The sequence below is a fragment of the Pseudazoarcus sp. NS34 genome (genome assembly GCF_059703725.1).
Genome location: NZ_BAAKIZ010000004.1, coordinates 276,711 through 388,799, shown reverse-complemented (window position 1 = coordinate 388,799; position 112,089 = coordinate 276,711). Strand labels below are relative to the sequence as shown.

At 64.6% G+C, this 112,089-nt stretch carries 102 protein-coding genes, 1 tRNA gene and 2 pseudogenes (2 of these 105 running past the window's edge); 44 read left to right on the top strand and 61 right to left on the bottom strand.

Features of this window, described 5'->3' with window-relative positions; all coding sequences use genetic code 11:
- The 5 genes from ubiA to AC6H0N_RS15190 form a co-directional block, all read left to right on the top strand.
- Positions 1-584, top strand: the 3' portion of a protein-coding gene (ubiA, locus tag AC6H0N_RS15210) for a 4-hydroxybenzoate octaprenyltransferase (RefSeq protein ID WP_497574971.1). Its footprint begins 298 nt before the window's first position; the window shows 584 of its 882 coding nt (coding positions 299-882); its start codon lies off the left edge, out of view; its stop codon occupies positions 582-584.
- 65 nt (positions 585-649) lie between these two features.
- Complete coding sequence (locus tag AC6H0N_RS15205; protein ID WP_497574970.1) at positions 650-901, top strand: PA2433 domain-containing protein; 252 nt, start codon at positions 650-652, stop codon at positions 899-901.
- Between the two features lie 103 nt (positions 902-1,004).
- Positions 1,005-1,817 (top strand): orotidine-5'-phosphate decarboxylase, encoded by an 813-nt coding sequence (gene pyrF / locus AC6H0N_RS15200; RefSeq protein ID WP_497574969.1) that lies wholly within the window; start codon positions 1,005-1,007, stop codon positions 1,815-1,817.
- Positions 1,814-3,295 carry a 4-hydroxy-3-polyprenylbenzoate decarboxylase gene (ubiD, locus tag AC6H0N_RS15195; RefSeq protein WP_497574968.1) on the top strand — a complete coding sequence of 494 codons (1,482 nt, stop codon included), beginning with the start codon at positions 1,814-1,816 and terminating at the stop codon, positions 3,293-3,295. The genes pyrF and ubiD overlap by 4 nt, the downstream gene beginning before the upstream one ends.
- Before the next feature lie 13 nt (positions 3,296-3,308).
- Entirely contained in the window at positions 3,309-3,743 is a 435-nt protein-coding gene (locus tag AC6H0N_RS15190; RefSeq protein ID WP_497574967.1) for a DUF4870 family protein, read from the top strand.
- Between the two features lie 47 nt (positions 3,744-3,790).
- On the opposite strand, the gene AC6H0N_RS15185 is transcribed toward AC6H0N_RS15190, so the two are convergent.
- Positions 3,791-4,000: a DUF3185 family protein gene (locus AC6H0N_RS15185; RefSeq protein WP_497574966.1), complete on the bottom strand. Its 210-nt coding sequence runs from the start codon at positions 3,998-4,000 to the stop codon at positions 3,791-3,793.
- A gap of 738 nt (positions 4,001-4,738) precedes the next feature.
- Between AC6H0N_RS15185 and AC6H0N_RS15180 the strand changes: the two genes are divergently transcribed.
- A complete protein-coding gene (locus tag AC6H0N_RS15180; protein ID WP_497574965.1) occupies positions 4,739-5,839 on the top strand; it encodes a hypothetical protein in 1,101 nt (366 codons plus the stop codon).
- Between the two features lie 209 nt (positions 5,840-6,048).
- Here AC6H0N_RS15180 and dacB read toward each other — a convergent pair whose 3' ends face one another.
- The gene (dacB, locus tag AC6H0N_RS15175) at positions 6,049-7,464 is read right to left on the bottom strand and encodes a D-alanyl-D-alanine carboxypeptidase/D-alanyl-D-alanine endopeptidase (protein ID WP_497574964.1); all 1,416 of its coding nucleotides are present in this window, start codon (positions 7,462-7,464) and stop codon (positions 6,049-6,051) included.
- Between the two features lie 112 nt (positions 7,465-7,576).
- Here dacB and rfbB point away from each other — a divergent pair, with 112 nt between their 5' ends.
- The 4 genes from rfbB to rfbD are packed head-to-tail and all read left to right on the top strand — an operon-like array spanning position 7,577 to position 10,957.
- On the top strand, positions 7,577-8,641 hold the full coding sequence (gene rfbB, locus AC6H0N_RS15170; RefSeq protein ID WP_497574963.1) for a dTDP-glucose 4,6-dehydratase: 1,065 nt from the start codon (positions 7,577-7,579) through the stop codon (positions 8,639-8,641).
- A 2-nt stretch (positions 8,642-8,643) separates the two neighbouring features.
- Positions 8,644-9,528 (top strand): glucose-1-phosphate thymidylyltransferase RfbA, encoded by an 885-nt coding sequence (gene rfbA / locus AC6H0N_RS15165; RefSeq protein WP_497574962.1) that lies wholly within the window; start codon positions 8,644-8,646, stop codon positions 9,526-9,528.
- Positions 9,528-10,073: a dTDP-4-dehydrorhamnose 3,5-epimerase gene (rfbC, locus tag AC6H0N_RS15160; RefSeq protein WP_497574961.1), complete on the top strand. Its 546-nt coding sequence runs from the start codon at positions 9,528-9,530 to the stop codon at positions 10,071-10,073. The genes rfbA and rfbC overlap by 1 nt, the downstream gene beginning before the upstream one ends.
- On the top strand, positions 10,070-10,957 hold the full coding sequence (rfbD, locus tag AC6H0N_RS15155) for a dTDP-4-dehydrorhamnose reductase (protein ID WP_497574960.1): 888 nt from the start codon (positions 10,070-10,072) through the stop codon (positions 10,955-10,957). The genes rfbC and rfbD overlap by 4 nt, the downstream gene beginning before the upstream one ends.
- Before the next feature lie 30 nt (positions 10,958-10,987).
- Here rfbD and lysA read toward each other — a convergent pair whose 3' ends face one another.
- Together lysA and lptM are read right to left on the bottom strand one after the other, a co-directional pair.
- A complete protein-coding gene (gene lysA, locus AC6H0N_RS15150) occupies positions 10,988-12,253 on the bottom strand; it encodes a diaminopimelate decarboxylase (RefSeq protein WP_497574959.1) in 1,266 nt (421 codons plus the stop codon).
- Positions 12,250-12,474 (bottom strand): LPS translocon maturation chaperone LptM, encoded by a 225-nt coding sequence (gene lptM / locus AC6H0N_RS15145; RefSeq protein WP_497574958.1) that lies wholly within the window; start codon positions 12,472-12,474, stop codon positions 12,250-12,252. The genes lysA and lptM overlap by 4 nt, the downstream gene beginning before the upstream one ends.
- Between lptM and cyaY the strand changes: the two genes are divergently transcribed.
- Positions 12,459-12,782, top strand: a complete 324-nt coding sequence (gene cyaY / locus AC6H0N_RS15140) for an iron donor protein CyaY (RefSeq protein WP_497574957.1) — start codon at positions 12,459-12,461, stop codon at positions 12,780-12,782. The genes lptM and cyaY overlap by 16 nt on opposite strands.
- A gap of 6 nt (positions 12,783-12,788) precedes the next feature.
- On the opposite strand, the gene AC6H0N_RS15135 is transcribed toward cyaY, so the two are convergent.
- The gene (locus tag AC6H0N_RS15135; protein ID WP_497574956.1) at positions 12,789-15,212 is read right to left on the bottom strand and encodes a penicillin-binding protein 1A; all 2,424 of its coding nucleotides are present in this window, start codon (positions 15,210-15,212) and stop codon (positions 12,789-12,791) included.
- Between the two features lie 188 nt (positions 15,213-15,400).
- On the opposite strand from AC6H0N_RS15135, the gene AC6H0N_RS15130 reads away from it, so the two are divergent.
- The 11 genes from AC6H0N_RS15130 to AC6H0N_RS15080 all read left to right on the top strand — a co-directional run bounded on the left by AC6H0N_RS15130 (position 15,401) and on the right by AC6H0N_RS15080 (position 30,850).
- Positions 15,401-16,474: a pilus assembly protein PilM gene (locus tag AC6H0N_RS15130; protein WP_497574955.1), complete on the top strand. Its 1,074-nt coding sequence runs from the start codon at positions 15,401-15,403 to the stop codon at positions 16,472-16,474.
- On the top strand, positions 16,474-17,040 hold the full coding sequence (locus tag AC6H0N_RS15125) for a PilN domain-containing protein (protein ID WP_497574954.1): 567 nt from the start codon (positions 16,474-16,476) through the stop codon (positions 17,038-17,040). The genes AC6H0N_RS15130 and AC6H0N_RS15125 overlap by 1 nt, the downstream gene beginning before the upstream one ends.
- Before the next feature lie 2 nt (positions 17,041-17,042).
- Positions 17,043-17,693: a type IV pilus inner membrane component PilO gene (locus AC6H0N_RS15120; protein WP_497574953.1), complete on the top strand. Its 651-nt coding sequence runs from the start codon at positions 17,043-17,045 to the stop codon at positions 17,691-17,693.
- Positions 17,693-18,202, top strand: coding sequence for a pilus assembly protein PilP (locus tag AC6H0N_RS15115; RefSeq protein ID WP_497574952.1), 510 nt, complete (start codon positions 17,693-17,695; stop codon positions 18,200-18,202). Before AC6H0N_RS15120 ends, AC6H0N_RS15115 begins: the two co-directional genes overlap by 1 nt.
- A 10-nt stretch (positions 18,203-18,212) precedes the next feature.
- Positions 18,213-20,330 carry a type IV pilus secretin PilQ gene (locus AC6H0N_RS15110; protein WP_497575035.1) on the top strand — a complete coding sequence of 706 codons (2,118 nt, stop codon included), beginning with the start codon at positions 18,213-18,215 and terminating at the stop codon, positions 20,328-20,330.
- A 42-nt stretch (positions 20,331-20,372) separates the two neighbouring features.
- Complete coding sequence (locus AC6H0N_RS15105) at positions 20,373-20,930, top strand: shikimate kinase (protein ID WP_497574951.1); 558 nt, start codon at positions 20,373-20,375, stop codon at positions 20,928-20,930.
- Complete coding sequence (gene aroB / locus AC6H0N_RS15100; RefSeq protein WP_497574950.1) at positions 20,902-21,984, top strand: 3-dehydroquinate synthase; 1,083 nt, start codon at positions 20,902-20,904, stop codon at positions 21,982-21,984. The genes AC6H0N_RS15105 and aroB overlap by 29 nt, the downstream gene beginning before the upstream one ends.
- Complete coding sequence (locus AC6H0N_RS15095) at positions 21,981-23,105, top strand: deoxyguanosinetriphosphate triphosphohydrolase (protein WP_497574949.1); 1,125 nt, start codon at positions 21,981-21,983, stop codon at positions 23,103-23,105. The genes aroB and AC6H0N_RS15095 overlap by 4 nt, the downstream gene beginning before the upstream one ends.
- Positions 23,106-23,367: 262 nt before the next feature.
- A complete protein-coding gene (gene gltB / locus AC6H0N_RS15090) occupies positions 23,368-28,041 on the top strand; it encodes a glutamate synthase large subunit (RefSeq protein WP_497574948.1) in 4,674 nt (1,557 codons plus the stop codon).
- A 3-nt stretch (positions 28,042-28,044) separates the two neighbouring features.
- Complete coding sequence (locus tag AC6H0N_RS15085) at positions 28,045-29,508, top strand: glutamate synthase subunit beta (protein ID WP_497574947.1); 1,464 nt, start codon at positions 28,045-28,047, stop codon at positions 29,506-29,508.
- Positions 29,509-29,785: 277 nt separating this feature from the next.
- Positions 29,786-30,850 (top strand): hypothetical protein, encoded by a 1,065-nt coding sequence (locus tag AC6H0N_RS15080; protein WP_497574946.1) that lies wholly within the window; start codon positions 29,786-29,788, stop codon positions 30,848-30,850.
- Here the strand turns inward: AC6H0N_RS15080 and AC6H0N_RS15075 are convergent.
- Positions 30,826-31,836, bottom strand: a complete 1,011-nt coding sequence (locus AC6H0N_RS15075; protein WP_497574945.1) for an NAD(P)/FAD-dependent oxidoreductase — start codon at positions 31,834-31,836, stop codon at positions 30,826-30,828. The two genes, AC6H0N_RS15080 and AC6H0N_RS15075, sit on opposite strands and share 25 nt — an antisense overlap.
- Positions 31,833-32,282, bottom strand: coding sequence for a DUF3429 domain-containing protein (locus tag AC6H0N_RS15070; protein ID WP_497574944.1), 450 nt, complete (start codon positions 32,280-32,282; stop codon positions 31,833-31,835). Before AC6H0N_RS15070 ends, AC6H0N_RS15075 begins: the two co-directional genes overlap by 4 nt.
- Positions 32,283-32,511: 229 nt before the next feature.
- Here AC6H0N_RS15070 and AC6H0N_RS15065 point away from each other — a divergent pair, with 229 nt between their 5' ends.
- Positions 32,512-32,952, top strand: a complete 441-nt coding sequence (locus AC6H0N_RS15065) for a thiol-disulfide oxidoreductase DCC family protein (RefSeq protein ID WP_497574943.1) — start codon at positions 32,512-32,514, stop codon at positions 32,950-32,952.
- Here the strand turns inward: AC6H0N_RS15065 and AC6H0N_RS15060 are convergent.
- The gene (locus AC6H0N_RS15060; protein WP_497574942.1) at positions 32,892-34,079 is read right to left on the bottom strand and encodes an META domain-containing protein; all 1,188 of its coding nucleotides are present in this window, start codon (positions 34,077-34,079) and stop codon (positions 32,892-32,894) included. The genes AC6H0N_RS15065 and AC6H0N_RS15060 overlap by 61 nt on opposite strands.
- A gap of 131 nt (positions 34,080-34,210) precedes the next feature.
- Between AC6H0N_RS15060 and AC6H0N_RS15055 the strand changes: the two genes are divergently transcribed.
- Positions 34,211-34,495 carry a hypothetical protein gene (locus AC6H0N_RS15055; RefSeq protein ID WP_497574941.1) on the top strand — a complete coding sequence of 95 codons (285 nt, stop codon included), beginning with the start codon at positions 34,211-34,213 and terminating at the stop codon, positions 34,493-34,495.
- Complete coding sequence (locus AC6H0N_RS15050; RefSeq protein ID WP_497574940.1) at positions 34,492-35,046, top strand: MOSC domain-containing protein; 555 nt, start codon at positions 34,492-34,494, stop codon at positions 35,044-35,046. Before AC6H0N_RS15055 ends, AC6H0N_RS15050 begins: the two co-directional genes overlap by 4 nt.
- Here AC6H0N_RS15050 and AC6H0N_RS15045 read toward each other — a convergent pair.
- Both AC6H0N_RS15045 and AC6H0N_RS15040 read right to left on the bottom strand, forming a co-directional pair.
- On the bottom strand, positions 35,043-36,374 hold the full coding sequence (locus AC6H0N_RS15045; RefSeq protein ID WP_497574939.1) for an MATE family efflux transporter: 1,332 nt from the start codon (positions 36,372-36,374) through the stop codon (positions 35,043-35,045). The two genes, AC6H0N_RS15050 and AC6H0N_RS15045, sit on opposite strands and share 4 nt — an antisense overlap.
- Positions 36,375-36,518: 144 nt before the next feature.
- Complete coding sequence (locus tag AC6H0N_RS15040) at positions 36,519-37,163, bottom strand: DUF1294 domain-containing protein (RefSeq protein WP_497574938.1); 645 nt, start codon at positions 37,161-37,163, stop codon at positions 36,519-36,521.
- 131 nt (positions 37,164-37,294) lie between these two features.
- Here AC6H0N_RS15040 and AC6H0N_RS15035 point away from each other — a divergent pair, with 131 nt between their 5' ends.
- The gene (locus tag AC6H0N_RS15035) at positions 37,295-37,894 is read left to right on the top strand and encodes a hypothetical protein (RefSeq protein ID WP_497574937.1); all 600 of its coding nucleotides are present in this window, start codon (positions 37,295-37,297) and stop codon (positions 37,892-37,894) included.
- Between the two features lie 215 nt (positions 37,895-38,109).
- Here AC6H0N_RS15035 and AC6H0N_RS15030 read toward each other — a convergent pair whose 3' ends face one another.
- Positions 38,110-40,206, bottom strand: a complete 2,097-nt coding sequence (locus AC6H0N_RS15030) for an acyltransferase family protein (protein ID WP_497574936.1) — start codon at positions 40,204-40,206, stop codon at positions 38,110-38,112.
- 310 nt (positions 40,207-40,516) lie between these two features.
- Here AC6H0N_RS15030 and AC6H0N_RS15025 point away from each other — a divergent pair, with 310 nt between their 5' ends.
- Complete coding sequence (locus AC6H0N_RS15025) at positions 40,517-41,512, top strand: lipid A deacylase LpxR family protein (RefSeq protein WP_497574935.1); 996 nt, start codon at positions 40,517-40,519, stop codon at positions 41,510-41,512.
- Between the two features lie 6 nt (positions 41,513-41,518).
- On the opposite strand, the gene AC6H0N_RS15020 is transcribed toward AC6H0N_RS15025, so the two are convergent.
- The 6 genes from AC6H0N_RS15020 to upp all read right to left on the bottom strand — a co-directional run bounded on the left by AC6H0N_RS15020 (position 41,519) and on the right by upp (position 48,036).
- A complete protein-coding gene (locus AC6H0N_RS15020; RefSeq protein ID WP_497574934.1) occupies positions 41,519-42,256 on the bottom strand; it encodes a DUF6498-containing protein in 738 nt (245 codons plus the stop codon).
- On the bottom strand, positions 42,256-44,580 hold the full coding sequence (locus tag AC6H0N_RS15015; RefSeq protein WP_497574933.1) for a putative bifunctional diguanylate cyclase/phosphodiesterase: 2,325 nt from the start codon (positions 44,578-44,580) through the stop codon (positions 42,256-42,258). Before AC6H0N_RS15015 ends, AC6H0N_RS15020 begins: the two co-directional genes overlap by 1 nt.
- Positions 44,577-45,173: a methylamine utilization protein gene (locus AC6H0N_RS15010; protein WP_497574932.1), complete on the bottom strand. Its 597-nt coding sequence runs from the start codon at positions 45,171-45,173 to the stop codon at positions 44,577-44,579. Before AC6H0N_RS15010 ends, AC6H0N_RS15015 begins: the two co-directional genes overlap by 4 nt.
- Complete coding sequence (locus AC6H0N_RS15005; protein ID WP_497574931.1) at positions 45,173-46,051, bottom strand: DUF4394 domain-containing protein; 879 nt, start codon at positions 46,049-46,051, stop codon at positions 45,173-45,175. Before AC6H0N_RS15005 ends, AC6H0N_RS15010 begins: the two co-directional genes overlap by 1 nt.
- Positions 46,052-46,122: 71 nt before the next feature.
- Positions 46,123-47,358, bottom strand: coding sequence for a uracil-xanthine permease family protein (locus AC6H0N_RS15000; RefSeq protein WP_497574930.1), 1,236 nt, complete (start codon positions 47,356-47,358; stop codon positions 46,123-46,125).
- Between the two features lie 45 nt (positions 47,359-47,403).
- Positions 47,404-48,036: a uracil phosphoribosyltransferase gene (gene upp, locus AC6H0N_RS14995; protein ID WP_497574929.1), complete on the bottom strand. Its 633-nt coding sequence runs from the start codon at positions 48,034-48,036 to the stop codon at positions 47,404-47,406.
- Positions 48,037-48,470: 434 nt separating this feature from the next.
- Here upp and AC6H0N_RS14990 point away from each other — a divergent pair, with 434 nt between their 5' ends.
- The 5 genes from AC6H0N_RS14990 (at position 48,471) to recD (ending at position 60,063) form a co-directional block, all read left to right on the top strand.
- Positions 48,471-49,400: a hypothetical protein gene (locus AC6H0N_RS14990; RefSeq protein ID WP_497574928.1), complete on the top strand. Its 930-nt coding sequence runs from the start codon at positions 48,471-48,473 to the stop codon at positions 49,398-49,400.
- Positions 49,401-49,518: 118 nt separating this feature from the next.
- Positions 49,519-50,871, top strand: a complete 1,353-nt coding sequence (locus AC6H0N_RS14985; RefSeq protein WP_497574927.1) for a GmrSD restriction endonuclease domain-containing protein — start codon at positions 49,519-49,521, stop codon at positions 50,869-50,871.
- Positions 50,872-51,047: 176 nt separating this feature from the next.
- Positions 51,048-54,506 carry an exodeoxyribonuclease V subunit gamma gene (recC, locus tag AC6H0N_RS14980; protein ID WP_497574926.1) on the top strand — a complete coding sequence of 1,153 codons (3,459 nt, stop codon included), beginning with the start codon at positions 51,048-51,050 and terminating at the stop codon, positions 54,504-54,506.
- The gene (gene recB / locus AC6H0N_RS14975; protein WP_497574925.1) at positions 54,503-58,099 is read left to right on the top strand and encodes an exodeoxyribonuclease V subunit beta; all 3,597 of its coding nucleotides are present in this window, start codon (positions 54,503-54,505) and stop codon (positions 58,097-58,099) included. Before recC ends, recB begins: the two co-directional genes overlap by 4 nt.
- Positions 58,096-60,063, top strand: coding sequence for an exodeoxyribonuclease V subunit alpha (gene recD, locus AC6H0N_RS14970; RefSeq protein ID WP_497574924.1), 1,968 nt, complete (start codon positions 58,096-58,098; stop codon positions 60,061-60,063). The genes recB and recD overlap by 4 nt, the downstream gene beginning before the upstream one ends.
- On the opposite strand, the gene AC6H0N_RS14965 is transcribed toward recD, so the two are convergent.
- The 14 genes from AC6H0N_RS14965 to AC6H0N_RS14900 all read right to left on the bottom strand — a co-directional run bounded on the left by AC6H0N_RS14965 (position 60,025) and on the right by AC6H0N_RS14900 (position 75,533).
- Complete coding sequence (locus AC6H0N_RS14965) at positions 60,025-61,149, bottom strand: glycosyltransferase WbsX family protein (RefSeq protein WP_497574923.1); 1,125 nt, start codon at positions 61,147-61,149, stop codon at positions 60,025-60,027. The two genes, recD and AC6H0N_RS14965, sit on opposite strands and share 39 nt — an antisense overlap.
- Positions 61,150-61,221: 72 nt before the next feature.
- Complete coding sequence (locus tag AC6H0N_RS14960; RefSeq protein ID WP_497574922.1) at positions 61,222-61,821, bottom strand: 2-hydroxychromene-2-carboxylate isomerase; 600 nt, start codon at positions 61,819-61,821, stop codon at positions 61,222-61,224.
- A gap of 54 nt (positions 61,822-61,875) precedes the next feature.
- Positions 61,876-62,724, bottom strand: a complete 849-nt coding sequence (locus AC6H0N_RS14955) for a sulfurtransferase (protein WP_497574921.1) — start codon at positions 62,722-62,724, stop codon at positions 61,876-61,878.
- A gap of 78 nt (positions 62,725-62,802) precedes the next feature.
- Positions 62,803-64,134, bottom strand: a complete 1,332-nt coding sequence (locus AC6H0N_RS14950) for a CmpA/NrtA family ABC transporter substrate-binding protein (RefSeq protein ID WP_497574920.1) — start codon at positions 64,132-64,134, stop codon at positions 62,803-62,805.
- 27 nt (positions 64,135-64,161) lie between these two features.
- Positions 64,162-65,511, bottom strand: a complete 1,350-nt coding sequence (locus AC6H0N_RS14945; protein ID WP_497574919.1) for an FAD-dependent oxidoreductase — start codon at positions 65,509-65,511, stop codon at positions 64,162-64,164.
- Entirely contained in the window at positions 65,508-66,638 is a 1,131-nt protein-coding gene (locus AC6H0N_RS14940; RefSeq protein ID WP_497574918.1) for an acyl-CoA dehydrogenase family protein, read from the bottom strand. The genes AC6H0N_RS14945 and AC6H0N_RS14940 overlap by 4 nt, the downstream gene beginning before the upstream one ends.
- A 51-nt stretch (positions 66,639-66,689) precedes the next feature.
- Positions 66,690-67,244, bottom strand: a complete 555-nt coding sequence (locus AC6H0N_RS14935) for an OsmC family protein (RefSeq protein ID WP_497574917.1) — start codon at positions 67,242-67,244, stop codon at positions 66,690-66,692.
- A 177-nt stretch (positions 67,245-67,421) separates the two neighbouring features.
- Positions 67,422-69,029 carry a sigma-54-dependent Fis family transcriptional regulator gene (locus tag AC6H0N_RS14930; protein ID WP_497574916.1) on the bottom strand — a complete coding sequence of 536 codons (1,608 nt, stop codon included), beginning with the start codon at positions 69,027-69,029 and terminating at the stop codon, positions 67,422-67,424.
- Between the two features lie 59 nt (positions 69,030-69,088).
- Entirely contained in the window at positions 69,089-70,282 is a 1,194-nt protein-coding gene (locus tag AC6H0N_RS14925; protein ID WP_497574915.1) for an ABC transporter substrate-binding protein, read from the bottom strand.
- Positions 70,279-71,226 carry a branched-chain amino acid ABC transporter permease gene (locus AC6H0N_RS14920; protein WP_497574914.1) on the bottom strand — a complete coding sequence of 316 codons (948 nt, stop codon included), beginning with the start codon at positions 71,224-71,226 and terminating at the stop codon, positions 70,279-70,281. Before AC6H0N_RS14920 ends, AC6H0N_RS14925 begins: the two co-directional genes overlap by 4 nt.
- The gene (locus AC6H0N_RS14915) at positions 71,226-72,101 is read right to left on the bottom strand and encodes a branched-chain amino acid ABC transporter permease (RefSeq protein WP_497574913.1); all 876 of its coding nucleotides are present in this window, start codon (positions 72,099-72,101) and stop codon (positions 71,226-71,228) included. Before AC6H0N_RS14915 ends, AC6H0N_RS14920 begins: the two co-directional genes overlap by 1 nt.
- Positions 72,101-72,820, bottom strand: a complete 720-nt coding sequence (locus tag AC6H0N_RS14910) for an ABC transporter ATP-binding protein (RefSeq protein ID WP_497574912.1) — start codon at positions 72,818-72,820, stop codon at positions 72,101-72,103. Before AC6H0N_RS14910 ends, AC6H0N_RS14915 begins: the two co-directional genes overlap by 1 nt.
- A gap of 604 nt (positions 72,821-73,424) precedes the next feature.
- Positions 73,425-74,198, bottom strand: a complete 774-nt coding sequence (locus AC6H0N_RS14905; protein ID WP_497574911.1) for an ABC transporter ATP-binding protein — start codon at positions 74,196-74,198, stop codon at positions 73,425-73,427.
- Positions 74,199-74,243: 45 nt separating this feature from the next.
- Positions 74,244-75,533, bottom strand: coding sequence for an MFS transporter (locus AC6H0N_RS14900; RefSeq protein ID WP_497574910.1), 1,290 nt, complete (start codon positions 75,531-75,533; stop codon positions 74,244-74,246).
- A gap of 160 nt (positions 75,534-75,693) precedes the next feature.
- Here AC6H0N_RS14900 and AC6H0N_RS14895 point away from each other — a divergent pair.
- Together AC6H0N_RS14895 and murB are read left to right on the top strand one after the other, a co-directional pair.
- Positions 75,694-76,110 (top strand): annotated as a pseudogene (locus AC6H0N_RS14895) (PACE efflux transporter); the annotation flags it as partial.
- A gap of 3 nt (positions 76,111-76,113) precedes the next feature.
- A complete protein-coding gene (gene murB / locus AC6H0N_RS14890) occupies positions 76,114-77,190 on the top strand; it encodes a UDP-N-acetylmuramate dehydrogenase (protein WP_497575034.1) in 1,077 nt (358 codons plus the stop codon).
- Here murB and AC6H0N_RS14885 read toward each other — a convergent pair.
- Both AC6H0N_RS14885 and AC6H0N_RS14880 read right to left on the bottom strand, forming a co-directional pair.
- Positions 77,162-77,875 (bottom strand): N-acetylmuramoyl-L-alanine amidase family protein, encoded by a 714-nt coding sequence (locus tag AC6H0N_RS14885; protein ID WP_497574909.1) that lies wholly within the window; start codon positions 77,873-77,875, stop codon positions 77,162-77,164. The genes murB and AC6H0N_RS14885 overlap by 29 nt on opposite strands.
- Positions 77,859-78,047, bottom strand: a complete 189-nt coding sequence (locus AC6H0N_RS14880; RefSeq protein ID WP_497574908.1) for a hypothetical protein — start codon at positions 78,045-78,047, stop codon at positions 77,859-77,861. The genes AC6H0N_RS14885 and AC6H0N_RS14880 overlap by 17 nt, the downstream gene beginning before the upstream one ends.
- 133 nt (positions 78,048-78,180) lie before the next feature.
- Between AC6H0N_RS14880 and AC6H0N_RS14875 the strand changes: the two genes are divergently transcribed.
- Complete coding sequence (locus AC6H0N_RS14875) at positions 78,181-78,951, top strand: EAL domain-containing protein (protein WP_497574907.1); 771 nt, start codon at positions 78,181-78,183, stop codon at positions 78,949-78,951.
- A 4-nt stretch (positions 78,952-78,955) separates the two neighbouring features.
- Here the strand turns inward: AC6H0N_RS14875 and AC6H0N_RS14870 are convergent, their stop codons facing one another.
- Positions 78,956-79,375, bottom strand: coding sequence for a VOC family protein (locus tag AC6H0N_RS14870; protein ID WP_497574906.1), 420 nt, complete (start codon positions 79,373-79,375; stop codon positions 78,956-78,958).
- An 86-nt stretch (positions 79,376-79,461) separates the two neighbouring features.
- Here AC6H0N_RS14870 and AC6H0N_RS14865 point away from each other — a divergent pair, with 86 nt between their 5' ends.
- Positions 79,462-79,767 carry a putative quinol monooxygenase gene (locus AC6H0N_RS14865; RefSeq protein WP_497574905.1) on the top strand — a complete coding sequence of 102 codons (306 nt, stop codon included), beginning with the start codon at positions 79,462-79,464 and terminating at the stop codon, positions 79,765-79,767.
- A gap of 3 nt (positions 79,768-79,770) precedes the next feature.
- Here AC6H0N_RS14865 and AC6H0N_RS14860 read toward each other — a convergent pair whose 3' ends face one another.
- Together AC6H0N_RS14860 and AC6H0N_RS14855 are read right to left on the bottom strand one after the other, a co-directional pair.
- Positions 79,771-80,109, bottom strand: coding sequence for a DUF1840 domain-containing protein (locus AC6H0N_RS14860; protein ID WP_497574904.1), 339 nt, complete (start codon positions 80,107-80,109; stop codon positions 79,771-79,773).
- A 10-nt stretch (positions 80,110-80,119) separates the two neighbouring features.
- Positions 80,120-80,671, bottom strand: a complete 552-nt coding sequence (locus AC6H0N_RS14855; protein ID WP_497574903.1) for a hypoxanthine-guanine phosphoribosyltransferase — start codon at positions 80,669-80,671, stop codon at positions 80,120-80,122.
- 129 nt (positions 80,672-80,800) lie between these two features.
- Here AC6H0N_RS14855 and AC6H0N_RS14850 point away from each other — a divergent pair, with 129 nt between their 5' ends.
- Together AC6H0N_RS14850 and AC6H0N_RS14845 are read left to right on the top strand one after the other, a co-directional pair.
- On the top strand, positions 80,801-81,022 hold the full coding sequence (locus AC6H0N_RS14850; protein ID WP_497574902.1) for a hypothetical protein: 222 nt from the start codon (positions 80,801-80,803) through the stop codon (positions 81,020-81,022).
- A gap of 17 nt (positions 81,023-81,039) precedes the next feature.
- Positions 81,040-82,110 carry a hypothetical protein gene (locus tag AC6H0N_RS14845; protein ID WP_497574901.1) on the top strand — a complete coding sequence of 357 codons (1,071 nt, stop codon included), beginning with the start codon at positions 81,040-81,042 and terminating at the stop codon, positions 82,108-82,110.
- Between the two features lie 64 nt (positions 82,111-82,174).
- On the opposite strand, the gene AC6H0N_RS14840 is transcribed toward AC6H0N_RS14845, so the two are convergent.
- Complete coding sequence (locus AC6H0N_RS14840; protein WP_497574900.1) at positions 82,175-82,957, bottom strand: exodeoxyribonuclease III; 783 nt, start codon at positions 82,955-82,957, stop codon at positions 82,175-82,177.
- A gap of 30 nt (positions 82,958-82,987) precedes the next feature.
- Here AC6H0N_RS14840 and pyrE point away from each other — a divergent pair, with 30 nt between their 5' ends.
- Together pyrE and AC6H0N_RS14830 are read left to right on the top strand one after the other, a co-directional pair.
- Positions 82,988-83,635, top strand: coding sequence for an orotate phosphoribosyltransferase (pyrE, locus tag AC6H0N_RS14835; RefSeq protein WP_497574899.1), 648 nt, complete (start codon positions 82,988-82,990; stop codon positions 83,633-83,635).
- On the top strand, positions 83,613-84,242 hold the full coding sequence (locus AC6H0N_RS14830; RefSeq protein WP_497574898.1) for a hypothetical protein: 630 nt from the start codon (positions 83,613-83,615) through the stop codon (positions 84,240-84,242). Before pyrE ends, AC6H0N_RS14830 begins: the two co-directional genes overlap by 23 nt.
- 7 nt (positions 84,243-84,249) lie before the next feature.
- Here the strand turns inward: AC6H0N_RS14830 and AC6H0N_RS14825 are convergent, their stop codons facing one another.
- The 6 genes from AC6H0N_RS14825 to AC6H0N_RS14800 form a co-directional block, all read right to left on the bottom strand.
- Positions 84,250-88,137 (bottom strand): DUF3683 domain-containing protein, encoded by a 3,888-nt coding sequence (locus AC6H0N_RS14825; protein ID WP_497574897.1) that lies wholly within the window; start codon positions 88,135-88,137, stop codon positions 84,250-84,252.
- Between the two features lie 161 nt (positions 88,138-88,298).
- Positions 88,299-89,129, bottom strand: coding sequence for an FHA domain-containing protein (locus tag AC6H0N_RS14820; protein ID WP_497574896.1), 831 nt, complete (start codon positions 89,127-89,129; stop codon positions 88,299-88,301).
- A gap of 108 nt (positions 89,130-89,237) precedes the next feature.
- Positions 89,238-90,152 carry a tRNA 2-thiocytidine(32) synthetase TtcA gene (ttcA, locus tag AC6H0N_RS14815; protein ID WP_497574895.1) on the bottom strand — a complete coding sequence of 305 codons (915 nt, stop codon included), beginning with the start codon at positions 90,150-90,152 and terminating at the stop codon, positions 89,238-89,240.
- A 25-nt stretch (positions 90,153-90,177) separates the two neighbouring features.
- Positions 90,178-90,933, bottom strand: a complete 756-nt coding sequence (locus tag AC6H0N_RS14810) for a pteridine reductase (protein WP_497574894.1) — start codon at positions 90,931-90,933, stop codon at positions 90,178-90,180.
- On the bottom strand, positions 90,930-91,739 hold the full coding sequence (locus AC6H0N_RS14805; protein WP_497574893.1) for an alpha/beta hydrolase: 810 nt from the start codon (positions 91,737-91,739) through the stop codon (positions 90,930-90,932). Before AC6H0N_RS14805 ends, AC6H0N_RS14810 begins: the two co-directional genes overlap by 4 nt.
- 1 nt (position 91,740) lies before the next feature.
- Positions 91,741-92,361 carry a glutathione S-transferase family protein gene (locus AC6H0N_RS14800; protein WP_497574892.1) on the bottom strand — a complete coding sequence of 207 codons (621 nt, stop codon included), beginning with the start codon at positions 92,359-92,361 and terminating at the stop codon, positions 91,741-91,743.
- An 87-nt stretch (positions 92,362-92,448) separates the two neighbouring features.
- On the opposite strand from AC6H0N_RS14800, the gene AC6H0N_RS14795 reads away from it, so the two are divergent.
- Positions 92,449-92,646 carry a DUF2905 family protein gene (locus AC6H0N_RS14795; RefSeq protein ID WP_497574891.1) on the top strand — a complete coding sequence of 66 codons (198 nt, stop codon included), beginning with the start codon at positions 92,449-92,451 and terminating at the stop codon, positions 92,644-92,646.
- On the opposite strand, the gene AC6H0N_RS14790 is transcribed toward AC6H0N_RS14795, so the two are convergent.
- The 3 genes from AC6H0N_RS14790 to AC6H0N_RS14780 are packed head-to-tail and all read right to left on the bottom strand — an operon-like array spanning position 92,643 to position 96,569.
- Positions 92,643-93,725, bottom strand: a complete 1,083-nt coding sequence (locus AC6H0N_RS14790) for a tRNA nucleotidyltransferase/poly(A) polymerase-related protein (RefSeq protein WP_497574890.1) — start codon at positions 93,723-93,725, stop codon at positions 92,643-92,645. The genes AC6H0N_RS14795 and AC6H0N_RS14790 overlap by 4 nt on opposite strands.
- Positions 93,725-94,642: a complex I NDUFA9 subunit family protein gene (locus tag AC6H0N_RS14785; RefSeq protein WP_497574889.1), complete on the bottom strand. Its 918-nt coding sequence runs from the start codon at positions 94,640-94,642 to the stop codon at positions 93,725-93,727. Before AC6H0N_RS14785 ends, AC6H0N_RS14790 begins: the two co-directional genes overlap by 1 nt.
- 7 nt (positions 94,643-94,649) lie before the next feature.
- Positions 94,650-96,569, bottom strand: coding sequence for a lytic transglycosylase domain-containing protein (locus tag AC6H0N_RS14780; protein WP_497574888.1), 1,920 nt, complete (start codon positions 96,567-96,569; stop codon positions 94,650-94,652).
- A gap of 47 nt (positions 96,570-96,616) precedes the next feature.
- Here AC6H0N_RS14780 and AC6H0N_RS14775 point away from each other — a divergent pair, with 47 nt between their 5' ends.
- Positions 96,617-97,219 (top strand): 5-formyltetrahydrofolate cyclo-ligase, encoded by a 603-nt coding sequence (locus tag AC6H0N_RS14775; protein WP_497574887.1) that lies wholly within the window; start codon positions 96,617-96,619, stop codon positions 97,217-97,219.
- On the opposite strand, the gene ilvA is transcribed toward AC6H0N_RS14775, so the two are convergent.
- The 11 genes from ilvA to thiL all read right to left on the bottom strand — a co-directional run bounded on the left by ilvA (position 97,192) and on the right by thiL (position 106,345).
- Positions 97,192-98,715, bottom strand: coding sequence for a threonine ammonia-lyase, biosynthetic (gene ilvA, locus AC6H0N_RS14770; protein ID WP_497574886.1), 1,524 nt, complete (start codon positions 98,713-98,715; stop codon positions 97,192-97,194). The two genes, AC6H0N_RS14775 and ilvA, sit on opposite strands and share 28 nt — an antisense overlap.
- 78 nt (positions 98,716-98,793) lie before the next feature.
- The gene (gene hprK, locus AC6H0N_RS14765) at positions 98,794-99,741 is read right to left on the bottom strand and encodes an HPr(Ser) kinase/phosphatase (protein WP_497574885.1); all 948 of its coding nucleotides are present in this window, start codon (positions 99,739-99,741) and stop codon (positions 98,794-98,796) included.
- Complete coding sequence (ptsN, locus tag AC6H0N_RS14760) at positions 99,710-100,195, bottom strand: PTS IIA-like nitrogen regulatory protein PtsN (RefSeq protein WP_497574884.1); 486 nt, start codon at positions 100,193-100,195, stop codon at positions 99,710-99,712. Before ptsN ends, hprK begins: the two co-directional genes overlap by 32 nt.
- Before the next feature lie 147 nt (positions 100,196-100,342).
- A complete protein-coding gene (gene hpf / locus AC6H0N_RS14755) occupies positions 100,343-100,672 on the bottom strand; it encodes a ribosome hibernation-promoting factor, HPF/YfiA family (protein WP_497574883.1) in 330 nt (109 codons plus the stop codon).
- Between the two features lie 26 nt (positions 100,673-100,698).
- Positions 100,699-102,135, bottom strand: a complete 1,437-nt coding sequence (locus AC6H0N_RS14750; RefSeq protein WP_497574882.1) for an RNA polymerase factor sigma-54 — start codon at positions 102,133-102,135, stop codon at positions 100,699-100,701.
- A gap of 17 nt (positions 102,136-102,152) precedes the next feature.
- Entirely contained in the window at positions 102,153-102,875 is a 723-nt protein-coding gene (lptB, locus tag AC6H0N_RS14745; RefSeq protein ID WP_497574881.1) for an LPS export ABC transporter ATP-binding protein, read from the bottom strand.
- Complete coding sequence (gene recX / locus AC6H0N_RS14740) at positions 102,862-103,317, bottom strand: recombination regulator RecX (RefSeq protein WP_497574880.1); 456 nt, start codon at positions 103,315-103,317, stop codon at positions 102,862-102,864. Before recX ends, lptB begins: the two co-directional genes overlap by 14 nt.
- A complete protein-coding gene (recA, locus tag AC6H0N_RS14735) occupies positions 103,317-104,348 on the bottom strand; it encodes a recombinase RecA (protein ID WP_497574879.1) in 1,032 nt (343 codons plus the stop codon). Before recA ends, recX begins: the two co-directional genes overlap by 1 nt.
- Positions 104,349-104,412: 64 nt before the next feature.
- Entirely contained in the window at positions 104,413-104,919 is a 507-nt protein-coding gene (locus tag AC6H0N_RS14730) for a CinA family protein (RefSeq protein WP_497574878.1), read from the bottom strand.
- A complete protein-coding gene (locus AC6H0N_RS14725) occupies positions 104,916-105,395 on the bottom strand; it encodes a phosphatidylglycerophosphatase A family protein (RefSeq protein WP_497575033.1) in 480 nt (159 codons plus the stop codon). The genes AC6H0N_RS14730 and AC6H0N_RS14725 overlap by 4 nt, the downstream gene beginning before the upstream one ends.
- Entirely contained in the window at positions 105,395-106,345 is a 951-nt protein-coding gene (gene thiL, locus AC6H0N_RS14720) for a thiamine-phosphate kinase (protein WP_497574877.1), read from the bottom strand. The genes AC6H0N_RS14725 and thiL overlap by 1 nt, the downstream gene beginning before the upstream one ends.
- 158 nt (positions 106,346-106,503) lie before the next feature.
- On the opposite strand from thiL, the pseudogene AC6H0N_RS14715 reads away from it, so the two are divergent.
- Positions 106,504-107,151 (top strand): annotated as a pseudogene (locus tag AC6H0N_RS14715) (GDSL-type esterase/lipase family protein); the annotation flags it as partial.
- 36 nt (positions 107,152-107,187) lie between these two features.
- Here the strand turns inward: AC6H0N_RS14715 and opgC are convergent.
- The 4 genes from opgC to AC6H0N_RS14695 form a co-directional block, all read right to left on the bottom strand.
- Positions 107,188-108,306: an OpgC domain-containing protein gene (opgC, locus tag AC6H0N_RS14710; protein ID WP_497574876.1), complete on the bottom strand. Its 1,119-nt coding sequence runs from the start codon at positions 108,304-108,306 to the stop codon at positions 107,188-107,190.
- 288 nt (positions 108,307-108,594) lie between these two features.
- Positions 108,595-108,670, bottom strand: a tRNA-Lys gene (locus AC6H0N_RS14705).
- 89 nt (positions 108,671-108,759) lie between these two features.
- A complete protein-coding gene (locus AC6H0N_RS14700) occupies positions 108,760-109,869 on the bottom strand; it encodes a YeeE/YedE family protein (protein WP_497574875.1) in 1,110 nt (369 codons plus the stop codon).
- A 311-nt stretch (positions 109,870-110,180) separates the two neighbouring features.
- Positions 110,181-111,761, bottom strand: coding sequence for an EAL domain-containing protein (locus AC6H0N_RS14695; protein WP_497574874.1), 1,581 nt, complete (start codon positions 111,759-111,761; stop codon positions 110,181-110,183).
- A gap of 105 nt (positions 111,762-111,866) precedes the next feature.
- Between AC6H0N_RS14695 and AC6H0N_RS14690 the strand changes: the two genes are divergently transcribed.
- Positions 111,867-112,089: the start of a DNA-3-methyladenine glycosylase I gene (locus AC6H0N_RS14690; RefSeq protein ID WP_497574873.1), read on the top strand. The gene runs 362 nt beyond the window's last position; 223 of the gene's 585 nt are visible here — the first part of the coding sequence; its start codon is at positions 111,867-111,869; its stop codon lies off the right edge, out of view.

The following is a 112,089-nucleotide window of genomic DNA, read 5'->3' as shown; positions in this document are numbered from 1 at the left end:
GCGTGGCGGCGATACTCGCTTTCGCAGCGCTGTTTCTGGTCTTGTTCCTCAACTCGCTGGTGATTGCGCTGGCCGTGCCGGCTGCCTTGCTGGCCGCGAGCTATCCCTTTACCAAGCGCTTCCTGGCGATCCCGCAGGCCTATCTGGGCATCGCCTTCGGCTTCGGCATTCCCATGGCGTTTGCTGCGATCCACGGCGAGGTGCCCGGCGTGGCCTGGGTGTTGTTGCTCGCCAACGTGTTCTGGGCCGTGGCCTACGACACGGAATACGCCATGGTCGACCGGCCGGACGACCTGAAGATCGGCATCCGGAGTGCGGCCATTACCTTTGGCCGTTTCGATGTCATCGCGGTGATGGTCTGCTACGGCCTGACCCTGCTGACGCTGACGATTGCCGGCTGGATGCTCGGGCTCGGGCCGCTGTTCTACACCGTCGGCATCCTCGGCGCGGCCGGTGTGGCGTGGACCCACTACGGGATGATCCGCGAGCGCGATCGCGCCGCCTGCTTCGGCGCCTTCCTGCACAACAACTGGTTTGGCGCCACGGTGTTTGCCGGCATCGTCTTCGACAGCCTGTTCCGCTGAACAAAAGCTAGCGCGTCCTGTCCACGTGGTGCGCGGTATGTTCCGCGACGCAATGGAGAGACAGCATGAAGAAGATCGCACTGACGCTTGCGATGTTGGCACTGAGCGGCGCCGCCCTGGCGGCACACTGCCCGGCCGACATGAAGAAGATCGATGCGGCGCTGGCCACCAACCCGCAACTCAGCGAAGCCCAGATGACCGAAGTGAAGAGCCTGCGTGCCGAAGGCGAAGCGCTCCACAAGGCCGGCAAGCACGGCGAATCGGTCGCCACGCTTGGCAAGGCCATGAAGATTCTCGGCATGGAAGGCAAGATGTAAGCGGCATTGCCGCGTCCCAGCAAGAGGGGGCCGCTGGCCCCCTCTTCTTTCGATGCGGGGGGCGAGCGCTTATCATGCGGGCCGGACCACACGGAATTTCCCCATGCATTTCATGACTGCCCTCGGCGAGCGCTGGCAGCGCCGCGACAGCCTGCTGTGCGTCGGCCTCGACCCCGACACCGCGCGCATTCCCGCTCACCTGCGTGAGCAGCCCGACGCCATCCTGCGGTTCTGCCGCGAGATCGTCGACGCCACGGCCGATCTGGTGTGCTGTTTCAAGCCGCAGATCGCCTACTTCGCCGCCGCGCGTGCCGAAGACCAGCTCGAAGACCTGATTCGCCATATCCATGACAAACACCCCGGCATTCCGGTGGTGCTCGATTCCAAGCGCGGCGACATCGGCAGCACTGCCGCGCAGTACGCGCGCGAAGCCTTCGAGCGCTACCGCGCCGACGCCGTGACGGTGAATCCCTACATGGGGCGCGACTCCGTCGAGCCGTATCTGGAATACACCGACAAGGGCGTGATCCTGCTGTGCCGCACTTCCAACCCCGGCGGCAGCGACCTGCAGTTCCTCGACGTCGGCGGCGAAAAGCTCTACGAGCGTGTCGCGCGTCTGGCCGCGAACGAATGGAACGCCAGCGGCAACCTCGGTCTGGTGGTGGGTGCGACCTTCCCCGAAGAGATCGCCCGCGTGCGCAATCTCACCGGCGACATGCCGCTGCTGGTGCCGGGCATCGGCGCGCAGGGCGGCGACATTGCCGCCACGGTGGCGGCCGGCCGCAGCCGCGACAGCACCGGGCTGATGATCAACTCGTCGCGGGCCATTCTGTATGCCGGTGACGGCGAAGATTTTGCGGCGGCGGCCAGATTCGCCGCTCAGGCCACCAAAACTGCGATCAACCGCTGCCGATGAAATACAACGATCTGCGCGACTTCATCACCCGCCTCGAAGAGATGGGCGAACTCAAGCGCATCAGCGTGCCGGTGGACACCCACCTCGAAATGACCGAGATCGCCGACCGCGTGCTGCGCGCCGGCGGTCCGGCCTTGCTGTTCGAGAAGCCGGTGACCAAGGGCGTGCCGCAGGCGATCCCCGTGCTCGCCAACCTGTTCGGCACGCCGCAGCGCGTGGCCTACGGCATGGGCGAATCGGGCGACTGGCAGCACTCGCTGCGCGAAGTCGGCAAGTTGCTGGCCTTCCTCAAGGAGCCCGAGCCGCCCAAGGGCCTGAAGGACGCGTGGGACAAGCTTCCGGTGTTCAAGCAGGTGCTCAACATGGCGCCCAAGGTGGTGCGCTCGGCGCCGTGTCAGGAAGTGGTGTGGGAGGGGGATGCCGTCGATCTGGCCAAACTGCCGATCCAGCACTGCTGGCCGGGCGACGCCGCGCCGCTGATCACGTGGGGGCTGGTGGTCACCCGCGGGCCGGGCAAGAAGCGCCAGAATCTGGGCATCTACCGTCAGCAGGTCATCGGCACAAACCGCGTCATCATGCGCTGGCTCGCGCACCGCGGCGGCGCGCTGGATTTCCGCGACCACCAGCTCGCGCATCCAGGCGAACCCTTCCCGGTGGCGGTGGTGCTGGGCTGCGACCCGGCGACCATTCTCGGCGCGGTTACGCCGGTGCCGGATTCGCTGTCGGAATACCAGTTCGCCGGGCTGCTGCGCGGCTCCAAGACCGAGCTGGTGAAATGCATGGACTCCGAACTGCAGGTGCCGGCCAGCGCCGAAATCGTGCTGGAAGGCGTGATCCACCCCGGCGACATGGCACCCGAGGGCCCGTATGGCGACCACACCGGCTACTACAACGAAGTCTCCGAATTTCCGGTGTTCACGATCAACCGCATCACCATGCGGAAAGACCCGATCTACCACTCGACCTACACCGGCAAACCGCCTGACGAGCCGGCCATGCTCGGGCTGGCGCTCAACGAAGTCTTCGTGCCGCTGCTGCAGCGCCAGTTCACCGAAATCACTGACTTCTACCTGCCGCCGGAGGGCTGCTCGTACCGGCTGGCGGTGGTCAGCATCCGCAAGCAGTACCCCGGCCACGCCAAGCGCGTGATGTTCGGCATCTGGAGCTTCCTGCGCCAGTTCATGTACACCAAGTTCATCATCGTCGTGGATGACGACGTGGATATCCGTGACTGGAAGGAAGTGATCTGGGCCATGACCACCCGCGTGGACGCCACGCGCGACACCACGCTGGTCGACAACACCCCCATCGACTACCTCGATTTCGCCAGCCCGGTGGCCGGCCTCGGCAGCAAGATGGGCATCGATGCCACCAACAAGTGGCCCGGCGAAACCAATCGCGAGTGGGGTACTCCCATCGTCATGGACGAGGCGGTGAAAACCCGCGTCGACGCCATGTGGCAAGAACTCGGACTGTGAAGGAAACCGCTTGATGAGCGAAGAACTGCAACCGCGCGGCCCCGGCCCCGCCATGGATCTCGATAACCTGCGGCTGATCGTGCACGTCGTGTACGGCCTGCACGCCTTCGCGCTGCTCACCGCGCTGTTTGGTGCCGCCAGTATCCTCGGCAGCTTCCTCGGCACGCTGCCGTCGATCGCCGCCGTCATCCTCAACTACTACAAGCAGGCCTCGGCGCGCGGCACCTGGCTGGAGAGCCACTTTCGCTGGCAGATCCGCACTTTCTGGTTCGCGCTGGTGTGGTTTGTGGTGGGATGGGTGCTGATCTTCACCCTGATCGGCATCGTGATCGGCTTTGTCACGCTGATCGCCGCCGGCCTGTGGGTGCTCTACCGCGTCGCCCGCGGCTGGTGGGTGCTGGGGCAGGGGGAGACCATGCCGATGCCCAAGCCGCTGTCGCAGCTATAAGCCTGAGCTTGTGCGAGGCGCGGTTTCCACGCCTCGCACGGATCGCCTCAGCGGGATTTGCCGAAGAGCAGCATTCCAACCCCCGCTGCTGCCGAAGCTGCACCAAGAATCAGGTACAGCGTGGTCGAATCGGTGAAGCGCCCGGTAACGGCTTCCGTTACCTGATCGCCCAGACTTTGCGATGACTGGTACGCAAGGTAAAGCAGGATCGCTCCCACAACGAGCAACACCAAACCCAGAACCTTATTACTCGCCATTTCGATCTCCATTGGGTGGACATGGGGCTGTGGCCCCGTTTTTGCTGTTTGCATAGTACAGGCCGCACAGTCGTCATGGATTTTCGTAGGGTAGATAAGCGAAGCGTATCCGTCGCTCTGCTTTTGATTACCCAAGTTGGTTCCGCACACCTCGGCCGGCCGGGACTCGCCCCGGCGGGCGACCTACTTTCTTGTTGCACGACAAGAAAGTAGGCAAAGAATCGTGCCCCGCCGTCTCGGCCCTTCGGGCTTCCCTCGCTCCAGCCGCTTTCGCCGGCCGGCCCTGAACTCGCTTCGCTCAAACAGCAGGGCCGGACTGCCCCGGCGAAACCGGCCTCCGCTCGGCGAGCCAGAGGGGATTTCACCCCGTTCCGTCCCTAACGCGTGTTGCGTCGCGTGGGCTGCATCCTCCAGCTCCCGTCCGGCGGCATCGACTTCGCCAGCCGCTGGCGCCTGATCAAGTCTGGCCTTCCAAAACGTATTCTTGCCCCCGCAAGTCGTTCAGACGTGCGCAGCGGCCGAGGTGAGTGCGGCATCTGGCAGCGGCGCTATTGGGAGCATCTGGTTCGCGACGAGGCAGACTTTCGGGCGCACATGGATTACCTGCATTTCAACCGGTCAAGTATGGCCATGTGCGGCGGCGGATCGCTTGGGTGAGCTGTATTGACGCTATCATTCGGCGAAATGCCCTTCGGTTATTGCGCCGTTGGGCTGTATGCAAACCACAAGGAGAATGCCGTGACCCACCGTCAATTTTCGAACACGTTCTTGCTGTCGGTCGCAGCGTTTGCGTTTGTGGCGTGCTCGGGCGAAACCGAGCCACCCGCGAGCGCGGAAGGAGAGCGCCGGCAGGTGCAGTCGAAGCAATCCGTGAAGCACGACGGTCCGAGCGAAGATGTTGTGACTGATGAGATTCAGAAGGCGGTCGGGGCGAATTTCGAGGTCGTTGATGTGACGATTACGGAGTCCAAGACCGCTGGCACGGCGGAGGCTCCAGTCTTCGATTTCCTGGTTGACGCCACGATCAAGTCTTTCAATGACCTTTACGTTCTGGATAAAGATCAATACTACGATTTGTCATCACTGGGGTACGAGTACAGCCCCGTGTTTGTTGAAAAGACGCTCGCGGCCGGGGGCACATTCAAGCAGACCTATTCCATGGACGCGCGACGTCGTGAAGATTCGTGGCTCATCCGCCGAGTCCCGAGAAATGAGGCGCCGGGCGTAGTTGAGCGCGCAATCTATGAGCGCCTGCGCTCAGCGGGGCATGGGATGCGCTACGAAATGGCCTTGATAACAACGGATTCCGATGAGTTTTTTGAGTTCCGGGCTCGCCTTGCCGCTCAAGAGCAGGCGGCCGCCAAAGAGAAGCAAGAACTCGACGCCAAATTTGATGCCAGCAAAGACCGGGTCCTCGGCCTCACGGCGCAGCCGGTAGTGGCAACGCTTGAGATCACCGAAAGGATGGTGTTTGGGTGGCGGCAGCAACTCACCATCGAAAAGGGCACGCAGCAACTGCGCCTGGAGGTTGGCGCCAACCCTGACCGGGAGTCGAAAAATGCATATGCGGGCACCGTCGAGTGGGTTGGCACCGGCGTCATCAAGCGGGTCGAAGGGAACGTCCAGGCTTTTGCAGAGGGCGGCGCCGTGCTTCGACTGGAGGAGGTGTCTTACTTTCCGGGCAAGCAGCCGCAGTACGGGTCTCAAGACAAGCGTATCGGGTTCCTCGACCTTGGATCGAGTTACCTACTCTTTGTCGACGACGAGACGCCCGACGTCCTGAGCGCGGTCTATGACCGGAGAGGCCCGAACAACGACTACGAGCTGAAAGTTCAGTAAATCGCGCACGCGGGCGCTGGAGCGCCCGCCTCATCATCGCCAGCCACTTGCGATGGCATTGAAATCAGAGCGCGTAGGGCGCGTAGTATGTAAAGCTTCTGCCTTCGGCTGAGTCCACCTTTGTGAGCAAATCACGCACAACTACCTTCTTGCATGCCGGCATGCTTGGCCCGCTTCTATCATCCGGCGCGTTTGAGTAATTCGGATTTTTACCTCCTCGCCCCACCCCAAACCCACTCAATCAACGCATCCTGCGCCGCTTCACTAAGCGGCGCTTTTTCGTCATTCACCATCATCACCACTGCATGTCGTCGGCCGTTGCGGTCGAGGACATAACCCGCCATTGCGCGCACGCCGTTGATGGTGCCGGTCTTGATGTGGGCGTGGCCGTGGGCGGGGCTGCCGTTGAGGCGTTTGCGGGCGGTGCCGTCGATGCCGGCGAGTGACAGGGCGGAGACGAACTCGGGCATCCAGGGGCGTTGCCAGGCGGTGAGGAGCAAGGCGGCCAGCGTGTCGGCGCGGATGGCGGCGGTGCGGGAGAGGCCGGAGCCGTTGTCGATGAGCAGGCCCTGCGTGGGGATGCCGACGGCGGCGAGGGTTTCGGCAGCGATGCGGCCGCCGGCGGCGAGCATGTCGGTGGTGTCGGGCTCGTGCATGGCGAGCGTGGCGAGCAGCTGCTGGGCGATGACGTTGCTGGACCACTTGTTCATCTCGCGCACGGCTTCGGCGGAGGACGGCGAGGTGTGCTCGAACAGCGTGGTGGTGAGATAGGGCGTGATGCCGTGCCGCACGCGGCCGGTGAGCGTGCCGCCGGAGGCTTTCCACAACCAGCCAGTGAGGGCGGCGGCGAAGTCGTCTGACGGGAAGGGGGCGACAGCCCATTCGCGGGCGCCGCAGTCGGCGGGCATGGAGCCAATGAGGGTCAGCACGGGGCCGTCGGCCGTCCAGCCAAGGCTGGAGTCGATGTCGCGGTACCAGGTGACGCAGCGGCCGGCGGCGGTGGTGAGGCGGTTGTCCAGCCTGAGGCCATCTAGAGCCGGCACTGCGGCGACGGTAATGGGTTCGCCGGCAGCGGCGCTTGGGGTGAGTAGCAGCTGCACGGTGTTGAAGTTGAGCAGCAGGCCGTTGGGGCCGCTGTTGTAGGGGCGCAGCGGGCGGTTGTCGAAGGCGGCCGCGTCGTGCGGCGGCAGGCGCAGGGCGGAGGCGTCGAGCACGATGTCGCCGTCGATATGGGTGATGCCGGCGGCGCGCACGCGGGCGAGCACGCGCCACAGACGGCCGACGTCGAGCAGCGGATCACCGCCGCCGACCAGGTGCAGGCTGCCTGCGAGGCGGCCGTCGCGCACCGGGCCGTCGGTGGCGATGCGCGTAGTCCAGGTGAAGCCGGGGCCGAGGCGTTCGAGTACGGCGAAGGCGGTGACGAGTTTCATCACCGAGGCCGGATTCATCGGGCGGGCGGCGTTGAGCGACAGTGCCGGCACGGCGGCGTCGACTGGTTGGACGTAGATGGCGACGGCGTCCGGCGCGATGCCGACACGTTCGAGTGCGCGGGCGACTTCGGGCGGCATGGCCGCGGTGGCGGTGGCGAGGATCGAGAGGGCGAGCGCGAGGGCGAAGCGAAGCATGGTGTTACCGGGGCTGAGAGGTGCGCCCATCTTTGCCGAATCGGCCCCGCGTTACAATGCCGCACCCGAGCGTCGGCCGCAGCCGGCCGGCGCTGAATGACAAGGATGCAGAATGATTCTGGTGACCGGAGGCGCAGGCTTCATTGGCGCGAACTTCGTGCTGGACTGGCTGGCGGTGAATGATGAGCCGGTGCTCAACCTCGATGCCTTGACCTATGCCGGCAATCTCGCCAATCTCGCCGCGCTGGAAGGCGATGAGCGTCATGTTTTCGTGCATGGCGACATCTGCGACGGCGCGTTGGTCGAGCGTTTGCTGAGGGAACACCGCCCGCGTGCCATCGTGCATTTTGCGGCCGAGAGCCATGTCGATCGTTCGATCCACGGGCCTGGCGCGTTCATGCGCACCAACGTCGACGGCACCTTCACGCTGCTTGAGGCGGCGCGTGCGCACTGGTCTGCGCTGGAGGGCGCCGAGCGCGAGGACTTTCGCTTCCTGCACGTTTCGACGGACGAGGTGTATGGCTCGCTCGGCGCGGACGACCCGGCCTTCACTGAAACCACACCGTATTCGCCGAACTCGCCGTATTCGGCCAGCAAGGCCGCATCCGACCATCTGGTGCGCGCCTGGCACCACACCTACGGCCTGCCGGTACTGACCACCAACTGCTCGAACAACTACGGGCCGTTCCAGTTTCCCGAGAAGCTGATTCCGCTGATGATCGCCAATGCGCTGGCGGGCAAGCCGCTGCCGATCTACGGCGATGGGCTGAACGTGCGCGACTGGCTGTACGTGACCGACCACTGCGCGGCGATCCGCGCGGTGCTGGCGCGTGGCCGCGTCGGCGAGGTGTACAACGTCGGCGGCTGGAACGAGAAGACCAACCGCGAGATCGTCGACACCGTATGCGCGCTGCTCGATGAACTTCGGCCCGACCCTGCCGGCCCGCATGCGCGGCTGATCGACTTCGTGAAGGATCGCCCCGGTCACGATCGCCGTTACGCCATCGACGCGCGCAAGATCGAGCGCGAACTGGGCTGGCGTCCGGCCGAGACATTCGAATCCGGCATCCGCAAGACGCTGACCTGGTATCTGGACCGCCAGGACTGGGTGAGCGACGTGCAGAGCGGCGCTTACCGCGAATGGATTGACCGCAATTACGCCGGGCGGGAGGCCTGAACATGAGCACACGACGCGGCATCATCCTCGCCGGTGGTTCCGGCACGCGCCTGCATCCGGCCACGCTGGCGGTGTCCAAGCAACTGCTGCCGGTGTACGACAAGCCGATGATCTACCACCCGCTGACCACGCTGATGCTGGCGGGAATCCGCGACATCCTGATCATCTCGACGCCGCAGGATACCCCGCGCTTCGAGCAGTTGTTGGGTGACGGCGCGGCCTGGGGGCTGAACCTGCAGTACGCCGTGCAGCCCAGCCCCGAAGGTTTGGCGCAGGCCTTTCTGATTGGTGAGCGCTTCATCGCAGGTGAGCCCTGCGCGCTGGTGCTGGGCGACAACCTGTTCTACGGGCATGAGCTGGCCGACGACCTGCGCGCAGCGGCACTGCGTGAGCAGGGTGCGACGGTGTTTGCCTACCCGGTGCAGGATCCGGAGCGCTACGGGGTGGTGGAGTTCGATGCTGCCGGGCGCGCCATAAGCCTGGAAGAAAAGCCGGCCAAGCCCAAGAGCCGCTACGCGGTGACGGGGCTGTATTTCTACGATGCACGCGTGGTCGACGTCGCGCGCAATCTCAAGCCGAGCCCGCGTGGCGAGCTGGAGATTACCGATATAAACCGCCAGTACCTCGACTGGGACGAACTGACCGTCGAGCGCATGGGCCGCGGCCACGCGTGGCTGGATACCGGCACACACGAGAGCCTGCTCGAAGCCGGCCAGTTCATCCACACCATCGAGAAGCGCCAGGGCCTGAAAGTGGCTTGTCCCGAGGAAGTGGCGTGGCGTGAAGGTTGGATCAGCGATGACCAACTGCGGGCCCTCGCGGCCCCCCTGGCCAAGAGCGGTTATGGTGCGTATTTGCTGCGTTTGCTGGAAGAGAGAGTGTTTTGATGCGCGTGATTCAAACGGATTTGCCGGAAGTGCTGGTGCTCGAACCCAAGGTGTTCGGTGACTCCCGCGGCTTCTTCATGGAAAGCTACAACGCGCGCGCCTTTGCCGATGCCACCGGACTGCAGGTGGAGTTCGTGCAGGACAACCATTCGCGCTCTGCACATGGCGTGCTGCGCGGGCTGCACTACCAGCTGCGCCACGCGCAGGGAAAGCTGGTGCGCGTCACGCAGGGGCGGGTGTTTGATGTGGCGGTGGACCTGCGCCGCAGTTCGCCCAACTTCGGACGCTGGACTGGCGCCGAGTTGTCGGCCGAGAACAATCTTCAGATGTGGGTGCCGCCCGGTTTTGCACATGGCTTTCTGGTGCTCAGCGAATCGGCGGATTTTCTCTACAAGACCACCGATTACTACGCGCCTGAACACGAGCGCAGCCTGATGTGGAATGACCCGGCGGTAGGTGTGCAGTGGCCGCTGGATGGCGAGCCGCTGCTGTCGGCCAAGGATGGCAAGGGGCTGCCACTGGCTGAATGTGAGGTGTACGCGTGAGGTTGATCGTCACCGGCGCGCGTGGCCAGCTCGGTTTCGAGCTGGCGCGCAGCCTGATGCCGCTGGGCGAGGTCATTGCGCTCGACCGCGCCGCCTGCGACCTGTCCGATGCTGCTTCGGTAGCCGCGCTCCGTGGCCTGGCACCGGACGTTATCGTCAATGCTGCCGCCTACACGGCGGTGGATCGCGCCGAGAGCGAGCCGGCCAAGACGCACCGTATCAACGCCGAGGCGGTCGGCGAAATTGCCGCCATCGCCCGCGAATGCGGTGCGCTGCTGGTGCATTTCTCGACCGATTACGTATTTGACGGTAGTGGAGATGCGCCGCGTCGCGAGGAGGCCGAAGTGGCTCCGCTGGGCGTATATGGACGCAGCAAGCTGGCTGGCGAACGGGCGATCCTTGAGGCCGGCTGCGATTACCTGATCTTGCGCACGGCCTGGGTGTTCGCCGCGCGTGGGGGCAACTTCGTGCGCTCGATGCTGCGGTTGGGTGCCGAGCGCGAACGACTGACGATTGTCGATGATCAGTTCGGTGCGCCGACCTGGGCGCGAAACCTGGCCGATGCGACGGCGCACGCCGTCCGGCAGGCACAGCTCGAGCGCACGGCAGGCGATTTTGAATCCGGCCTGTATCACCTGACGTCGAGCGGCGACACTTCCTGGTGCGGCTTTGCCCGCACGATCTTCAGTGAAGCGCGCATGCGCCTGCCGGATCTGGATCTGCAGGTTGCAGAGGTTGCAGCGATTACGTCCGACGAATGGCCGACGGAAGCCGTGCGGCCGCACAATTCGCGGCTGGATTGCACGGCCTTCGAGCGGCGTTTCGGGGTGCGTCTGCCGCATTGGCACGATGCGCTGGCGCGCTGCCTGGACGAGATGCGCTGAGGGCTCCTCGGTCTGCGAGGAGCCTTTGAGTCAGACCGGGAGCTGATGCTCCAGCGCGAACAGTGCATCGACCGTTTCGCGTGCGCGCACTTGATGCACGGAGTCGCCATCGACGATGACTTCGGCTGCGCGCGGGCGCGTGTTGTAGTTCGAACTCATGGTCATGCCGTAGGCGCCGGCTGACAGGATGGCCAGTAGATCCCCTTCAGCCACCGCCAGCTGCCGATCATGAGCGAGGAAGTCACCGCTCTCGCAGATCGGGCCGACGACCTCGTACACGCGGCCCGAAGTTTGCGGCGCCACTTCCACCACCTCGTGCCAAGCGTCGTACAGCGCCGGGCGGGCGAGGTCGTTCATGGCGGCGTCGACCACCGCGAAGTTCTTCGAATCGCTGTGCTTGAGGTACTCGACGCGCGTCAGCAGCAGGCCAGCGTTGCCGATCAGCGAACGGCCGGGTTCGAAATGGATGGATTCGCGGCGACCTTCCAGTTGCGCGAGGATCGGGGCGAGGTATTCGGCCACCGTGGGTGGCTTCTCGTCCTGATAGCGGATGCCGACACCGCCACCCAGATCGATGTGGTCGAGCACGATACCTTCGGCGGCCAGCTGATCGACCATGCCCAGCACCTTGGCCGTGGCGTCGGCCATCGGCTGAGGGTCGAGCAACTGCGATCCGATGTGGCAGGCGATGCCGGTGACGCGCAGGTTGGGCCGCGAGGCCGCGTCGCGGTACAGCGCCGGAGCGTCGTCAAAGGCGATGCCGAACTTGTTGTTCTTGAGGCCAGTCGAGATGTAGGGGTGGGTCTTGGGGTCGACGTCCGGATTCACGCGCAGGGCCACCGGCGCCTTGACGCCGAGTTCGCCGGCGATGGCGTCGAGCCGCGCGACTTCCGATGGGGACTCGATGTTGAAGCAGTGGATACCGGCTTCGAGCGCCTGACGCATCTCGGCGGCAGTCTTGCCTACGCCGGAAAAAACCACCTTGCCAGCGTCGCCGCCGGCAGCGAGTACGCGCGCCAGTTCACCGCCCGAGACGATGTCGAAGCCCGCGCCAAGTCGCGCGAAGGCCGACAGGACGCCGAGGTTGGAGTTGGCTTTGACGGCGTAGCAGACCATGGCCTTGCGACCGTGCAGCGCCTCGGCCCAGGCCGCGTAGGCCTGACGGATGGCGGCCAGCGAATAGACGTAGGTCGGGGTGCCGAAACGGCTGGCGATATCGCGCAGGGAAACACCTTCGAGCCTCAGGTCCTGCGGCTCACGCTTGAGGCTGGCCACCGGGAATACGCTATCGCTCATGCGGGATTCGCTGCCGGTGCCTTGTTATCATCTGCAGCCGGCGCTGGTGCCGGTTGTGCGGTGGGAACATCGGGCATGTAGAGATTGCCTTTGATGCCGCAGCCGCTCGTCAGAACGGCCAGCGCAAAAAACAGTGCGAGCGTGTAGGGGCGCATGATGAAATGGGTCGCCTGAAAAAACGGCAATGCTAGCAGAAGGAGCCAATATGGATGAATCGGCATTCTCCGATCTCGCGGAGGCGGAACTGGTGCGCATCGAAGCTGCGCTGGAAGCCTGCGGGGCGGATATCGACATTGAAACCATGCCCGGCGGCGTGCTGGAGCTTGAATTCGAAAACGGCAGCAAGATGGTGATCAACCGACACCTTGCTGCGCGCGAGATCTGGGTCGCGGCGAAATCAGGCGGCTTCCACTTTGCTCCGAATGAGGGAGCGTGGGTGGCAGGCAGGGACGGCTCCGAGCTGTACTCGACCTTGTCGCGCCTGGTGTCGGAGCAGAGCGGCTCGGACGTAACGGTGCGTGCAGCCTGAGGCGCCTCAGCGTTCGCCTGTGGCCGGGGCGGGCTGTTGTTCGGGCGTCATCGGCTGGAAAATATCGCGGATGGATAGCGGCACCCGCTCCTCGATAGGAGCGGGCTGCTCCGTTGGCGCTTCGTCCGGCGGCGAGTTCCAGGCGTTGTCGTCGAGGAAGTAGCGCAGGAACGGGATGCCGTCTTCCGGCTGCGGTGGTGGCGGCGGCTGCGGCGCCGGATTTTCTTCGTAGTAGAAATCCGTGAAATCGCTGCCAGGGTGCCGGATGGGCGCCAGCCCGGGCGGACGAATGCGCGGCCGGTCGGGCGTGCCCTTGAGAGCCGCACGCATGTAGTCAATCCAGATCGGCAAGGCGGCTCGACCACCGGTTTCGCCTCGACCGAGATTTCGCGGCTGGCTGTAACCCATCCAGGTCACGGCGACGATGTCGGGATTGTAGCCAGCGAACCAGGCGTCGACATAGTCGTTGGTGGTGCCGGTCTTGCCGGCCAGATCGCTGCGGCCGAGCTCTTTGGCGCGCTGCCCCGTGCCCTTGTAGACCGCGTCCTGCAGCATCGAGTCGACGAGGTAGGCATTGCGCGGGTCGAGCACGCGCGGTGCGTTGCGGCCCGCGATTGGTGGGTCGAAGCGGGCCAGCGTGCGGCCGTTGGCGTCGGTGATTTCCTGAACGATGTATGGCTCGACACGGAAGCCACCATTGGCGAACACGGCAAAGCCGGAGGCCATTTGCCAGGGCGTCACCGAACCGGCGCCGAGCGCCATCGTCAGATACGCGGGGTGGCGAGGGGGCTCGAAGCCGAAGCGGCCGATGTAATCCTGTGCGTACTCTGGCGTGATGGCCTGCAAAATGCGGATCGACACCATGTTCTTGGACCGCGCAAGCGCCGTGCGCAGGGTCATCGGGCCCTCATACTTGTCGTCGTAGTTCTTGGGTTCCCAGGCCTTGCTGCCGGTGACTTCGGGCGGGAAGAACAGGGGTTCATCCAGTTCATATGAAGCTGGCGAGAAACCGCGCTCCAGCGCTGCCGAGAAAATGAACGGCTTGAAGCTGGAGCCAGGTTGGCGATAGGCCTGTGTGACGTGATTGAACTTGTTGCGGTTGAAGTCAAAACCGCCACCGAGCGCGCGCACGGCACCTGTGTGGGCATCGATCGCGATCAGCGCGGCCTCGGCCTCCGGTACCTGCAGGATCTCCCAGCCGGAGCGGCCCAGCGGTCGGATGCGCACGATGGCGCCGCGGCGGATGCGCCGCGTCTGCGGTGCGCGTTGATCAAGCATCGGCGCCGCGAAAGACAGGCCGTTGCCCTTGATCGAGATGATCTCTCCATTGCGGAACACGCGCACCTCGGACGGCGAGGCAGCCAGCACGACGGCTGCAAGCATGTCCGGGTAGTCGCGGTATTCGACCAGGCTTTCGGCGAGTTTGTCGTCTTCGCTGTCCTTGATGCCAGACAGGTCGACAAAGGCCTCCGGGCCGCGATAGCCGCGACGGCGGTCGAAGTCGATGACTCCATTGCGCAGCGCCTGTTGGGCCGCAAGCTGTTCGTCAAGGCGGATCGTTGTGACGATGCGAAGCCCGATCTGATAGGCATCCTCTCCGAACTGGTCGACGGCGATCTGCCTGGCCATTTCAGAGATGTAATCCCCGTCTGCGTCGCGCCGGCTAGCTTTTGGGGAGCGTATCTGGACCGGCGTGTTGCGCGCCGACTCGTACGCGGCCTGATCAATGAAACCGGAGTCACGCATGCGCCCGAGTACGTAGTGCTGACGAATGGTTGCGCGGTGCAGATTGGTGATCGGGTTGTAGGCCGAGGGGGCCTTGGGCAGGCCGGCCAGCATGGCGGCCTCGGCTAATGTGATCTTGTCCAGCGGCTTGTCGAAGTAGGTGCGCGCGGCGGTCGCAAAGCCGTAGGCCCGATGACCCAGGAAGATCTGGTTGATGTAGAGCTCGAGGATCTTGTCCTTGGACAGGCTGCGCTCGATCTTGAACGCCAGCAGGATCTCGTAGAGCTTACGGTTATAGGTCTTCTCGCGAGAGAGGTAGAAGTTGCGCGCGACCTGCATGGTGATGGTCGAAGCGCCCTGCCCGCGGCCGCCCGACAGCAGGTTGGCTACCGCAGCGCGGGCGATGCCCACCGGATCAACCCCTGAGTGTTCATAGAAGCGCTCGTCCTCGGCGGCCAGGATGGCCTGCTTCAACGAGGTGGGAACGTCGACGATGTCGACCACGGCGCGGCGCTCCTCGCCGAATTCGCCGAGCAGGTGCCCATCGGACGAAAAAATCCGCAGCGGGATGCGCGGACGATAGTCCGTCAGGGCCTCAAGGTCAGGCAGCCGCGGCCATGCGAAAGCGACTACCGTACCGACGGTTGCGGCCGCGAGTATGATGGCCACGAAAGCGGCCCCAGCCAGATAAAGAAACCAGCGCATGAAATCCGTCGGTGAGGGTGAGGCGCGATTATACGGGGGGGCGGCCTGAGCGACCAGTTGACGAAAATGCTGCAGTCTATGTTGACACGTAACGGTATTTTTCTTTACACAGCGTGAAACTTGTTGTTAGCATTTTAAACACTAGATTAGGTATTGCGCCTAATGTTAGGAAATTTAAGGATTTCTTAGTGAAACAGATCAATCTGTTCGGTTCGAAGGCGCAGCAGCTTGCCGGTCTGGATATTTCTTCGTCATCGGTGAAGCTGGTCGAGATCTCGGGTGACGCTGCTTCCGGGTACCGCATCGAGGCGTACGCCGTCGAGCTCCTGCCCAAGGACGTGGTGCAGGACGGCAACATTTCAGATCTTGATGCCGTCAGCGAAGCTGTGAGGAGGGCCCTGCGACGCATGGGGACCGGCACCCGCAACATCGCAATGGCTTTGCCCGCCTCGGCGGTGATCACCAAGAAAATTTATCTTCCGCAGGGCCTGCGTGAGCACGAGATGGAGTTCCATGTCGAATCCGAGGCCAATCAGTACATTCCGTTCCCGTTGGACGAAGTGAACCTCGACTTTCAGGTGCTCGGGCAGTCTCCGGGCAGTCCGGACGACATCGAGGTGTTTGTTGCTGCTTCTCGCAAAGAGAAGGTCGAGGATCGAGTTGCCGTGGCGGAATCCGCCGGTCTGAAAGCCGTGATCATGGATGTCGAGTCTCTAGCGGTCGAGTCGGCCTTCTCGCTCGTCGGGGCTCAGATTCCGGGAGGCGCAAAAGGTCGCACCATCGCACTGGCCGATATCGGCGCGAATTCGATGCACATGTCGGTAATGCGAGATGGAGTGCAGATCTACTCGCGGGAGCAGGCGATCGGTGGTGCGCGGCTGACGCAGGACATCTCGCGGCAATTCGGTCTGAGTCCTGAAGAGGCCGAGTCCGCCAAGCGTTCAGGGGACCTTCCGCCGGAATACGAAAGGGATCTGCGCAGGCCCTTCATGGATTCGGTAGCGCTTGAGGTTTCGCGTGCGCTGCAATTCTTCTTCACATCCACTCAGTACAACGAGGTGGATCACATCGTGCTGGCTGGGGGTTGCGCAGTCATGAGTAATCTTGCCGAGGTAGTCAGCGGTCGGACGCAGGTTCCGACGACGGTGGCCAATCCTTTTGCCGGAATGACGCTCTCTTCGCGTGTCAGGGCCAAAACCCTGGCGGCCGACGCACCGGCCATGATGGTCGCATGCGGGCTTGCCCTGCGGAGGGTTGAATAATGATCAGAATCAATCTGCTGCCGTATCGCGAGCTCATCCGTCGCGAGCGACGCAGGCAGTTCTATGTAGTCTCTGGGCTGATGGTTGCGCTGGGCGCAGCGATTGGCCTGGTTGGACACCTTTTCATGGTCGGCAAGGTGGATCAGCAGGAGGCGCGAAATCGGCTTTTGCAAACGGAAATCGCCAGTCTCAGCGAGCAGATTGCAGAAATTGCGAGATTGCGCGCGCAGATTGATGCGCTGGTCTCACGCAAGCAGGTGATTGAAACTCTTCAAGAAAACCGGGTGCAGCCGGTGTACATGTTCAATGAGCTTGTCACCCATGTTCCGGATGGTGTTTTCATCCGAAGCCTGCGCCAGTCCGGCAGCCGCATCACCTTGAGCGGGCAGGCCCAATCGAATGCTCGCGTTTCTCATTTGATGAGGAGCCTTGAGTCGGCTCCGACAATGTCAGACCCGGTCCTGGTAGAGGTCAAATCTATCAACGATCAGGGGCGGAGATTGAGCGACTTCACATTGAGCGTTGGTCTGACCCGCCCAGATGCAAGCGGCGCAGGAGCGAATTGAGCATGGCTGAGTTGCGAAGCAAGCTGGATGTGAATCGATTCTTCGATGATTTCAAGGGACTGGACCCGAACGATCCAGGCGCTTGGCCTGCTGGCCCTAGGATTACGGTTTTCGTCGTTTTTCTTGTGGCGACCGTAGCTGCAATCTGGTGGTTTGATTGGAAGGTGCAGGCCGAAACCCTGGAGCAAAAGCAGGCGGAGGAGATCCAGTTGCGAGCCGACTGGCTGCAGAAAAAACGCCAGGCGGTGAACCTGGAGGCATACCGCCGACAGCTTGAAGAAACCGACAGACAGTTCAGTGCGTTGCTGCGTCAGCTCCCCAACAAAGCCGAGATGGACCAACTGCTCGCTGATATCAACCAGGCGGGTCTCGGCCGAGGGCTCCTGTTTGAGCTGTTTAAGCCGGGGGTGGAGACAATCCGAGAGTTTCATGCAGAGCTGCCGATCGCGATCAACATCGTCGGCACTTATCACGATCTAGGGGAATTTGTTGCGGACGTCGCGAAAATGCCTCGCATTGTGACGGTCGGTGCAATGAACGTTGAGCGTGCCAGCGACGGGAATCTTAGTTTTAAGGCACAGGCGACGACGTATCGCTATCTCGATGAAGAAGAGCTGGCGGCGCAACGCGCTCAGCAAACGCCGAGGCGCTGATGATGAGTACAGCACGGATTATAGTAATTGCGCTGAGCCTGAGTGTGGCTGGCTGTGCGGATGAGGGCGAGGATCTGCGCTCGTGGATGGAGCAGGAGGCTTCCCTGATGGTAGGAAGGATCCAGCCTCTTCCCGAGATCAAGCCGTTTCCGGTCGTCAGCTACGAGCAGAGCGACAAAGTCGAGCCGTTTTCTGTTTCTCGCATTCAGCCTGAAGCGCGGGCCAGTTCCGTCGGAGGGCCGGATTTGAACCGTCCTCGAGAGCCGCTGGAAGGCTTCCCGCTGGAATCCATGAATATGGTCGGAACGCTTATACAGGATCAGCGCAAGCATGCGTTGGTTACCGTTTCTGGGCGAATCCATCAGGTCGCAGTTGGGAATTACCTCGGGCAGGACCACGGGATGATTACCGCGATCTCGGAGTCGGAAGTTACTCTCACCGAAGTTGTTGAAGACATGAACGGCGATTGGGTCGAACGGACCAGCCGCTTGCTGCTGCAGGAGCGCTAGGAGCGAAATGATGAAACGTAAAAATGCGATGGCGCTACTCGGTGCGATGGGGTTCGTCGTGCTGCTGGGTTCCTCTTCCGCCGTCCTTGCGCAGACCGCCGAGAGCAGCGTGCCGAGCCAGCCAGCCGCGAACCAGATCCGCGACTTTCAGATTGCAGAGCAAGGGGGGAGGTTGCTGATGCGTCTCAGCTTCGCCCGCCCGCTGACCGAATTGCCGCAGAGCTTTACGGTCACGAATCCATCCCGAATCGCAATCGACTTCCCGGAGACGCAGAACGCATTGGGGCGTGTTCAGCAAACCATCAACCGCGGTGCCGTGCGCAGTGTGAATATTGTTGAGTCAGGTTCGCGGACGCGCATGGTCCTGAACCTGACCCGGACCGCGGAGTACGAAAGTCGGATTGAGGGCGGCGATCTGCTCATCGCGGTTACTACCGCTGGAAACGGAGGGGCGGCTCCCGTTGCGGGCTCTCCTGCAGAGAGCGCCCTAGCGAACTTTTCCGCCACCGCAGCCGGCGAAATCACTGAAAAGAGCGTCCACGACATCACGTTTCGACGTGGAGATGGTGGCGAGGGCCGTGTTGTGGTTCAGCTGTCGAATCCGGATACGGGTGTCAACGTCGTTCAGCAGGGCTCTAACCTGATTGTCGAGTTTTCGCGTACATCTCTCCCCGAGCATCTCCAACGGCGCTCAGATGTGACTGATTTCGGTACGCCGATCAGTCGGATGACTGCGCAGATGCAGGGTGATGATACTCAACTCGTCGTCGTGCCCAACGGTTTGTGGGAGCACAGTGCCTACCAGGCTGACGGGCAGTTCGTCCTTGAAGTGCGTCGTTTGGTTGAAGATCCGAATCGGCTGGTGCAGAGTGCCGGCCGCGACAAGTACGCGGGCGAGAAGCTGTCGCTGAACTTCCAGGATGTGGAGATCCGTTCGGTTTTGCAAGTCATTGCAGACTTTACTGATTTCAATATCGTGACCAGCGACTCTGTGGCTGGCAAGCTTACGCTGCGGCTGAATGACGTTCCTTGGGATCAGGCTCTTGACATCATTTTGCAGGCGAAGGGCTTGGATAAACGCAAAAGCGGAAACGTGATCTGGATTGCGCCTTCAGAGGAACTTGCGTCGCGTGAGAAGCAGCAACTTGCTTCCTTGGCCGAGCGAGGAGACCTTGAGCCGTTAGTGACTGAGAGCTTCCAGATCAATTATCACAACAGCAAGGAAATCTCCGATTTCCTGAAGAGCAAGGACCAAACCATACTGTCGTCCCGCGGAAGCGTGGTGGTCGACGCGCGTAGCAACAAGATTTTCGCAACCGACGTACCGTCTCGCCTGGATTCGCTCCGTCGTCTGGTTCAAGAAATTGATGTTCCGCCACGTCAGGTGCTGATTGAGGCGCGCATTGTCGAAGCTAACAAAGGATTTACCAAAGATCTTGGCGTTCGCATGAACTTCGGCAGTAATGGGGTCGCCAAAATTGGTGGTACCCGCCTGGGTCTCGGTCAGGTTCAGAATGGCGCACTGACGGGGAGTGGGGGGCAGACTGGAGGGGGGGGGCCGGCTTCGAACTTCTCGATTCTCAATCTCGCACTGTTCAATGCTTCGGCCACCAAGTTCCTCAACCTTGAGCTGTCGGCTCTTGAAACGGATTCCCGCGGGCGCATTATATCCAGCCCTCGCGTGCTGACAGCCAATCAGAAGGAGGCTTCGATCGAACAAGGTACGGAGATTCCCTATCAAGAGGAAACGAGTTCGGGAGCGACCAACGTCGAATTTAAAAAGGCGGTATTGAGCCTTAAAGTGACCCCGCAGATCACCCCAGACGGCCGCGTGCAATTGCGCGTTCAGGTCAACAAGGATCAACCTCGCTTTTTTCCAGATTACCCAGTCCCGGCAATTGATACCAAGAATATCCAGACAGAGGTGTTGGTGGACAACGGCGGTACGGTCGTGATCGGCGGTATCTTCGAAGAAGAGGAAACCACTGGCATCAGCAGGGTACCCTTGCTTGGGGAGCTGCCGATCATCGGCGCGTTGTTCCGTCACACCGAGAGGGTCTCCAACCGTAGCGAGTTGCTCATCTTCATTACCCCGCGCATCGTTACCGAGTCGCTGACGTTGCGTTGATCGGGTATAACGCGGATTGCGGAACGGAAGCGGAACGTTTGAGTGAATGCCAGCGCAGAGCCCATCATCCTGGTCGGGATGATGGGGGCAGGAAAGAGTACCGTCGGTCGTGACTACGCCAAGCGTCATGCCCTTGAGTTCATTGACTGTGATCATGAGCTTGAGGCCCGCACAGGCGTGAAGGTCGCCACCATCTTCGAGATTGAGGGCGAGGCGGGTTTCCGGCGCAGAGAGATTCAGCTCATCGAGGAGCTCGTTGAGGTCCCCGGTGTCGTGCTCGGTACCGGGGGTGGGGTCGTCCTGAGCCCCGACAACCGTGCGCTGCTCAAACGTCGTGGTATCGTGGTGTACTTGAATGTCCCGCCCCGCGTACTGTGGGAAAGGACTCGGAATGACCGCAGTCGCCCGCTGCTGCAGGTTCCTAATCCGCGAGAGCGCATCGAAGCCTTGTACCGTGAGCGCGACCCGCTGTACCGAGAGGTGGCGGACATCGTGGTAGACGGGAATCGGGGCAGTCCTGCCGGAATGGTGAGGCAGCTCGAAGCGGCGATCGAATCTTTCAAGCAGAAACATGCGAACTCTGAATGTCGCCCTGGGTGACCGGGCCTATCCAATTCACATCGGTCGTGGTCTCTTGTCCGATGCGAGCCTGCTGCTTCCCCATTTGAAAACCCGCCGTGCCGTCGTCGTGACCAACGACGTGGTGGCGCCGCTCTATCTCGACCGTTTGTGCGCGAGCCTTGAGGCTGCAGGCGTCGGCGTCGATCGAGTCGTCCTGCCCGACGGGGAGTCGCACAAAGACTGGGCCACGCTGAATCTCGTTTTTGATGCGCTGCTGCAGGCACGTTGCGAGCGCTCGACCACGCTGGTTGCGTTGGGTGGTGGTGTTATCGGCGACATGGGTGGCTTTGCCGCTGCGACCTATCAGCGTGGAATGCCCTTCATCCAGATTCCGACGACGCTGCTGGCGCAAGTTGATTCTTCGGTGGGCGGCAAGACCGCCATCAATCACCCGCTCGGCAAGAACATGATCGGTGCCTTCTATCAGCCGCGGCTGGTGCTGGCGGACATTGACACGCTCAATACATTGGCTGATCGCGAGCTTTCGGCGGGTCTGGCGGAAATCATCAAGTACGGCCTCATTTCTGATTTGCCGCTTTTCGAGTGGCTGGAAACCAATATCGAGCGCCTGCTCGCACGCGACCCGGAGGCGCTGGCCTTCGCCATTGAGCGCTCATGCGCGAACAAGGCGGAAGTCGTGGCGGCCGATGAGACCGAGCAGGGTGCCCGTGCGTTGCTGAACCTCGGCCATACTTTTGGCCACGCCATTGAAGCCGGTATGGGCTATGGCGAATGGCTGCACGGAGAGGGTGTGGCCGCCGGCACGATGATGGCGGCAACGCTTTCCCAGCGTCTTGGCATGATCACTGCAGCGGACGTGGCACGTATCGCTGCGCTGTTCGAGCGCGCGAAGCTGCCGGTGCGCGGCCCGCAACTGCCGGTGTCACGCTACCTGGACCTGATGGCCGGCGACAAGAAGGTTGAGCAAGGCAAGCTGCGGCTGATACTGCTTGAGCGCATCGGCAAGGCGGTGATTCGCGGCGATGTTCCGGTTTCGGATATTTCGACAGCCATCGAGACGTGTTGCGCATGAGCGGTCTGGCGCAGTGGGCTGTCAGCGAAGCGAACTCGGCCGGTCGGCGTCATGCCGAGCCAGCGCCCTCCGAGCGTAGCGAGTTCCAGCGCGATCGCGATCGCATCATCCACTCGACCGCGTTTCGCCGCCTCGAATACAAAACTCAAGTCTTCGTAAACCACGAAGGCGACCTGTTTCGTACGCGGCTTACCCACAGTCTCGAAGTTGCGCAGATCACGCGCAACATCGCGCGCGCGCTGTCGCTGAATGAAGATCTGGCCGAAGCCGTCGCCTTGGCACATGACCTCGGGCATACGCCTTTCGGACATGCCGGACAGGATGCGCTCAACGAGTGCATGAAGTCCTACGGCGGGTTCGAGCACAATCTCCAGTCGCTGCGCACGGTCGACGAGCTGGAAGAGCATTACGCCGCTTTCCCTGGGCTGAATCTCACCTTCGAAACGCGTGAAGGCATCCTCAAGCATTGTTCGCGCCCGAATGCGGAACGGCTCGGCGATGTCGGCCGACGCTTTATCGACGGCACGCAGCCCTCGCTCGAAGCGCAGCTGACCAACCTTGCCGACGAGATCGCCTATAACAACCACGATGTCGACGATGGCCTGCGTTCCGGCCTGATCACGCTGGAACAGCTCGACGCGATCACCCTCTTTGCAGAGCGCCGCAGACAAGTCGAAGCGCAGTGGCCCGGCCTGAGCGGGCGCAAGCTGATCCACGAGACGATCCGGCGCATGATCAACGACACCGTGATCGATCTGATCGCGACGACGCGAACCAACATCGCCGCCTCCGGCGTCGAATCCCTCGATGACGTCCGGCGCGCCGACCGGCTGGTGGCCTACACGCCCGAAATGGCGTCGATGCTGCAGGAGCTCAAGCGCTTTCTGCGCGAGAACCTTTATTGGCACTATCAGGTGCTGCGCATGACCGACAAGGCGCGACGCATCATCAATGATCTGTTTTCGGCTTTCATGGCCGACCCGCGTCTGTTGCCGCCGCAGTATCAGCAGCGGTCGCGCGACGACAAGCCGCGCGCCATCGCCGACTACATCGCCGGCATGACCGATCGTTACGCCATTCGTGAGCATCGTCGGCTCTTTGCGGTCGGTGAAATTCATTGACTTGTCATGGGCTTAGCCCAATCTGGCTGATCGCCGACAAAAACCTCAGCCCTTGAATCCGAGGGGCGTTGGGGGTATAGTCTGCAACCCGCTAAAGCACCATCACGGCCCGTGTCCGCGCCCGAATCAGGCACGCGTAAGAACACCGGCCGTTTTTTGCGCCCAAGGTTTTGCGGTGCCGTGTGCGGCGCGAGCGTGAACTACGTGCCGCCTGTTTGATCCCGGCTTTGCCGGTGACCTAGTCGTTTAAAGGATTCGCGTGATGGATGTCCCCCACAAGCAGGGCCTGTACGACCCCGCCAATGAACACGACGCCTGCGGCGTTGGCTTTGTGGCCCACATCAAGGGCAAACGAAGCCATGAGATCGTGCTGCAGGGCCTCGAAATCCTCAAGAATCTCGACCATCGTGGTGCGGTCGGTGCCGATGCCCTGCAGGGTGACGGCGCGGGCATCCTGATCCAGGTTCCTGATCAACTCTATCGCGAAGAACTCGCGGCCCAGGGCGTGGCCCTGCCGGCCTCAGGCGAGTATGGCGTGGGCATGGTGTTCCTGCCCAAGGAACGTGCTTCGCGTCTGGCCTGTGAGGGCGAGATCGAGCGCGCCGTGCGTGCTGAAGGTCAGGTCGTGCTGGCCTGGCGTGACGTGCCCACCAATGCCGAAATGCCGATGTCGCCGACCGTGCGTGCGCAGGAGCCGGTGATCCGCCAGATCTTCGTCGGCCGCGGTGAAGACGTGATGGTGCCGGAGGCGCTTGAGCGCAAGCTCTACATCGCGCGCCGCCGCGCTGCCAACGCCATCCGCAACCTGAACCTGCAGCATGGCAAAGAGTTCTACTTCGTGTCGATGTCGGCCACGACGGTGAACTACAAGGGCCTGCTGCTGGCCGATCAGGTCGGCGAGTACTACTCCGACCTCGTCGACCCGCGCGCCGTCTCGGCGTTGGCGCTGGTGCACCAGCGTTTCTCGACCAACACCTTCCCGCAGTGGAGCCTCGCCCACCCGTTCCGCTACATTGCGCACAACGGCGAGATCAACACCCTGCGCGGCAACTACAACTGGATGCGTGCGCGCGAGAAAGGCGTGTCGTCGCCGCTGCTCGGTGCCGACCTCGAGAAGATCTGGCCGCTGATCTACCCCGGCCAGTCCGACTCCGCGGCCTTTGACAACGCGCTCGAACTGCTGGTGATGAGCGGCTATTCGCTCGCCCATGCGGTGATGATGATGATCCCGGAAGCCTGGGAATCGCACACCCACATGGAAGAGAAGCGTCGCAACTTCTACGAATACCACGCTGCGATGATGGAGCCGTGGGACGGTCCGGCCGCCGTCGCTTTCACCGACGGCCGGCAGATCGGCGCCACGCTCGACCGTAACGGTCTGCGCCCGGCGCGCTACCTGGTCACCGACGACGACCTCGTCGTGATGGCCTCGGAATCCGGCGTGCTGCCGATCCCCGAGAGCAAGATCGTCAAGAAGTGGCGTCTGCAGCCGGGCAAGATGTTCCTGATCGACATGGAGCAGGGCCGCATCATTGACGATGCCGAGCTCAAGGAATCGCTCGCCAACGCCAAGCCGTATGGCGATTGGCTCAACCGCATCAACATCAAGCTCGACGGCCTGAACCTGCCCGAAGGCGTCGAGCCGCCGGCCAGCAAGGTCGAACTGCTCGACCGTCAGCAGGTGTTCGGTTACACCCAGGAAGACATCAAGTTCATTCTTGAGCCGATGGGCAAGGCCGGCGAGGAAGCCAGTGGTTCGATGGGCAATGACTCGCCGCTGGCGGTGCTGTCGTCCAAAGAGAAGCCGCTCTACAACTACTTCCGCCAGCTCTTCGCGCAGGTTACCAACCCGCCGATCGACCCGATCCGCGAGCAGCTCGTGATGTCGCTGGTGTCCTTCGTCGGTCCCAAGCCCAACCTGCTCGAGATCAACGAGATCAACCCGCCGTTCCGTCTTGAAGTCAGCCAGCCGGTGCTGGACTTCGACGCGATGGCCAAGATCCGCAACATCTCGCGCTACACGCACAACAAGTTCCGCTCCTTCGAGCTCGACATCTGCTACCCGACCGATTGGGGCAACGAAGGCGTCGAAGCGCGCCTGGCTTCGCTGTGTTTCGAGGCCGAAGACGCCGTGCAGAAGGGCTACAACATCCTCATCGTGTCCGACCGCCGCGTCGACGCCGAGAATGTTGCGATTCCCGCGCTGCTGGCGCTGTCCGCCATCCACCAGCATCTGGTCACCAAGGGCCTGCGCACGCGCGCCGGCCTGATCGTCGAGACCGGCACCGCACGCGAGGTGCATCACTTCGCCGTGCTCGCTGGCTATGGCGCGGAAGCCGTGCACCCCTACCTCGCGATGGAAACCCTGCAGGCCATGTCGGCCAGCGCCGAGGAAGGCGCCAAGGCCATCGGGCACTTCGTCAAGGCCATCGGTAAGGGCCTGATGAAGGTCATGTCCAAGATGGGCATCTCGACCTACATGTCCTACACCGGTGCGCAGATCTTCGAAGCCGTCGGTCTCCAGCAAGCCTTCATCGACCGCTACTTCACCGGCACGACCAGCCAGGTCGAGGGCATCGGTGTGTTCGAGGTCATGGAAGAGGCCATCCGTCTGCATCGCAAGGCGTTCAGTGCCGACCCGGTGCTCGCCGGCATGCTTGATGCGGGCGGCGAGTACGCTTTCCGTGTCCGCGGCGAAGAGCACATGTGGACGCCGGATGCGATCGCCAAGCTGCAGCACGCCACGCGTACCGACAAATACGACACCTACAAGGAATACGCCGCGATCATCAACGACCAGAGCCAGCGTCACATGACGCTGCGTGGTCTGTTCGAGTTCCGCGTTGCTTCCCAGGCCATCCCGCTCGACGAAGTCGAGTCGGTCAAGGACATCGTCAAGCGCTTTGCCACCGGTGCCATGTCGCTCGGCTCGATCTCGACCGAAGCGCACACCACGCTGGCCATCGCCATGAACCGTATCGGTGGCAAGTCGAATACCGGCGAAGGCGGTGAAGACGTGATGCGCTTCAAGCCCATCACCCAGGCTACGAGCCTGTCGCAGATCATCGGCGAGAGCCGTGTCGAGCGCGACATCGAGCTCAAGGCCGGCGACAGCCTGCGCTCCTCGATCAAGCAGGTCGCTTCGGGCCGCTTCGGTGTCACCACCGAATACCTGGTCAACGCCGACCAGATCCAGATCAAGATGGCCCAGGGCGCCAAGCCCGGCGAGGGCGGTCAGCTGCCGGGTCACAAGGTATCCGAGTACATCGGCGCGCTGCGTCACTCGGTGCCGGGTGTCGGCCTGATTTCGCCGCCGCCGCACCACGACATCTACTCCATTGAGGATCTGGCGCAGCTCATCCACGACCTCAAGAACGCCAACCCGCGCGCAGCCGTGTCGACCAAGCTGGTCTCCGAGATCGGTGTCGGCACGATTGCTGCTGGCGTGGCCAAGGCCAAGTCCGACCACATCGTCATCGCCGGCCATGACGGCGGCACCGGCGCTTCGCCGCTGTCGTCCATCAAGCATGCCGGTTCGCCGTGGGAACTGGGTCTGGCCGAAACGCAGCAAACCCTGGTGCTCAACGGTCTGCGTAACCGCATCCGTCTGCAGGTCGACGGTCAGATGAAGACGGGCCGCGACGTGGTTATCGGTGCGCTGTTGGGCGCCGACGAGTTCGGTTTCTCGACCGCGCCGCTGGTGGTCGAAGGCTGCATCATGATGCGCAAGTGCCATCTGAACACCTGCCCGGTCGGTGTCGCCACGCAGGATCCGGTGCTGCGCAAGAAGTTCACTGGCCAGCCCGAACATGTCGTGAACTACTTCTTCTTCGTTGCCGAGGAAGTGCGCGAAATCATGGCGCAGCTGGGCATTCGCAAGTTCGACGACCTGATCGGCCGTGCTGACCTGCTCGACATGAAGAAGGGTCTTTCGCACTGGAAGGCGCGTGGCTTGGACTACAGCCGCATCTTCTATCGCCCGGCGGTTGCCGTCGGCACGATGGTCTTCCACACCGAGACGCAGGATCACGGCCTCGAGAAGGCGCTCGACAACCAGCTCATCGAGCTGGCCAAGCCCGCGCTGGAGCGTGAGGAGGCGGTCGAGATCAATCTGCCGGTGAAGAACGTCAACCGTACGGTCGGCGCCATGCTGTCCGGGCGCGTGGCCGAGAAGTTCGGTCACGCCGGTCTGCCGACCAACACCATCCACATTCGCCTCACCGGCACGGCCGGTCAGAGCTTCGGTGCCTTCCTCACGCGTGGCGTGACGATGGAGCTGCTCGGCGAAGGCAACGACTACGTCGGCAAGGGGCTCTCGGGCGGTCGCATCATCGTGCGTCCGGTAAGTGAGTTCCGCGGCACCACGGCTGACAACATCATCGTCGGTAACACCGTGCTGTACGGCGCCACCGAAGGCGAGGTGTACTTCGCCGGCGTAGGCGGCGAACGTTTCGCGGTGCGCAACTCCGGCGCGACGGCGGTGGTTGAAGGCGTGGGTGACCACGGCTGCGAGTACATGACCGGCGGCACCGTGGTCGTACTCGGCGCGACGGGCCGTAACTTCGCTGCCGGTATGTCGGGCGGCGTGGCCTACGTGCTCGACGAGAAGGGCGATTTTGAGACGCGCTGCAACATGGCGCAGGTCGCCCTTGAGCCGCTGCCGGAAGAGATCGAGGCCCGCAAGGGCTCCGAGTCCGGTGATGAGTTGGAGTCTCTCGGCCGCGTCGAGATCGACCACCTCGAGATGGGCGACGAACTGATCCTCAAGGGACTCATCGAGCGCCACCTGCGCTTCACCGGCAGTGCGCGAGCGAAAGAGCTCCTCGATAACTGGGACGGCTACCGGACGAAGTTCGTCAAGGTCATGCCGAACGAATACCGTCGCGCGCTTGGCGAGATCGCCGCGCTGCGTCAGAAGCAACTGGAGGCCGCGTAACAAATGGGCAAGCCAACCGGATTCATTGAGTACGAGCGTCTATCCGAGGCCTACGCGCCTGTTCCGGAACGCCTGAAGAGCTATCGCGAGTTCGTCCTGCGTCTGGACGACAAGCAGGCCGCCATCCAGGGCGCGCGCTGCATGGACTGTGGCATTCCGTTCTGCAACACGGGCTGTCCTGTGAACAACATCATTCCCGACTGGAATGACCTGGTGTTCCGCAATCAGTGGCACGAAGCCATCGAAGTGCTGCACTCCACCAACAACTTCCCGGAGTTCACCGGCCGTATCTGCCCCGCCCCGTGCGAGGCAGCATGCACGCTGAACATCAATGATGACGCGGTCGGCATCAAGTCGATCGAACACGCCATCATCGACAAAGCCTGGGAAGAGGGCTGGGTCAAGCCGCAGCCGCCGAAGGCCAAGACCGGCAAGAAGGTTGCCGTGGTCGGCTCCGGCCCGGCCGGCATGGCCGCCGCGCAGCAACTCGCGCGTGTCGGGCATGACGTCACCGTGTTCGAGAAGAGCGACGCTGTCGGTGGCCTGCTGCGCTACGGCATTCCCGACTTCAAGATGGAAAAGCATCTGGTCGAGCGCCGCGTCGAGCAGATGCAGGCTGAAGGCGTGACTTTCCGTACCGGCGTCATTGTCGGCGACAAGAGCGTGCCGGCCGGCATCAATAACGATGCGACCGAAGTCGTCAGTGGTGATCAGCTCAAGAAAGATTTCGACGCCGTCATCCTTGCCGGTGGTTCGGAAGTGCCGCGCGATCTGCCGGTGCCGGGGCGTGAGCTTTCCGGCGTGCATTTCGCGATGGAATTCCTGGTTCCGCAGAACAAGGAAGTCGGTGGTGGCCCGGCCAACCCGATTTCCGCCAAGGGCAAGCACGTGGTCGTGATCGGCGGTGGTGACACCGGCTCCGACTGCGTCGGCACCTCCAACCGCCACGGTGCCGCTTCGGTGACCCAGTTCGAGCTGATGCCGATGCCGCCCGAGCAGGAGAACAAGAACCTGACGTGGCCGTACTGGCCGGTCAAGCTGCGCACCTCGTCCTCGCACGAGGAAGGCTGCGAGCGCGACTTCGCCGTCGCCACCAAGGAATTCCTCGGCAAGGACGGCAAGGTAACCGGCCTGCGCGCCTGCCGCATCGAGTTCAAGGACGGCCGCATGGTCGAGGTGCCGGGCACCGAGTTCGAGCTCAAGGCCGACCTCGTGCTGTTCGCTATGGGCTTCGTCCATCCGGTCGGCGGCCTGCTCGACGCCTTCGGCGTGGACAAGGACAAGCGCGGCAACGCCAGTGCTACGACCGATGGCGCCGGTTGCTACGCCACCAACGTCGACAAGGTCTTCGCAGCAGGTGACGTGCGTCGCGGCCAGAGCCTGGTCGTGTGGGCGATTCGCGAGGGTCGTCAAGCTGCTCGTGCCGTCGATGAGTACCTCATGGGTGAGAGCCTCCTTCCCCGCTGAACGGCGAATCGCCCAAGGGCGGGGAGTTGTTGGAACGCGGGCCAAGGCCCGCGTTGCGCGAGGGTCGTCAAGCGGCGCGCGCTGTGGATGAGTTCCTGATGGGCGAGAGCCTGTTGCCCCGCTGAGCGGCGAATCGCCCCGCGGGGCGAGAGGTGGAACACAGCCTTATCCGCAGCATCAGAAAAACGGACCCCGCGGGGTCCGTTTTTCTTTGGGCTACGCGCTTGCAAGCGAAACATATGCGTGGATAAATGGGGCAGCAAGCTGGAGATTGCCCATGCACTCGTTGTCCCGGATCCTGAGTTTCGTTCTGCTCGCCCTGCTGTCGTGCGCCGCCCTGAGTGTGCGGGCCGACACCGTGCGGATCATCGTGCCGTTCTCCGAAGGCGGCGGCACCGACACCTTTGCCCGCCTCGTTGCACGACATCTCGGCAAGCATCTGCCGGGCAATCCACAGGTGGTGGTGGACAACATCACCGGGGTCGGCGGCGTTACCGGGGCCAATGCCTTTGCTGCATCGCCTGCCGGCGGCCCGCTGACACTGCTGGCGGCGTCAGGTCACCTCAAGCTTCGCGCCATGCTTGGTCTGCGCGGGCTGGAGCTTGATTTCTCCAGGCATGATCCACTGCTGGCAGCGCCAATGGGGCACGTCACCGTGGTTTCGTCCGATGCTGGCATCTCCGCCCCGACAGACATCCGCAACATGCAGGGGCGTCCGACCAAGGGCATCAATGATCCCATCGGCCAGATCGAATCCCTGATCACGCTGGAACTGTTTGATCTGGACTACCGCCCGGTGCCCGGATTCGGCGGCCGCGGCGAGACGCTGATGGCGTTCGAGCGCGGCGAGCTTACGATCAACACTCAGGCAACCCCGGTCTATCTCGCGCGGCTCGAACCGCTTGTACGCTTGCGCAGGGTGGTGCCGTTGTACGCCATCGGCTTCTTCGACGACGCCGGAAACTCCATCTCCGATCCAGCGGTGCCGGATCTGATGACTGCCCCGGCGCTCTATCAGCGCATATATGGTCGGGCGCCTGCCGGGCCGGCGTGGGATGCCTTCCGGATGGTGGTGCCGCTGGTGCAGCAGGCACGAGCCAGCCTTTGGATGCACGGAGATACGCCGTCAGAACAAGCCCAGACGGTGAAGACGGCCATCGCGGCAATGGTGCGCGACGCGGCATTCCACACCGATGCGCGCGATCAGCTGGGTGGTTACCCCGTGCTCTACGGCGACGAGTTGCGGCGCATCCGTACCCCGCTGACCAAGACCCGGCCCGAAGTGCTCGATTACCTGCGCAAGTTTCTGAAGAGCCGTTACGGGGTGGAGTTCGAGCGCTGACCCCTGCCGGCTTTTGCGGCTATCACGCGGTCTGCCAGGCGTTGGCCGCTGAGCCAGGCGCCTTCGATGCGCCCGCCGTGAAGCCAGTCACCGGCCAAGCCGAGGCCCAGGTCCTCGGCCCACAGTGATCCGGTAGCGCAGTCCGAAGCGTTCTGGGCGAACCGCCAGCGGTGGAGAGTGACCGCATCCGGTCTTCGCGCACCCAAACGTACAAAGGCTTCGAGCATCGTTTCTATGACTGCTTCCGGGCTCGCATCGAAGCCCGCATCATGGTCATGCGGCGCGTGGAGCACCCAGGTGTGACCCGCCGGACGCCCCGGTTTTGACGAGTCGCACGCGACCCACGACAGTCCTCCGTCGTTGACGAACGCAGCATCAAAAGGCAGGCCGAGGTCGGTCGAGTAGCGAGCGATCAAGGCGTGACAGCCGCGCATCGCGCAGTCTGAAGCGAGCTCGGCCAGGCACGGAGCGACGTCGCGAAGCAGCGTTGCGGCCTGCGGCGAAGGCAGTGTCACGACCACGCCCGAATAGCGCTGCTGGGGCTCCCCGGCTGGTGTGGTGTCCAGCAACCAGCCTTCTTCATCGCGGCGCAGTGCATTCACATGTGTGTCGTAGCGTACCGCGAGCCCCTCGCTCAGATGACGGCCGATGGCCGACATGCGCGGTGTGCCGACGAAGCGGGGTTCACCGCCGGAAACCGGGCGCTGACTCCCATCAGCGTCGAAGCTCACGATGCGAGCTGGCCAGGCGGCGACGATTCCGTCGGCCAGCCAGTCTTCCACGGCTGCCCGAAAGCCGGCGTCTCGTGCGGTGAAGTATTGCGCGCCGTGGTCCGCCTGCCAGCCATCGCCACGCCGCGTGAGGCTGCGCCCGCCCGGTCCGCGGCTCTTCTCGAACACCTCGACAGCAAGGCCGGCTGCCTGCAGGCGTTGAGCGCACGACAGACCGGCAATGCCGGCGCCGATCACGGCAACTTTCGCGCTCACGATACTGCAGCAGCCGCGAGCAGGCTGAGTACCGCTCCCAGCGTAAGCACCGTACGCAGCCGGGGGTACCAGGCGGGCAGAACGCGGTGGTGCCGCAGCGCGATGTCGAACACGAAATGCACCGCCAGCAGGCCTGCCAGGAAGGCCAGACCGATTGAGGCCGGCAACAGCAGCGCTATCCATGCGCCCAACGCCGGCACCACCGACCAAGCCATCAGACGGGTACGCAGCGCTTCGGCCGGCTGCGGCCACAGCATCGCGAACCCCCAGTGCAATGCGCCAACGAAACTCACGATCACCGCACCGTAATTGAGCAATACAAAAGACCAACGCACGGCATTGGCGGGGTCGGCAAGCACCAGCGCGGCCAGGCCGACGAAAGGAATCAGCCCGCCGAAGCCGAGCCAGCGTGCCAACATCGGCGAGGAAGTGCCTGCGGTGTTCATTCAAATCTCCGGTTGCCCCTTCGGGCCGTCACAAAATGGTCTGGGTGCGCGGGCGCTGACCCGCGGCGGGCGAACTTGCGGGTGTGGCTGGGGTCTGTGTGAGTGCTCGTGTCTAGGACAAGAACGCCGCGCAAAGTTCGTAGGGGAGCCATTACAGTCTCCAGCGCACTACATCGTCCGGTGCAAGCAGCAATGTGCCCGCCGACCTCTTTGATTCTCCGGAGAATGCATGACTCAAACGCGACTCACCGTTTACTACGACGGTGGCTGCCCGCTGTGTCGACGTGAAATCGGCTTCTATCAGCGCCAGCCCGGTGCTGAGAACATCACTTGGGTGAACCTGGTCGCAGCCGACCCGGAAGCCCTGGGCGATGATCTCGATCTCGAGGCCGCCATGGCGCGCTTCCATGTGCGTCGCCCGGACGGCCGACTGGCCTCGGGGGCGCTGGGCTTTGCGTTGATGTGGCAGCACCTGCCGCGGCTGCGCGTGCCCGGGCGCATCGCTGCGCTGCCGGGCATCGTGCATCTGCTGGAGGTCGGCTACCGACTGGTGTTGCGTGTGCGCAAGCTGTGGCGCAAGCCGGATGCGGTGTGCGAGCTGCCGGCGCCTCAGCGCACCGCCACGAAGCGCGCCACCAGCCGGCCGTCGCTGCCCGACAGTTCGAAGTGATTGCCGCTGATGCGCCAGCTGCGCGCCTTGTCGAGTGCATCGAGGAACTGCGCCTCGATGTCAGGGCCGCCGACGCAGGCCATCTTCGTCGCCATGATGCCGCCGAACAGAATTGAGCCACCCGCCATCGTTGTGCCGCCCTTGAAGCGGTTGCAGCCCGTCGAGCCCGATACGCGAGGTGATTCGCTCGGCGCAAACATCAGGTAGGGCGTGCGCTCACTGTCGGTGACCACGATTTCGCTTTCTCCCAGCTGTACCAGCCGCCATTGCGTGCCGTGCAGCGTGGGCGATGGCTGAGTGGGCTGCGCGGGTCGCGGCGCCGGAGCAGGCGTCGGGCGAGTCGCGACGGAGGGCGCTGGTGTTGCAGCCGGTGCCGGCGCGGGTTGAAAGGTTTGCTGCACGCGGTCCGGCGCGGCCGCAGCCGGTTGTGGTCGCGGCGGGGGCATCGGGGCAACAGCAGGAGCCGGTGCGCGCGGCGTGCAGCTTACCGGCGTGCCGGTTTGCACCACGCGCTCGACGATCACCGTCGGGCGCCGCGGCCCTTCCATGTTCACGCGCTGCACGATGCGCGCTTCCACCCGCACCGGCAGCGCACGCTGCAGGTTCGCGCGGCTGCGGCTCCAGGCCCGTTCCAGTTGCAGATAGCCGCCTTCCATCGCCACCGGCATGCGTCGCCCGGTGGCGCAGTCTTCGAGCTGTGCGCTGTCGGCGAAGTAGGTGAACTGGCCGTCGAGCGTCACGCGCGGCTCGATGGGGCTGAGCAGTGACGAGCGGTTCAGCGTGTAGTTGAGTTGCGACGTGATTGGCCGGCCGTCGGTGTCGAGCAGGGTCAGTGAACCCCGGCCGTAGCTCAGCTGCCGTTGCTCGCCGTGCCCGTAGCGCAACTCCAGCTTGCCGTCCTGCAGCGCCCAGCGGCCAACACGGTCGAAGCTGCGGTTGCGTTCGCGATAAACGCTGCGCTGGTGGAACGTGCCGTCTTCAAGCAGGTCGAGCCGCAATTCAACACCCGGGCAGTCGGCGCACGGCAGAATGCCCACATAAGAGCCGGTCAGGTCCGATTCTGCGGCGGCCACATGTGCGAAAAGCGCCATCAGTGCCGCCATTGCGATGCGATGAATGTGCTGCATGGCCAATCTCCTTCGCGGATAGTTGTTCAGTTGCTGGCCCAGCGACCGCCGTGTGGCTGCCGGTTTCCTTTGTACCCCGAAACCCGGGCGGTAAGATGCGCCTTCGATTCTTCTTCCCATGGCCACCGCTGATGCGAAACCGCTTCAAACGCAACGAGCGCCTCTACCAGATCGCCCTGCGCTCGGACTGGATCTTCTCGGCCAAGCTCGCGGCCGGCGGGCTGGCTATCGGCGTGTTCCTGATCCCGACAATCCTCATCGGCACCGGCGATCCAGATCTGGAACCGCTGGCCGGCGTAGTGCGCTTCCTCGGGCTGGTGTTCACCGTGGCCTTTGTCGGCATCGGCATCCGCCGCTACATGGTCCAGCGCAAGGAGGCGGCACAGCTGCCTGCCGACGAGAAAGATCCCGAATGACCACCGGCGAGGACATCGACCTCGACGAGCCGTCGATGCGCAACATCACCGCTCGCCATCCGCGCGCAGGCTGCGTGGAAGCCATTTTCCTGCGTCCGGCACGTCTGCAGCCCGTAAAGTCTGTAACCGAAATCGAAGCGCTGGCCGAGCGCGGGCTCGATGGCGACCGCTCGTCCTTCGCGCCGCCCAGCCGTCCCGGCGGCGGCAAGCGTCAGGTCACCCTGTTGCAGGCCGAACACCTGCCGGTGATCGCCGCCTTTGCCGGCCGTGCCAGCGTGGAGGCCGCCGAGCTGCGTCGCAACCTCGTCATCTCCGGCCTCAACCTGCTCGCCACCCGCAGCCTGTTCAAGGACCGCCCGCTGGTGCTGCAGCTGGGTGAAGCGGTGCTCGAAATCACCGGGTCGTGTGACCCCTGTTCGCGTATGGAAGAGGTGCTCGGTCCCGGCGGATTCAATGCCATGCGCGGACATGGCGGGGTCACCGCCCGCGTGCTGCAGGGTGGCCGCATCCGCGTAGGCGATGAGGTGCTCTGTATTCCTCGGCCGCTTTAAGGTGCCGCTCCGACCGACCTCGCCAGTCGCGGAAAAGACCGCCCAAGAGTAAGTGCCCGCGCCACATAGCTCACGTGATACGCCGCCCATAGCCCGTGATTGCCCCAGCCGCGCAGCAGCCACCAGGCGGCGAGAAAGATGGCCAGCGACAGCAGCATCGAGCGGCGCATCTCGGCGGTGTGTGTGGCGCCGATGAATACCCCGTCGAGCTGGAAGGCCCACACCCCCACCAGCGGCGCTAGCGCCGCCCACGCCAGATGCGCGCGCGCCGCCTCTCGCGTGGCGGCGTCGACTGTCAGGAGGTCGATTACCGCAGGGCCGCCCAGCAGGAAGGCCAGTGATAGCGCGCCGGCCAAAACCACCGCCCACAGCGTGGTGACGAACACAGCGGCATCGAACATCGCACGCTTCGCCGCGCCCACCGCGCGGCCCACCAGCGCCTCTGCGGCGAAGGCCAGCCCGTCGAGAAAGTACGAAGCCGTGGCGACGAAGTGCATCAGCACTGCATTGGCTGCCAGCACGACCTCGCCTTGCTTCGCGCCGTGCGCGACAAACCACAGCGACATGAAGATCAGCGCCATCGAGCGGATCATGATGTCGCGGTTCACCGCCAGCGTGCGCGCCAGCCGCGTCGCATCCAGCAGTCGTGCGCGCGACCAGCGGCCGTCCACGCCGCGCACATGCACCCATGCCAGCGCCAGCCCGAGGCCGGCCGCGATGCACTCGGCCAGCAGCGTACCCAGCGCCACCCCGGCCACGCCCATGCCAAGGCCGAGCACGAACAATACGTCCAGCGCCACGTTGGAGAGATTGAGCGTCAGTTGCAGCAGCAGCGCCGTGCCAGCCCGCCCGCGTCCGATGAACCAGCCCAGCAGCGCGTAGTTGGCCAGCGTGGCCGGGGCTGCCCAGATGCGGAGGTCGAAATACTCGCGGGCGAGCCCCTCGACGCGAGCGCCCCCATCGAGCAGTGCAAAGGCCGCCTCACGGATCGGCCACTGCAGCACAATCAGCGCCACACCCACGGCCGCAGCGATCAACAGCGACCGCCCCAGACAGGCCAGCACCTCGTCTCCGTCGCGCGCCCCCAGCGCCTGCGCGGTGAGCCCTGTCGTGCCCATGCGCAGAAAACCGAAGGCCCAGAACACGAAGGTGAACACCAGTGCGGCCACTGCCACCGCGCCGATCTGCGCCGGATCTGGAATTTGGCCGACCACCGCCGTATCGACGATGCCGATCAGCGGCGTCGATACGTTCGACAGCATTACCGGCACCGCCAGCGCCAGCACGCTGCGGTGGGTGATACGGGGGTGGGCGGCGGATGAATCCATACGGCGATGATAGGCGGCTTTTGCCGCGTCTCTGGCGGGTTGTGCGACGCGCCATTTACGTTCGTGAATGAGGAACGTAGCCGTGGGCCGGTGGGGCCCGGCTCGTGGAGCAGAGGCGCGCGGCCGGCCCGCCGCAGCGCTTGATCAGAGGATCGAGCGCAGTGCTGCCAGAGCCTGGCTCAGGTGGTGGCCGCCCGCCGGGGTGAGCAACCACGCCAGCCCGCCGCAGTTCAGCACCACGGTGATCCAGAACATGGTCTGGAATGACCGTTTGCTCGACTTGTGGCGAAGCCAGCGTTGAGCTGCCAGCGCCCCCGGCCAGCCGCCGATCAGGGCCATCAAATGCAATGTGCTTTCTTGTGTGCGCCAGCCGCCCTGCCGGGCGGCAGACTTGTCCAGCGCATAGGCCACAAAAGTGATCGCGCTTGCCGCCGCGTACAACCCGGCAACTTCCAGCGGCACGCGGGCCGTTGCCACCGCCGCAGTCAGCATGGCGACAAACCCCGCCGCAAACAGCACCGGGCCGTTGCTGCGCGCCACAGGCCGCGCTGCGCGGCTGGTTGGAGAGGCGGCGTAACGCTCGCCCTCATAAGCAATCTTTACTGCGCAGGCCCGCCCCCGCTCATCGGTACCGGCGAGATACGTGACCTGCGCACCGATTTCAGGCCGACGCTGCCGGTTGGCAAAGGCCCGGGCGTGCGCGAACAGGCGCGCCCCGCCGCCCTCCGCTTCGATGAAGCCGAACCCCTTGTCATCTCGCCAATCGCAGATCCTGCCGGTGAGCCGCATCTCTTCTAGATATCCGTATCTGTAGGTACTATGCAATCCGGATTCACGAAACCCGCAGCAGGACTGCTTCGGGCATCGATCGCTTCCGCGGATTCTTCCACATTGCATGAATTGTCGAACAGGAACTTCAGATGATCTACCGATTGCTGGCCATTGTTGGGCTTGTCGTAGTGAGCGGCTGCGCCTCCAACCCGATGATGGTCGCTCAGACCCAAGAGCTTCCGTCCCCCGCCGCCGCCGAAGCACAGGTTGTGTTCATGCGTTCCAGTCTGCTCGGCAGCGCCATCAATGCCTCGCTGTATCGCGTCGACCGCGGCCAGATCGAGTTCATTGGCATCATGGCCAACGGAACCAAGATCGTGAGCAACGTCCCGCCCGGCAAGCACGTTTTCATGGTCGTTTCAGAAGCGGCCGATTTCATGGAGGCAGAGTTGGCTCCGGGCAAGACCTATCACGCACTCGTCACCCCGCGCATGGGTGCCTGGAAAGCGCGCTTCTCACTGTGGCCCATCAAGGCCGATAGCGACGCCGAGTACAGCACTACGTCCAACGATTTCGCCGGTTGGCTCAAGAACACCCGCCTGGTCGAGAACACCCCGCAGTCCCTCGCCTGGTACGACGCAAACAAAAAAAGCGTGTACCTGAAATACACCGAGTACTGGCCCGTGTGGCAGGGCAAGAGCGCTGCCGATCTGGCCAAACGCACGCTGATGCCGGAAGACGGCATGTAGGCGTGCAATTTGCTGGGCGTTCACTGGGAGAGGGTCGGTGATCCGTCAGTCGAGGGGTGCAACTGGGTGTGGGGATGAAACCCGCGTTGGGGTGTGAGGTTGTTCCGAGCCACCCCAAAATTTGCGCGGTCGTTATCTGTGCCCTTTGCCGGACGCTGACCCAGAACATCGTGATGCGTTCTGCCGTCTGCTCGTGGAAGAGTTTCTGCAAATTGTCAGAAGCTGCGCTCGACCCGCACGATGATAATAAGGTCTGGTTTGCGTTCTGCGTCTTCCAGCAATCGCGACAGCTGGTGGCCAGGAAGCAGTTGTATCCAGTCGCCAAGATAGCGCGTCTCCCGGAACGACCGGTTGATGTAAGGACGGACGCCGTTGGCAAACGAGTCTCCAACGACCCAGACGTATTTTTCGGCGAGAGGGTGACGGTTATGTACGATTTCGTGGGGGATGCGGAGCTGCGGTCGGCCTTCGTCTGAAGGTATGAACGTTAGCTCTGTTTCTTTCTCCCATTTCACAGTGAAATTATCGTCGGTGTGAAGTGGAAAGTCCGACTGGCGCGAGATCTTCATCAAATCGCCAGCGTGTGGAGAGTCAGCGGCTTGCAGTTGAACAGCCGGGGCGGGCAAAGAAAGCCGCTGCGCTAAGCCAGCCCAAGCAAGCAGGGCACCTCTCTGATTCCAGTGTGTGTCTGTTCGCCAGTAAACGTGGCCATTCTGCTTGTGTTCTAGGAGGTCTCTCAATGGGTCGTGGACCACCAAGTTGGACAGTGGACGTAAGGCATCAAGAAAGGAATCGACGTACCGGATGGGTGATGGACTCAGCTGCTCTGGAAGGGATTCAGGGTACACGCGGTTCTTATCCGGTCCGAGTAGCAGGGCGACAGGGACTTCGTACTTCTCTCCTGTCTTCGCCAAGTGTGCAAAAAGCTCCTTCACGTTCTCGATATGTTGTGTCGAAGGGCTGATTCGCAGTTCCAGCTTGCGGAGCGTATTTCCGTAGGCGTTGCCTAGGAAAAGCCAATCGTCCTTTCCACGAAACCATCGATTAGAACCGCTGCGCAGGACTTGGTTGTCGAAATCGTCCCGACTAAGCAGTAGCTGGCGTTCGGGAAGCGGCTGCTTCGCAACGAACAAACCCGCCGCGGCAACAACCCCTAGAAGTGTTACCAATGCCGCGCATCCGAGAGCGCTCCGCTTGCCGAAGCGGACGGGCCGCTCGATTATTCGATAGGTGAGGGCGGCTAGGAGGACGCTGAGCACAATGCAACCGATCATCACTGAAGCGGAGTGTTGCTCGAGTATTCGTGCAAAAGACAGCAACGGCCAATGCCACAAGTAGAGAGGGTAGCTAATGAGTCCGATTAGGACGACGGGCTTCGCTGAGAGCAAGTTCTGATTGGCCCAACCGTTCGGGCCCGCCAAAATCACGAGGGCCGTTCCAACAACTGGGATGACAGCCCAAAACCCGGGAAAAGCGAATTCGCGTCGGATGAAAAACGCGCTACCAACGATCAGTGCTAGACCTGCCGTCGATAGCAGGGAGCAAGCGGTCTGTTCTGGATGTACGTTAGGGACTGCGGTAGCACGTGAGGTGGGAGGGAAAAGCCTAGCCAGCCACGTGATCAGTCGCTGCCGCCTGTCCGCGTTGAGGCACGCAAGAATGCCCCCCGCCCAAAGCTCCCAGAAGCGTGCGGTAGGGTAGTAAAAGGCTTGCTCGGGTTGCGAGTTGCGCCAGTCGATGGCGTTGGCGAATGACATTGCAGCTAGTCCGGCAAGAATCGCGGCAAACCCCCATCCTGCGCGCCACAGCGCCCAAAGCACCAGTGGATACAGGATGTAGAACTGCTCTTCAACGGCAAGTGACCACAGATGCAGCAGTGGTTTTAGATCGGCGGCAATGTCGAAGTAGCCCACTTCGCCATGCAGCACGAAATTCTGAATAAAGCCCGCACTTGAAGCTACGTGCTTGCCAAGTGACGCGTATTCGTCTGGGAGAAGAACCAACCACCCGATGACGAGGCTGGAGGCCAAAACCACGATCAACGCAGGGAAAATCCTGCGGGCCCGATTGGCATAAAACAGGCCGGGCCGGAAGTTCTCGTCCTCCAGGTCGCGGAGAATGATGGTGGTGATCAGGTAGCCTGAGATGACAAAAAAGACGTCCACTCCGACAAAACCGCCTTGCAAGGCCGCGGGGAATGCATGAAATACGATTACCGCAAGAACGGCGACTGCACGGAGACCGTCAATGTCTGCTCGGTAAGGCAAGGATCTCGATATTTTTGAGTTCTTTTTGGGGACGGGATGATTCATTGTTCTGATTTGATGCGTTTTCACGCTGAGTGAAGTCGGCGGTATAGATGCCGCGCTGTTATCGGGGATACCGCGGAAGATAGAAGAACACTCTCCACAACTGCCGTCCCAAGGGGTGTGTGAAGTAAAAGCACAACCGGTGGCCCCTGCGTGCCTGCCGACGGCGACCGACATTATCCTGTGCAATGTCGCTGTGATTGCACCTTGAGTGACTTATATCGGATCTGTACGCGCGCTCCCAACTTCCTGTTACCAACGCCCATCCGTTTTCCCGGCTACACTTCGCTAACCCATCCTTAAGGGAGTTCGCATGATTACCCGGTCCTGCCATCTTCTCCCCCTCCTGCTCGCGCTCGCTACCCCGTTGGCTATGGCGCAGGAGGACGAACGGCCCAATGGCACGTTCAGTATCAACCTTGAAAACGACATCTTCTCCGGCGACGACGGGCACTACACCCACGGCATGCGGTTGGCGTGGGTGCCGGATCAGCGGCAGCCGGTGCCACAGTGGGCGCGCAGCTTTGCGGGCTTGATGCCGTGGTTCCCGAGTGACGGAACGATCCGCTACGGCTACGCCATCGGGCAGAGCATCTTCACCCCGAGCGACATCAACCTGAGCGACCCGCCAGAGAATGAGTGGCCGTATGCCGGCTGGCTGTACGGTTCGATCGGCCTCGGCATTGAGACGGGGCGGGTGGTTGATCAGTTCGGTCTGACGGTTGGCGTCGTGGGCCCCGCTTCGGGGGCCGAGAAGACGCAGAAGTGGGTGCACAAGGTGGTTGGCTCGGACCGGCCGAGGGGCTGGGACACGCAGTTGAAGAACGAACTGGGTGTTGTGGCGACCTGGCAACGCTCGTGGCGCAGCATCGTCAAGACGCGGATGCTGGGGAATGAGCTCGATCTGGGCGCCCATGTGGGCGGCGCGCTGGGCAACGTGTTTACCTATGCCAACGCCGGCGTCATGGTCCGTTTCGGCCCGAATTTGCCGAATGACTATGGGCCGTCACGCATCCAGCCGGGTCTGCCGGGTTCGGCCGACTTTGCGCCGGCGCGTGATTTCCGCTGGTACGCCTTTGCCGGGCTTGAGGGGCGTGCGGTTGCGCGCAACATCTTCTTGGACGGCAACACCTTCCGCGACAGCCGCAGTGTCGACCGGCGCAAGCTGGTGGGCGACGTGCAGTTCGGTATCGTGATGGACTGGTCTGACGTGCGCGTGAGCTACACGCACGTGCTGCGCAGCAAGGAGTTCAATGGGCAGGACAAGCGCGATTCGTTCGGCTCGCTGACCTTCTCGTTCAAGATGTAAGCCGGCTCAGTCCCCGCCATCTATATCGCCAGCGGCGCCGTCATCGGCGCCGTTTTCAATTGTGCGGCGTTTGCCTGCGCGACGTTTGCGGTGGGCGCTGCGGTGCTGATGTATGTCGATGGCGGTTTTGCCGGCGACCAGCAACAGCAGCGCCGGGGCGGCGGTGGTGGCGCCGGTTTCGATGATGGCCATGGCACCCAGGATGATCGCGATGTGCAGCGCGACAATGCGCTTGTACGGGTCGAACATGATGTCATCCGCGTCGCGCTCGGCATCTTCGTGGTCGATGAAGTGGTGATATAGCGTCGACACGCCGTGGCTGATCGCGAAGGCCAGCAGCGGCAGGCCGAACAGGCCCGGCATCTCGTTGGCGATCCAGCCGAACTGGCCGGCGAGCATGCGGAAGGGCATCAGCAGCACAAAGCCGTCGTCGTCGAAATCTTCCGGCGGGGCTTCGCCGGGCAGGTCGGTGAGGGTGAGGATGAAAATGCCGTGGCCGGCGCAGAAAAATGAATAGTGGAAGCTGAAGAAGGCTGACTGCGGCAGCACGCGCAGGCCGCCGACGTGCAGCATGCGCACCAGTGTCCAGGCGCCGACAACGAGGTTTTCCAGCCAGTACAGCAACAGCAGGTAATGCGCGTCCCAGCCGAAGAACAGCACGCCGACCGCTGGTGCGAGGTTGGCCAGGATCAGTGCCGCGAGCGGGATGCGGTCGAGCGGGTCGGGGCTGGACACGGCACGCATCAGGGGCGTCCGGCGCGCCACGCGTTGAAGTCGCTGGCGGGCAACGGCCGGCTGATGAAATAACCCTGCGCCTCGTCGCAGTGCAAGGCGCGCAATGCGTCTAGCGCGTCTGCGTTTTCCACCCCTTCGGCCACCACCGTCAGCCCCAGGTTGTGCGCCAGATCGATGGTCGAGCGCACGATGGTGGCGTCGGATTCGTCGCTTTCCATCGCCATCACGAAACTGCGGTCGATCTTCAGCTCGTTCACCGGCAGGCGCTTGAGATAGGCCAATGACGAATAGCCCGTGCCGAAGTCGTCGATCGACAGTTTAAAACCCAGCGCAGACAAGCGGTTGAGCGTGGCTTCGGCGCGCTGCGGGTCGTCCATGATCGCGCTCTCGGTGATCTCCAGGCAGAAGCCGTCGGTCGGTGCCTCGTGACGCGCGCACAGCGCAGCGATGCGCTCGGGAAACTCCAGGTCGAGCAGGTCGCGTGTGGACAGGTTCACCGCAATGCGCAGGCGGCCGGAACTTGGCTGCAGTGCGCGCCACTGTCGGGCGGCCTCTTCGACCATCCACAGCGTGATGTGGCGGATGAAGCCGGTTTGCTCGGCGAAGGGGATGAAGTCCATTGGTGGCACCAGCCCGCGCTCCGGATGCTGCCAGCGCACCAGCGCCTCGGCGGCCACGACCGTGCCGCTGGTGACGTCGATCTTGGGCTGCAGGAACAGGCGCAACTCGTCGCGTTCCATGGCGTGACGCAGGTCGGTGAGCAGCGACAGCGTCTGCGCGCTTGATGAATCCAGCCGCGCTTCGTAGTGCATGGCCCCGGCCGCGCGTGCCTTGGCCGCATGCATGGCGATTTCGGCGCGGTTGAGCAGCAGATCCGGCCCGTCGCCGTCTTCCGGCCAGCACGCGATGCCAATGCCGGCGCTGATGTCCACGGTCTGCCCCGACAGCGCCAGCGGCGCGGCAAAGGCCTGCGCGATGTCCGCTGCCTTGGCGACCGCCGCCGTGGCATCGGCGTTGGCCAGCAGCAGCGCGAACTGGTCGCCGCCGATGCGTGCAACGCGGTCGTGTTCGGCGTCGCTGCGCTCCGACAGGCGTTCGGCCACGGCGCACAGCAGCGCGTCGCCGAAGGCATAGCCGAGCACGTCGTTCACATGCTTGAAGCGGTCGAGGTTGAGCATCAGCACGGCAAACGGCGTGCCGGTCGAGATGCGTTCGGCCAGCGCCTCGCGGAACTGCTCGCGGTTGGGCAGCCCGGTCAGGCGGTCCCAGTAGGCCAGACGACGGATCTCGTGCTGCTGACGGGCGATGCTCTCGCGCATGTGCTCGAAGGAGCGGCCCAGCCGGCCGACTTCGTCATCGCTGTCACGCGCGAGCCGCACAGGGGAGCTGTAGTCGCCGCGCGTCACACGCTCGGTGAAGGCGATGAGCTGGCGCAGCGGTTGCGTCACGCGGCGCGCCGTGAGGGTGCTGCCGAAGGCGAACAGCAATACGCCGAAGGCGGTGATGGCGGCCAGCGTGAGCTGCAGCTCGCGGTAGGGCGCGGTGACTTCGCTGACCGAGCGCAACAGCACGGTGTCGACCTCGCCTTCGCCGCGGTGCAGGCTGATGCGGCGGGCCAGCAGCTCGTCGTTGCCGACGTCGAGCACGCCGGTGGCGTCGCGTGCAATTTCGCGCGAAACGGGCTCGGGCAGCGTGCTGACCACCACGCTGGTATCGCCGCCCGCGCTGCGGCTGGTGACGACCAGATGCAGTGACAGCAGGCGGTACATGTCGTCGGCCAGCGCCTGGTCGATGGGGAAGGCCATCAGCACCCAGCCGATCAGCAGCGGGGCACGCATCGGCACCATCACGAACTGGTAGGGCGTGCCGCCGACCAGCGCGATTTCGCTCGCCGCGTCGTTGGCGGCCAGCCGTTCGGTGACCGCACGCAGGCGCTCTTCAAGCGCCATGCCGCCCATGTCCTCGCTGGTGGCGCGCAGTTGCAGTGCGGGGTCGAGCAGCGCCGTGATGCGTGCGCCGATGCGGCTGCCGTGGTTGTCCAGTGCCGAGCGGATGGTTTCGTCGTCGTCCGAGGCCACCGCCGAGCGAAAGCCGAAGTCGGCGGCCAGCACCGAGGCACCCTGGCGCAGCCGCTCGGCGTTCTGCTCGAGCACGCGTCGCCACACGCGTTCGCCCACTTCCAGTTCATGTGCGATCTGCCCGCGGGCGTTGTCGGCGATGCCGCCGCGCACCACGGTGAAACCGGCGATCTGCACCACCAGCAGCAGCGCCAGCGACATGCCGACAATGCGCGTCGCCAGCCCCATGTCGCGCCAGCGCCGCGGCAGATTCATGGCCGCACTCCGGCGAGGTTGACGTTCACGGCGCCAGTGCTTGCCGCCACCCGCAGCGTTTGTGTTGGTGTCTCCGCGCCGGGCGGCAGGCCGCGGTGCCAGCTGCGCAACTGATATTCACCGGGCGGCACGTTGCGCAGCACAGCCCGGCCTGCGGAATCGGCTTGGGCGTAAAACGGCGTATCGACGATCACCACCCACGACACCATCTGGTCGTGGATGTTGCAGCCGAGCACGGCGACGCCGGCGGTGTCGAACACCACGGGCGCGGTTGGCGTGCCGATGTACAGCTTGAGTTCAAAGCGTTTGGCTGGCGAAAAGGAATAGACGTGGTGACGCACGGTATCGCGGTTCGGAAAATCGACCGCCGTGCCGCGCGTAATGACCAGCTGATCGGGGACGAAACTCTTGTTCTGCTGGGCGATCTCGGCGCCGCTCAACGGTTTGACGGCCTGCGCTGCCGCGTCGGACTGCAGGAACACCACCGCACCCGGCAGCGGCGTGCCGCCCGCGCCGGTGACATTTACCGTCAGGTCGGCCGCCCCGCACGGCAAGGCCAGCGCGGCGAACAGGGCGGGCAGCAGGCGCGGCATTACGGCTCGATGGCCAGGCCCAGCAATTCGCCCCCGTCGCCGATCGGCCCGATCGCGGTGGCTTTGCCCGTTGCGAGGTCAACGCGGTAGAGCTGCGTCTTGCCATCTTCGGGCGTGAGTGCGGCAAGCGCGGTGTTGGAGACGTCGGAGATGTCCAGGTGGGCGTTCGCCAGCGGCCCGGTGCCGAGATCGCCCACCGTGGTCAGCACGCCAAGGTTGGGCGACACCGCCGGAACTTCCCCTTCGCGCGAGCCCTGCATGACCAGTGTGCCGAGCGCCGTGTCGATGGCGTAGTTGGTGGTCAGCTTCTCGTTTTCGCTGTTGTAGGTGTAGGCGGCCGCGGCGATCTTTGGCATGTCTGCCATGTGCGGGTCGCCCGTGCCGTAGGCGAGCACGCCATCGGCCTGAAACGTCGTGGTGTTGGGCGCGAAGTCCACGGCCGCGCCGGTGTCCGGGTGCAGTCGCAGGTTGAAGCTGCCGGCAACCACGCGAATGCGGTCGGCCGCCGGGTTGAAGTCGAAGCCGAACGATTTCTCGGGCAGGTCTACCGGCAGCTTGCCGTCGCCGATGGCAGTCAGTTCGCCGCTGCTGGTGTTGACCGTATACAACTGGCCCTTGCTGCCCAGCGCGTACAGCACGCCGCGCGCCACCCGGAAGTCGATGCCAAGCAAGTCCTCGCCCCGTGACAGCCCCGAAAGGGCCACGCGATGCGTAATCTTGGCCGGCTCGGCGGGATCGAAGTGGATCAGTTCATGGTCGGCGGTAACCGCGAAAACGCTGGTCGGCTCTTTGGACAGGCTTTGCGGTTCGGCGGCCAGTGCGACACCGGCAGACGCCAGAAGGCCGAGTCCGGCCAGGGCAATGTTGCGGAAGCTCATGACGGGCTCCTCTCGGGTAGGGGTGCGTCGATGTTAGCACCCACGCTGGGCCGCATGTGTCAGGGCTTTCCTCAGGGCTTGCGCGTGACGGGCAGCACAATGTTGAACAGCACCGCCAGTACACCGCACAAGCCCACGCCCTGCAGCGTCAGCCCGTCGAGGTTGAGCGCCAGACCGCCAACGCCGAACACCAGAATCGACGACACGATCACCAGGTTGCGCGGCTCGTCCATGCTTACCTTCGCGTTGATCAGCGTCTTCAGGCCCACGCTCGCCACCGAGCCGAACAGCAACATCATGATGCCGCCCATTACCGGCACCGGAATGGTCGCCAGCAGCGCGTTGAACTTGCCCACAAAGGCCATGGCGATGGCGAACACTGCCGCCCAGGTCATGATCGCCGGGTTGAAGTTGCGCGTCAGCGTCACCGCGCCAGTGACTTCCGAATAAGTCGTGATCGGCGGCCCGCCGACCGAGCCGGCAAACAGCACGCCCAGCCCGTCACCGGCCAGCGTGCGGTGCAGGCCGGGGCTCTTGGTGTAGTCCTTGCCGGTCACGCCGCCAATCGCAATCACGTCGCCGACGTGCTCGATGGCCGGCGCCAGCGCCACCGGCAGCATGAACAGGATGGCCGCCAGTTCAAAAGTGGGGGTCGTGAATCTCGGCATGGCAAACCACGGCGCTGCCGCGATGGCCGAGAAATCCACCAGCCCGAACAGCACCGCGGCAATGTAGCCCGCCGCCACGCCGGCCAGAATCGGCAGCAGCCGCAACAGCCCGCGTGCGAACACCGCAACCGCCACCGTAGTGCCGAACGAGATGGCCGCGACGATCAGCGCCGTGCCGTAGTTCACCAGCTCGACCGAACCGTCGCCGCTGCGCCCCATCGCCATGTTCACCGCCACCGAGGCCAGCGACAGACCGATGATCATGATGATCGGCCCGATCACCACCGGCGGCATGAAGCGGTGCACGATCTCCGCGCCGTGCTTCCACACCACGCCGGCCAGTGCGAAATACGCCAGGCTCACGCAGGCCAGCGCGCCCATGGTGGCCGACAGCCCCCACGTGTGCATGCTGTAGATGATCGGCGCGATGAAGGCAAAGCTCGATCCGAGAAAGATCGGCACCTCGCGCTTGGTAATCCACTGGAACAGCAGCGTGCCCACACCCGCGCCGAGTAGCGCCATGGCCGGGTCCAAACCCGTTAGTAACGGCACCAGCACCAGCGCGCCAAACGCCACGAACAGTATCTGCCCGCCCGAAACGGCCTGCCGCCACATCGGCTCCCTGGGGGATTCATTCATGCTTGTTCTCCGCGAGCCCGCACAGGGCGAAGGGTGGGGTGAAGCTCAGCCCAGCTTGGTGCCGAAAATCTTGTCCCCGGCGTCGCCCAGGCCGGGAATGATGTAGCCGTGCGCGTCCAGGTGGCTGTCGATGCTGGCGGTGAAGATCTCCACGTCCGGGTGCTGCGCCTGCATCAGCGCAATGCCCTCCGGCGCCGCCACCAGCACCAGCGCCCGGATCTGCCCACAGCCCTTGCGCTTGAGCATGTCGCAGGTGGCCGCCAGCGAGCCGCCGGTGGCCAGCATCGGGTCAATGATCAGCGCCATGCGCTCGCCCAGATGCCCCACAAAGCGCTCGAAGTAAGGCGCCGGCTGCAGCGTCTCCTCGTTGCGCGCAATGCCCACCACACTCACCTTGGCGCTCGGAATCATGTCCAGCACGCCATCCAGCATCCCCAGCCCGGCGCGCAGAATCGGCACCACGGTGACCTTCTTGCCCTTGATCTGATCCACCTCCACCGGCCCGGCCCAGCCCTGCAGCGTGACCGTCTCCAGCTCAAAGTCCTTGCAGGCCTCATAGGCCAGCAAACGGCCTAGCTCGGCCGTGAGTTCGCGGAACTTCTTGGTCGAGATGTCGACCTCGCGCATCAGGCCGATCTTGTGGCGGACGAGCGGGTGGCGGATTTCGTGGATGGGCATGGCGCGGGTCCGGCGAATGGGAGCGCGCGAAGTGTACACCGGGCGGCGGGGTTGCTGGCTGCGGTCATGTTCAATGTTGCTGGGTGGCGCGCGCCGCGGAAGCGGGTAAAGGCATCACTTCAGTGGACATATGCCTGCTCGGTTCTTAAGCTGCAACGCAATTAGCGTATGCGCTCACGCAACTGGTCAACACCCTTGGCGGAGCAGAGTGGTGGGCACGGTGTTTGCTGTTACGGAGCAGTCACGATGTTGCGCAGCAGGGCTGTCGCCCTAAAACAAATTTGGGAATCTTGACCAATCCTATGCCTCATCTGACAGTCACACTTAAGATCCCATTCGATAGCGAGTCTCCGACAGAGCCGGACACGGCCATAACTTTCACTCACTGGCTTCCAATCGGACGCGACCAAGGAATAGTCGCAAATGATGGCGACTTGGCCATTCTTTTGTGGTTTGATGAGAAATGCATGTGGTGGGCATCTCGGCCGACAGCCGACGAGTTGAAGAGGTACGTAAACATCAATGCTCGGTATGTCTACGCCGATGTTCAAATTAGTGGCCTGGGAGCCGACTTGCTGGAATACATGCAGCAGCGTGATTTCTCCAAGCTTCCAGAGAGAAACAATGCATTCCTCCAGTTGGAATGCGACAGGATCGCCAAAAGAATTCTGACCTCGGTGCTTCATCGAGTTAATCGACTTATTGCATTTGCTCGATCACACAAAGGACAATATTGGTTATCCGAGTATAAGATTGACTTATATCGACTTCGCTTTTATTTCAGTGTCTTTGAGGGGCGCGCCCAAGTTGATAACGGCCCGCCATTCAGGTTCCAGCCAGAACAGGCGGATGTAATATGGATAACAGAAGAAGGGGAAAGTCGATACGTCACGGAGTCCGATTGGCCAGCGTTCCGAGACTTCGTGACTGGCGCCAGCAAGCCGCAATTGATTGGTGAACTCCTGGCAGGATCTGAGCATTTGCTAAGCATCGGTCACTATCGAAGTGCAGTGACAGAGGCGGTCACTGCACTTGAAGTTGCCGTTTTCAAGTTTGCTGGCGACTGCAATGCAGATAGAGCATTCGCACCACATATGGCCCAGCGATTAGGATTGAGTAGATTGAAATCACAGGTTGAACGTCTCGGCTTAAGCGCAACGGTTAACTATCTGTTGCCAACCATTCTCCCCGAAGCACTACTACCAGCATCTGTGATTTCGGAGTGCCAATCTGCACTCAGTCGGAGGCAAAACATTGTTCATAACGGCCAACGAAACGTTCAGGAGGATGATGCCAAGCGTGCAGTAGAAAGTATTAGGGCGTGCTGTGAAGTCTTAGAGCAGATCACCGACGCACCAGCATGAGAACTGCCGCGATGCTCAACCACTCATTCCACCGGGCCTGCGCAAAAAGCTGCGCAGGCCGGTGAATTTGGACGTTAGACCGAAAACTAAGTTTTGCGCATAACAACAAGGAGGAGAAATGCTGCCTGAAGAAGAGAACGATCTTAGCTTTGATGAGGGTGGTGACGAGGAGGTGCAAATTGCACCAGAAGACAATCGGATTCACACATCAAGTGGGGATCTTGAGGTTGAATCTCTTCACAATAAGAAGAAACGTGGCCGGCTTATTCTTCAGCCTGATTTTCAGCGGCAATATGTGTGGGATGCCGCGAAGGCAAGCAAGTTAATTGAGTCCGCAATTCTTCACATTCCACTGCCAATAATTTATTTGTCAGAGGAAAAGGACGGAAAAGAGTACGTCATTGATGGGCAGCAGAGACTAACTTCATTCTTTTCTTTCATAGACGGCCAGTTTCCAGACGGAAAGGTGTTCAAGTTGAGTAGCTTGAATGTGTGTTCTGAGTTGAATGGCAAGAAGTTCAGTGATCTGTCTGATGAGTTACAGGATAGAGTTCGTTACTACAAAATTCGCGCTATCACTTTTCAGAAAGACTCAAGCGAGAACCTGAAATTTGAGATATTCGAGCGTCTGAATACAGGCTCCGTTCAGTTGAACGATCAAGAGTTGAGAAACTGCCTTTACCGAGGCAGCTTCAATGTCGCACTTAAAGAAATGGCGGAAGATCCAGACTTTATGTTCATCTGCGGGCTAAAGGCGCCCGACAAGCGCATGAAGGACAAAGAGTTGGTTCTGCGGTTCTGTGCGTTTTATCACAAGACATATCTCAACTACAAAGCGCCAATGCGCAATTTTTTAAACTCCGAGGCGAGAGAAAGAAGAGAAATCTCAGACAAGGATATTGCTGAGTTAAAGTCGGCATTCAAGAATGCATGTCAAATAATTCGGTCAGCGTTCGGAAAGAATTCGTTTAAGCGGTTCTATAAGGGCAAAGATGGCCAGCCCAATGGTTATTGGGAGCCAAAGAAGTTCAATACGTCCTTGTACGATATTCTGATGTACTCCTTCGCAAGGGAGGACAAAAACAAGGTGTATCAGAATTTGGACTCTGTGAAAGAAGCCTTGGTTTCCCTCATGACAGAAGATCAGGAGTTTGTCGACTCCATCGAGTTGTCTACCAGCTCTGTGCAGGCGGTAACTTTGCGCTTTGACAAATGGCGCGCATCGTTACAGTCAATCCTTGGAGTAAATCAGAAAGAACCTCGCTGTTTTACCTTCAAGTTGAAGGAAGAAATGATGGCGGCTGATCCAACGTGCGCAATTTGCAATCAGCATATCCAGTCAGCAGATGATTCCGCGCTTGATCACATCAAGCAGTACTGGGTTGGTGGAAGAACTGTCCCTGAAAACGCAAGATTGACTCATCGTTATTGCAACTGGGCTAGGCCAAGAAGTGATACGGGTGCGGTCTAACCATTCGTTGCGGGCGCGACGGCCCAGACGGGCCACGGCCTGAACTCGAACGTTGAACGACAGCTTTACTCAAAGACCCTTGGCAGCAAGGGGGCTGTAGCGGTCTGTCGTGGGCGCCATGGTGCCCCTGAGGGCGCACAACACGGCCCGTCGTTGATGTCCGGTATCCTTCGCGCATGTCCGCCACCCCCGAACTTCCGCCCGGTTTGATCCTCGTCCACGGCAACCGTGCCGAGGCGCTGCGCGACGTGCTGGTGGCGTGGATGCGTGCGCATCCGCTGGCGCCGCTGGAGGACGAGGTGGTGCTGGTGCAGAGCAACGGCATCGCGCAGTGGCTGCGGCTGGCGCTGGCGGACGAGCGCGAGGGCGGTTGCGGCATTGCGGCGGCGATGCGCTTTGATCTGCCGTCGCGTTTCTTCTGGCGGGTGTATCGCGCGGTGCTGGGGCGTGAGGCGGTGCCGGAGGCTTCGCCGCTGGATGAATCGCGGCTGGTTTGGCGGCTGATGCGCCTGTTGCCCGAACTGCTGCAAGACCCGGTGTATGCGCCGCTGGCGCGTTTCCTTTCGGATGACGCGGACGCGCGCAAGCGATTCCAGCTGGCCGGTCGGCTGGCTGATCTGTTCGACCAGTATCAGGTGTACCGCGCTGACTGGCTGGCGGCTTGGGCGGCCGGTGAGGACGTGTTGCCGAGCCTGCGTGGCCAGGCGGCCGAACTGCCCGATGATCAGCGTTGGCAGCCGGCGCTATGGCGCGCGCTGTGTCGCGATCTGGCGGATGCCGGCCTGCCCGCCACGGGCGGCCGGGCGGCGGTGCACGAGCGCTTCATGGAAGTGGTGGAATCGGCCGGCGACGCGCGCCCGTCGGGCCTGCCGCGCCGCGTGCTGGTGTTCGGCATCTCGTCGCTGCCACAGCAGTCGCTCGAAGTGCTGGCGGCGATGGCGCGCTGGTCACAGGTGCTGATGTGCGTGCACAACCCCTGCGAGCACCACTGGGCCGACATCGTGCAGGGGCGCGAACTGCTGCGCCGCGAGCGTGCCAGCCGTCAGCAACGCCGCGCCGGCTTCCCGGAAGAACTGCCCGAAGACGCGCTCCACGCCCACGCCCAGCCGCTGCTCGCTGCCTGGGGCCGGCAGGGGCGCGACTTCATTGCGCTGCTCGACACCTACGACGATGCCGCCGCGCGCAGTCGCCATGCCGCGCTGCTCGAAGGCGTGGGTCAGCGCATCGACCGTTTCGACGAAACCGGCGGCTCCACGCTGCTGGCGCAACTGCAGGACGACGTCCGCGCCTTGCGGCCGCTGGCCGAAACCCGCGACACGTGGCCGGCGGTGGCGCCCGACGATCACTCCATCCAGTTTCACATCGCCCACAGCCCGCAGCGCGAAGTCGAGATCCTGCACGACCGCCTGCTCGCCGCCTTCGACGCCGACCCGGCGCTGCGGCCGCGCGACATCATCGTGATGGTGCCGGACATCGACGCCTACGCGCCGCACGTGCGCGCCGTGTTCGGCCTGCACGATGCGAAGGACGCGCGCCGCATCCCGTTCTGCCTGGCCGACCAGGGCAGCCGCGCCACCGACCCGCTGGTGCAGGGGCTGGAACTGCTGCTCGGCCTGCCGAACGCGCGCGTTACCGCCAGCGACGTGCTGGACCTGCTCGACGTGCCGGTGCTGCGCCGACGCTTCGGGCTGGATGAATCCGACCTGCCCACGCTCACGCGCTGGATTCGCGGCGCCAACGTGCGCTGGGGCCTGCATGCCGAACATCGCGCGGGCCTTGGCCTGCCGGCCGCCGGCGAGGCCGATCACACCTGGCTGTTCGGCCTGCGCCGCATGCTGCTTGGCTACGCCGCGGGCGGCGAGGTGAGCTGGCACGGCATCGAGTCGCACGGCGAAATCGGCGGGCTGGACGCCGCGCTGCTCGGGCCGCTCGCACAGCTTGTGTCGCGGCTCGACGTGGCCTGGCGCGAACTGCGCGAGCCGGCGGCACCGCAGCAGTGGGCGGAGCGCCTGAGCAGCCTGCTCGCCGACTTCTTCGACACGCAGGACGATGCCGACGCGGCACTCACCGTCGAGCGCCTCAACACCGCGCTGGCTGACTGGGCCGAGGCCTGCAGCGAGGCCGGGCTCACCGAACAATTGCCGTTGGCGGTGGTGGCCGAACACTGGATGAGCGCACTCGATGGCGGCGGCCTCACGCAGCGCTTTTTCGCTGGTGCGGTGACCTTCGCCACGCTGATGCCGATGCGCGCGATTCCGTTCCGCCACGTCTGCCTGCTCGGCATGAACGACGGCGACTACCCGCGTACCCGCGCGCCGCTCGACTTCGACCTGATGGGCCGCCCCGGCCAGTACCGCCCCGGCGACCGCTCGCGTCGCGAGGACGACCGCTACCTGTTCCTCGAAGCGCTGCTCTCCGCGCGCGATGTGCTCTACGTGTCGTGGGTCGGCCGCAGCATCACCGACAACGCCGAGCGCCCGGCCTCGGTGCTGGTCGGCCAGTTGCGCGACCACCTCGCCGCCGGCTGGCGCGGGGCCGCGGGCGGCCTGCTGGCGCAGATCACTGTCGAGCATTGCTTGCAGCCTTTCAGCCCGGTGTATTTCGGCAGCGATGCCGAGCTGTTCACCTATGCGCGCGAATGGCGGGAGTCGGCCGCTGCGCGCCCCTTGGCGGAAGCCGCGCTGGAACCGCTCGCGAGCGACGAGCCGCTGACGCTCGACGAGCTGTCGCGCTTCCTGCGCGATCCGGTGAAGAGTTTCTTCCGCACGCGGCTGGGCGTGGATCTGTCGCGCGAGCAAGCGCTTGCGGACGATGTCGAGCCCTTCGACGCCGACGGCCTGCACCGCTGGCAGCGCGGCGATGAGCTGATCACCGTGCAGTTGCGTGCACTCGCCGTAGGGGGTGACCTGAGCGCCGCGCGCGACGCCGGGCTCGCGCGCATCGCCCGCCGTGGCGATTTCGCGCCGGGCGGTTTCGGCGTGGCCGAGGCGCACGATCTGGCACTGCCGATGCAGGCGCTGTTCGAGCAGTACCAGACCGAACTCGCGCTGTGGCCGCAGGCGCTGGAAGACGAAGGCGTGGCGGTGGAGGTGGATGTCGACGGCCGCCGTCTGGCGCTGGCCGACCGCATGTCGGGCCTGCGCGCGGATGCGACAGGCGCTCGTGCTCGCGTACTGCTGGTCGCCAGCCGCCTGATCAATACCGGCAGCGGCCGCGCGGGCTATCGCCACGAAGTGCTGTGGCGCCATTGGCCCGCGCACGTCGCCGCGCAACTCGGCGGGCCGACTGTCACGCGTCTGCTCGCCGCTGTCGGGGATGCGCGTTTTGCGCCACTTGATGCCGACACCGCGCGGGCGCTGCTGGCCGACATGCTGCGCGCCCGCGACACCGGCCTGTGCCGGCCGCTGCCCTTCGCGGTCAAGACCGCTGCCGAACTGCTGGCCGGCAAGAATGCGCGTCGCACCTACGAGGGCGACGACTTCAACTTTGCCGGCGAGCGTGGCGACGACCCGCATCTGGCGCGCGCCTGGCCCGACTACGCCGCGCTCGAAGCGGCCGGGCTGGCGGAGTGGGCCGCGCACCTGCTGCAGCCCATGCTCGACGCCTTGCGCGGCGATGAAGGGGAAGCGGAATGAGCGCGCCGCACAAGCTCGTTGCCACCACTTTCCCGCTGTCCGGCAGCCGTCTGATCGAGGCCGCCGCCGGCACCGGCAAGACCTGGACCATCGCCGCGCTGTACGTGCGGCTGGTACTCGGCCACGGCGGCGAGGCGGCGTTTTCGCGCGAACTCGACCCGCCCGAAATCCTGGTCGTGACCTTCACCGAAGCCGCCACGCGCGAACTGCGCGACCGCATCCGCCGTCGCCTGAGCGAAGCCGCCAGCGCCTTCGAACAGCCCGAGTCGGCCGCCGACGAATTCCTCACCGAACTGCGCGCCGGCTATTCCGCAGTCGAATTGCCCGGCCGCGCGCGTCGCCTGCGCATGGCGGCCGAGTGGATGGACGAAGCGGCCGTATCCACCATCCACGCCTGGTGCCGCCGCGTGCTGGCCGAACATGCCTTCGACAGCGGCAGCCCCTTCGCGCTGAAGCTCGAAACCGATCACACCGAATTGCGCGACGAAGCGGTGCGCGACTGGTGGCGCAGCTTCATGCTGCCGCTGCCGGCCGAATCGGTGGCCGAGGTGCGCCGCTGGTGGGCCGCGCCGGATGCGCTGGCCGAAGCCTTGAAGGACGTGCTCACACACGCCGACCGCTTGCCGCCAGCCGATGATCCGGCTGCGACATTGGCCAGCGCTTTGGCCGAGCGCAAACGCCTGCTGGCCGAGTTGAAGGCGCCCTGGGGCGCGTGGGTGGCCGAGCTGCGCGAACTGTTCGAGCAGGCCCGCGCGCAGGGCGTGAGCTTGCGCCGCGATTGGTACGACGGCTGGCTGGCTTCACTCGACGCGTGGCAGGACGACCCGGACGCCATCGAACCGGCCCGTAGTGATTCGATCTTCAAGCGCTTCTCGCCGGACGGCATTCGCGAGGCCTGGAAGAAGAAGGGCGAGCCGCCCGAGCATCCGGCCTTTGCCGCCATCGAAGCCTTGCAGATTGCGCTCGCCGCCTTGCCCGACGCCCGCGCCGACGTGCTGCGTCACGCCGCGCACTGGGTTGCTGCGCGCTTCGACCTCGAGAAACGTCGCCGCGCCGAGATTGGTTTTGACGACCTGCTTGCGCGGCTCGCCGCCGCACTTGAAGGCCCGAACGCCGAGCGGCTGGCGGCGCGCATCCGCGCCAAATACCCGGTCGCGCTGATCGACGAATTCCAGGACACCGACCCGGTTCAGTACCGCATTTTCGATGCCGTGTACCGCGTTGCCGCGCCCGCCGGTGACTGCGCGCTGGTGCTGATCGGCGACCCCAAGCAGGCCATCTACGCCTTCCGTGGCGCCGACATCCATACCTATCTCGTTGCGCGCCGCGCCTGCGCTGGCCGGCTGTACACGCTCAACCGCAACCACCGCTCGACCAACGCCATGGTGGATGCCACCAACCGTGTGTTTGCGGCTGCAGACACACGGCCGGGCGGTACTTTCCTGTTCGGCGCGGGTGCGGGCAGCTCGGTGCCGTTTCTGCCGGCCGATGCGAAGGGGCGTGTCGAGCGCTTTGAGTGCGATGGCCTGGATTTCGCAGCGCTCAACCTGTGGCATCTGCCCGCGCCCGAAGGCAAGGCCAGGCGCGGCGACGAGCGTGCCGGCATCGCTGCAGCGTGCGCCACGACCATCCGCCAGCTGCTCGCCGCAGCTCGTGAGGCGCGCGCCGGGTTCCGCGCCGGCGAGGCTTTCACGCCGCTGCGTCCGGCCGACATTGCCGTGCTGGTGAATACGCGCAACGAGGCCGCCATCGTGCGCGACGCATTGGCGGTTCGCGGCGTGCGCAGCGTCTATCTGTCGGGCCGCGATTCGGTCTTCGCCAGCGCGCAGGCCATGGAGTTGCAACTGTGGCTCGAAGCCTGCGCCGAACCGGACGAGCCGCGCCGCGTGCGCAGTGCGCTCGCCACCGCCACGCTGGGCCTGGACTGGGCCGCGCTCGACGCACTCGACCGCGACGAACGCGCGTGGGAAGAAACCGTGCTGCGTTTCCGCGGCTATCGCGACACCTGGCGCCGTCAGGGTGTGCTGCCGATGCTGCGCCATCTGCTGCACGACCATGATGTGCCGGCGCGCATGCTGGCCGCCGACGGCGGCGAGCGCGTGCTGACCGATCTGTTGCATCTGGCCGAACTGCTGCAGCAGGCCAGCCAGACGCTGGATGGCGAACACGCGCTGATCCGTCATCTCGCCAACGAATGCCGCGACGCCGCCGACGGCACCGGCAACGAAGGCCGCCAGATCCGGCTCGAGAGCGACGCCGACCTGGTGCAGGTCGTCACCGTGCACAAGTCCAAGGGCCTCGAATATCCGCTGGTGTTTCTGCCCTTCGGCTGCTCGGCGCGCGACCGCGACGGCGGCAAGCTGCCGCTGCTGTGGCATGAAGACGACGGCGCGCTGCAGGTCTCGCTGGTAGATTTCGCGCCCGGCCGCGAGCGCGCCGAGCATGAGCGCCGCGCCGAAGACCTGCGCAAGCTCTATGTCGCGCTGACCCGCGCGCGCCACGCTACCTGGGTCGGCGTGGCGCCGTTCGACACGCTCAAGGCCAGTGCGCTGGGCCACGTGCTGGGCGAGGTCGATGCGGCCGAGTTGCCGGCGCGGCTTGCCGAATTGCGCGGCGACTGCGCGCATATTGCTGCTGGCCTTGCGCCGGAACCCGATTTTGAGCGCCTGCCCGAAGTCGCCAGCGACGCCGGATTGCACGCCCGCACGCCCACCGCCCTTCCGCGCGAACCCTGGTGGATCGCCAGCTACTCCGCGCTGCGCACCGCTGGCGGCACACCCGACACGCCGGGCGAGGACGTCTTCCGCGAGGCGCTGGCCGAATCCGCGCCCGCAATCACTCCGGCCAAGCCAGCGCCGGGCAGCGTGCACGCCTTCCCGCGCGGCGCGGCTGCCGGCACCTTCCTGCACGATCTGCTCGAATGGGCCGCGCGCGAGGGCTTTGCGGCCATCGCAGCGGACACGGCAGGGCTGCAGGCCGAGGTCGAGCGTCGCGCCACGCCGCGTGGCTGGGCGGAGTGGGTGGCGCCGCTGACCGGCTGGCTGCAGGCGTTGATCACCACGCCGCTGCCGCTGCCCGGTGGCACCGCCTGCGCGCTGGCCGAGCCGAGCGTGTTGAGCCCCGAGCTGGAGTTCTGGCTGTCGGCCGGCCGCGTCGACACGCGTGCGCTTGATCGGCTGGTGTGCGAGCACACGCTGGCTTCCGCCCCGCGCCCTGCGCTTGAGCCTGCCCAGCTCTCCGGCATGCTCAAGGGCTTCATCGACCTCGTGTTCGAGTTCGACGGCCGCTATTACGTCATCGACTACAAATCCAACTGGCTCGGCGCGGATGAGGCGGCCTACACGCCGGACGCCATGCGCGACGCGATTCTGGATGCGCGCTACGAGCTGCAGTACGTGCTGTACCTGTTCGCGCTGCACCGCCAGTTGCGTGCGCGCCTGCCCGGCTACGACTACGACCGCCACATCGGCGGCGCGGCCTATGTCTTCCTGCGCGGCATCCATGCCGAATCGCGCGGCGTGCATGTCGAGCGCCCGCCGCGTGAGCTGATCGAGGCGTTGGACGCCCTTTTCGCCTCAAGGGAGGCGGCATGATCCCCTGCCTGTCCGCCACCCCGCTGCCCGATATGCCTGCAGCCGAAATCGCCGCCCACATCGAACGCTGGGCCGAACGCGGCTGGCTGCGCCCGCTCGATGCAGCCTTCGCCGGTTTCCTGTGGCGTGAGGCACCGGATGCACCGGGCCTGCTACTGCTTGCCGCCGCGCTGGCCAGCCACCAGCTCGGGCGCGGCCACGCCTGCCTTGATCTGGAAGCTACCTTGCGCGACCCGGACTTCGCGCTGTCGCTGCCTCCCGACGGCGCGCCGGACGGAGACGACACGCCGCGTGCCTTGCTGGCGGGGCTCGATGCCGCCGCTTGGCGTGCGGCGCTGGAACATGGGCAACTGGTCGGCTCGGGCGAAGGTGAATCGCCGCTGGTGCTTACCGGCAACCGGCTGTACCTGCGCCGCTACTGGCGTTTCGAGCAGGCGGTAATCGCCGCTATTACGTCGCGCGTGACCGCGTCGTCTGCTCCATCACCCGCCAAAGTGCGCCGGGTGCTTGATGCGCTGTTCGAACCGTCCGACGGCCCCGACTGGCAGAAGGTGGCCTGCGCGCTGGCCGCGCGTAGCGCCTTCTCGGTCATCACCGGCGGCCCCGGCACAGGCAAGACCACCACCGTCGTGCGCCTGCTCGCGCTGCTGCAATCGCTTGCGCTGGAGACCGATCCGCTGCGTCCGCTGCGCATCCGTCTGGCCGCGCCTACCGGCAAGGCGGCGGCACGCTTGAACGCCTCCATCGGCGGTGCGCTGGCTGCGCTGAAGATTGACGATGCCGTGTGCGCCGCCATTCCCGCGACTGTCACCACACTGCACCGCCTGCTCGGCGCGCGGCCCGATTCGCGCAGCTTCCGCCACGACGCTGACCACCCTTTGGCGCTCGACGTGCTGGTGGTGGATGAAGCCTCGATGATCGATCTTGAAATGATGGCCGCCGTGCTCGCCGCGCTGCCTGCAGGCGCCCGGCTGGTGCTGCTCGGCGACCGCGACCAGCTCGCCTCGGTCGAGGCCGGCGCCGTGCTCGGCGTGCTCGCTGCGCGGGCGCGCGAAGCGCACTTCACGCCCGATACCGCGGCGTGGATTGAGGAGGCGACCGGGCAAAGCATCGGGTCCGAGCATGTTGATGCTGCAGGAACGCCACTCGACCAGAGCATCGCCATGTTGCGCGTCTCGCGCCGCTTTGACGCCAGCAGCGGCATCGGCCGGCTCGCTGACGCGGTCAACGCCGGCGCGCCGCAGGACGTGCGGGCCGAACTTGCCGCGGGCCATACCGACCTCGCTTTTCACACCGGCAGCGCCGCAGACGCCGCGCTGCGCGCGCTGGTGTTGGATGGCACGCACGACTGGCTCGCGCTTGCCCGTGAGCCGGTCGCAGCCGATGACGCCACTGCCGACGACGCAGCGCGCTACGTGCTCGAAGCCCACGCGGCCTTCCAGGTGCTGTGCGCAGTGCGCCGTGGTGAGTGGGGTGTAGAGGGGCTGAACCGCCGCATCGCGCGCTGGCTGGTCAGCGCGGGGCGCATTGACGCCGGCCATGAGTGGTACGCCGGCCGTCCGGTACTGGTCACCCACAACGATTACGGTCTGGGCCTGATGAACGGCGATATTGGCGTGACCCTGCTGCGCCTTGAGGCCGACGGCAGCGAGCGCCTGCGTGTGGCTTTTGTCGCCAGCGACAGCGGTCGCGTGCGCTGGGTGCTGCCCAGCCGGCTGCGCTCGGTCGAGACGGTGTTTGCGATGACGGTGCACAAATCTCAGGGTTCGGAGTTCGGCGCCGTCGCGCTGGTGCTGCCGGATACCGTCAGCCCCATCCTCACGCGGGAATTGCTCTACACCGGCATTACCCGTGCGCGCCGCCGGCTTGCCTTGATCGACCCCGGCGACCGGCGCGTGCTCGACACCGCGGTCACTCGGCGCGTGTTACGCGCGAGCGGGCTGGATGCCTTGCACCTCGGCTGAGGCCACGTCGGTCTGCGCCTGTGGCAGCAGCACGCTGCGCAGGGCGTCGAGCCAGCTGCGGCCGAACTCGGCGTCCGGCTCCAGGTAGTTGCCTTCGGCCCACTCGTTCCAGGATTTGATGAACAGCAGGCGTTGCTCGGCCGGTCGGTCGGCGATGGCCGCCAGGCTGTCGCGCGCGTGCTGCGCGAACAGATCCGGTGTGGCGTTGGTGATGACGTAACCGTTGCGCCCCGAGCGCGGCGTGTTGTCCCAGTTCGGCACCAGGCAGGGGATTTCGTCGTCGCGCAGCGGCAAGGCCCTGGTCCGTTCGATGAGTTCGGCGTAGTCGGCGCGCGTAACCCGCGGCGGTGCGAGCCCCGCGGCCGTCAGAACCTTGTGTGTCCTGCGCAGCAGGCTGCGCCGTTTGATCTTGCGGATCAGGGGCAGGGTGTTGCGTCGCATGAACCCGTCGAGGTCGCCCTCCGGCCCCTTTGCCGAGACGAAATGGAAACCGGCAAAGCCGTTGCGTTGCGCCAACTCCGTCCAGATGCGCCGGAAGCCGGCGAGATCGGGATGTGCGGGGGGATCGAAGAGCACGAAGAGCTTGCGCCCGTCGACCTCGATGTAGCGACGGTCGAGAAAGGCCGGCAGCAGATGCTCGAAGTGTGCGCGGATGTCGTCGTCACCCGGATAGTGCTGTTCGATCATCACGTGGTTGTCGAGGCCGCACCAGTGCCCGGTCCAGCTGTGGTTGGCCCAGCCCAGGCAGAACGGGAAATCGGGTTCGCCGCTGGCGAGCACCTCGTCGAAGATGCGCTCCAGCACGCGGCGCCCGTTACCGAACCAGTAGTGCCAATAGCAGAAGCCTTCGATGCCGGCACTCCGCGCCAGGTCCGCCTGTGCCTGGCGGACTTCCGGCACGCGCAGGTCGTAGAAGCCCAGTTCGCCCGGCAGATTCGGTTGCCGGTGACCGTGGAACAGCGGGCGAGCGCGCGCCACGTTGGTCCACTCGGTGAAGCCCTTGCCCCATTGCGCGTCGTTCTCGGGGATCGGGTGGAACTGCGGCAGGTAGAAGGCGATGGCGCGGGCGGCGGCTTCGGGGCGCATGGAACAGTCCGGCGGGCAGGAGGCCCCGACTGTAGAGCAATGCGTCCGGCCGCTCCAGAGTTTGCGGGCGCTTCAGGAGATGCCGAGCCGTTTCGCCAGATCCTCCAGCCGGTCCTGTCCCCAGAAGCGTTCGTCGTCGACCACGTAGGTCGGCGAACCGAACACGCGCGCCGCGATGGCGGCCTCGGTATTGCCGGCCAGCGCTGCAGCCGCCTCGGGGGTTTCGGCCGCATCGAGCAGGCTGGCTGCATCCAGGCCGGCGCGGTTCAGTGCGTCGGCGACGTGTTCGGGCTGTGCGATGTCGAGTTCGTCGGCCCACACGGCTTTGAGCAGCGCGGACGAGGCTGGGCCGGGGTCGCCGCCTTCGAGGGCAATGGCGGCGATGACGCGGCTGGCCAGCGCGGCGTTGGTCGGCCAGTGACGGGGCGAGACATTGATCGGCAGGCCGAGCATGCGCGCCTTGCGGGCAAGGTCTTCGCGGCGGTAGCTCAGGCGCGCATCGGATTGCTTGAAAGGGGGCACGGTGTCGGTTGCCGCGAACACGCGCACGATGTCCATGGGGCGATAGCGCAGGCGCGCGCCGGCCGCATCAGCGATCTCGCGCAGGCGCGCCTCGCCGAGGTAGGCGTAGCCGGACATCGGGGAGTAGAAGTAGTCGATGGTGACGGTCATCAGGGGGTTTCCGATGGGCGGGCACATGCGGCGATGCGCCCGCCGTGGCAGGACTTAGGCGGCGTAGGGTAGGCCTTCCTCAATGGGTAGCGCCGGGTCGCGTGACCATTCGTTCCACGAGCCGAAGTAGATGCGCACGTCCTTCACGCCGGCCTGCTTGAGCGCCAGGAAGCTGTTCGAGGCGCGCGCGCCCTTGAAGCAGTAGATGTAGACCGGCATGTCCTTGCCGATGCCGACCGTGGCCAGTTCGGCCAGCACCTCGGCCGGGGCCTTGATCACCGGGCCTTCGGCCGAGGGCTTCATCAGGCGATACCACTCGACCCACTTGGCACCAGGGATGCGGCCCTTGCGCAGGCAGAAGTCCTTGCCGTAGGGCGAGGACGAGTCGGCGATCCATTCGTCCACGTCGCGCACGTCGAGCAGCGCGATGGACGGGTCTTTCAGCGCGGCAAGAACGTCTTCCTTGGTGAGCAGGATCGACGCGGCTGCGGGGTCGACCGGGAAGCTTGCGGGTGTTGGTGTGGGCACGTCGGTGGTCGTCGGCATGCCGGCGGCGCTCCACGCGGCAAAGCCGCCATGCAGCACCGCGGCCTTCGGGTAGCCGAGGAAGGTGAGCAGGAAATAGCCGCGGCACGACTGGCCGAAGCCGCTGTTCATCGACTGCTCGTAGAGCACCGCGGTCTTCTTGCCGTCGAGCCCGGCGGCGCCGAAAGCGGTGGCGAACTTGTCGGTCATTTCCTTCACGCCGGCCGAGTCGGAGGTGGCCAGGAAGGTGAAGATGTCATGCAGGTTCACGGCGCCGGGAAGGTGGCCTGCGGCGTAGGCGTCGGGTGAGCGCGTGTCGATGATGACCACGTCGCTCATGGCGGCCAGTTCGGCGGGGGAGATCAGTGTCTTGCTCATGATGCGCGTCCTCTGTCAGGGGGTGGAACAAAGGGCGGGCGCTGCCGGGGGTGGTTGCAGCGCCCGTCGGGATGCCCGTTACATCAGGACGGTTTCGGGTTTGGCCGGGTCGAAGACCTTGCCCATGATGGTGTGGCTCTTGTAGTTCTCGGCCGGTGCCTCGAAGCCCAGTTCGGCCATGCGTTTGCGCGCATCGGTGGCGAGAAAGACCTGTTCGGCGATCTGCTTGTAGTCGATGTCGCCCTTCACATAGCCCCAGCGCTTCATCTGCGTGAGCATCCACACCGCCATCGACTGCCACGGGAAGGGGTCGAAATCGATGCGGGTGGGGACGTTGCGCACATTGCCGAGGCCGTCGGCGAAGCGGCCGAGCAGCACCTGTTCGAGCACGGTGTTGGGCTGGTTGAGGTAGTTCGGCCCGGCGATGGCGTCGGCCACGGCCTTGCGGTTTTCCATGCCCGAGCAGTGCAGCGTCGAGGTGACGATGGCGCGGAACAATGCCGAGAAGGTGTTGGGCATTTCCTGCGCGAACTTCGCCGTCGACACGAAGGCGCAGCACGGGTGGCGATCCCACAGCTCGCTGGTGAGCTTGTGGATGAAGCCCACGCCGTCAAACACCGCGCGCTGGTTGAAGGGCTCGGCGACGATGAAGCCGTCGATGTTGCCCGAGCGCAGGTTGGCGATCATGTCGGGCGGCGGCATCACGCGCAGCTGCACGTCCTTGTCCGGGTCCAGCCCGTGCTCGGCGAGGTAGTGACGCAGCAGGAAGTTGTGCATCGAGTAGTCGAACGGGATGGCGAAGCGGAAGCCCTTCCAGTCCTTCGGGTCGCGCTTGTCCTTGTGCTTCATGGCCAGCGTGATGGCGTTGCCGTTCACGTTCTCGATGGCCGGCATGACCATCGGCACCGGGTCGGAGCCCAGCCCCATGCTGATGGCTAGCGGCATCGGCGAGAGCATGTGGGCGGCGTCGAATTCACTGGCAATGGTCTTGTCGCGCACCACAGCCCAGCCGGCGGTGCGCATCAGGTTCACCTTGAGGCCCTGCTTCTCGTAGAAGCCCAGCGGGTCTGCCGCGACGATGGGCGTGGCGCAGGTGATCGGCAGGAAGCCGATGTTCAGCGTGCTCTTCTCCAGCGGGCCAGCCTCCGACGCCATGGCAGCCAGCGCACTCATCGGCATGAACTGCGAGATCGCCGCGAGCGCCGTACCGGCCCCGACGCTGCGCAGGAAGCGGCGGCGCATGGTGTCGTCGGGAAACAGCGCGCGCACCACGGCCGACTCGACGGCGCGCTGCATGGCCGGGTCTTCACCGGACGGCAGCGCCGCGTCGTGTTCGGCCTGGCTGGTGTGGTTGCCGCAGGAGCAGCCGGTCAGCGGCTTGCTGTTGAAGGGATCGTCGAAGGCTGCCATGGAGTTCTCCGCTGGATGGGTGGGCGATCAGGTGGTCCGGCGCGCGGGTGGCGTGCCGAGTTCGAGGCTGGCGGCGGGGGTGCCGTCGCGCAGTTGCTGCATGAATAGGTAGCCGGGGTCGTCGGCGACGGTCTGCCAGTCGAGATCGCTGCAAGGCCGGCCGCGCAGCACCAGCGGCATGGAGCGCGTCTTGAGGCGGATGACCGGCGGCTCATGGGTGCATGCGTCGCACGGCAGGGCGAGGACGGCGCGCGCGATGCTCGCGGCCTGTCGCGCGATGGGTTCGATGAAGCGGCACGGCTGGCCGTCGAGGCTGATGCAATCGCCCAGCGCGAAGACGTCCGGCGCGCTGGTCGCGAGCGTGGCCGGATCGACAACGATGCCGCGCTCGAAGGCCAGCCCGGCGCCGCGTGCCAGACGCGATTCGGTCGCCAGCCCGGTGGCTGCCACCACTTCGTTACAGGTGAGCGTCTGGCCGTCGGCCAGCTCGATGACGCGTGCGGCGTCGTCGCGCGGCGTCACCCGAATCACTTGCGTGCCGCCGATGAAGCGCACCCCAAGGCTCTGCAGGTGTTCGCGCAGGCGTTGTGCGGCCTGCAGGGGCAGGAGTGCCGCGAGCGGTTCGTCGGCCACGTCGATGAGGGTGACCTGGTGGCCGGCGTGAATGAAGTCCTCGGCCAGTTCGCAACCGACCATGCCGGCGCCGACGATGACCACGTGGCGGTGCTTGCCGGCCAGTTTGGCGTGCAGTCTGCTCCAGCCGGTGAGGTCATTCACGCGCCAGCACAGCTTTGCCGGCAGGCCCACGGGCAGTGCGGGGCGTGCACCTTGGGCGAGCACGAGATGGGTGTAGGGCAGGGTGCCGCGCGTGGTGCGCAGCTGGTGCAGGGCAGGCGACAGGCCGGTGGCAAAGGTGTCGCACAGCAGACGCACGCCGAGCCGTCGGGCGGCTTCCTGCCCGGCTTCGCGCACCAGCGCCTCCGGCGTGGTGCCGCGCGACATGGCGATGGACAACTCGGGCTTGTGATAGCGGTCTGCCGGGCAGGCGCTGACCAGCGTGATCGGCACTTCGGCGTCGAGCGCGCGGATGGCTTCGACCACCGCCCAGCCGGCGTGTCCGCCGCCGACCACGACTACGCCGGCCTTGCGCGAGATCGCCGGGGAGGAGCCACTGGCCGGCGCGCACGTCACGGCCTCGTAGGGCTCGAAGTCGGCCTTGATGACGCCACATAGCGGGCATACCCAGTCGTCCGGGATGTCCTCGAAGCGTGTTCCCGGCGCGAGTCCGCTGTCGGCGTCGCCAACTTCCTCGTCGTAGATCAGGCCGCAGGCGCGGCAGATGAACTGGCGCCAGGGGGCGTTGGCGGAGGCGCTCATGCCGGCATCTCCTCACGCGACAGTCGATCCATCTCCCAGCGCAGGTGCTTGATGGCCGGTGTGACGATGGCTACGAAATGCGCCTCGCGGATGCGCCGCTGCGGGGCCGAGTCCATCAGGTAGCCGCGCGCGCCCTGATGCAGCAGCGCCGACTGCGTGGCGCGCAGCGACAACTCGGCGCCGGCCGCGCGCGTGTCGAGCACGTCGATGAGGTAATCCTTGCTGCCGTCGCAAGGGGTTTCGGCGAGCCTGAAGATGCGCGCGCCCAGATCGTCGTACTCGGCCTGCAGTTCGTCCGGCCGGTCGTGCAGGAACTTGTTTACGTGGCCCAGCAGCGGCTCGACTTCGAGCATCGAGTCGATCGCGCCCTGCACCACACCCATCGCCATGCCGCACTGCAGCAGGATGAAGGCGCCGCGGATGCGCGCGATGAAGGGCTGGGCCGGGTCGGCGATGAGGTTGTCCTCGCTGACGAAATGGTTGTCGAGCCGCACGCCCCAGGTGCTGGTGCCTTCCATGCCGGAGAACTCCGGGCACTGGCGCAGCACCACGTCGTCGGTGAAGCGCAGCAGGAACATGATCTCGTGCGAGCGGCTGCCGTCAGTCTTGTTCACCCGCGCAATCGCGCCGCAATACTGCCCCGGCGCGATGTGGCTGACCCACGGCAGGGCGCCCGATACGCGGTAGCCGCCGGCCACCTTCTCGGCCTTGAGCAGCATGGTTTCGATGCCGGCGAAGGTCTTCATCGGGTTCGACAGCGCGGTGCCGCCGAATGTCAGGCCGGCGGTGTGATCGGCCAGCACCTGGCCGGTCAGCGCCGGGTTGCCGGACTGCTCCATGTACAGGCCGCACACGTCGTGGCACCAGGTCAGGAAGCCGGTCGAGCCGCAGCGCCGGCTGATGGCGCGCATGGCGTCGATGGCGGTGCCGACCTGCGTGCCGTTGCGGTCCAGATGCGCGCCGAAGGCACCGGCACCGGCCAGCGCGCGCATCTCGGCGAGCGGGTAATAGCCTTCGTGGTCGATGCGGTTGGCGGCCTTGGCGAGGGGGCCATCGGCAATCGCCTCGACGGCACTCACCAGCGTGGGCTGGGTCGCCAGATTCGCGTGGGCCTCGGCGAGATTCATGTCGGGTTCCTCCGAAGAGCCCGCACCCGTTCGGGTACGGGCGAGGGCGCTTCAGTCGGCCAGACCGATGCTGAACGGGATCGGGTTGCGCAGGGTGTTGGCCACCGGCGAATAGAAGTTGGCGTGTTGCACGATCTCGTCGAGCACTTCGCGCGGGGCGTCGCCCTCGATCAGCACCTTCACGCGGATGTCCTGGAAGCCCATCTGCGGCGGCTGCATTTCGGCACCGCCGGCACCCCAGGCGGCCGGGTTGCCGATGTCGCCTTCGAGGAAGAGTTCGAGCTTGCTGAGCTTGACCTGCTTCCAGGTCGACACGGCGATGATGCCGACGGCCAGGCAGCCGCCCAGACCGGACAGCACGATCTCGCCGGGTGCCGGCGCGGTGTCCTGGCCGAAGAGGTGCAGCGGCTCGTCGACGACGACGGCGTCGTTGCGGCCGGTGTAGCTGAGCGTGCGGTACTGGCCTTCGGTGACGGTGTGGATCTTGTTGGTGCCGCGGCGCGACGGGTCGTTGCGGCCCATCTCGGCAAATTTCATCAGGCCGTCGCGGTCGATGGGCCTAAGGTGGGTTTTGACGGTGGTCGGGGTCTCGGTAGCGGTGGTCACTGCACTCTCCTGAATGTGGTTTCGCGGTCCGCTTGTGGAACGACGGACTCGAAGCTCAATTCGCAAGTGCTGTGCCAGTTGTCGGATGTTTGCGGAAAGTGTTGTTGTGTATGGAGTTTTTTCGTTTGAGCGCGCCGCGGCAGATCTGCAGGGTGGCGTACAGAATGTAGACACTGTCTACATTCTGTCGGTCTGATCGAGCCCGGCCTTCTTCCAGCGGTAGCCGAACTGCCTTGCCGTCAGGCCGAGCATCTGTGCCGCGCGCGACTTGTTGCCGCCGCAGCGCGCAACGGCATCAACCAGGGTGCTGGCGGGGTGCGATGCCGCCGCCAGATAGGGGCGCACGAGCCCGTCGATCTCGTCACCAAGGGCCGGACTGCTGGCGCGTGCAGCCGGTGCGGCGGCGGGCTCGGCGGGCAGGAAGCGTTCGAGCATGGCGGCGTCCACCGTCGTGCGATCCGCCAGCAACACCACGCGTTCAACCAGATTGGCCAGCTCGCGGATGTTGCCCGGCCAGGGGTGGCGTTCGAGCCGGTCGTAGGCCTCGGTGGTGAGGTTCACGTTGCGCTGGTTGGCCTGGTTGGCGCGGTTGAGAAAGTGCAGCGCCAGCGCGCGGACGTCCTCACGGCGCTCGGCCAGCGAGGGCAGGCGGATGGGGATGACGTTGAGCCGGTAGAACAGATCCTGCCGGAACTGGCCGCGTGCCACCTCGTGGTCGAGATTGCGGTTGGTGGCAGTGACCACGCGCACGTCGACCTTCAGCTCGCGCTTGCCGCCCAGGCGTGTGATGGTGCCTTCCTGCAGCGTGCGCAGCAGCTTGCCCTGCAGCGTCAGCGGCAGCTCGCCGACTTCATCCAGAAACAGCGTGCCGCCGTCGGCCTGCTCGAACAGGCCTTCGCGCTGGCCGGCCGCGCCGGTAAAGGCGCCGCGCTCGTAGCCGAACAGTTCGGACTCGAACAGGGTTTCGGGGATCGCCGCGCAGTTCACGCGCACGAAAGGGCGGTCACGGCGCGGGCTGGCCAGGTGCAGGGCCCGCGCGAACAGTTCCTTGCCCGTGCCGGATTCACCCAGCAGCAGCACGCTGGCGGTGGTGTCGGAAACCTGCTCCAGCTCGGCGATGGCGCGCAGCAGCGGCGGCGCGGTGCCGAGGATGCCGTAGCGCGCGCTGCCCGATTGCAGGGCGCGCGTGAGCATGGCGTTCTGCTGCTGCAGTTCGCGTGTGCGCGCTTCCATCATGGAATGCAGCGACAGCAACTGGCCGGTCAGCGTGGCGAGGATGCGCAGCATCGACACATCGTCGGCAATGCTGCGGTTGCGCGTGCGGATGCGGTGGCAGGCCAGCACGCCGATGGTCTTCTGCTCGATGCGGATGGGCAGGGCGATGAACGACACCGGGCCCTCCGGCAGCTTGTCGCGTTGCACCGCGCGCGCCAGAAACAGCTCCTCGCGATCGATGTCCTGCACGATGACGAGGTGTTCGCGCGCCAGAACGGTGCCTGTCACGCCTTCGCCGAGTCGGTAGCGCCCGCGCGCGGCTTCGTCGCGGGTGAGCCCGTAGGCGTAGCGGATGCTGCAGGTCTCGGCGCCGTCGTCGCGCAGCACGATGCGGCCACGGTTCAGCCCCAGAAGCTCGGAGAGCAGGTGCAGCATCTCGCGCAGCACCACGTCGGGCGACAGGCTCTTGCCGATCAGCCCGGTCACCTGCTGCAGCAAGAGCATTTCCTGCTCGCGCCAGAAGGCGGACAGCGGTCCGTCGGCGGCTTCGGTGGGGTGTGCCTGGCTCACGTTGTCTTTCCGGGCGATTTCATGCCCGCAAAGACAAGCAAGTGACGCGCCAGAAAGGCTTACTCCATCCGGCCGATGGCTTCGAAGCCTTCGCCCTGGACGCGGAACAGCGCGTAGGCGCCGGGCACGTCGCCGTTGGCGTCGAACTCGTGGTCGCCGGCTGCGCCGCGGTAGTCGATGTCCTTGCCCGCAGCGATCAGCTTCTTGGCCTTGGCCCATTCGCCGGGCAGCACGGGCTCACCCGGCGCGCTGGCGACGGCGCGCAGTGAGGCGGCGATCTTGTTGCGCTCGCCACCGGCGTGTTCGATGGCCAGCGCGAGCAGGAAGGCGGCGTCGTAGGACGTGGTGGCAAAGATCCCGTCCGGGTTGCCTCCCTTGGCGGTGAAGCTCTTGCGGAAGATTTCGAGCGCCTGTTCGCCCGCGCCGATCGGGGCGGAGACCAGCAGGGTGCTGAGGTTCCTGGCGCCGATGGCGCGGATCATGGCTTCGGATTTCATGCCGTCGGCGCCGACGAAGTGCTTGAAAAAGCCGTTCTCCAGCGATTGGCGAAGCAGGGTCAGGCCGGTGCCGTCGCCGTAGTCGAAGATCACCAGCGTGTCGGCGCCGCTGCGCGACAGCTTTGAGAGCTCTGAGCGGTAAGAGGCCTTGGCGCCGTCGTGCTGCTGGAAGGCGGCGAGTTTGCCGCCCCTGGCTTCATATTCAGCCTTGAAGGCTTGGGCCAGACCCGTGCCGTAGTCGTTGGCCAGATAGGTTACGGCCACGGTCTTGGTGCCGCGTGCGAGCAGGCTGCGGGCAAGCGCGACGCCCTGGTAGGCGTCGGACGGAACGGTGCGGAAGACCTGATCCTTGTCGACGATTTTGGTGACCTGCGGCGAGGTGGACGACGGCGACACGATGGTCACGCCGGCCGGTACGGCCACCGAGTTTGCGGCGGCCAGCACCGCGCCCGAGCAGCTCGGGCCGACGATGGCGAGCACGCCGTCGAGGTTGACCGCCTTGCTGGCGGCGTCGGTGGCGTTCTGCGGGTTGCAGCCGCTGTCGCCGAGCACCGGCACCAGCTTGCGGCCGTTGAGGATGCCGCCCTGGGCGTTGACCTGCTCGACGGCCAGGCGCGAGGCCTCGACCATGGTTGGCGCCATCGCCGAAATCGCGCCGGAGATGCCGAACAGCAGGCCGATTTTTGCGTCCTGCGCGACGGCCGGGGTGGTGAGCGCGGTGGCGGTGGCCGCGATAAAGAGATGCTTGCGGATCATGGCGGGTCCTGTTTTCGTGTGCGGCGTTGTTCCGGCAGGATGCCGTCCGGGCGGAAGCGCAGCACCAGTTGCAGCGCCAGCCCGATCAGGAACATGCGTGCGTATTTTGCCTGTATCGCGACTTCGGTCGGAAGCCGGTCGGTGAGCAGTTCGGACAGCGACCAGATCAGCCAGATCACCAGCGCGCCAAGCAGCGCGCCGCGGTTGTTGCCCGAGCCGCCGAGGATCAACATGATCCAGACGAGGAAGGTGACGATCATCGGATCGATGGCGTCGGGCGTTATGGCGCGGTTGAAATGCACGAACAGCGCACCGGCCAGCCCCATCAGCGCCGAACCGAGGATGAAGGCTTCGAGCCGGCGTGCCTCCACCCGTTTGCCCATTGCGGCGGCTGCGGCTTCATTGTCGCGGATGGCGCGCATCATGCGCCCCCAGGGCGAGCGCAACTGGCGCTCGACCAGCAGGTAGGCCACGACAACGACCGCCACCACCAGCGTCAGGTAGGCGAACTGCGAAGCCAGATACGGCAGCTCGCCTAAGGGCCGCGGGATGTTGGCGATGCCGCGCACGCCGCCGGTGAGCCAGTCTTCCGAGCGGATCGCCAGACGGATGATTTCGGCCACGCCGATGGTGGCAATCGCCAGATAGTCCGAGCGCAGGCGCAGGCACACTTTGCCGATCGGCCAGGCGAGGAGCGCTGCCAGCGCCATGGCGGCGAGCCAGCCCAGCGGCACCGGCAAGGCGAAGCCGCCGATTCTTCCAGCAACGGCCGGGCTGGTGAGGATGGCTGAAGCGTAGGCGCCAATCGCGAAGAAGCCGGCGATGCCGGCGTTGAACAGGCCGGTCAGCCCCCACTGCACGTTGAGTCCGAGCGACATCAGGCCGTAGATGCCGACCAGGATCAGGATGAACAGCGCGTAGTTGAGTAGGCCGAGGGCGTCCATCAGAGCACCTTGCCTTTGAGGATGCCGCGCGGGCGCAGCAGCAGCACCAGCAGCAGGATGACGAAGGCGGTGGCGCTCTTGTATTGCGTCGGCAGCACCAACACCGAGAGTTCCTCGGCCAGCCCGATGACCAGCCCGCCCAGCACGGCACCGTCGATGCGCCCGACGCCGCCGAGAATGGCCGCGGCGAAGATCGGCAGCAGCGCCCACCAGCCCATCATGGCCCACACCTCGGTGTTGATGCCGAGCAGGAAGCCGGCCGCGGCGCACAGCATGCCGACGATGACCCAGGTCAGGCGCACCACCCGCCGGTTGTCCACGCCGCACAGGCGCGCCAGATCGGGGTTGTCGGACATCGCGCGCATCGCGCGGCCCCAGCGCGTGAGTCGCAGAAAGGCTTCCAGCGCGGCAACGATGACGATCACCGCGCCAAAGGTCAGGATCTCGCGTTCGCGCAGCAGGATGAAGCCGAAGTATTCCTCCGGCCGCACGATGCCTGTGGCGTAGGTCGTGGGGTCGGTGCCCCAGCCCATCTGCACCACTGCACGCACCATCAGCGCGACGCCGAGCGAGGCCATCACGGTGAGGATCTTGGGCCGCTCGCGCAGGTAGTCATAGCAGGTGGCGTCGATCAGCAGCGCCGCGCCGGCGGTGAGCAGCATCGCCACCGGCAGCGCGAACCACGGGTCCATGCCGCTGAAGGTGACCACGCCCAGCGCCAGGAAGGCGCCCAGCGTCAGCAGGTCGCCGTGCGCCAGATGCGCAAAGCGCAGGATGCCGAAGACCAGCGTCACGCCGATCGCGCCGAGCGCATAGATCGAGCCCAGCAACAGGCCGGGAATCAGGTGGAAGTTGATGAACTCGTAGGCGTCCATTACGTGGCTTGGCCTCCGAGGAAGAGCTGCACCACTTCAGGGTCGGCGAGCAACTCGGCACCCGTGCCGTCGCAGCGGTTGGCACCCGTAGTCAGCACGTAGCCGCGGTCGCAGAAGGCCAGCGCCTGCTTGGCATGCTGCTCCACCAGCAGGATCGCCACGTCGGCGTCGCGCACGTCGCGTGTGATCTGGAAGATCTGCTCCATGTATTTGGGCGACAGCCCGGCCGTCGGCTCGTCGAGCAGCAGCAGTTTGGGCTCGAGCATTAACGCGCGTCCCATCGCAACCATCTGGCGTTGGCCGCCGGAGAGGTTGCCGGCGAGCGTGCGGCGTTTGTCGCGCAGATCCGGGAACAGCGAGTAGACGCGCTCGTAGGCCGCCGACAGGTCGCCGCGCCGCAGGAAGGCGCCCATCTCCAGGTTCTCGTGCACGCTCATCTCGCGGAACACGTTGTCGACCTGCGGCACGAAGCAGATGCCGCGCCGCACGATGCGGTCCGGCGTCCAGCCGGTGATGTCGTCGCCGTCGAAGGTGATGCGTCCGCCGCGCACCGTGAGCAGCCCGAATACGGCCTTCATGGCGCTCGACTTGCCGGCGCCGTTGGGGCCGACGATGACGACGATTTCGCCGGCATCCACGTGCAGGCTGACGCCGTCGAGGATGTCGGCCTCGCCGTAGCCGCCGCGCACGGCCTCCATGGTGAGCAGGGGGGCGCTCATCGGGTCGCCCCTTTGACGTTTGCGGCTGTGTGGTGAGAGTCGCTTGCGGTAGACCTCGACTGGCCGGGAGTTCGCCCCGGCGGGCGACTTCCTTTCTTGCTGCGCGGCAAGAAAGGAAGCAAAGAAACGCGCCCTCCTCGCCGCCCCTTCGGGGTTCCTTCGCTACGCGCACTCCCGGCGGCCGGCCTTGCGAACTCGCTTCGCTCAGACAGCAAGGCCGGAAGGCCCCGCCGTGAGCACTCTTCGCTCAGCGGCTCAGAAGGGGTTGGTAAACAAGACGTGATCCGTACGTAGTCGCCAGTGCCCTGTTCGAGCGGTTCTGTGGGCACCAAATTCCCCTCTGGCTCGCCGAGTGCAGGGTGGTTTCGCCGAAGCAGTCCGGTCCTGCTGTCTGAGCGCAGCGAGTTCAGGACCGGCCGGCGAAACCGCCCGGAGCGAGGGAAGCCCGAAGGGCCGAGACGGCGGGGTGCACTTCTTTGCCTTCTTTCTTGTTGCACTACAAGAAAGAAGGTCGCCCGCCGGGGCGAAATCCCGGCCGGTCGAGGCCTGTAATGTGTGCATGCGGGCGTGCGCGCCCGGCGCTCGCGAGGCTTGAGAACAGCGCTCATGCCTCTTCCTCGCCGACATGTTCACCGAGGTAAGCCTCCAGCACGTGCGGATCATTCCGCACCGTGGCGAAATCGCCTTCGATCAGCACGCGGCCTTCGGCCATGCAGGCGACGCGGCCGCACAGGCGGGCGATCATTTCCATGTCGTGCTCGATCAGGATGAAGGTGTAGCCGCGTTCGCGATTGAGGATCTCGATCTTCTCTTCGAGCTTGCGCAGCAGCGTGCGGTTGACGCCCGCGGCGGGTTCGTCGAGCAGCACGAGCTTTGCGTCGGTCATCATCGTGCGGCCCAGTTCGAGCAGCTTTTTCTGGCCGCCAGAGAGATGGCCGGCCAGCTCATCGGCGACTTGCGTGAGTTCGAGGAATTCCAGTGTCGCCATGGCACGTGCGCGCACTTCGGCCTCGCGGGCGCGGACCCGCTTCGCGTCGAACCAGTTGGCGAACAGGTTTTCGCCGGGCTGGTCGGGCGGGACCATCATCAGGTTCTCGAGCGCGGTGAGGCGGTGGAATTCGTGCGGGATCTGGAAGGTGCGCACCAAGCCGCGGTGAAAGCGTGCTGCGGTCGGCAGGGCCGTGATGTCGTCGTCGAGAAAGCGGATGCGGCCTTGATCCGGCGTGAAGGCGCCAGCGATGAGGTTGAACAGCGTGGTCTTGCCGGCACCGTTGGGGCCGATCAGGCCGAGGATTTCGCCCTCGCTGACAGTGAGTGAACAGCCATCGACGGCCCGAAAGCCGCCGAAGGTTTTCACGATGTGGTCGAGTTCGAGCATGCGCGGGTCCGAGGGGCGTCGCCGTATTCTGGCCCGAACGCGGCGTCAGGTGCCAGTTTCGCGGCTCGGAGCGGTTTCAGAGCTGGTGTCAGATGCGGGATGGTCCAGACGGTGCTCCTCGACGGCAGTGACGATCTCGGCGGCGGCGGCGGTGGTGCGGATCATCGGCACGAACTGAGCGGCTTCATCGACGATCTCGTCCGTATGGCCGCGCGCGCGCAGCATTACGAAGGCCGCCAGCGGCGCCAGTGTCAGTGCGAAAAACACCGGCAACGCAGGGGCGCCGCCAATGGCCATCATTACGCCTGCAATGGTCGGGCCGAAGACGGCGCCGACGCCGTGCAGCAACAGCATGCCGGCGTTGCCGGACAGGATCTGCTCTTGCGGCAGGTGGTCGATCAGGTGGGCGACGGTGATCGGATAGACGGCGAAAGCCATGCCGCCGAACAGGAATGCCGAGATCAGCAGGGCCGTGTTCGAACCGCTGAAGAGCGCCATCAGCACCGCGCCGATGGAGCCGACCGCCGCGGCCAGCGCCAGGATATGGCGGCGGTCGTAGCGATCCGACAGACGGCCGAGCGGCAACTGCAGCACGGCGCCGCCGATAATCGTCACCGTCATCAGCATGGCCACGCCGCTGGCGTCCAGGCCGAGGCGCGCGGCATACAGCGGCGCCATGCTCCAGAAGGTGCCGATCGACAGACCCGACACTATGGCGCCGACTACGGCCGCCGGCGCGGCGGCCCACAGCTTGCTGACGGTCAGGCGCGGTAGGCGATGAATCTCGGGTTGTGGCTGGCGCGTGGACGACAGCGGCAGCACCGACAGGCACACCAGCACGGCGGCAATCGAGAACAGCACGAAGCTGTCCGGCGAGGCGAAATGCAGCAATTGCTGCGCGGCGGCCAGCGCCGACATGGTCACCACCATGTACACCGCGAAGATCTGGCCGCGTTGTTCGGGCGCGCTGCGGCTGTTGAGCCAGCTTTCGATGACGGTATAGAAGCCGACCAGCGCCAGCCCCATGAGCAAGCGCAGCAGCAACCACACGGTGGCATTGACGATGAGCGAGTGCAGCAGGATCACCGCGGCGATGGTCGAGGCGAAATAGGCGAAGGCGCGGATGTGGCCGATGCGCCGGATCATCGGCGGCACCACCCAGGTACCGAGCAGGAAGCCGACGAAGTAGGCCGAGCCCATGAAGCCGAGCAGCTGATCGCTGAAACCTTCGAGGTTGCCGCGCAGCGCGATCAGCGTCGACATCAAGCCATTACCGAGCAGCAGCAGGGCCGTGCCGAGCATCAGGGAGGCGATGGGGAGGAGGTGGGGAAGCATGCTAGAGTCTGTCGCCTTGGATCGGCCGGTCGCCGGTCGTTGTAGCCGCGTGCGGGGTGTCCGCGGGCGGCTTGGGGAATGCGCTGCGGCGGTGCCGCAAACGCATGCGAGGGTGCCACGCACTCAAGCGTGACCGAAGCCATTGTAAATTCCAGCCGCAGTGAACAAAACCCGCCCCCGTCTCCGTTCCTTTGCCGACCGCGTGCGGCAGATCGCGCTTTTCGAAGTGGGCGGCCTGCTGCTGATCACGCCGCCCTTCGTGTGGCTGAGCGGTGTGCCGCTGTCCGAATCGATCTGGCTGATGGTGTTGATCGCACTCATCGCGGCCGTCTGGAATGGTTGTTACAACACCGCCTTCGACTGGTGCGAAGGCCGCCTCACCGGCCGCCAGGCCGACCAGCGCCCCCTGCGCTTGCGTGTGCTGCACGCACTGGGCTTCGAGGGTGGGCTGCTGACGCTGTCGCTGCCGGTGATCATGTGGCTGACCGGCATGGACTGGCTCAGCGCGCTGATCGCCGACATCGGGCTGGCGCTGTCCTACGTGGCCTACGCCTTCGTGTTCAACCTCGGTTACGACCGCATGTTCCCGATCCCGCAACGGCCGCCGGAGGCCTCGCCGCACATGGTTGACGATGCTGACCTGACCGGGCTGAACACGCTCGGTCTGCGCGCACGTGCGGCACACCTGGCGGTGATCGAACACGCGCAGCAAGTCACCGCGCTGGTTGATCGCCCGGACTGGACCGACTCGCCGCGCCTGGTGCTCGGTGGGGGCAGCAATGTGGTGCTCGACGGAGACTTCCCCGGCTGGGTGTTGCAGGTCGCAGTCGCCGGGCGCGAACAGGTCGGTGAGGATGATGACTGCGTGCTGGTGCGCGCGGGTGGCGGCGAGAACTGGCACGACTTCGTGCGCTGGACGCTGGATCAGGGCTGGGGCGGGCTGGAGAACCTGTCGTTGATTCCCGGTACGGTCGGCGCCGCACCGATCCAGAACATCGGCGCCTATGGGCTGGAACTGGCGGCGCGGTTTGATCACCTCGAAGCGGTGTCGCTGGCGGACGGCAGCACGCGCCGCTTTGAAGCGGCCGATTGCGCCTTCGGCTACCGCGACAGCGTGTTCAAGCGTGAGGAAGCCGGGCGCTGGTTGATCGTCTCGGTCACGTTCCGACTGCCCAAGCGTTGGCAGGCGGTGACCGGCTACGCCGAACTCGCCGCCGAACTGGCGCGGCGTGGGCTGGCCGATCCGCTGCCGCGCGACGTGTCGGACGCGGTGATCGACATCCGTCGTCGCAAACTGCCCGACCCGGCCGAACTCGGCAACGCCGGCAGCTTCTTCAAGAACCCGCTGGTCGATGCCGCTACCTTGGCGAGGCTGCGCGCACAGCACCCCGAATTGCCGGCCTATCCGCAGCCCGATGGCAGCGCCAAAGTCGCTGCCGGCTGGCTCATCGAGCGTGCCGGATGGAAAGGGCGCGACCTTGGCCCGGTGGGCAGTTACGAGCGGCAGGCGCTGGTGCTGGTCAATCGGGGTGGTGCTACTGGTGCCGACGTGCGGCGCATTGCCGAGGCCATCCGTGCCGATGTGGCGGGCCAGTTCGGAGTCGAGCTGGAGGCCGAGCCGCAATTCGTCAGCGCCCCGCCGTCAGGCAGGCCTTGAGACCCGTGGCGATTTCCTGCGCCATGCGCGTCTGACGCGCGGCGTCGCGCAGCAGCAGCTCCTCGTCGCGATGCTTGATCACGCCCGCCTCGAACAGCAGGGCCGGCTGAACAGCGCGATACAACACGATCAGATTGTCGAAGGCATGCACGGCGTGTTCGGCGTCGAGGTAGGCACGCCGCCGGGCGTTCTTGTCGGTCGGGACGAAGCCCGCGCGCTGCATCCGGGCGCCGATGGTGCGCCCGCACAACAGGCTCGTCGCCAGGTCGGGGTTGCGCGTGGACACGAACGTCGAATGCCCGGCCCACTGGTCGGAGAAGGTCTGAGGGCTGCCCATCCACTCCCAATCCGACAGCTCCGATGCGTTCGTGGAGTCATGGTGGATGGACAGGAAAAAATCGGCTTCCACCACGCTCGCTGGCCGCGCCTGCAGCGATTCGATACGGCCATCGGCGTTGACCAGCACGGTGCGCAAGCCCAGGGCCTGCAGCGCGTCGGCCACTTTCAGTGCCAGATCATGGTTGAACTCCAACTCGCTGCGCCCACGTGCCGAGATGGCGCCGGGTGCGTCCAGCGTATGGCCGATGTCGACGGCCACCAGCGGCGGCGCTGAAGCGCTGACCGCCGTTGCGCTGCCCAGTGCCAAGGCCGCACAGAGGAGTGCGCGCTCAGTCCTTCCCGGCATCTTTGCTGTCTGACGTGTCAGCCGGCGTGGAGGGTTTCTTTTCGTCGGGAACGGCGTAGGCCGCCTCCAGCTCCTCGCGGCTCATGAAGTCTTCGTCCCAGTGGGACGTGTGGCGAATCTTCACGTCGTCGATGAATATGCGGAACGGCTTTTTCTTGTTCGGGTCGCTCATGGTGACACCTCGCGGGAATCGGTTCGTGCTGCGGTGCGCCCCACAACAGGGCGCTTGCAGCGGAGAGTGCTTTTGTTTGTAATGGTTCCGCCCGTCGTTGCGTCGGGGAGTTTGTGCGTATCAGGGAGTGTCCATGCAAAAACCTGCCGACTTCCGCCCGCTTGGTTGTTCGGAGTGCCTTAACGGCGCCGGACTCGATTTCGATTTCACGATGGCCTATCAACCCATCGTGAACAGCACGACCGGCGAGATATTCGCGCACGAGGCCCTCGTGCGCGGTCTGAACGGTGAGGGCGCGGGCAGCGTGTTTGCGCACGTCAACGACAGCAACCGCTATCGCTTCGACCAGGCCTGCCGGGTCAAGGCGATCCGCCTTGCGGCCGAGCTCGGCATGGATTGCATGCTCAGCATCAACTTCCTGCCCAATGCGGTGTATCGCCCCGAGTTGTGTATACGCACCACGCTCAATGCGGCTGAGAAATACGGTTTTCCGATCGACCGCATCATCTTCGAGGTAACCGAAGGCGAGCGCATCGAAGACCACCCGCATCTGCGCAACATCCTCGAGCACTATCAGGGGCAGGGCTTCCATACCGCCATCGACGACTTCGGGGCGGGCTATGCCGGGCTTGGACTGCTCGCGGAATTCCAGTCCGACCTGATCAAGCTCGACATGGCGCTGATCCGCGGCATCGACCGCGATCGTTGCCGTGTCGCGATCTCGCGCGGCATCCTGCAGATGGCTCGCGATCTCGACATCGCGGTGATCGCCGAGGGCGTTGAGACCGCCGCCGAATACGCCACGCTGCGCGATCTGGGCGTCGAGCTGTTTCAAGGCTATTACTTCGCCCGCCCGGCCTTTCAGGCGCTCGCCACGGTCGATCCCGCGGTTCTTTCCGGCTGAGGCTTCAGCCGCCCGGCGCCGAGAAGCGCTGCCCCGAAATGGCAGGATGGTAGATGGGCTGGATCACGTTGCCGGCCGGGTCCGTGATGTGGAAGCTGCGCGCGCCGTCGCCGTGGTCATGCGGGGTGTCGAGCACGTTTACGCCTTGAGCCTGCATGAATTCGTACCACTCCTGCAGTTGCTCCCGGGTGTCGACGATGAAGCCGAAGTGGTCCAGATACTGCACACCGGTAGCCTCGCCCTTGCGGCTGCGACCCAGCGACAGGTTGTCGTTGCCGAGCGTGAGGTACACCAGATGCTGGCTGGCGCGGCGCAGCACCTGCATGCCGATGATGTCCACGTAGAAGCGTTCGCACTCCTCCAGATTCGGAACCACCAGCGCCAGATGGCGCAGGCCGTTGAATGGGGCGGGGCGTTTGTTCATGTCACATTCCTTCGGGTTTTCGTTGTGTCGATAGGTGCATGTTATGGTGCCAGCCCCCGACTCGGATGCCAACGCAAGGAGGAAAGATGTACTGCATCGTCGTCAAGAACGTGATCCGCGAGGGAGCCCGCGACGCATACCTCGCCGCCATGCTGCCCAACGCGCGCGCCTCGGTCGAGAACGAGCCCGATTGCCTCACCTTCGATGTGCTCGAAGCGAAAGACGAGGCCAATACCTTCTACCTGTACGAGATATACACCAGCCCGGACGCCCTGCAAACGCACAAGCAGACTCCGCACTATCTCGCCAGCCGTCCGCTCATTGCCGACCTGGTGGTCGAGCAGTCGGTGCTGCGCGCCGACGTGGTGGCGAGAAATCCGGGTGGAAACTGAGGCCTAACTGCCCCAGGTGACCGGGGTCTTTTCGGCCAGCGAAGTCTGGAGCATGTCGAGCAGCGGCCAGCCGCGCTGATGCAGGTTGACCGGCGCGGCCATGCCTTTCGGGGCGTCTTCGTGTTCGCCCTGATCGGGGTCGGTGCGCTCGGCTGCCCGGGCGCGCTCGCGATCGGCTTCGATGGCCCGCCCCAGACGCTCGACGGCTTCGGGTAGCTGTTCGACGGTGATGATGCCCTGTGGGCTGCCGGGATCCTTGCCGAGGATTTTCAGCAGCGGGCGGGCGCTGTCGCCGAGCATGATGACGTCGGCGGCGGCGCGTGACTGGAAAGTGATGACCATAGTTTGATTCCTACATTCCTTTGACTGCGTAGATGCCCGGCGCGTTGCGCCAGTAGCCTTTGTAGTCCATGCCGCAGCCGAACAGAAAGCGATCGGCAACGTCGACGCCGGTGAAGTCGGCGCGCATGCCGGGCACGGCCTTGCGCTCATGCGTTTTGTGCACGAGTACCGCAGAGAGTACGCGCTTGGCGCCTTCGGCATGCAGGTGGTCGAGAATGGCGTGCAGCGTGTGGCCTTCGTCGAGGATGTCGTCGAGCACCAGCACGTTGCGCCCGCGCACCGACTGTGCCGGCTGGGCGCGCCACTCAAGCCGCTCGCCGTGGGTGCGGTCGCCGTAGCGGGTGGCGTGCAGGTAGCTGGTCTCGAGCGGGAAGGGCAGCTTCGGCAACAGGCGGCCGGAGAAGATCACGCCGCCATTCATGACGACAAACACCAGCGGGTTGGCTTCTGCCAGCGCGTGGGTGATTTCACCGGCCAGCCGTTCGATGGCCGCGTCGATGGCCTCGGGGGGCACGAGACAGTCGGCCTCGCTGCGGATGTGGTGGATTTCGTCCAGATTCATCGGGCCGGCTCCTTCGGGCAGTGCGACGAATTCTACCCGAGGCGGGTGGGAAGCCACGTCCAGCGCGGCTTTCGCCGGAGTCGGAGGGGTGTCGCGAGATTCGTACAACTACGGATATAATTGCTTCCCTTGGCCGTGCTGAAAAATATCAGTAACATGGCCCGTAATACCAACCGCTTTGCGGGGCGCAGGAATCGCCGCAGGCTCAACAAGAGCGCCGTATTTCCTGCCAGCATGCCCTGTTCGCGCGGCACCGACCACTACCTGCGTTGCGTGCCCGGACCGGACCACCGAATTTCAGCCGACGCCCAAGATGCGTCGGCAAAAGCATTGTCTGATTTTCGTTTGTAACCTTGAAGGAGTAGTACATGAGCAAGAAGTACAACGTCCTGATCCTCGGAGCCTCCTACGGTTCCCTGCTGGGGGTCAAAATGGCCATGGCCGGTCACTCGGTCAAACTGGTCTGCCTGCCGGCCGAAGCCGAGCTGATCAACGCCGAAGGCTCCATCGTGCGCATGCCGATGCGTGGTCGCGAAGGCCTCGTTGAGATCGATTCGAAGAAGCTGCCGGGCAAGATCAGCGCCGACGTGCCGAGCGCCATCAACCCCTCCGAGTACGACCTGGTCGGTCTGGCCATGCAGGAGCCGCAGTACCGTTCGCCGGGCGTGCGTGAGCTGCTGGGTGAAATCGCCAAGGCCGGTGTGCCGTGCATGTCCATCATGAACATGCCGCCGCTGCCGTTTATCGCCCGTATCCCGGGCATCGACGCCAACCTGCTGCGTGACTGCTTCGCCGACGCAACCGTGTGGGACGTCATCGATCCGAAGCTGATGACCCTGTGCAGCCCGGACCCGCAGGCTTTCCGTCCGCCCGAAGAGAAGGTCAACGTGCTGCAGGTTCGCCTGCCGACGAACTTCAAGTGCGCTCCGTTCGAGAACGATGCCCACACCCAGATCGTGCGTGATCTCGACGCCGACATCACCGCTGCCCGTCTCGATACCGGCACCGAGAAGCTCGAACTGCCGGTCAAGCTCAAGGCACACGAGTCGATCTACGTGCCGCTGGCCAAGTGGTCCATGCTGCTCGCCGGCAACTACCGTTGCGTCATGAAAGACGGCGTTCGCCCGATCAAGGAAGCCGTGCATGGCGACATCGAAGCCTCGCGCGCAATCTACGAGTGGGTGATGGACGTTTGCGTGGCCCTCGGCGCTGACCGTGACGACCTCGTGCCGTTCCAGAAGTACGCTGACGCCGCCCAGTCGCTGGGTAGCCCGTCGTCGGCCGCCCGTGCGCTCGCCGCCGGTGCGACCAACATCGAGCGCGTCGACCGCGTGGTGCAGCTGCTGGCTGCCCAGAAAGGCATGAAGAACGCCGCGGTGGACGAGATCGTCGCTACCGTCGACGGCTGGCTCGAAGCCAACCGCAAGAAAGCCGCCTGATCGGTTTTCCTGCAAAGAAAAGCCGCACCCTCGGGTGCGGCTTTTTTCGTTTACGGCGCCAGTTTCACTCGCCGAAAGCGTAGTCGATGGTCAGCGGCGCGTGGTCGGAAAAGCGCTCGTCCTTGTAGATTGAAGCCGCTTTCACGTTGCCAGCGATACCGGGCGTGGTGAGCTGGTAGTCCAGCCGCCAACCGACGTTGTTGGCCCAGGCCTGACCGCGATTTGACCACCAGGTGTAGGCCTCGGCAGTGGTGTCCGGATGCAGGCGGCGGTAGACATCGACCCAGCCCAGTTCGTCGAGCACGCGCGAGAGCCAGGCACGCTCTTCGGGCAGGAAGCCGGAGTTCTTCTGGTTCGAGCGCCAGTTCTTCAGGTCGATTTCCTTGTGGGCGATGTTCCAGTCGCCGCACAGCACGACCTCCCGGCCGCATTTGGCCAGGTCGGCGAGATGGCGGAAGAACTTCTCCATGAAGGCAAACTTGACCTCCTGGCGCACATCGCCACTGGAGCCGGATGGGACGTAAACGGAGATCACCGAGAGATTGCCGCACACCAGTTCCAGGTAGCGGCCTTCGGCGTCAATTTCGGGCACGCCGAGGCCTTCGATGATCTGATCGGGCTGCCGCCGTGAATAAATGCCGACGCCGCTGTAGCCCTTCTTCTCGGCGTAGTGAAAGTAGCCGTAGTATCCATCCGGGTTGAGCATTTCCGTCGTCATGTCGGACGCCTGCGCCTTGAGTTCCTGCAGGCACACGAAGTCCGCTTTCTGCTGCGGCAGCCAGTCGAAAAAGCCCTTGCGTTGGGCTGATCGGATGCCGTTGAGGTTGGCTGTGATGACGCGTAACATGCTTTGGGTTACCTCGCTGATTGGCCGGACATGGATTTTAGCCGCGATTTCATCGCACTCGCCTGCAACAAGGGCGTGTTGCGTTTCGGTTCCTTCATTACCAAGGCGGGGCGTGACTCCCCGTACTTCTTCAATGCCGGTCTGTTCAACGACGGCGAATCCTTTCGTGCACTGTGCGGCTTTTATGCCCGCGCCATCCGTGAGTCGGGCGTGCCCTGCGACATGCTGTTCGGGCCTGCTTACAAGGGCATCCCGTTGGTTGCGGGCGTGGCCATCCGGCTGGCTGAAGAGGGCGTGAGTCTGCCATTCGCCTTCAACCGCAAGGAAGCCAAGGATCATGGCGAGGGCGGCACGCTGGTCGGCGCGCCGCTGTCGGGTCGAGTGCTGATTCTCGATGACGTGATATCCGCCGGCACCTCGGTGCGTGAATCGGTGAACATCATTCGCGCTGCAGGTGCAGAGCCGGCAGGTGTGGTGATCGCGCTGGATCGCATGGAGCGCGGCAGCACCCATCAATCGGCGGTACAGGAAGTCAGCGCGACCTATGGCATTCCGGTGGTGGCCGTGGCTACGCTGGAAGATCTTGTCGGCTATCTGGCCGGCAGCGCAGATCTCGTCGCGAACCTTGAGGCAGTGCGAGCTTACCGGGACCGTTATGGCGTCGACGTGGCTGCCTAGAGTGCTGTGCCTGCTTGTTGGGCTGTTGCCTTCGCTGGCAGCTGCCAACAAGGGCAACATCTATTGCTGCCAGGGCGCGAACGGGCAGTCGATCTGCGCGGACGTGCTCCCTCCGGCATGTTACGGACGGGAGCACCGGGAAATTTCGCCCCGCGGTACGGTGTTGCGGGTGATCGCGGCGCCGCTGACGCGCGAAGAGCGTGCCCGTGTTGAAGCCGAAAAGCAGCGTGAGGCGGAGTACGAGGCCGAACGCGAGCTCCAGCGGCGCATGGACACGGCGCTGCTCGACACCTACGGCGGGCTGGATGACATCGACGCGCGTGAAGCCAGCTCCCTGGCCGACATCGACGCGATGGTCGCCGACATCCGCAAGCGCCTGACTGAACTCGACGAGGAGGAGGCCAGGCTCGACCAGTTGATTGCCTCGCTGCGGGCAGATCAGGTGACACAGCGTCACCGCCTCGCGCGAAGCGACATCGACAACGAGCGCGGCATCTACCAGCGCCTGCTGCTGGGCAAGCTCAAGGAGCGGGAGGCCGTGCAGGAACGCTACGCGCTCGATCGGCGGCGCTACGCTGAATTGCTTGCCGAGAAGCGCAAGCGCTGACCGGAACCTACAGCAGCACCCGCTCTATCCCGCCTTGATTCACGCGTTGCACGTACTCGGGCATCCACTGCTCGCCGAGTGTGTGTTTGGCGATCTCGATCACGATGTAGTCCGCGTCCACCTTGCCATCGTCGGCATAGCGCGACAGGCCCTGCAGGCAGCTCGGGCAGGACGTGAGCACCTTCACCGGCATGTCGTTGTCGCCTTCGCGCAAGGCCGCGGCGCCCTTCTCGATTTCTTCCTGCTTGCGGAAGCGCACCTGCGTCGAGATGTCGGCGCGGGAAGCCGCCAGCGTGCCGGACTCGCCGCAGCAGCGGTCATTCAGGTCCACGCGCGTGCCCATCAGCTCATTGGCCACCTTGATGCCGGAGTACTGCTTCATCGGCGTGTGGCAGGGCTCGTGGTACATGTAGCGCGTCCCTTCGATGCCTTCGAGCCGCACACCCTTTTCCATCAGGTATTCGTGGATGTCGAGCAGCCGGCAGCCCGGGAATATCTGCTCGAACTGGTACTTCATGAGCTGATCCATGCAGGTGCCGCAGGACACGATCACGGTCTTGATGTCGAGGTAGTTCAGCGTGTTCGCCACGCGGTGGAACAGCACGCGGTTGTCGGTAGTGATCTGCTGGCCTTTGTCCTCGTAACCGGCCGAGGTCTGCGGATAGCCACAGCACAGGTAGCCCGGCGGCAGCACGGTGGTGGTGCCAACGTGATACAGCATGGCCTGCGTGGCCAGGCCGACCTGGCTGAACAGGCGCTCGGAGCCACAGCCCGGGAAATAGAACACCGCTTCGGAGTCGTCGCGCTTGATCTGCGGGTTGCGGATCACCGGGATGACCTTGTCGTCCTCGATATCGAGCAGCGCGCGGCTGGTGCGCTTGGGCAGGTTGCCAGGCATGGGCTTGTTGATGAAGTGAATCACCTGCGCCTTGATGGACCCCTTGCCGAGCGTGGCCGGCGGCGCCTTGACCTGCGCCTGGATCAGCCCCAGCGACTTGCCGATGCGGTGGCCCAACCGCTGTGCGGCGTAGCCCCACTCGATCATGCCCTTGCGGATCAGCTTGATGGTCGCTGGATCCTTGGCGGTGAGGAAGGCCATTGCTGCCTTGGTGCCGGGGTTGAACGACTTCTTGCCCTGCTTGCGCAGCAGATTGCGCATCTTGATCGACACGTCGCCGAAGTCGATATCGACCGGACAGGGCTTCTCGCACTTGTGGCACACGGTGCAGTGGTCGGCCACGTCCTCGAACTCGGCCCAATGGGCGAGTGAGACGCCGCGACGGGTCTGCTCCTCGTAGAGCATGGCCTCGATCAGCAGCGATGTAGACAAGATCTTGTTGCGCGGGCTGTACAGCAGGTTGGCGCGCGGCACGTGCGTCGAGCACACCGGCTTGCACTTGCCACAGCGCAGACAGTCCTTGATGTCGCGCGCGATGTCGCCGATCTCGGTCTGCTCCATGATCAGCGATTCATGCCCCATCAGGCTGAAGCTTGGGGTGTAGGCCAGATCCAGGTTTGCGCTGAATTCGCTGTTGCGCATCAGCTTGCCGCGGTTGAAGCGTCCTTCGGGGTCGACCTTCTTCTTGTAGGCCCAGAAGCTGGCCATTTCGTCGTCGGTGAGATAGTCGAGCTTGGTGATGCCGATGCCGTGTTCGCCCGAGATCACACCGTCGAGCTCGCGCGCGATGGCCATGATGCGGTCGACCGTGCGGTTGGCGGTGGCCAGCATCTCGTAGTGGTCGGAGTTCACCGGGATGTTGGTGTGCACGTTGCCGTCGCCGGCGTGCATGTGCAGCGCGACGAACACGCGACCGCGCAGTACTTCGCGGTGCACGGCTTCGAGCTGTTCGCGTACCGGGTCGAACACCACGCCGTCGAAGATCTTGTCCAGACGGGGTTTGAGCTCAGCCTTCCACGAGATGCGGATGGAGTAATCCTGCAGGCGATGGAACAGCACTGCGTCGGCCGCGCGGTTGGTGAACTCGGTGGCTGCAATGCCCAGGCCCGAGAAGGCCGGCTCGGCTTCGGCCAACGGCGTGTCGAGGTTGTCGAGCAGCCACTGCCAGCGAGCGCGGATCTCGGCGATGGTGTCGAGCGCAGCCTGTCGGCTGTCGCCGATCAGTTCTTCCTTGTCGAGATCGGAGTCGCCGCGGTTGAGTGGCAGATCACCGGCGACGAACGCGCTTAGCGCGTCGCACAGCGATAGCTTGTTGGCTGTCGACAGCTCGATATTGATGCGCTCGATGGCGTCGCAGTAGTCACCCATGCGGTCGAGCGGAATCACCACGTCTTCGTTGATCTTGAAGGCGTTGGTGTGCTTGGAGATGGCCGCCGTGCGCGAGCGGTCGAGCCAGAAGCGCTTGCGCTGCTCGTCGGAGGCGGCGATGAAGCCTTCGGCGCCGCGCGAATTGCACATGCGCACGACTTCCGAGGCGGCCGCCATGACGGCCTTCTCGTCGTGGCCGACGATGTCCCCGACCAGCACCATCTTGGGCCGGCCGTGACGCTTGGCCTTGGTCGAATAGCCAACCGCCTTCACGTAACGTTCGTCGAGGTGCTCCAGACCGGCCAGTTGCACGCCTGCGGCATGGCCTTCGCCGCCGGGCTTGAAGTAGTCGGTGATCTCGACGATGGACGGCACGGCTTCACGCACCTGACCAAAGAACTCCAGACACACGGTGCGCACATGCGGTGGCATCTTGTGCAGCACCCAGCGCGCCGCGACGATCAGCCCGTCGGTGCCTTCCTTCTGCACGCCCGGCACGCCACCGAGGAACTTGTCGGTCACGTCCTTGCCCAGGCCGGTCTTGCGACAGCTCGCGCCGGGCATGGTGATGATCTCTTCCGAGAGCTGTTTGCGGCCGTGTGCGTCGAAGCGGCGCAGGCGGAACTCCACGCTTTCCTGTTCGTGGATCTTGCCGAGGTTGTGGTTGAGGCGCTCGACCTCCAGCCAGTCACCGTCGGGCGTGACCATCTTCCACCAGGCCAGATTGTCGAGCGCCGTACCCCACAACACGGCCTTTTTGCCGCCGGCGTTCATCGCGATGTTGCCGCCAATACAGGACGCCTCGGCTGAAGTCGGATCGACCGCAAACACGCGGCCGGCAGCGCCGGCAGCTTCGGCCACGCGCGCGGTGACCACGCCTGCGCCGGTGCGGATGGTCGGAACCGGCGCGGCATGTCCGGGCAGCAGCACTTCTTCCACTGCGCCAAGATCGATCAGCTTCTCGGTATTGATGACCACCGATCGTGCGTCCAGCGGAATCGCGCCACCGGTATAGCCCGTGCCGCCTCCGCGCGGAATGATGGTGAGGCCCAGCTCGATGCAGTCGCGCACCAGCGGTGCCATTTCCTCTTCGGTGTCGGGATAGAGCACGACGAAGGGGTATTCGACGCGCCAGTCGGTCGCGTCGGTGACGTGCGAGACGCGCGCGTGGCCGTCAAAGCAGATGTTGTCGCGGCGCGTGTGGCGCGACAACGCCTTCTCGACACGCTTGCGCAGTGCGCCGGTGTCTTCGAAAAAGCGCGCGAAGGCCGCGACTGCAGCTTCCGCGGCATTGACCAGCATGGCCACACGGGCAGCGCGTTCGGGGTCTTCGGCGGCGCTCTCTTCGCGGCGCTTTTCGACCTCGCGCAGGCGATGGTGCATGGCGCCGACCAGCGCCTGGCGTCGATCGCGGTTGGCCAGCAGGTCGTCCTGCAGGTAGGGGTTGCGCTGTACTACCCAGATGTCGCCCAGCACTTCGTAGAGCATGCGTGCCGAGCGGCCGGTGATGCGCTCCGCGCGCAGACCGTCCAGGGCTTCCCACGCGTCTGCGCCGAGCAGCCGAATGACGATCTCGCGATCGGAGAACGAGGTGTAGTTGTACGGGATTTCGCGCAGGCGCTGAGTCATGGTGGCTGTGGGGCTTGAGGCTGCAGAGCAGGGCCTGATTGTAACTTACCGCGCTGCATCAAGCGCCGAAAACAATGCCATGTCGATCGCAGGGTATTGATTTGCATGAAAAAAGCGGCGAGCCCCAATGGGCGCGCCGCCTTTGAGCGAGTGCGAAGGATTCAATGAATCTCGAAGTCGACCAGGTTGGCTTCACCCTCACCGGCTGGAAAGCCCAGGCCGATGCGCCCGTGCACCGGCAATTCGGCCTCTTCGCCCTTCAGGAAAATGGCGCTACCGCTGGCCGGCGCCACCCACGAGCCGTTGCTGCTGTGGTCGACCAAGGCGAAGCGGTTGTCGCGAAAATCGATGCGTGCGTGGCGGCGCGAGGCGCGAGGGTCGTCCAGCACCAGATCGTTGTCAGGCTCCCGGCCAAGCATCAGGCTGGGATGCTGCGCATCGACGTAGAGCGTGCGGCCCTGATGGCGCACGCGCATCCGCGGAGGGTGGCGCTCATTGCTTTCGGCGGTGCCGGCCAGCGCTGCGTGCCGCAACAGGGCGAGCAGCCCGCTGCCAAGCGCGGGATCATCGACTGCCTTGGCGCGCGCAAACTGGCGAGTGGAGGAGCTGACCAAGGGCGCGGCCGCCGCGCTCACGAGCGCTTCGGCCGGCCGAGCCAGGCTGGCCAGTCGGGCGAGCTCGACGCCGGCTGCATCACTGTCCGCATGGACGTGAATGGCCGCCCGGACGCCGAAGCGGGCGCCGCCGGACGGCGGCAGCTGATACACCCGTTCGATCATCTCGCAAGCGGCCAGAGCGGCTGCGTCGGCGGAGACGAACAGTGCGCGCAGATCGTCGCCCGAGGTGCCCTGGGGCGTGCCGCCGTGGGCTTCCAGCGCGAGTTTCATGCGGTTGCGTGCGCGGTCGAGGGCGTGCCGGGTAGTGGAGGCGCCGGCCGAGGCGACAGGCGACGGTCCGCCGAGTAACTGGGCCATCAGAATGCAGGAAGGCATATCGGGTTCCATGATCGTCGATTCTTCGGGGCCTGGTCGCCACGCCTGCTGCGGCCGGCCCTATGATGTTCAAATATTTTGCGACTCGCAACGTGATTTTTCATCGCGTTACGAATCGTGGCCCTCGAATGCGATCTGCAGGCCGCCGAAGGGCGTCTTCGGCAACTCCGGCGGGTCGAAGGCGGTATCGCCTTCCGGAACCTCGGTGGCAGCCGTCAGGCCGCGAAAATCGAACAGCTGGGCGTCCATCAGGTGCGACGGCACGGCCTGACGCATGGCGGTGAAGATCGACTCGATGCGCCCCGGGTGCTCTCGCGCCCAGCCCTGCAGCATGGCCTTGATTTGGCGGCGCTGGGCGTTCTCCTGCGAGCCGCACAGGTTGCACGGAATGATCGGGAATTCCATGGTGCGGGCAAAGCGTGCAATGTCGGCTTCTGTACAGTACGCCAATGGGCGGATGACCACGTTGTCGCCGTCGTCGCTGACCAGTTTCGGGGGCATGGCTTTGAGCCGTCCGCCGAAGAAGAGGTTCAGGAAAAAGGTTTCGAGGATGTCGTCGCGGTGGTGGCCCAGCGCGATCTTGGTGGCGCCCAGCTCGCGCGCCGTGCGGTAGATGATGCCGCGGCGCAGGCGCGAGCACAGCGAACAGGTGGTCTTGCCCTCGGGGATCTTGTCCTTGACGATCGAATAGGTGTCTTCGCTGACGATGCGGTATTCGACGCCGATGGATTCGAAATAGGCAGGCAACACATCGGCCGGAAAGCCGGGCTGCTTCTGGTCGAGGTTCATCGCGATGACGCGGAAATTGACCGGAGCGCGTTCGCGCAGCGCAAGCAGGCACGACAGCAAGGTGTACGAATCCTTTCCGCCCGAGATGCAGACCATCACGACGTCGCCATCGCGAATCATGTCAAAGTCGCCGATGGCCTCGCCGACCCCGCGTTCGAGCTTCTTCTTGAGCCTCAAAAAGGTGTTCGAGAAGCGGTTTTCCTGAGCGCCAACAACGCCTTCTGGTGCCTTCACTGCATGTCCTCCGTCAGACCGCGAATTATACGCCCGGGGTCTTGAGGTGCGCGCTGCGGCCGCCATCTACGGCCAGAATCTGGCCGGTCACATACGGTGCATCGAGCAGCAGGTAACGCACCGCGCCGGCAATGTCTTCGGGCCGGCCCTCGCGTGCGAGCAAGGTGCCGGCCACGATGGCAGTGCGCTCAGGCGCAGGAAACTGCCCATCGTCCGGCCATTCGATGGGGCCGGGCGAGACGCCATTGACGCGCACCTGAGGTGCCAGCTCGACCGCCAGCGCGCGTGTCAGACCGAGCAAGCCGGCTTTGGCCGTGCAATACAGCACGTAGCCGGCCAGCGGTCGCTCAGCATGGATGTCCACGATGTTGACGATGGCGCCGCCGGCGTCACGCAACGCTGGCGCCAGCGCCTGGCTCAGGAACAGCGGCCCTTTCAGGTTGGAGCCAATCAGATCCGTCCACGCCGCGTCGTCAATGTCGCCCAGCGTGGTCGGGAAGAAGCTGGACGCGTTGTTGACCAATCCGTCGAGACGACCGAAAGCTGCCAATGCATCGGCGGCGATGCGCTCGGGCTCGCCGCTGCGAGCCAGATCGCCATGCACGCATACGGCCGACGCTGGGCGCATGGCGTTGAGTTCCGCCGCCAGGGCTTCCGCCGCAGTGGCGGCGCTGCGATAGTGCAGCACGATGCGTGCGCCGGCTCCGTGAAGGGTTCGCGCGATCACTGCGCCGACACGTCGGGCTGCGCCGGTAACGAGGATGACGGGGGCGTGGTTCATGTCGGAGCTCCGGCAGGCGGCAGCGTATCGAGCCATTCGAGGATGCGTTGTGCGGCGTGTTGCCAGCTGGGCTCGAGCATCAGTGCGTGGCCGAAACCGGGCAGGATCTCTACCGGCACATTGAGCGCCCGGCCGGTTGTCTCGACTTCAGAAGGCGGGATCAGCCGATCGTGTTCGGCGCCCAGAATCAGCAGCGGCACGGGATGCATGCGATGCGAGCGCGGCAGGTCGAAGGCCGTCATGTCCCACATCGCGCGCATGGATTCGGGCTGGCAGCGGCGTACGTAACGCGCGAGGTCGGCGTCATCAAGGGTCTGGTGGAACAGCGCGTCGCGCACGTGATCGAGCGACGGCTCGCGCCCCGCCAGAATGGTGTTGAGCGTGAGCAACAGGTCCGGGCGCTGCAGCAGCATGCGCATGGCCGATGGGCCAACGCCGTGCGGCGGCACGGCGCACAGCAGGACGGCGCCGGCAACGGCGGTGAGTTCGAGCACCTTCTGCACCACCAGTCCGCCCATCGAGTGGCCGATCAGCACTGGCGGGCTGGCGAAGCCGGGCAGGGTGCCAAGCACGTCATCGACGTAGTCGGCGAGCCGCAGGTTGTCGAGCTCGTCGCGGCCTTCGCTGTTGCCGTGGCCGGACAGTGAGATGGCGTGGGCGGCATAGCCGTGTTGCGCAAAGAAGGGCAGGAAATGCTCGTCCCAGCACCACGCGCCAGTGTAGGCGCCGTGCACGAACAGCAACGGCGGTCGTTCGGTCGGCGCATCCGGTGCGCGCTGGATGTGTTCGAGCCGGCGTCCGCTCATTTCAGCCCGGCACCGCCATGCCGCGCACGACGGCCGGGCGGGCGCCGAGGGCATCGTACCAGCGCTTCACGTTGGGGAAGTCGGCCAACTCGACCTGCTGCCATTCGTGGCGCGCGATCCACGGGTAAGTGGCGATGTCGGCGATGGTGTATTCGTCGGCGGCGAGCCATTCGCGCTCGGCCAGGCGGCGATCGAGCACGCCGTAAATGCGTCGGGTTTCGTCGGAATAGCGCTTCTTGGCGTAGGCCACGTCTTCGGGGGCGAAACGCAGGAAGTGGTGCGCCTGCCCGAACATCGGGCCGACCGAACCCATCTGCATCATCAGCCATTCCAGCGTCTGATAGCGGCCACGCGCGTCGGCCGGCAGCAGCTTGCCAGTTTTCTCGGCCAGGTAGAGCAGGATCGCGCCGGACTCGAACAGCGAAACCGGCTTGCCATCCGGGCCGTCGGTGTCGACGATGGCCGGAATCTTGTTGTTCGGGCTGATGGCGAGGAAGTCCGGTGCGAACTGCTCGTCGCGCGTGATGTTGATGGCCTTCACGGCGTAGGGCAGGCCCAGCTCTTCGAGCGCGATCGAGACCTTGCGGCCGTTCGGGGTGCTCCAGGTGTACAGCGTGATCATGGCGTCCTTCCGGGTTGGCGTGCGGGTCTGTGACGTGTTCCCAGTTACCATGGGTGACTGCGTAACCGGGAATACGTCCCAAGCTCCATGTTGAAATGGCTGATCGTCATCCTTGTCATCGTGCTCGTCACCGGCTTTTTCCGCGCGACGCTATCGCGCCATCTGCGCCTGGGTCGTCTGCCCGGCGACGTGAATGTGAGCTTCCGTGGCAAACCCTATCACTTCCCGTTTACCAGCACCGTGCTGCTGTCCGGCATAGCGCTGCTCCTGCTGTGGTCGATCTAGCCTGAAATTGCCGCAACGCGAGCTGCGCGCACGCGCTGCGGAATCTCGCGCTTGTCGGAACAGGCCGCGGCAATCGCACCAGCATCGACGTGGGCGGCAGCCCGCAATGCGGCGCGCCATCTATCGGCATCGAAACCCCCGTCAGCGTCACACGCCGCCTCGAGCAGCGCAGCAAAGCGTTCCGGACGGCGCAGCGCGTCGCAGCGCACCAGCAGTTCCAGTGCGGTTTCGGCTTCACGTCCTTCGAGCTGCAAAGCGCCTGATTCGCGCGCCAGCATCACGGCCAGATCGCGCGCCTCGTTCGGCACCTTGATACGTTCCGAAACTGCGCGGGCGGTGTCAGCATCAAATGACTGCAATACCAGCGCCCAGCGCTGCTCCAGCGGCGCGCTGCGCGCGACGGCGTGTGCCAGGCGGGCGAACAGCGCGCTGCGTTCATCTTCGGGCTGATTGTCGAGTTCGGGTAGCAAGCGCGCCAGTGCGCCGCTGTCGCGCAGCACTTCGAGCATGCGCTGCGGGTGGTCCTCCATCAGCCCGCGCGCGACTTCCTGCCACACGCGTTCGGCCACCAGATGCTCGACCTCGCCGGCGGCGACGATGTCGCGCATCAGCGCCATGGTTTCGGGCGCCACCGTGAATTCATGGAAACGCGCGGCAAAGCGCGCCACGCGCAGGATGCGCAGCGGGTCTTCCGCAAACGCCGGGCTGACGTGGCGCAGGGTGCGTGCGCGCAGATCGCCCTGCCCGTCGAAGGGGTCGGTGACGGCGCCGGCCTCGTCACGCGCCATGGCGTTGATGGTCAGGTCGCGGCGCGCGAGGTCTTCTTCCAGCGTGACGTCGGGGGACGTGTGGAAGGTGAAGCCCTTGTAGCCCGGCGCGGTCTTGCGCTCGGTGCGCGCCAGCGCGTATTCCTCGTGGGTGTCGGGGTGCAGAAATACCGGGAAATCCTTGCCGACCGGGCGGAAGCCCGCGGCCAACATGTCTTGCGGCGTGGCGCCGACTACTACCCAGTCGCGATCGCGCACCGGCAGGTCAAGCAGGGCGTCGCGCACGGCGCCGCCGACGATGTAGGTCCGCATCAGTTCGCGGCGCCGGCGAGATAGCCGGGGGCGATGTCTTCGAGCGCGGTCGGATTCAGGCCGAAGGGCAGCGGCGCGCCGGCAGTGATGTTGTCACGACGCAGTGAACGCACGTTGTCACGGCTCATCGGCGGATTGGGGAGCAGTTCCATGCAGGCTGCCTGCAGCATTGAGAGCGGCTCGGGCAGGTCGAACACCAGCCGGCGGCGGCCGGTGAGTCGGCACACATAGCGCACCAGTTCGGCCAATGTGTAGGTATTCGGGCCGGCGAGATCGAAGCGCTGGTTCGCGCCGGTTTCGTCGTCCAGACAGCGCGCCACGACTTCGGCTACGTCTTCGACGAACACCGGCTGGAAGAGCGTGTTTGCACCAGCCAGCGGCAGTGCCGGGATGAACTTCGTGAGCCGTGCGAACAGATTGAGGAAGCTGTCGCCCGGGCCGAACACCACCGACGGGCGCAGTATCGTCCAGGCTGGCGGCGAGCCGACGTCTTCAATGGCGTCTTCACCTGCGGCCTTGGAACGCTGGTATTCGGAAGGGCCGTAGCGGTCCGCGCCGAGCGCACTGACGTGAATCAGCCGGGCGGTGCCGGCGTGACGGCAGGCAGCGGCCAGGGCGTGCGGCAGCGCGACGTGGGCACTTCCGAAGCCCGGCCCCCACGGCGTGCCGGACTTCGAGTGCAATACGCCGACGAGGTTAATGGCGGCTTGCGTGCCCTCGGCTAGACGCTGGAGCGTGGCCGGATCGTGGATGTCGGCGGTGACCACCTCAAGGCCGGGCAGGCCGGCCAGATGCGCGGCGCGGGTGGCGTCGCGTGTCGGGAGGATGATATGGGTGTCCGGGCCTGCCAGCCGCCGCACGATGGCGCTGCCGAGAAAGCCGCTGCCACCAGTGATCAGGATGCGTCGCGGATGCATGGGATCCTCACGGCTTGGGTGTGACGACCGGCGGGATGATGCCCAGGCGCTCTTGCAGCGATTGCGGGCGGCCTTCGAACAGTGCGGCGTACACGACCTTGTTCACGAGTACCTTCTGGACGTAGTCCCGGGTTTCGTCGATCGGGATGGTTGCCACATAGATGGCGCCCTCGATCGGTCGTTCCCCGCGCCAGCGCTGCGCGCGGTTCGGCCCCGCATTGTAGCCGGTGGAGGCCAGCACCGGATGCTGCTCCAGGTCGTTGAGGATCATGCGCATGTAGCTGGTGCCAAGCAGCACATTGGTTTCCGGATCGTTGAGCATGCGCGGGTTGTAGCCCGGCAGCCCGATCTGGCGCGCTACGAGGCGGCCGGTTTCGGGCATCACCTGCATCAGGCCGCGTGCTCCAGCGCCGGAGCGCGCGGGTATGTTGAAGCGGCTCTCCTGCCGCATCAAGCCGTAGATCCAGGCCAGATCGACCTGCTGCTGGAGCGCTTGCGGCTCGATCAGCTCGCGGAAGGGCGTCAGGAAGCGGATCTCGAAATTGGTGCCGGCGTCGGCCAGTTCGGCGGTGTTGATGGCGCGGTCGAGCAGGCCGTGGTCCAGCGCAACGTGGGCGGCGGCGACCATGAAGTCGCGGCTCTTGCCACGCATCGCATGAATCCATTCGCGCACGGCCTCGGTGTCCAGGCCCAGCCGGTAGAAAGTCAGCGCGGCGTGAATGCCGGCGTCCGCCGCGGCGCGCGACTTGTCGGCTGGGCTCACGGCGTCGCGTTGGCCGGTCAGCGCAAAGCGCCGCCCCAGTTCTTCGGCGGCCAGCATCGGGTAGAAGCCGTGGTTGTCAGCAATTTGCCGGAACAGACGCTCCGCCGCCGGGCGGTCGCCCTGCGCGGCGCGGGCGCGGGCGCGCCAGTACACCCATTCCGTCTCGGTCTGCTCGGAGGCGTGCAGGCGATCAATGCTGCGCTCAACCAGCGGCCAGTCCTCGGCGCGCAGGGCCGCCCGCACACGCCATTGGCGTTGCACCGCGCTCATCGGCGCGTCGCCAGCAGCGGCATACCATTCGTTGGTCAGCGGCAGGCGCGACAGCGCGCCCATGTAGCCCAGTACGGAATACATCCACACACGCTGCTCGACGCTGAAATCCTCGAAGCGCCGCAAAAAGCGCACGTGTGCCGGCGGCACGTCATTGCGTGCCAGGCGTACCAGCGCGGCCAGCGCCATTTCGCGGCCGGCGCGGGTCTTCGCAAAGTCCTTGGGCAATCGGTCGAAGTATTCGGCCGGGTGTGACAGCGCGCGGCCGAACGGGCGCGGATCCACACCCAGCCACTGCAGCGTGCGGCGTGCCATCTCGGGCTGGCGGCTGTCGATCTGGCGGCGGAAGCGCCACCATGCATCGTCCTCTGCAACCTTGCCTTGCTGCACGGAGGCCTCGAACACCGGGTCGCAGTTCGGGTGGTTGTGTGTGAGGGTGGCAAAGGCCTGCGCCGCCTCATCGAGCACCGCGGGGTTGCCCAGCGCGAGCCGGGCTTGCCAGGCCAGACAGTTCAGCTCTTCGTCCTTGTCGGAGTGCTGCGCGTATACGCTCAGATAGCCGGACCAGTTGCCGTCCTGAGCCATTCGACGCAGCCATTGCGCCCTGAGGCGCCCGGCAGGTACCGTCCCCGGGTAGCTCGCAAGCCAGGCGGCGATCTCGCCGTCCGGCGCCGGTTCGGGGCGCGCCAGCTGGTTCAGCAGCAGCCAGTATTCGACATAATGATCCAGCGGATGTCGTGGGTCGGAAACCGCGGCGAGGCTTTCGAGTGTGATGCGGTCACCGGTTCGCAAGGCTTCTCGCGCCGCTAGAATGCGGCTGTCTCCGGGCAGGTCGCGAGCGACCGACATGCTGCAGGCCGTCAGGAGGATAAGGCTGATGAGGATGTGTTTCATGTTTCCACTATTGCAATCGGAACGCGGCCAGGGTCGAGGGACCGCACGTGCATGAAGCGGGTTCCGAAGATGACATCGTAGCGCGCCGCCGGGCACTTCGGAGCGCGGCCTTGAGTGCTCGCGAAGCGCTTACAGTGACCGCTCGGGGTGCCCTGACCGACCGTCTGCAGAGCCATCTTGCGCTTCTTCTGGAGCAACTCGCGCCGCGCACTCTGGGGTTCTGCTGGCCGTTTCGCGCTGAACCGGATCTGCGCCATTTCGTTGCCGCTTGGTTGGCCGCGGATGCGTCGCGTCGCGCGGCCTTGCCTGTGGTGCTCGACCGCGAAGCGCCGCTGGTGTTCCGCCGCTGGGTGTCCGGCATGGCATTGCAGCCTGATCGGCACGGCATCCCGCATCCTCCGGCCGGCGAAGATCTGGTGCCGGAAGTGGTGCTGGTGCCGCTCAACGCCTTCGATGCCTCGGGCTTCCGCCTGGGCTACGGTGGCGGCTACTTCGACCGTACGCTGGAAGTGTTGCCGACGCATGCGATTGGCGTCGGTTTTGAGCTCGGACGCGTCGACAGCGTGTTGCCGCAACCGCACGACCGTCCGATGGAGTGGCTCGTGACCGAGGCGGGGGTGTTTCAGCCCTGCCCCAGGAACAGCCTGTAGGCCGGGTTGGCGGTCTCGTCGGTGTACTCGTAGCCGAGACGGTGCAGAAATTCATTGAACGCGGCCTGGTCGCCTGGGGGCACCTGCATGCCGATCAGCACGCGACCGAAGTCGGCGCCGTGGTTGCGGTAGTGGAACAGGCTGATGTTCCAGTCCGAGTGCAGCTGGGTCAGGAAATTCATCAGCGCGCCGGGGCGCTCCGGGAAAATGAAGCGGTAGAGCAGCTCGTTGTCGGCGCGCGGCGCCCGTCCACCCACCATGTAGCGGATGTGGCTCTTGGCCATCTCATCGTCGGTGAGGTCGATGGCGGGCAGCTCGTGGCGCGCCAGCATCTCGATGATGCGGCCGGCTTCTGCGCGGTTATGCACGTTCACGCCGACGAAGATGTGAGCGCATGACGAATCATCGTAGCGGTAATTGAACTCGGTGATGTTGCGCTTGCCGAGCAGGCCGCAGAACTTGCGGAACGCCCCCGGTTCTTCCGGGATCGTGACGGCGAGGATGGCCTCGCGCTGCTCGCCCAGCTCTGCGCGTTCGGCGACGAAACGCAGGCGGTCGAAGTTCATGTTGGCGCCTGAGGCGAGCGCCACCAGCGTCTTGTCGCGCAGCTTGTGGCGCTTGATGTATTCCTTGGCGCCAGCCACCGCCAGTGCGCCGGCCGGTTCGAGAATCGAGCGGGTGTCCTCGAAGACGTCTTTGATGGCGGCGCAGATCGCGTCGTTGTCGACGACGATCATGTCGTCCACGTACTCCTGACACAGCCGGAAGGTCTCGGCGCCGACCAGCTTGACTGCCGCGCCATCAGCGAACAGGCCGACCTGATCGAGCTCGACGCGTTTGCCGGCCGCCAGTGACTTGGTCATGGCTTCGGAATCCTCGGCCTCGACGCCAATGATCAGCGTTTCCGGGCGCAGGCGCTTGACGTACGCCGCCACGCCCGAGATCAAGCCGCCGCCGCCGACACAGCAGAAGATGGCGTGGATAGGTTTGGGGTGGGCACGCAGGATTTCCATGCCGATGGTGCCCTGGCCGGCGATCACGTCGGGATCGTCGAAGGGGTGCACGAAGGTCAGGCGCTCGTCTTTCTCGAGTTGCTTGGCGTGGGCGAAGGCTTCGGTGAAGGAGTCGCCTTCGAGTACCACCTCGCCACCACGCGCGCGCACGGCGTCGACCTTGATCTGCGGCGTGGAGGTCGGCATCACGATGACGGCACGCGTACCGAGTTTTGCTGCCGACATGGCCACGCCCTGCGCATGGTTGCCCGCCGAGGCACAGATCACGCCGCGCTTGAGTGCGGTCGGCGATAGGTTGGCCATCTTGTTGTAGGCGCCGCGGATCTTGAAGCTGAACACCGGCTGCATGTCCTCGCGCTTGAGCAGCAGCGAATTCCCCAGGCGCGCCGAGAGGCTGCCGGCAAGCTCAAGCGGCGTCTCCACGGCGACGTCGTAGACGTGCGCGTTGAGGATTTTTTCGAGGTAATCCGGCGGGTTCTTCATGGAGGCGGGCTGTTTGTGGCGCGTTGGCGCGAAGCGGTCGAGCGTAGCAGTCCGCAGCCCGTCGCGGCAAGCCGCGTGTCAGCCCGGGTCGGCCTTGTCGGGGTCGGTTTCCATGATGCGCTGATGGCGCGCGATGAATTCGGCGGTGGCATCGATGCCGCGCAATTTGAGGATGGTCGAACGCACCGCAGCTTCGAGCAGCACTGCGAGGTTGCGTCCGGCGGCCACCGGCAGCACGCTGCGCGGAATCGGCACGCCCAGCACGTCCTGCGTTTCGAGGTTGAGCGGCAGGCGGTCGGGGTCGTGTCCGGTGATGCGGCGTTCCAGGTGCACGATCAGGCGCAGGCGCATTCTGCGGCGGGCGGCAGTCTCGCCGAAGATGGTGCGAATGTTGAGGATGCCCAGGCCGCGCACTTCGAGAAAGTCCTGCAGCAGCTCCGGACAGCGGCCTTCGAGCACCGATGGGGCGATGCGCGAGAACTCGGTGATGTCGTCGGCGACCAGACCGTGGCCGCGCGAGATCAGTTCCAGTGCGAGTTCCGATTTGCCGGTGCCGGAGTCGCCGGTGATCAGCACGCCAATGCCCAGCACATCCATGAACACGCCATGCAGCGAAACCCTTTCGGCCAACTCGCGTGCGATGTGGCTGCGCAGTACGTCGATGACGCGTACCGAAGGTTCTGGCGTTGTGAACAGCGCAACGTCGTGGCTGCTGCACAGGTCGCGGACGAGCGCCGGCAACTCGCAGCCGTCAGCTACGACGACTGCCGGTGGGCGTGCCGCGAAGATGTCCTGGAAATGTTGCTTGACGCGCTCAAGCGGTTGCTTGCGTGCCCAGGCCTGCTCGGCGCTGCCGATGACCTGAAGACGTTCGGGATGGATCAGATTGAGATGGCCGACCAGATCGGCGGCCCAGCTGCCCGGTTCGGTGACCGCGACAGGGCGGTCCAGCGCGCCAGTGGCGTGGGTGAGTTGCAGTGCCTCGCCCTGGGCCTCAAACAGCTGCGCGACGCTGATCTGCCGCATGCGGTTCCCAGCCGGTGAACAATGCGTGAATGGTTGCGCTGTCGGGCGCGTCCTGCAACTGGTCGCGGAAAGCGGCGTCACTGAACATCTGCGCCAGTTCCGATAAAAGCTGAAGGTGGTGTTCGTTGGCTTGTTCCGGCACCAGCAGCACGAACAGCATGCCAACCGGGCGGTTGTCAGGCGCATCGAACTGAACCGGTTCGGACAGGCGGATAAAGGCGCCCGCAGCTTTCTTCAGGCCCTTGATACGTCCGTGCGGAATCGCGATGCCCTGGCCGAGGCCGGTGGATCCGAGGCGTTCGCGGGCGAACAGGCTGTCGAATACGTCGCTACGGCCGATGCCCTGGTTGTTCTCGAACAACAGACCGGCTTGTTCGAATACGCGCTTCTTGCTGCTCGCTTCGAGGTCGATGACGACGTTTTCGGTGGGGAGGAGTTCGGCGATCAGACTCATTTCAGGATTTGCCGCGGGTCGCCGCATGGTGTGCGGTAAGCGCGGACGGGCTGGTTTGCGGGGAGTGCGCCGGGCACCGGATGAAGGGCGCGATTATAAACACTCCCCGCAGTAAGTACAGGAACTATTGTGCAGTGCAACGAGGGCTTATTCCTCTTCTGCTGCGGCCTGGTGCTTGAGCGCGTCGTGCCCGTGATCTTGCACCTTCTGCTTGTGCTTGATGACCTGACGGTCAAGCTTGTCGGTCATGGCATCGATGGCAGCGTAAAGGTCGGCGTCTTCTGCTTCGACGAAGATGTCCTTGCCGCGTACGTGCAGGGTGACCTCCGACTTCTGCACCAGCTTTTCGACGGAGAGAATGACGTTGATGCTGGTGACGTTGTCGAAGTGGCGGATGACGCGGTCGATCTTGCCCGAGACGTAGTCACGGATGGCCGGGGAAACTTCAACGTGGTGTCCGGTGATGTTCAGATTCATGATCGCTCCTCGCGTCGTGAGTGGGGTCAGATCGACTTGCGTTGACTGACCGGTGGGATATTCAGTGACTCGCGGTATTTGGCGATTGTGCGGCGGGCTACAACGATGCCCTGCTGTCCAAGCAAATCCGTAATGCGGGAATCGGAGAGGGGCTTTTTCTTGTCCTCAGCTTCGACCAGCTGGCGAATCAGGGCGCGTATCGCGGTCGATGACGCAGCGCCGCCGGTGTCTGTGGATACATGACTGCCGAAGAAGTACTTCAGTTCAAACACGCCGCGCGGCGTGGACATGTACTTCTGTGTGGTCACCCGCGAGATGGTCGACTCGTGCAGTTCGAGCTCGTCCGCAATTTCTCGCAGGGTCAGCGGTCGCATCGCCACGTCCCCATATTCAAAGAACTGGCGCTGCTGGTCAACGATTGCCTGCGATACACGCAAGATGGTGTCGAAACGCTGCTGCACGTTCTTGATCAGCCAGCGCGCTTCCTGCAGCTGTCCGGCCAGTGCGCCGGCCGATCCGCGGTTTTGTTGCAGGATGCTGGCGTAGAGCTGGTTCACGCGCAGTTTCGGCATGGCTTCGCCGTTGAGACTGGCCACCCAGCGGTTGCGCAGCTTGCGCACCACCACGTCGGGCACGATGTAGCCCGTGTCGTCGGCGCCATATTGCAGACCCGGGTGGGGGTTGAGGCTGCAGATCAGAGCCTGCGCCTCGCGCAGCGCGTCCTCGCTGCAACCGGTTGCGCGGCGCAGACGCACAAAGTTGCGTTCAGCCAGTAATTCAAGGTGCTCGCGCACAATGATCAGGGCCAGGTCGCGCGTTGCGCTGTCCGGCAGCACACGCAGTTGCAGCGCCAGGCATTCGGAGGGCGTGCGTGCGGCGATGCCGGCCGGATCCAGGCTTTGGACCTGGTTGAGGGCGATCTGCAGGTCTTCGGGTTCGATCTCGAAGTCTTCGGGGATGACTTCGATGAGTTCTTCGAGCGACTGGTGCAGGTAGCCGTCGTCGTCCAGCGCCTCGATGATGAAGCGCGCGAGCAACCGGTCGCGGTCGCTCATCGGCGACAGACTGATCTGGCTGTTGAGGTGGTCGCGCAGGCTGATCGACGCGGCCTGGATGTCCTGATAGTCGCGGTCGTCTTCGTCGTCGCGGCTACGTGAGCCGCCGCTGCCCCAGTCGCCGGACGCTTCGAGGAAGTCGGGCGAGCTGTCGGTTTCGGGTGCGTCGCGTTCGGCGGCTTCCTGCGACGTGTCGGCACTGCTGGTGGTTTCGCCGGCGGCCTCGCCGCGCGGCGGGGGCGGCGCTTCGTCGCCGTCTTCGCGTTCGAGCAGCGGGTTGTCAGCGAGGAAGCGCTCGATCTCCTGATTCAGCTCGATCGTCGACAGTTGCAGCAGCTTGATGGACTGCTGCAGCTGAGGGGTCAGCGTGAGTGACTGCGAGAGCTTGAGCTGGAGGGATTGCTTCATCTTGCTGCCGGCAGCACTTACAGCCGGAAATGCTCCCCGAGATAGACCTGACGGACGCGCACATCATCGATGATCTCTTCGGGCTGGCCGCCCGCGAGCACCGTGCCGTCGCTGAGGATGTAGGCATGGTCACAGATGCCCAGCGTCTCGCGCACGTTGTGGTCGGTGATCAGCACGCCGATGCCGCGTTCCTTCAGGTAACGGATGATCTTCTGGATGTCGAGCACGGCAATCGGGTCGACACCGGCGAAGGGTTCGTCGAGCAGGATTACGCGCGGGTCGGTGGCCAGCGCGCGCGCGATCTCGCAGCGCCGGCGCTCGCCGCCCGACAGCGAAACCGCCATGTTGTCGGCCAGGTGGGCGATGCCCAGTTCTTCGAGCAGTTCGCCCAGCCGTGCGTCGATGGCGCCCTTGTCCAGCCCCTGCAGTTCCAGCACCGCCCGCACGTTGTCTGCCACGCTGAGGCGGCGGAACACACTCATCTCCTGCGGCAGGTAGGACATGCCCATGCGCGCACGCGTGTGGATGGGTTGATGCGTCAGATCCTTGCCGTCGAGCTGGATGCTGCCCGCGTCGCAGCTCACCAGACCGACGATCATGTAGAAACAGGTGGTCTTGCCGGCGCCGTTGGGGCCAAGCAGGCCGACGACTTCGCCGGCTCCGACCTCCAGGCTGACATCGCGCACGACTTCGCGCGACTTGTAGCTTTTGCGCAGCCCCGACACTTCAAGAAGACTCATCCGGAACCTCTTTGAGCAACCTTGTGATTACTTCACTGGAAAAACCGCGTCCCTGCAGGAAGCGCGCCTGACGCGCCCATTCCCTGCGATCTGCTGCCACTGTGCCGAACTTGGCGCGCCACAGCAGCCTGGCGCGTTCGATGTCGCTGTCCAGATCGCCGTGCGCCAGCACCTCGGCCACCGTGTCGCCATCGACACCGCGCCGCGCCAGCTCCATCTTCAGCCGCGCGGTGCCGAAACGACCGGACTTGCTGCGCACCCAGGATTCCGCGAAACGCCGGTCCGATTGCAGGCCCAGTTCGGCCATGCGATCGATGACGGCTTCCACTTCCTCCGGGGTGCCGAGCGAAGTCAGCTTGCGCGCCAGTTCGACGCGCGAGTGGTCGCGCATCGCAAGCAGGCGGAGGGCTTTCTGACGCAGCCGGTCCGCCGCCTCGGTCATCAGGCTTCCGTTGCGGGCGCAGCCTCGGTCACGGCCATTTCACTCAGGCCGAGGGCCACGCGCACCTTGTTTTCGATCTCGCGCGAGAGCGCCGGGTTGGCTTTCAGGAACTCGCGCGAGTTGTCCTTGCCCTGGCCGATCTTGTCGCCGTTGTAGGCGTACCAGGCGCCGGACTTGTCGACGATCTTGTGCTCCACGCCCAGGTCGATGATTTCGCCTTCGCGCGAAATGCCGGTGCCGTAGAGGATGTCGAAGTGCGCTTCGCGGAACGGCGGGGCGACCTTGTTCTTGACGACCTTGACGCGGGTTTCCGAACCGACCACCTCGTCGCCGCGCTTGATCGCGCCGGTGCGACGGATGTCCAGACGCACGGAGGAGTAGAACTTCAGCGCGTTGCCGCCGGTGGTGGTTTCCGGGCTGCCGAACATCACGCCGATCTTCATGCGGATCTGGTTGATGAAGATCACCAGCGTATTGGTGCGCTTGATGTTGGCGGTGAGCTTGCGCAGCGCCTGGCTCATCAGGCGTGCCTGCAGGCCCGGCAGCTGGTCGCCCATCTCGCCTTCGATCTCGGCCTTCGGCGTGAGGGCTGCGACCGAGTCGATGACCACCATGTCGACGCCGCCCGAGCGCACCAGCATGTCGGCAATCTCGAGTGCCTGCTCGCCGGTGTCGGGCTGCGAGATCAGCAGGTCGGAAATGGTCACGCCCAGCTTCTCGGCGTAGCCGACGTCCAGCGCGTGTTCGGCGTCGATGAAGGCTGCGGTGCCACCGAGCTTCTGCATCTCGGCGATGACCTGCAGCGTCAGTGTGGTTTTGCCCGACGATTCCGGGCCATAGATCTCGACCACCCGGCCGCGCGGCAGACCACCCAGGCCGAGCGCGATGTCCAGCCCGAGCGAGCCGGTGGAGACGGTCTGGATGTCGCGCTCGGGGCTGTCGTCACCCATGCGCATGATCGAACCCTTGCCGAACTGGCGCTCGATCTGCTGGAGCGCTGCGGCGAGTGCCTTGGCCTTGTTGTCGTCCATGTCGTGTCCTTGCGAAAAGTGAGGGAAATTATGGCACAGAGATTGCATGTGCGCGGGGTCGCGCTCAGCCGATCAGTGTTTCCGTGTGCCCTTTGAGTGCGCGCAGCGCGTGGAGCACCGTCTGCAGGCGCACTGCGTGGCGATCGCCACTGAAGTGCCGGGTTTCGCAGGCAATGCCGCGATCACGCACGGCCCACGCAAAGCACACCGTGCCAACCGGTTTGCCCGGCGTGGCGCCGCCGGGCCCGGCAATACCCGATACCGCCAGGGCGACTTGAGCGACGCTGCCTTCCAGCGCCCCGGCGGCCATCTGGCGCACCACTTCCTCGCTGACCGCGCCGTGTTGCACGATGCTGTCGTGCGAGACGCCCAGCATGTCTTCCTTGGCGGCATAGGAGTAGGTCACGAAGCCGCGGTCGAACCACTCCGAACTGCCGGCAATTTCGGTCACTGCGGTCGAGATCCAACCGCCGGTGCAGGATTCGGCGGTGGCCAGCATCCAGCCGTGGGCGCGCAGCCAGGCGCCGACTTCGCGGGCCAGTGCGTCGAGCGTTTCGTCCGGCTCGCTCATCCGAACAGCCTCACCAGAATTGCCAGCACCAGCAGCGCATAGCCGGCTGCGACGATGTCGTCGATCATCACGCCGAAGCCGCCCTTGAAGGCCGCCTCGACGTTGCGTACCGGTGGCGGTTTGACGATGTCGAAGAAACGGAAAAGCACCACGGCGACAGCCTGCCACAGCAGCGTGGGTGGCGTGAACAGCAGGACCAGCCAGATCGCGACCATCTCATCCCACACGATGGCGCCGTGGTCGGGCGCGCCCAAGGCACGGCCGGTGCGGCCGGCCGCGAGTACGCCGCCGATGAAGAAGATGCCCAGCAGCCCGAGCAACATGGCGTCGGACATCGACCAGGACAGGGCTGGGAACAGCAGCCAGCCGAGCAGCGTGCCGAAGGTTCCGGGGGCTTTCGGGGCGAGGCCTGAGCCGAAACCGAGCGCGATGAAATGCGAAGGATGGGCGAGGAGAAAGCGGGGGGTTGGTTTGATCATGCGAAGTGGTCGTATCCGCCTGCGTTACCCAGGCTGCCGTCGGCCTCGACGATGCGCAGGCCGGGTTGCGCCGTGATGTGGCCGATCCGCGTCATGGGCAGCTGCAGTTCGGTGGCGATGCGTTCGATATCCGCGCGGCGAGCCGGCGGGGCGGTGAACAGCAGTTCGTAGTCGTCACCGCCGGACAGGCAGCTTGCCCGCGCCGCGTCCGGGCTGGCCCCGAGTGCGGTCAGGTTTGTCAGCGGCAGCTGTGCAGTGTGGATGTCGGCGCCGACGCCGGAGGCCGCGAGAATGTGCTTCAGGTCGCCCGCCAGTCCATCCGACACATCGAGCATCGCACTGGCGATCCCGCGCAACGCCAGTCCGGCCGTCGCACGCGGCTGCGGACGCTGCAGGGCGGCAATGCATTCGCTTGCGCCAGCTCCGGGCAGCGTCAGGCGCCGCTGCAGGTGCGCCAGCCCCAGCGCGGCGCGGCCGGGTTGGCCGGTGACCCATACGTCGTCGTCCGGGCGTGCGCCGCCGCGCGTGATCGCGCTGCCGGTCGGCACTTCGCCGAAGATCGTCACGCTCAGATTGAGCGGTCCGCGCGTTGTGTCGCCACCGATCAGGTCGACCCCGAAATGATCGGCGCAGCCAAACAGGCCGCGTGCAAAGGCAGCAATCCAGGCTTCATCGACCGACGGCAGGGCCAGCGCCAGCAGCGCCCAACGCGGCTCACCGCCCATCGCGACGATGTCGGAGACATTCACCGCCAGCGTTTTCCAGCCCAGATCTTCGGCGTCGGTGTCGGGCAGGAAGTGCGTGCCCGACACCAGCATGTCGGTCGACACCGCCAGCTGCATGCCGGGGCGCGGCGCAAACAAAGCAGCGTCGTCGCCGACACCGAGATCGGTGTGGCGCCCGCTACGCGTGAAGTACTGACGGATCAGGTCGAATTCGGAGGGCATCGTGCCTTGCTGGCGGATGGCCGGGGATATGCTGGCCGGGTGAAATACCGTTTGGTGCGCGGCCGAGTATAGCAAACGCCTGCCTCTCGCTTGCCAGTCGGCAAGCAGCGTGTCAGTGTCGGCGGGGCCGGCGTTATTCGCTTGTCGGGGAGGGTGTAATGGGTTTTCCGGTCATGCTCAGGATGCTTGCGCTGGTGTTGTGCGCCGTAGGTGGAATCACTCATGCGCAAGAGCCTGCGCTGCCGCCAATTGGCGTTTTGCCAACCTATCTGGATCGTGCCTTTGCGTCGTTTGACGCCGCGGACCGTTCCGCGATGCCGAAGGCGGGCGGGATCCTTTTTGTGGGCAGTTCGTCGATTGCCTTCTGGCCGGACTTGCGCGCCGAGTTCGACGAGCATCCGGTGATCGTGCAGCGTGGCATTGCCGGCTCACGAATGTCCGATCTGGCACTTCACGCGGATCGCCTTGTGGTGCGATACCAGCCAGCTCGTATCGTCGTCTATGCCGGAGAGAATGACATCGCTGCCGGTCTTGAGTCGGCCTCTGTGCTGGAGGCGTTTCGCCTGTTCGTCACCCGTGTGACCGAGGCCGTGCCGGGCGTGTTCATTACCTGGATTTCGATCAAGCCCAGCCCGAGCCGCTGGAGCGTGAACGCCGCCTTCAATGAGGCGAATGCGCGGGTGGCGGAGTGGATTCGCTCGCGCGACGATGTTGATTACATCGACCTGCACCGTCGCATGCTGGGGCCGGACGGCAAGCCGCGACGGGAGCTTTACGCCGCCGATCAGCTGCATCTTAGTGCTGCGGGCTATGCCCTGTGGGAGGAAGTGATTGAGGCGCGCCTACGCCATCTGCTTCCGGTCGACCGGCAACTGAGGGCGGTTGGTGCTGACGAGCGCGATACGGTGAAGCAGCCACAGCGAGGCAGCGATCACGAGCAACTCGATCCACAGGGCGGGCTGTCGCCCCTCCCCGATCAGGGCAATGGCAAGCAGCGCGATGACGAGATGGGCGCAGAACACCGGCAGTGATGCCGAGCCGAGGGTCTCAAGCGGGCGCAGCGGCGGTGCCACCTTCATCAGAGCCGGGCCGAAGCGCGCGACCACGATGGTCAGCGCCAGCAGGTTCAGCAGACGTAGCGGGCCCAGTTGCCACTTGTCGAACAGGTGGTTGATGGCCGGCCAGTCCGGGAAGGGCGTCTGCCCGACCGTGTAGCGCCAGACGACGGCAAGTACCACCAGCGCAAGCGCCACGCCGACGACGCTCTGCGGCAAGCGCCGTAGCGGGTTGTCGGCGCCCTGATGCCGCGCTCCAAGCCACAGGCCGGCGACCCACAGCAACTGCCAGCCAGACAGTACAAAAGACCCGGTTGCGCTCAACGGAACCGGCATGTTGAGCTGGCCTGCCAGCGCCTCATAGACGCGCGCGCCCAACTCGTACTGCGCGCCCAGCCACAGCGCTCCGCTCAGTCCGAGGATCAGTGGCCATCCGCCGCGCGCGCCGAAGCCCAGCAGCAAGGGGGTGATGATCAGAAACAGTGCGTACATCGGCAGGATGTCGAGCAGTGGCGGGCGATACAGCAGCAGCGCGCCGCCTAGCATGGCCTTGAGCGGCTGCTCGAAGAAGAAGCCGAGCATGTTGGTGACTGCCGGCTGTTCGAGCAGGACGCCCATCGCTGCAACAATTGAAAACACAAACATCAGCAGTGCGACATGGCACAGGTAGATCTGCCCGGCGCGCCGCTGCAGTGCCGAGTGCATCGCGGGAGCGCCGTGGCGCTCAAGTCTGCGGGTGAAGACCATTCCGGCCATGAACCCTGACAGCAACACAAAGCCCTCAGCCGCCGACACGTAACCGAAGGGTTGGCCGAATGCGGCCCCGATCGACGTCGGAATGTGAGTCAGGGTCATCAGCACGAGCATCAGCCCGCGCAGAGCATCGAGCCCGGTAAGTCGTGTCATCGGCGAGTTCCGGAGAGGGCGATGTTCAGCCGTTCATCATGGCCGGGTATGGCAAGGGGGCGGATTCTGTCGCCTTGATCCCGGTTGTGCAATCACGCGCACCAATACGCGGCATGTGAGGCGTAAGCGCTTCGGGCTGGCGTGCGTGCAGGCGTGTGCTTGAAGAATTGCGGGTTGCCGGGAAGGCTTCAAGCATGAATTGCGCCAATTTGTTGGCGAATGTGTTCAGGGAAGCGAGGTGAAAAGCAAAACGCCAGCCCCGGAGGGCTGGCGTTTTGCTTGATTCGATGGTGGGTCGTGCGGGGTTCGAACCTGCGACAAACGGATTAAAAGTCCGCTGCTCTACCAGCTGAGCTAACGACCCGGTACTGCTGAAAGACCGCGATTATTCCAAAGGGTCGGCGGGGCGTCAAGCCGCTGCATGAAATAACCCTGACGTCATGCGTCGGTGGGTCAGGCCTCGCGCATCATCAACCAGTACTGAACTTTCATGGTCACCGCGGCGCCGGCGACGATGGCGGCGGTGGTCAGCAAGGAGCCGATGGCCAGGGTCGAGAAGCCGGTGATGCCCTGGCCGATCGTACAGCCGAGGGCCGTGACGCCACCGAAACCCATCAACATGCCGCCAATGATATGGCGCACCAGGTCATCGGCGTTGGTGAAGGATTCGATGCGGAAGCTGCGCGAGGTGACCGCGTACACGGCGGAGCCGGCGATTACACCAAGCACGCCGGCAATACCGAAGCTGACGATGCGACTGGTGTCGCTCCACAGCATGAACAGTTCCAGCGTGTAGGCGACAGGTGCAACGAACGTGAAGGATTCGGCGCTGCCGCTGTTGGTGCCGATGAAGGCTCGTTCAAGCGTGCGCGGGTGTTCCTCGACAAAGCCGATGTGGGCCGTCAGATACCAGCCGGCGACGCATACGGCACCGATCACAGCCGCGCCCAGCAGCATGTCGACCTGGCGCGGTTCGCGGCTGATCAGCGCGAATACGATCAAAACGCCGCCGATCAAAGCGGTCAGCGCCATCAGCGCCGCGTCACGGCTCATGCCCAGGCCGGCAAGGACCGAGGGCAGGTCCTGGCGCGTGGTCAGCTCCATGGCCACCGGATCGATGAACTGTGAGCGCCACACGCCAAAAAGGCCGCGCATGGTCATGTAGGCCGAGATGCCGAGGAAGACGAAGACGATCAGCGACTTGAGGTTGCCGCCGCCGATGCGGATCAATGTCTTCGAGCCACAGCCGGAAGCCAGTGTCATGCCTACGCCGAACAGCGCGCCTCCGAGAATGTGCGACAGCCAGATCAGTCGGGGGCTGGTGTAGATCGAATCGGCAGTGTCGAACAGGCCGGCCAGCTGCAGTGCGCCGGTGCCGAAGATGGCGACGCCCACGGCCAGCGCCCACATGCGCATGCGGGTCCAGTCGCCCATGTTGACGATGTCGGAGACGGCGCCCATGGTGCAGAAATTCGAGCGGTTGCCGGCATAACCGAACACCAGCCCGAGCGCGAAGGCAATCCAGGCAACAGTCGAAGCGGCGACAATGGGTTCGTCGAGCATGGCGGCTTTCACGGAGTGGGGACCAAGGGGGCGATTCTAGTGCATTCGCGGGGCGCCGTGATGTGCCGCCCGATGCGGCCGCTTGTGGCGGAGAGTGGCTGTTCCGACTGAAGACCGGAACGCCGTCCGCAACGAGGGACTGCGCCAGTCGCCTTCCCTCGCGGGCGGCAACGCGTTCAGCGCGAACTCGCCGTGAAATGGGCGGCGATCGACATTTGTCACCCAAACATGACGTACCTGCACTGCCATTGCGCCAAAGGCTTTCAGCTGCTGACCAAGCCCGAACGGCGCGCTTGCGGCCGCAGGGCCGGCTAGTTGCGGCAGGTGCCGACTGGCCCGCGGTCCAGCAGCGTGGTGAAATCTTCAGCGCTCATCGGCCGGCCGAACAGCCAGCCCTGTGCCGCTTCCACGCCGAGTTCGCGCAGCCTTTCTGCCTGCGCTTCGGTTTCGACGCCTTCCGCGACCATCTTCAGGCCGAGCGAGCGCGCCATCTCGATGATGTGGAACACCACGTGGCTGGTCGGTGCTTCTGTGCCGAGGGTCTGGACGAAGCTGCGGTCGATCTTCAGGCAATCGAAGCGCAGGTGCTGCAGGTAAGCGAGGCTGGAATAGCCTGTGCCGAAGTCGTCGATGGCGACGCCGATGCCTTCGGCGCGCAGCGCCTCGACCACGCGGGTGGCCTCTTCCGGCCGCACGAAGCCACGTTCGGTGACTTCCGCAGTCAGCCAGCCACTGTGGCCCGGTACGCTGCGTGCCAGCCGGTGCAGCATGTCCACCGTCTCGGAGCGGTGAAGGTCATTGGCCGACAGGTTGATGCTGATGCACAACTCGGGAAAGCGCGCCAGCCATCGCTGTACGTCGCGTTCGACGAGATTGCACACCCGCTGCGTGAGCATGTGCACCACGCCGGCATCCTCGGCAGCGGCGATGAATACGTCGGGGCGAATTTGCTCGCCGTTGCGTCGCTGCCATCGGATCAGCGTTTCGGCGCCGATGACGCGCCCGTCCTGCAGGTCCACCACCGGCTGGTAGACGACCGAGAATTCGTTGCGCCGAAGGGCCGCGCGCAGGGTTGCTGGCCAGGATTGCTGCAGCCGCCCGAGGTACATGAAAACGAGTAGCGCCCCTACGCTGCCGATCAGTCCGAGTGGCACCAGGCGCAGCATGTAAACGCTCAATTGCTGGTGGTAAAGGCTCATTGGAACGGCTGCAATCACACCGGTCTGATAACGCGGTGAACGGAGCATTGCAACGAGCTGCCCGTCGTCGCGAAACAGCTTCTCGCGTTGGTCTTCGAGCCGTTCGATCCATGCCGCACGCACCGGGCCTCGTACGCTGCGCAATTCATGGGCGCCCGGGGTGAAGGTGGCGAGGCCGATATCCTGCCGGTCAATGACGACGTCCACCGGTTGACTCGCGTGAATCACCACCGCGAAGCCCTTGCGCTCGATGACCGTGAATGGCTCGTCGTGGGCGAAGGGCAGGTGCACCGCCGTTCGGATTGCCGAGCCGGTGGATGTCGTGAATTCGACCGGTCCGAAGTCGAGCCCGTCGCCATGGTCACCCCATGACGAGCAGGGCATGCGGTTGCCGCGCATCGGGCCGATTGCGCGCAGATGTCCCATCGACGCTACAACGGTGTGCATGGCCGTCATATGCGCGTTGTCGCAAACGCTGCCTTGCGTAAAGGCGGCGAGCTGGTCGATGCTGGCGTAGAGTTGGGAGGCCGCGCTGTCCGAGCGGTTGAGCACCTCGCGGGCTAGCCGCAGGGCCTCTTCCTGAGTGGCTTCCAGCGCAAGATCGCGGGCGAGGTCCAACGTGGCGAAAAGTGGAATTGCCGCGACCAATAGGGCGGCGGCCTGGATGGTCAGCCGGGACAAGGTGCTGGACATCAGAACTCCCCGTGCGGATCGGATGCTTGCGGCATGTGGCACGATACCGCAAATCCGCTTCGCATCAATATGCAGGTCAATGCGGCTTCACACGGAGACGACGAAGTGAGCGAAAGCACCAACAGATGCGCCTGGCCGGGCAGTGACCCGCTCTATTGCGCGTATCACGATCACGAGTGGGGCGTGCCGGTGCGCGACGCCCGAACCATGTTTGAGTTCCTGCTGCTCGAAGGCATGCAGGCGGGCCTGTCGTGGATCACCGTGCTGAGAAAGCGCGAGCACTACCGCAAGGTCTTCGACGGCTTTGACCCCGAATGTATTGCGCGTT

Bases quoted from the DNA above. Each gene is read 5' to 3' on its own strand.
- AC6H0N_RS15205 (WP_497574970.1), top strand. From the start codon at position 650: ATGAAGAAGATCGCACTGACGCTTGCGATGTTGGCACTGAGCGGCGCC.
- pyrF (WP_497574969.1), top strand. From the start codon at position 1,005: ATGCATTTCATGACTGCCCTCGGCGAGCGCTGGCAGCGCCGCGACAGC.
- ubiD (WP_497574968.1), top strand. From the start codon at position 1,814: ATGAAATACAACGATCTGCGCGACTTCATCACCCGCCTCGAAGAGATG.
- AC6H0N_RS15190 (WP_497574967.1), top strand. From the start codon at position 3,309: ATGAGCGAAGAACTGCAACCGCGCGGCCCCGGCCCCGCCATGGATCTC.
- AC6H0N_RS15185 (WP_497574966.1), bottom strand. From the start codon at position 4,000: ATGGCGAGTAATAAGGTTCTGGGTTTGGTGTTGCTCGTTGTGGGAGCG.
- dacB (WP_497574964.1), bottom strand. From the start codon at position 7,464: ATGCTTCGCTTCGCCCTCGCGCTCGCCCTCTCGATCCTCGCCACCGCC.
- rfbB (WP_497574963.1), top strand. From the start codon at position 7,577: ATGATTCTGGTGACCGGAGGCGCAGGCTTCATTGGCGCGAACTTCGTG.
- rfbA (WP_497574962.1), top strand. From the start codon at position 8,644: ATGAGCACACGACGCGGCATCATCCTCGCCGGTGGTTCCGGCACGCGC.
- rfbC (WP_497574961.1), top strand. From the start codon at position 9,528: ATGCGCGTGATTCAAACGGATTTGCCGGAAGTGCTGGTGCTCGAACCC.
- lysA (WP_497574959.1), bottom strand. From the start codon at position 12,253: ATGAGCGATAGCGTATTCCCGGTGGCCAGCCTCAAGCGTGAGCCGCAG.
- cyaY (WP_497574957.1), top strand. From the start codon at position 12,459: ATGGATGAATCGGCATTCTCCGATCTCGCGGAGGCGGAACTGGTGCGC.
- lptM (WP_497574958.1), bottom strand. From the start codon at position 12,474: ATGCCGATTCATCCATATTGGCTCCTTCTGCTAGCATTGCCGTTTTTT.
- AC6H0N_RS15135 (WP_497574956.1), bottom strand. From the start codon at position 15,212: ATGCGCTGGTTTCTTTATCTGGCTGGGGCCGCTTTCGTGGCCATCATA.
- AC6H0N_RS15125 (WP_497574954.1), top strand. From the start codon at position 16,474: ATGATCAGAATCAATCTGCTGCCGTATCGCGAGCTCATCCGTCGCGAG.
- AC6H0N_RS15120 (WP_497574953.1), top strand. From the start codon at position 17,043: ATGGCTGAGTTGCGAAGCAAGCTGGATGTGAATCGATTCTTCGATGAT.
- AC6H0N_RS15115 (WP_497574952.1), top strand. From the start codon at position 17,693: ATGATGAGTACAGCACGGATTATAGTAATTGCGCTGAGCCTGAGTGTG.
- AC6H0N_RS15110 (WP_497575035.1), top strand. From the start codon at position 18,213: ATGAAACGTAAAAATGCGATGGCGCTACTCGGTGCGATGGGGTTCGTC.
- aroB (WP_497574950.1), top strand. From the start codon at position 20,902: ATGCGAACTCTGAATGTCGCCCTGGGTGACCGGGCCTATCCAATTCAC.
- AC6H0N_RS15095 (WP_497574949.1), top strand. From the start codon at position 21,981: ATGAGCGGTCTGGCGCAGTGGGCTGTCAGCGAAGCGAACTCGGCCGGT.
- gltB (WP_497574948.1), top strand. From the start codon at position 23,368: ATGGATGTCCCCCACAAGCAGGGCCTGTACGACCCCGCCAATGAACAC.
- AC6H0N_RS15085 (WP_497574947.1), top strand. From the start codon at position 28,045: ATGGGCAAGCCAACCGGATTCATTGAGTACGAGCGTCTATCCGAGGCC.
- AC6H0N_RS15080 (WP_497574946.1), top strand. From the start codon at position 29,786: ATGCACTCGTTGTCCCGGATCCTGAGTTTCGTTCTGCTCGCCCTGCTG.
- AC6H0N_RS15070 (WP_497574944.1), bottom strand. From the start codon at position 32,282: ATGAACACCGCAGGCACTTCCTCGCCGATGTTGGCACGCTGGCTCGGC.
- AC6H0N_RS15065 (WP_497574943.1), top strand. From the start codon at position 32,512: ATGACTCAAACGCGACTCACCGTTTACTACGACGGTGGCTGCCCGCTG.
- AC6H0N_RS15060 (WP_497574942.1), bottom strand. From the start codon at position 34,079: ATGCAGCACATTCATCGCATCGCAATGGCGGCACTGATGGCGCTTTTC.
- AC6H0N_RS15055 (WP_497574941.1), top strand. From the start codon at position 34,211: ATGCGAAACCGCTTCAAACGCAACGAGCGCCTCTACCAGATCGCCCTG.
- AC6H0N_RS15050 (WP_497574940.1), top strand. From the start codon at position 34,492: ATGACCACCGGCGAGGACATCGACCTCGACGAGCCGTCGATGCGCAAC.
- AC6H0N_RS15045 (WP_497574939.1), bottom strand. From the start codon at position 36,374: ATGGATTCATCCGCCGCCCACCCCCGTATCACCCACCGCAGCGTGCTG.
- AC6H0N_RS15040 (WP_497574938.1), bottom strand. From the start codon at position 37,163: ATGCGGCTCACCGGCAGGATCTGCGATTGGCGAGATGACAAGGGGTTC.
- AC6H0N_RS15035 (WP_497574937.1), top strand. From the start codon at position 37,295: ATGATCTACCGATTGCTGGCCATTGTTGGGCTTGTCGTAGTGAGCGGC.
- AC6H0N_RS15030 (WP_497574936.1), bottom strand. From the start codon at position 40,206: ATGAATCATCCCGTCCCCAAAAAGAACTCAAAAATATCGAGATCCTTG.
- AC6H0N_RS15025 (WP_497574935.1), top strand. From the start codon at position 40,517: ATGATTACCCGGTCCTGCCATCTTCTCCCCCTCCTGCTCGCGCTCGCT.
- AC6H0N_RS15020 (WP_497574934.1), bottom strand. From the start codon at position 42,256: ATGCGTGCCGTGTCCAGCCCCGACCCGCTCGACCGCATCCCGCTCGCG.
- AC6H0N_RS15015 (WP_497574933.1), bottom strand. From the start codon at position 44,580: ATGAATCTGCCGCGGCGCTGGCGCGACATGGGGCTGGCGACGCGCATT.
- AC6H0N_RS15010 (WP_497574932.1), bottom strand. From the start codon at position 45,173: ATGCCGCGCCTGCTGCCCGCCCTGTTCGCCGCGCTGGCCTTGCCGTGC.
- AC6H0N_RS15005 (WP_497574931.1), bottom strand. From the start codon at position 46,051: ATGAGCTTCCGCAACATTGCCCTGGCCGGACTCGGCCTTCTGGCGTCT.
- AC6H0N_RS15000 (WP_497574930.1), bottom strand. From the start codon at position 47,358: ATGAATGAATCCCCCAGGGAGCCGATGTGGCGGCAGGCCGTTTCGGGC.
- upp (WP_497574929.1), bottom strand. From the start codon at position 48,036: ATGCCCATCCACGAAATCCGCCACCCGCTCGTCCGCCACAAGATCGGC.
- AC6H0N_RS14985 (WP_497574927.1), top strand. From the start codon at position 49,519: ATGCTGCCTGAAGAAGAGAACGATCTTAGCTTTGATGAGGGTGGTGAC.
- recC (WP_497574926.1), top strand. From the start codon at position 51,048: ATGTCCGCCACCCCCGAACTTCCGCCCGGTTTGATCCTCGTCCACGGC.
- recB (WP_497574925.1), top strand. From the start codon at position 54,503: ATGAGCGCGCCGCACAAGCTCGTTGCCACCACTTTCCCGCTGTCCGGC.
- recD (WP_497574924.1), top strand. From the start codon at position 58,096: ATGATCCCCTGCCTGTCCGCCACCCCGCTGCCCGATATGCCTGCAGCC.
- AC6H0N_RS14965 (WP_497574923.1), bottom strand. From the start codon at position 61,149: ATGCGCCCCGAAGCCGCCGCCCGCGCCATCGCCTTCTACCTGCCGCAG.
- AC6H0N_RS14960 (WP_497574922.1), bottom strand. From the start codon at position 61,821: ATGACCGTCACCATCGACTACTTCTACTCCCCGATGTCCGGCTACGCC.
- AC6H0N_RS14955 (WP_497574921.1), bottom strand. From the start codon at position 62,724: ATGAGCAAGACACTGATCTCCCCCGCCGAACTGGCCGCCATGAGCGAC.
- AC6H0N_RS14950 (WP_497574920.1), bottom strand. From the start codon at position 64,134: ATGGCAGCCTTCGACGATCCCTTCAACAGCAAGCCGCTGACCGGCTGC.
- AC6H0N_RS14945 (WP_497574919.1), bottom strand. From the start codon at position 65,511: ATGAGCGCCTCCGCCAACGCCCCCTGGCGCCAGTTCATCTGCCGCGCC.
- AC6H0N_RS14940 (WP_497574918.1), bottom strand. From the start codon at position 66,638: ATGAATCTCGCCGAGGCCCACGCGAATCTGGCGACCCAGCCCACGCTG.
- AC6H0N_RS14925 (WP_497574915.1), bottom strand. From the start codon at position 70,282: ATGATCCGCAAGCATCTCTTTATCGCGGCCACCGCCACCGCGCTCACC.
- AC6H0N_RS14920 (WP_497574914.1), bottom strand. From the start codon at position 71,226: ATGGACGCCCTCGGCCTACTCAACTACGCGCTGTTCATCCTGATCCTG.
- AC6H0N_RS14915 (WP_497574913.1), bottom strand. From the start codon at position 72,101: ATGGACGCCTACGAGTTCATCAACTTCCACCTGATTCCCGGCCTGTTG.
- AC6H0N_RS14910 (WP_497574912.1), bottom strand. From the start codon at position 72,820: ATGAGCGCCCCCCTGCTCACCATGGAGGCCGTGCGCGGCGGCTACGGC.
- AC6H0N_RS14905 (WP_497574911.1), bottom strand. From the start codon at position 74,198: ATGCTCGAACTCGACCACATCGTGAAAACCTTCGGCGGCTTTCGGGCC.
- AC6H0N_RS14900 (WP_497574910.1), bottom strand. From the start codon at position 75,533: ATGCTTCCCCACCTCCTCCCCATCGCCTCCCTGATGCTCGGCACGGCC.
- murB (WP_497575034.1), top strand. From the start codon at position 76,114: ATGTTCCCGATCCCGCAACGGCCGCCGGAGGCCTCGCCGCACATGGTT.
- AC6H0N_RS14885 (WP_497574909.1), bottom strand. From the start codon at position 77,875: ATGCCGGGAAGGACTGAGCGCGCACTCCTCTGTGCGGCCTTGGCACTG.
- AC6H0N_RS14880 (WP_497574908.1), bottom strand. From the start codon at position 78,047: ATGAGCGACCCGAACAAGAAAAAGCCGTTCCGCATATTCATCGACGAC.
- AC6H0N_RS14875 (WP_497574907.1), top strand. From the start codon at position 78,181: ATGCAAAAACCTGCCGACTTCCGCCCGCTTGGTTGTTCGGAGTGCCTT.
- AC6H0N_RS14870 (WP_497574906.1), bottom strand. From the start codon at position 79,375: ATGAACAAACGCCCCGCCCCATTCAACGGCCTGCGCCATCTGGCGCTG.
- AC6H0N_RS14865 (WP_497574905.1), top strand. From the start codon at position 79,462: ATGTACTGCATCGTCGTCAAGAACGTGATCCGCGAGGGAGCCCGCGAC.
- AC6H0N_RS14860 (WP_497574904.1), bottom strand. From the start codon at position 80,109: ATGGTCATCACTTTCCAGTCACGCGCCGCCGCCGACGTCATCATGCTC.
- AC6H0N_RS14855 (WP_497574903.1), bottom strand. From the start codon at position 80,671: ATGAATCTGGACGAAATCCACCACATCCGCAGCGAGGCCGACTGTCTC.
- AC6H0N_RS14845 (WP_497574901.1), top strand. From the start codon at position 81,040: ATGAGCAAGAAGTACAACGTCCTGATCCTCGGAGCCTCCTACGGTTCC.
- AC6H0N_RS14840 (WP_497574900.1), bottom strand. From the start codon at position 82,957: ATGTTACGCGTCATCACAGCCAACCTCAACGGCATCCGATCAGCCCAA.
- pyrE (WP_497574899.1), top strand. From the start codon at position 82,988: ATGGATTTTAGCCGCGATTTCATCGCACTCGCCTGCAACAAGGGCGTG.
- AC6H0N_RS14830 (WP_497574898.1), top strand. From the start codon at position 83,613: ATGGCGTCGACGTGGCTGCCTAGAGTGCTGTGCCTGCTTGTTGGGCTG.
- AC6H0N_RS14825 (WP_497574897.1), bottom strand. From the start codon at position 88,137: ATGACTCAGCGCCTGCGCGAAATCCCGTACAACTACACCTCGTTCTCC.
- AC6H0N_RS14820 (WP_497574896.1), bottom strand. From the start codon at position 89,129: ATGCCTTCCTGCATTCTGATGGCCCAGTTACTCGGCGGACCGTCGCCT.
- AC6H0N_RS14810 (WP_497574894.1), bottom strand. From the start codon at position 90,933: ATGAACCACGCCCCCGTCATCCTCGTTACCGGCGCAGCCCGACGTGTC.
- AC6H0N_RS14805 (WP_497574893.1), bottom strand. From the start codon at position 91,739: ATGAGCGGACGCCGGCTCGAACACATCCAGCGCGCACCGGATGCGCCG.
- AC6H0N_RS14800 (WP_497574892.1), bottom strand. From the start codon at position 92,361: ATGATCACGCTGTACACCTGGAGCACCCCGAACGGCCGCAAGGTCTCG.
- AC6H0N_RS14795 (WP_497574891.1), top strand. From the start codon at position 92,449: ATGTTGAAATGGCTGATCGTCATCCTTGTCATCGTGCTCGTCACCGGC.
- AC6H0N_RS14790 (WP_497574890.1), bottom strand. From the start codon at position 93,725: ATGCGGACCTACATCGTCGGCGGCGCCGTGCGCGACGCCCTGCTTGAC.
- AC6H0N_RS14785 (WP_497574889.1), bottom strand. From the start codon at position 94,642: ATGCATCCGCGACGCATCCTGATCACTGGTGGCAGCGGCTTTCTCGGC.
- AC6H0N_RS14780 (WP_497574888.1), bottom strand. From the start codon at position 96,569: ATGAAACACATCCTCATCAGCCTTATCCTCCTGACGGCCTGCAGCATG.
- ilvA (WP_497574886.1), bottom strand. From the start codon at position 98,715: ATGAAGAACCCGCCGGATTACCTCGAAAAAATCCTCAACGCGCACGTC.
- hprK (WP_497574885.1), bottom strand. From the start codon at position 99,741: ATGCGGCAGATCAGCGTCGCGCAGCTGTTTGAGGCCCAGGGCGAGGCA.
- ptsN (WP_497574884.1), bottom strand. From the start codon at position 100,195: ATGAGTCTGATCGCCGAACTCCTCCCCACCGAAAACGTCGTCATCGAC.
- hpf (WP_497574883.1), bottom strand. From the start codon at position 100,672: ATGAATCTGAACATCACCGGACACCACGTTGAAGTTTCCCCGGCCATC.
- AC6H0N_RS14750 (WP_497574882.1), bottom strand. From the start codon at position 102,135: ATGAAGCAATCCCTCCAGCTCAAGCTCTCGCAGTCACTCACGCTGACC.
- lptB (WP_497574881.1), bottom strand. From the start codon at position 102,875: ATGAGTCTTCTTGAAGTGTCGGGGCTGCGCAAAAGCTACAAGTCGCGC.
- recX (WP_497574880.1), bottom strand. From the start codon at position 103,317: ATGACCGAGGCGGCGGACCGGCTGCGTCAGAAAGCCCTCCGCCTGCTT.
- recA (WP_497574879.1), bottom strand. From the start codon at position 104,348: ATGGACGACAACAAGGCCAAGGCACTCGCCGCAGCGCTCCAGCAGATC.
- AC6H0N_RS14730 (WP_497574878.1), bottom strand. From the start codon at position 104,919: ATGAGCGAGCCGGACGAAACGCTCGACGCACTGGCCCGCGAAGTCGGC.
- thiL (WP_497574877.1), bottom strand. From the start codon at position 106,345: ATGCCCTCCGAATTCGACCTGATCCGTCAGTACTTCACGCGTAGCGGG.
- opgC (WP_497574876.1), bottom strand. From the start codon at position 108,306: ATGACACGACTTACCGGGCTCGATGCTCTGCGCGGGCTGATGCTCGTG.
- AC6H0N_RS14700 (WP_497574875.1), bottom strand. From the start codon at position 109,869: ATGCTCGACGAACCCATTGTCGCCGCTTCGACTGTTGCCTGGATTGCC.
- AC6H0N_RS14695 (WP_497574874.1), bottom strand. From the start codon at position 111,761: ATGTCCAGCACCTTGTCCCGGCTGACCATCCAGGCCGCCGCCCTATTG.